General features: G+C 66.5%; 88 protein-coding genes, 4 tRNA genes and 3 pseudogenes (2 of these 95 cut by a window edge). 62 read left to right on the top strand and 33 right to left on the bottom strand.

The features are described from left to right. The 4 genes from ABH915_RS15345 to bcp form a co-directional block, all read right to left on the bottom strand. On the bottom strand, positions 1-1,096 hold the 5' portion of the coding sequence (locus ABH915_RS15345; RefSeq protein ID WP_370125018.1) for an ABC transporter substrate-binding protein. 560 nt of this gene lie to the left of the window's left edge; only the first 1,096 of its 1,656 coding nucleotides appear in the window; it begins with the start codon at positions 1,094-1,096; its stop codon lies off the left edge, out of view. A 242-nt stretch (positions 1,097-1,338) separates the two neighbouring features. Further along, complete coding sequence (locus tag ABH915_RS15340; RefSeq protein ID WP_026538945.1) at positions 1,339-2,016, bottom strand: fasciclin domain-containing protein; 678 nt, start codon at positions 2,014-2,016, stop codon at positions 1,339-1,341. Between the two features lie 237 nt (positions 2,017-2,253). Continuing rightward, positions 2,254-2,335 (bottom strand) — tRNA-Leu (locus ABH915_RS15335). A gap of 120 nt (positions 2,336-2,455) precedes the next feature. Further along, positions 2,456-2,929, bottom strand: coding sequence for a thioredoxin-dependent thiol peroxidase (gene bcp / locus ABH915_RS15330; RefSeq protein ID WP_370122848.1), 474 nt, complete (start codon positions 2,927-2,929; stop codon positions 2,456-2,458). A gap of 110 nt (positions 2,930-3,039) precedes the next feature. Between bcp and ABH915_RS15325 the strand changes: the two genes are divergently transcribed. Continuing rightward, the gene (locus ABH915_RS15325) at positions 3,040-3,522 is read left to right on the top strand and encodes a MarR family winged helix-turn-helix transcriptional regulator (RefSeq protein ID WP_370125017.1); all 483 of its coding nucleotides are present in this window, start codon (positions 3,040-3,042) and stop codon (positions 3,520-3,522) included. 106 nt (positions 3,523-3,628) lie between these two features. On the opposite strand, the gene ABH915_RS15320 is transcribed toward ABH915_RS15325, so the two are convergent. The 4 genes from ABH915_RS15320 to ABH915_RS15305 all read right to left on the bottom strand — a co-directional run bounded on the left by ABH915_RS15320 (position 3,629) and on the right by ABH915_RS15305 (position 7,030). Then, complete coding sequence (locus ABH915_RS15320) at positions 3,629-4,018, bottom strand: hypothetical protein (protein ID WP_370122845.1); 390 nt, start codon at positions 4,016-4,018, stop codon at positions 3,629-3,631. A gap of 397 nt (positions 4,019-4,415) precedes the next feature. Then, positions 4,416-5,045 (bottom strand): DUF2510 domain-containing protein, encoded by a 630-nt coding sequence (locus tag ABH915_RS15315; protein ID WP_370122842.1) that lies wholly within the window; start codon positions 5,043-5,045, stop codon positions 4,416-4,418. Positions 5,046-5,132: 87 nt separating this feature from the next. Beyond that, entirely contained in the window at positions 5,133-5,330 is a 198-nt protein-coding gene (locus tag ABH915_RS15310) for a hypothetical protein (protein WP_370122835.1), read from the bottom strand. Positions 5,331-6,484: 1,154 nt separating this feature from the next. After that, the gene (locus ABH915_RS15305) at positions 6,485-7,030 is read right to left on the bottom strand and encodes a hypothetical protein (protein WP_370122832.1); all 546 of its coding nucleotides are present in this window, start codon (positions 7,028-7,030) and stop codon (positions 6,485-6,487) included. A 263-nt stretch (positions 7,031-7,293) separates the two neighbouring features. Here ABH915_RS15305 and ABH915_RS15300 point away from each other — a divergent pair, with 263 nt between their 5' ends. Beyond that, positions 7,294-7,893 carry a hypothetical protein gene (locus ABH915_RS15300; protein WP_370122829.1) on the top strand — a complete coding sequence of 200 codons (600 nt, stop codon included), beginning with the start codon at positions 7,294-7,296 and terminating at the stop codon, positions 7,891-7,893. Between the two features lie 479 nt (positions 7,894-8,372). On the opposite strand, the gene ABH915_RS15295 is transcribed toward ABH915_RS15300, so the two are convergent. The 3 genes from ABH915_RS15295 to ABH915_RS15285 all read right to left on the bottom strand — a co-directional run bounded on the left by ABH915_RS15295 (position 8,373) and on the right by ABH915_RS15285 (position 10,866). After that, positions 8,373-8,448: transfer RNA gene (locus ABH915_RS15295), tRNA-Lys, on the bottom strand. Between the two features lie 116 nt (positions 8,449-8,564). After that, positions 8,565-9,692, bottom strand: coding sequence for a sorbosone dehydrogenase family protein (locus ABH915_RS15290; protein WP_370122826.1), 1,128 nt, complete (start codon positions 9,690-9,692; stop codon positions 8,565-8,567). A 46-nt stretch (positions 9,693-9,738) separates the two neighbouring features. Then, positions 9,739-10,866, bottom strand: coding sequence for a hypothetical protein (locus tag ABH915_RS15285; RefSeq protein WP_370122823.1), 1,128 nt, complete (start codon positions 10,864-10,866; stop codon positions 9,739-9,741). Between the two features lie 185 nt (positions 10,867-11,051). Between ABH915_RS15285 and ABH915_RS15280 the strand changes: the two genes are divergently transcribed. The 15 genes from ABH915_RS15280 to ABH915_RS15210 all read left to right on the top strand — a co-directional run bounded on the left by ABH915_RS15280 (position 11,052) and on the right by ABH915_RS15210 (position 31,451). Then, positions 11,052-11,990, top strand: a complete 939-nt coding sequence (locus ABH915_RS15280; RefSeq protein WP_370122820.1) for a LysR family transcriptional regulator — start codon at positions 11,052-11,054, stop codon at positions 11,988-11,990. Between the two features lie 129 nt (positions 11,991-12,119). Next, positions 12,120-13,841, top strand: a complete 1,722-nt coding sequence (gene ilvD, locus ABH915_RS15275) for a dihydroxy-acid dehydratase (protein WP_370122817.1) — start codon at positions 12,120-12,122, stop codon at positions 13,839-13,841. A gap of 454 nt (positions 13,842-14,295) precedes the next feature. Further along, positions 14,296-16,194 carry an acetolactate synthase large subunit gene (locus tag ABH915_RS15270; protein ID WP_018773532.1) on the top strand — a complete coding sequence of 633 codons (1,899 nt, stop codon included), beginning with the start codon at positions 14,296-14,298 and terminating at the stop codon, positions 16,192-16,194. Between the two features lie 2 nt (positions 16,195-16,196). Next, a complete protein-coding gene (gene ilvN, locus ABH915_RS15265; RefSeq protein WP_018773531.1) occupies positions 16,197-16,709 on the top strand; it encodes an acetolactate synthase small subunit in 513 nt (170 codons plus the stop codon). A gap of 105 nt (positions 16,710-16,814) precedes the next feature. Beyond that, positions 16,815-17,840 (top strand): ketol-acid reductoisomerase, encoded by a 1,026-nt coding sequence (ilvC, locus tag ABH915_RS15260; protein ID WP_026538933.1) that lies wholly within the window; start codon positions 16,815-16,817, stop codon positions 17,838-17,840. A 128-nt stretch (positions 17,841-17,968) separates the two neighbouring features. Further along, the gene (gene serA / locus ABH915_RS15255; RefSeq protein ID WP_018773529.1) at positions 17,969-19,564 is read left to right on the top strand and encodes a phosphoglycerate dehydrogenase; all 1,596 of its coding nucleotides are present in this window, start codon (positions 17,969-17,971) and stop codon (positions 19,562-19,564) included. 205 nt (positions 19,565-19,769) lie between these two features. Beyond that, positions 19,770-22,556 carry an ABC transporter permease gene (locus tag ABH915_RS15250; RefSeq protein WP_370122811.1) on the top strand — a complete coding sequence of 929 codons (2,787 nt, stop codon included), beginning with the start codon at positions 19,770-19,772 and terminating at the stop codon, positions 22,554-22,556. Next, positions 22,553-23,320: an ABC transporter ATP-binding protein gene (locus ABH915_RS15245; protein ID WP_018773527.1), complete on the top strand. Its 768-nt coding sequence runs from the start codon at positions 22,553-22,555 to the stop codon at positions 23,318-23,320. The genes ABH915_RS15250 and ABH915_RS15245 overlap by 4 nt, the downstream gene beginning before the upstream one ends. Positions 23,321-23,329: 9 nt before the next feature. Beyond that, entirely contained in the window at positions 23,330-24,889 is a 1,560-nt protein-coding gene (gene metG / locus ABH915_RS15240) for a methionine--tRNA ligase (RefSeq protein ID WP_370122808.1), read from the top strand. 132 nt (positions 24,890-25,021) lie between these two features. Next, the gene (locus tag ABH915_RS15235; RefSeq protein WP_370122805.1) at positions 25,022-26,074 is read left to right on the top strand and encodes a 3-isopropylmalate dehydrogenase; all 1,053 of its coding nucleotides are present in this window, start codon (positions 25,022-25,024) and stop codon (positions 26,072-26,074) included. Positions 26,075-26,224: 150 nt separating this feature from the next. After that, complete coding sequence (locus tag ABH915_RS15230; protein ID WP_026538929.1) at positions 26,225-27,337, top strand: branched-chain amino acid aminotransferase; 1,113 nt, start codon at positions 26,225-26,227, stop codon at positions 27,335-27,337. A 181-nt stretch (positions 27,338-27,518) separates the two neighbouring features. After that, positions 27,519-28,316, top strand: coding sequence for an MBL fold metallo-hydrolase (locus ABH915_RS15225; RefSeq protein WP_370122801.1), 798 nt, complete (start codon positions 27,519-27,521; stop codon positions 28,314-28,316). A gap of 5 nt (positions 28,317-28,321) precedes the next feature. After that, positions 28,322-29,098 carry a fumarylacetoacetate hydrolase family protein gene (locus ABH915_RS15220; protein WP_026538927.1) on the top strand — a complete coding sequence of 259 codons (777 nt, stop codon included), beginning with the start codon at positions 28,322-28,324 and terminating at the stop codon, positions 29,096-29,098. A gap of 117 nt (positions 29,099-29,215) precedes the next feature. Further along, a complete protein-coding gene (gene gltX / locus ABH915_RS15215) occupies positions 29,216-30,736 on the top strand; it encodes a glutamate--tRNA ligase (RefSeq protein ID WP_370122797.1) in 1,521 nt (506 codons plus the stop codon). A gap of 1 nt (position 30,737) precedes the next feature. Further along, positions 30,738-31,451, top strand: a complete 714-nt coding sequence (locus tag ABH915_RS15210; protein WP_370122794.1) for an HAD family hydrolase — start codon at positions 30,738-30,740, stop codon at positions 31,449-31,451. A gap of 37 nt (positions 31,452-31,488) precedes the next feature. On the opposite strand, the gene ABH915_RS15205 is transcribed toward ABH915_RS15210, so the two are convergent. Next, on the bottom strand, positions 31,489-32,874 hold the full coding sequence (locus tag ABH915_RS15205) for a hypothetical protein (RefSeq protein ID WP_370122792.1): 1,386 nt from the start codon (positions 32,872-32,874) through the stop codon (positions 31,489-31,491). 345 nt (positions 32,875-33,219) lie between these two features. Here ABH915_RS15205 and ABH915_RS15200 point away from each other — a divergent pair. The 4 genes from ABH915_RS15200 (at position 33,220) to ABH915_RS15185 (ending at position 37,076) form a co-directional block, all read left to right on the top strand. Further along, positions 33,220-33,291 (top strand) — tRNA-Gln (locus ABH915_RS15200). A 129-nt stretch (positions 33,292-33,420) separates the two neighbouring features. Continuing rightward, positions 33,421-33,493: transfer RNA gene (locus tag ABH915_RS15195), tRNA-Glu, on the top strand. A 161-nt stretch (positions 33,494-33,654) separates the two neighbouring features. Continuing rightward, positions 33,655-35,427: a dynamin family protein gene (locus tag ABH915_RS15190; RefSeq protein WP_370125016.1), complete on the top strand. Its 1,773-nt coding sequence runs from the start codon at positions 33,655-33,657 to the stop codon at positions 35,425-35,427. Further along, positions 35,424-37,076 carry a GTPase gene (locus ABH915_RS15185; protein ID WP_370122789.1) on the top strand — a complete coding sequence of 551 codons (1,653 nt, stop codon included), beginning with the start codon at positions 35,424-35,426 and terminating at the stop codon, positions 37,074-37,076. The genes ABH915_RS15190 and ABH915_RS15185 overlap by 4 nt, the downstream gene beginning before the upstream one ends. A gap of 35 nt (positions 37,077-37,111) precedes the next feature. Here ABH915_RS15185 and ABH915_RS15180 read toward each other — a convergent pair whose 3' ends face one another. Continuing rightward, positions 37,112-37,648, bottom strand: coding sequence for a DUF1697 domain-containing protein (locus ABH915_RS15180; protein WP_370122786.1), 537 nt, complete (start codon positions 37,646-37,648; stop codon positions 37,112-37,114). A gap of 13 nt (positions 37,649-37,661) precedes the next feature. Next, a complete protein-coding gene (locus tag ABH915_RS15175) occupies positions 37,662-38,381 on the bottom strand; it encodes an IclR family transcriptional regulator (RefSeq protein ID WP_026266447.1) in 720 nt (239 codons plus the stop codon). Between the two features lie 130 nt (positions 38,382-38,511). Here ABH915_RS15175 and leuC point away from each other — a divergent pair, with 130 nt between their 5' ends. Together leuC and leuD are read left to right on the top strand one after the other, a co-directional pair. Continuing rightward, positions 38,512-39,966 (top strand): 3-isopropylmalate dehydratase large subunit, encoded by a 1,455-nt coding sequence (gene leuC / locus ABH915_RS15170; RefSeq protein WP_026538921.1) that lies wholly within the window; start codon positions 38,512-38,514, stop codon positions 39,964-39,966. 88 nt (positions 39,967-40,054) lie between these two features. After that, positions 40,055-40,657, top strand: a complete 603-nt coding sequence (gene leuD / locus ABH915_RS15165) for a 3-isopropylmalate dehydratase small subunit (RefSeq protein WP_026538920.1) — start codon at positions 40,055-40,057, stop codon at positions 40,655-40,657. 247 nt (positions 40,658-40,904) lie between these two features. On the opposite strand, the pseudogene ABH915_RS15160 reads toward leuD, so the two are convergent. After that, positions 40,905-42,567, bottom strand: a pseudogene (locus ABH915_RS15160) (DUF222 domain-containing protein). A 96-nt stretch (positions 42,568-42,663) separates the two neighbouring features. On the opposite strand from ABH915_RS15160, the gene ABH915_RS15155 reads away from it, so the two are divergent. After that, the gene (locus tag ABH915_RS15155; protein WP_370122781.1) at positions 42,664-42,807 is read left to right on the top strand and encodes a hypothetical protein; all 144 of its coding nucleotides are present in this window, start codon (positions 42,664-42,666) and stop codon (positions 42,805-42,807) included. Between the two features lie 233 nt (positions 42,808-43,040). On the opposite strand, the gene ABH915_RS15150 is transcribed toward ABH915_RS15155, so the two are convergent. After that, positions 43,041-43,559 carry a GNAT family N-acetyltransferase gene (locus ABH915_RS15150; protein WP_370122778.1) on the bottom strand — a complete coding sequence of 173 codons (519 nt, stop codon included), beginning with the start codon at positions 43,557-43,559 and terminating at the stop codon, positions 43,041-43,043. A 249-nt stretch (positions 43,560-43,808) separates the two neighbouring features. Between ABH915_RS15150 and murA the strand changes: the two genes are divergently transcribed. The 4 genes and pseudogenes from murA to ABH915_RS15130 all read left to right on the top strand — a co-directional run bounded on the left by murA (position 43,809) and on the right by ABH915_RS15130 (position 48,104). Continuing rightward, the gene (murA, locus tag ABH915_RS15145) at positions 43,809-45,134 is read left to right on the top strand and encodes a UDP-N-acetylglucosamine 1-carboxyvinyltransferase (RefSeq protein ID WP_026266446.1); all 1,326 of its coding nucleotides are present in this window, start codon (positions 43,809-43,811) and stop codon (positions 45,132-45,134) included. Positions 45,135-45,144: 10 nt separating this feature from the next. After that, a complete protein-coding gene (locus tag ABH915_RS15140) occupies positions 45,145-45,891 on the top strand; it encodes a lysophospholipid acyltransferase family protein (RefSeq protein WP_370122774.1) in 747 nt (248 codons plus the stop codon). Between the two features lie 14 nt (positions 45,892-45,905). Continuing rightward, entirely contained in the window at positions 45,906-46,955 is a 1,050-nt protein-coding gene (locus tag ABH915_RS15135; protein WP_370125015.1) for an NAD(P)H-dependent glycerol-3-phosphate dehydrogenase, read from the top strand. Between the two features lie 17 nt (positions 46,956-46,972). Then, positions 46,973-48,104: pseudogene (locus tag ABH915_RS15130) on the top strand (D-alanine--D-alanine ligase family protein). Positions 48,105-48,148: 44 nt separating this feature from the next. On the opposite strand, the gene ABH915_RS15125 reads toward ABH915_RS15130, so the two are convergent. Continuing rightward, a complete protein-coding gene (locus ABH915_RS15125) occupies positions 48,149-48,649 on the bottom strand; it encodes a DUF3515 family protein (RefSeq protein WP_370122771.1) in 501 nt (166 codons plus the stop codon). 748 nt (positions 48,650-49,397) lie between these two features. Here ABH915_RS15125 and ABH915_RS15120 point away from each other — a divergent pair. From ABH915_RS15120 to ABH915_RS15055, 14 genes are all read left to right on the top strand, one after another. Beyond that, on the top strand, positions 49,398-49,559 hold the full coding sequence (locus tag ABH915_RS15120; RefSeq protein WP_018773503.1) for a hypothetical protein: 162 nt from the start codon (positions 49,398-49,400) through the stop codon (positions 49,557-49,559). 5 nt (positions 49,560-49,564) lie between these two features. Further along, positions 49,565-50,824 (top strand): glycosyltransferase family 4 protein, encoded by a 1,260-nt coding sequence (locus ABH915_RS15115; protein ID WP_370122768.1) that lies wholly within the window; start codon positions 49,565-49,567, stop codon positions 50,822-50,824. Then, positions 50,821-52,560 (top strand): glycosyltransferase family 4 protein, encoded by a 1,740-nt coding sequence (locus ABH915_RS15110; protein ID WP_370122765.1) that lies wholly within the window; start codon positions 50,821-50,823, stop codon positions 52,558-52,560. Before ABH915_RS15115 ends, ABH915_RS15110 begins: the two co-directional genes overlap by 4 nt. Continuing rightward, positions 52,557-53,450 carry an ABC transporter permease gene (locus tag ABH915_RS15105; protein ID WP_370122762.1) on the top strand — a complete coding sequence of 298 codons (894 nt, stop codon included), beginning with the start codon at positions 52,557-52,559 and terminating at the stop codon, positions 53,448-53,450. The genes ABH915_RS15110 and ABH915_RS15105 overlap by 4 nt, the downstream gene beginning before the upstream one ends. After that, complete coding sequence (locus tag ABH915_RS15100) at positions 53,437-54,327, top strand: ABC transporter ATP-binding protein (protein WP_370122759.1); 891 nt, start codon at positions 53,437-53,439, stop codon at positions 54,325-54,327. Before ABH915_RS15105 ends, ABH915_RS15100 begins: the two co-directional genes overlap by 14 nt. A gap of 3 nt (positions 54,328-54,330) precedes the next feature. Next, a complete protein-coding gene (locus ABH915_RS15095) occupies positions 54,331-56,253 on the top strand; it encodes a glycosyltransferase (protein ID WP_370122756.1) in 1,923 nt (640 codons plus the stop codon). A gap of 7 nt (positions 56,254-56,260) precedes the next feature. Further along, positions 56,261-57,571, top strand: a complete 1,311-nt coding sequence (gene wecC / locus ABH915_RS15090) for a UDP-N-acetyl-D-mannosamine dehydrogenase (protein ID WP_370122754.1) — start codon at positions 56,261-56,263, stop codon at positions 57,569-57,571. Continuing rightward, positions 57,564-58,403 (top strand): hypothetical protein, encoded by an 840-nt coding sequence (locus ABH915_RS15085; protein ID WP_370122751.1) that lies wholly within the window; start codon positions 57,564-57,566, stop codon positions 58,401-58,403. Before wecC ends, ABH915_RS15085 begins: the two co-directional genes overlap by 8 nt. Before the next feature lie 4 nt (positions 58,404-58,407). After that, positions 58,408-60,330 carry a glycosyltransferase family 2 protein gene (locus ABH915_RS15080; protein ID WP_370122748.1) on the top strand — a complete coding sequence of 641 codons (1,923 nt, stop codon included), beginning with the start codon at positions 58,408-58,410 and terminating at the stop codon, positions 60,328-60,330. A gap of 12 nt (positions 60,331-60,342) precedes the next feature. Beyond that, positions 60,343-62,637 carry a glycosyltransferase family 2 protein gene (locus ABH915_RS15075; protein ID WP_370122745.1) on the top strand — a complete coding sequence of 765 codons (2,295 nt, stop codon included), beginning with the start codon at positions 60,343-60,345 and terminating at the stop codon, positions 62,635-62,637. Further along, positions 62,634-63,551, top strand: a complete 918-nt coding sequence (locus ABH915_RS15070; RefSeq protein ID WP_370122743.1) for a hypothetical protein — start codon at positions 62,634-62,636, stop codon at positions 63,549-63,551. The genes ABH915_RS15075 and ABH915_RS15070 overlap by 4 nt, the downstream gene beginning before the upstream one ends. 168 nt (positions 63,552-63,719) lie before the next feature. Further along, a complete protein-coding gene (locus tag ABH915_RS15065; protein ID WP_370122740.1) occupies positions 63,720-66,758 on the top strand; it encodes a glycosyltransferase in 3,039 nt (1,012 codons plus the stop codon). A gap of 311 nt (positions 66,759-67,069) precedes the next feature. Next, a complete protein-coding gene (locus ABH915_RS15060) occupies positions 67,070-68,167 on the top strand; it encodes a DUF563 domain-containing protein (RefSeq protein WP_370122737.1) in 1,098 nt (365 codons plus the stop codon). Positions 68,168-68,534: 367 nt separating this feature from the next. After that, positions 68,535-68,822 (top strand): transposase, encoded by a 288-nt coding sequence (locus tag ABH915_RS15055; RefSeq protein WP_370122734.1) that lies wholly within the window; start codon positions 68,535-68,537, stop codon positions 68,820-68,822. 441 nt (positions 68,823-69,263) lie between these two features. Here the strand turns inward: ABH915_RS15055 and kdsB are convergent, their stop codons facing one another. Continuing rightward, positions 69,264-70,007 carry a 3-deoxy-manno-octulosonate cytidylyltransferase gene (gene kdsB, locus ABH915_RS15050; RefSeq protein WP_370122731.1) on the bottom strand — a complete coding sequence of 248 codons (744 nt, stop codon included), beginning with the start codon at positions 70,005-70,007 and terminating at the stop codon, positions 69,264-69,266. 59 nt (positions 70,008-70,066) lie between these two features. Here kdsB and kdsA point away from each other — a divergent pair, with 59 nt between their 5' ends. From kdsA to ABH915_RS15015, 7 genes and pseudogenes are all read left to right on the top strand, one after another. Beyond that, positions 70,067-70,918 (top strand): 3-deoxy-8-phosphooctulonate synthase, encoded by an 852-nt coding sequence (gene kdsA, locus ABH915_RS15045; protein WP_370122729.1) that lies wholly within the window; start codon positions 70,067-70,069, stop codon positions 70,916-70,918. After that, positions 70,915-71,442 (top strand): KdsC family phosphatase, encoded by a 528-nt coding sequence (locus ABH915_RS15040; protein WP_370122726.1) that lies wholly within the window; start codon positions 70,915-70,917, stop codon positions 71,440-71,442. The genes kdsA and ABH915_RS15040 overlap by 4 nt, the downstream gene beginning before the upstream one ends. Further along, on the top strand, positions 71,429-72,406 hold the full coding sequence (locus tag ABH915_RS15035; protein ID WP_370122723.1) for an SIS domain-containing protein: 978 nt from the start codon (positions 71,429-71,431) through the stop codon (positions 72,404-72,406). The genes ABH915_RS15040 and ABH915_RS15035 overlap by 14 nt, the downstream gene beginning before the upstream one ends. 335 nt (positions 72,407-72,741) lie before the next feature. Continuing rightward, the gene (locus tag ABH915_RS15030) at positions 72,742-72,900 is read left to right on the top strand and encodes a hypothetical protein (protein ID WP_370122720.1); all 159 of its coding nucleotides are present in this window, start codon (positions 72,742-72,744) and stop codon (positions 72,898-72,900) included. A 210-nt stretch (positions 72,901-73,110) separates the two neighbouring features. After that, positions 73,111-74,634: pseudogene (gene istA, locus ABH915_RS15025) on the top strand (IS21 family transposase). Continuing rightward, on the top strand, positions 74,631-75,419 hold the full coding sequence (istB, locus tag ABH915_RS15020; protein ID WP_370122718.1) for an IS21-like element helper ATPase IstB: 789 nt from the start codon (positions 74,631-74,633) through the stop codon (positions 75,417-75,419). Before istA ends, istB begins: the two are co-directional and overlap by 4 nt. A 127-nt stretch (positions 75,420-75,546) precedes the next feature. After that, positions 75,547-75,930 (top strand): hypothetical protein, encoded by a 384-nt coding sequence (locus ABH915_RS15015; RefSeq protein ID WP_370122715.1) that lies wholly within the window; start codon positions 75,547-75,549, stop codon positions 75,928-75,930. A gap of 98 nt (positions 75,931-76,028) precedes the next feature. On the opposite strand, the gene ABH915_RS15010 is transcribed toward ABH915_RS15015, so the two are convergent. The 3 genes from ABH915_RS15010 to ABH915_RS15000 form a co-directional block, all read right to left on the bottom strand. Beyond that, entirely contained in the window at positions 76,029-78,947 is a 2,919-nt protein-coding gene (locus tag ABH915_RS15010) for a glycosyltransferase family 2 protein (protein WP_370122712.1), read from the bottom strand. Between the two features lie 242 nt (positions 78,948-79,189). Beyond that, positions 79,190-81,841: a rhamnan synthesis F family protein gene (locus ABH915_RS15005; protein ID WP_370122710.1), complete on the bottom strand. Its 2,652-nt coding sequence runs from the start codon at positions 81,839-81,841 to the stop codon at positions 79,190-79,192. Further along, positions 81,838-82,788 (bottom strand): hypothetical protein, encoded by a 951-nt coding sequence (locus tag ABH915_RS15000; protein WP_370122707.1) that lies wholly within the window; start codon positions 82,786-82,788, stop codon positions 81,838-81,840. Before ABH915_RS15000 ends, ABH915_RS15005 begins: the two co-directional genes overlap by 4 nt. A gap of 1,513 nt (positions 82,789-84,301) precedes the next feature. On the opposite strand from ABH915_RS15000, the gene ABH915_RS14995 reads away from it, so the two are divergent. After that, entirely contained in the window at positions 84,302-85,648 is a 1,347-nt protein-coding gene (locus ABH915_RS14995) for a UDP-glucose/GDP-mannose dehydrogenase family protein (protein ID WP_370122705.1), read from the top strand. Positions 85,649-85,929: 281 nt separating this feature from the next. Here the strand turns inward: ABH915_RS14995 and ABH915_RS14990 are convergent, their stop codons facing one another. The 5 genes from ABH915_RS14990 to ABH915_RS14970 form a co-directional block, all read right to left on the bottom strand. Then, on the bottom strand, positions 85,930-86,802 hold the full coding sequence (locus tag ABH915_RS14990; RefSeq protein WP_370122703.1) for a glycosyl hydrolase: 873 nt from the start codon (positions 86,800-86,802) through the stop codon (positions 85,930-85,932). 232 nt (positions 86,803-87,034) lie between these two features. Continuing rightward, positions 87,035-87,931, bottom strand: a complete 897-nt coding sequence (locus tag ABH915_RS14985) for a glycoside hydrolase family protein (RefSeq protein ID WP_370122700.1) — start codon at positions 87,929-87,931, stop codon at positions 87,035-87,037. 694 nt (positions 87,932-88,625) lie between these two features. Then, positions 88,626-89,771: a non-hydrolyzing UDP-N-acetylglucosamine 2-epimerase gene (gene wecB / locus ABH915_RS14980; protein ID WP_370122698.1), complete on the bottom strand. Its 1,146-nt coding sequence runs from the start codon at positions 89,769-89,771 to the stop codon at positions 88,626-88,628. Positions 89,772-89,820: 49 nt separating this feature from the next. Beyond that, positions 89,821-90,186, bottom strand: a complete 366-nt coding sequence (locus ABH915_RS14975) for a hypothetical protein (protein ID WP_370122696.1) — start codon at positions 90,184-90,186, stop codon at positions 89,821-89,823. A gap of 76 nt (positions 90,187-90,262) precedes the next feature. Continuing rightward, positions 90,263-90,838: a YdcF family protein gene (locus ABH915_RS14970; RefSeq protein ID WP_370122694.1), complete on the bottom strand. Its 576-nt coding sequence runs from the start codon at positions 90,836-90,838 to the stop codon at positions 90,263-90,265. Between the two features lie 209 nt (positions 90,839-91,047). Between ABH915_RS14970 and ABH915_RS14965 the strand changes: the two genes are divergently transcribed. The 5 genes from ABH915_RS14965 to rsmD all read left to right on the top strand — a co-directional run bounded on the left by ABH915_RS14965 (position 91,048) and on the right by rsmD (position 99,183). After that, complete coding sequence (locus ABH915_RS14965; protein WP_370122692.1) at positions 91,048-94,047, top strand: hypothetical protein; 3,000 nt, start codon at positions 91,048-91,050, stop codon at positions 94,045-94,047. 91 nt (positions 94,048-94,138) lie between these two features. Further along, positions 94,139-95,209: a thiamine-phosphate kinase gene (gene thiL, locus ABH915_RS14960; RefSeq protein ID WP_370125014.1), complete on the top strand. Its 1,071-nt coding sequence runs from the start codon at positions 94,139-94,141 to the stop codon at positions 95,207-95,209. 22 nt (positions 95,210-95,231) lie between these two features. Continuing rightward, positions 95,232-96,308: a DAK2 domain-containing protein gene (locus ABH915_RS14955; RefSeq protein ID WP_043423224.1), complete on the top strand. Its 1,077-nt coding sequence runs from the start codon at positions 95,232-95,234 to the stop codon at positions 96,306-96,308. Continuing rightward, entirely contained in the window at positions 96,298-98,547 is a 2,250-nt protein-coding gene (locus tag ABH915_RS14950) for an ATP-dependent DNA helicase RecG (protein ID WP_370122690.1), read from the top strand. Before ABH915_RS14955 ends, ABH915_RS14950 begins: the two co-directional genes overlap by 11 nt. 39 nt (positions 98,548-98,586) lie before the next feature. After that, positions 98,587-99,183 carry a 16S rRNA (guanine(966)-N(2))-methyltransferase RsmD gene (rsmD, locus tag ABH915_RS14945; protein WP_018773478.1) on the top strand — a complete coding sequence of 199 codons (597 nt, stop codon included), beginning with the start codon at positions 98,587-98,589 and terminating at the stop codon, positions 99,181-99,183. On the opposite strand, the gene ABH915_RS14940 is transcribed toward rsmD, so the two are convergent. Genes ABH915_RS14940 through ABH915_RS14930 form a run of 3 tightly spaced genes read right to left on the bottom strand, consistent with a single transcriptional unit; the run spans position 99,180 to position 102,087 of the window. Further along, positions 99,180-99,965: a spermidine synthase gene (locus tag ABH915_RS14940; protein ID WP_370122688.1), complete on the bottom strand. Its 786-nt coding sequence runs from the start codon at positions 99,963-99,965 to the stop codon at positions 99,180-99,182. The genes rsmD and ABH915_RS14940 overlap by 4 nt on opposite strands. Before the next feature lie 2 nt (positions 99,966-99,967). Continuing rightward, positions 99,968-101,188, bottom strand: coding sequence for an aminotransferase class I/II-fold pyridoxal phosphate-dependent enzyme (locus ABH915_RS14935; RefSeq protein ID WP_370122686.1), 1,221 nt, complete (start codon positions 101,186-101,188; stop codon positions 99,968-99,970). Continuing rightward, complete coding sequence (locus ABH915_RS14930; protein WP_370122684.1) at positions 101,185-102,087, bottom strand: SDR family NAD(P)-dependent oxidoreductase; 903 nt, start codon at positions 102,085-102,087, stop codon at positions 101,185-101,187. Before ABH915_RS14930 ends, ABH915_RS14935 begins: the two co-directional genes overlap by 4 nt. A gap of 48 nt (positions 102,088-102,135) precedes the next feature. Here ABH915_RS14930 and coaD point away from each other — a divergent pair, with 48 nt between their 5' ends. From coaD to mutM, 5 genes are all read left to right on the top strand, one after another. Then, a complete protein-coding gene (coaD, locus tag ABH915_RS14925) occupies positions 102,136-102,636 on the top strand; it encodes a pantetheine-phosphate adenylyltransferase (protein WP_223916485.1) in 501 nt (166 codons plus the stop codon). A gap of 174 nt (positions 102,637-102,810) precedes the next feature. Continuing rightward, positions 102,811-103,335, top strand: coding sequence for a DUF177 domain-containing protein (locus ABH915_RS14920; RefSeq protein ID WP_079553424.1), 525 nt, complete (start codon positions 102,811-102,813; stop codon positions 103,333-103,335). Between the two features lie 36 nt (positions 103,336-103,371). Next, on the top strand, positions 103,372-103,575 hold the full coding sequence (rpmF, locus tag ABH915_RS14915; RefSeq protein ID WP_009356569.1) for a 50S ribosomal protein L32: 204 nt from the start codon (positions 103,372-103,374) through the stop codon (positions 103,573-103,575). A gap of 21 nt (positions 103,576-103,596) precedes the next feature. Beyond that, positions 103,597-104,319, top strand: coding sequence for a ribonuclease III (gene rnc / locus ABH915_RS14910; RefSeq protein WP_370122677.1), 723 nt, complete (start codon positions 103,597-103,599; stop codon positions 104,317-104,319). A 9-nt stretch (positions 104,320-104,328) separates the two neighbouring features. Beyond that, on the top strand, positions 104,329-105,312 hold the full coding sequence (gene mutM / locus ABH915_RS14905) for a bifunctional DNA-formamidopyrimidine glycosylase/DNA-(apurinic or apyrimidinic site) lyase (protein WP_370122674.1): 984 nt from the start codon (positions 104,329-104,331) through the stop codon (positions 105,310-105,312). Here mutM and ABH915_RS14900 read toward each other — a convergent pair. From ABH915_RS14900 to ABH915_RS14890, 3 genes are read right to left on the bottom strand one after another with little or no spacing between them, the layout of a single operon-like run. Further along, on the bottom strand, positions 105,248-106,285 hold the full coding sequence (locus tag ABH915_RS14900; RefSeq protein ID WP_370122671.1) for an NAD-dependent epimerase/dehydratase family protein: 1,038 nt from the start codon (positions 106,283-106,285) through the stop codon (positions 105,248-105,250). The genes mutM and ABH915_RS14900 overlap by 65 nt on opposite strands. Continuing rightward, the gene (locus ABH915_RS14895; protein WP_370122669.1) at positions 106,282-109,011 is read right to left on the bottom strand and encodes an alpha/beta fold hydrolase; all 2,730 of its coding nucleotides are present in this window, start codon (positions 109,009-109,011) and stop codon (positions 106,282-106,284) included. The genes ABH915_RS14900 and ABH915_RS14895 overlap by 4 nt, the downstream gene beginning before the upstream one ends. Then, positions 109,005-110,027 carry a 3-oxoacyl-ACP synthase III gene (locus tag ABH915_RS14890; protein WP_370125013.1) on the bottom strand — a complete coding sequence of 341 codons (1,023 nt, stop codon included), beginning with the start codon at positions 110,025-110,027 and terminating at the stop codon, positions 109,005-109,007. The genes ABH915_RS14895 and ABH915_RS14890 overlap by 7 nt, the downstream gene beginning before the upstream one ends. 263 nt (positions 110,028-110,290) lie before the next feature. On the opposite strand from ABH915_RS14890, the gene smc reads away from it, so the two are divergent. Further along, on the top strand, positions 110,291-113,926 hold the full coding sequence (gene smc / locus ABH915_RS14885; protein ID WP_370122666.1) for a chromosome segregation protein SMC: 3,636 nt from the start codon (positions 110,291-110,293) through the stop codon (positions 113,924-113,926). An 88-nt stretch (positions 113,927-114,014) separates the two neighbouring features. After that, on the top strand, positions 114,015-115,226 hold the full coding sequence (gene ftsY, locus ABH915_RS14880) for a signal recognition particle-docking protein FtsY (RefSeq protein WP_018773464.1): 1,212 nt from the start codon (positions 114,015-114,017) through the stop codon (positions 115,224-115,226). 76 nt (positions 115,227-115,302) lie between these two features. Here ftsY and ABH915_RS14875 read toward each other — a convergent pair whose 3' ends face one another. Further along, on the bottom strand, positions 115,303-115,343 hold the 3' portion of the coding sequence (locus ABH915_RS14875) for a hypothetical protein (RefSeq protein WP_370122663.1). It continues 1,654 nt past the right edge of the window; only the last 41 of its 1,695 coding nucleotides appear in the window; the start codon falls outside the window, past its right edge; it ends in the stop codon at positions 115,303-115,305.

Raw genomic sequence — 115,343 nt, 5'->3', positions numbered from 1 at the left:
TGTTGTTGAAGCCGCTGAGCTTGGGCGGAACGAACTGGGTCGCCTGGGCCGTGTTGTCGATGAAGAACCGGCGGATCAGCGTGTCCTTGTCCAGCGCCATTTCAATCGCCTGGCGCACCTTGAGGTTCTGCAGGATGGGGACTTGCTGGTTCATGCCCAGGTACATCACGGAGAACGGGTCCCGCTGGATGATCTGCTTTCCGCTCTTGACCAGTTGGTCGAAGTTTCCGACGGTGACGGCGTCGTAGGCGTCGATCTTGCCGTCCAGGAGCGCCTGCATCCGGGTCTGCGGGTGATCGTAGGTCACGAATTTGATGGTCCCGATCTGTCCCTTGTCCCCCCAGTAGTCCTTGTTGCTGGCCAGGGCGACGCTGCCCGAGTCCCACGAGTCGAAAACGTACGGCCCGGTGCCTACCGGGTGGAGGCCGTAGGCGGACACCGGCTGCCCGCCCCGGCTCTGGTTCAGGACGTCGGCGTTCTCCGCGGCGAGGGCCTTGGGCGAAGAGATCGCGAAGGCCGGGAGGGTGAGGGCCTGGAGAAAACCCGTGAAGGGCTGGGTGAGGCCGATCCGCACATTGTCCGGCGCAACGGCGGTGCAGTTCTTGTATATGGACAGCGGCGCCTGGTCCGCATGGGCCTTAAAGACGCCCTTGAAAGTGGTGCCGGTGGCTTGTTCGCGGAGGGCCGGTGAGAAGTTGAACCAGCGGTTGAAGTTGGTGCAGACCGCGGCGGCATCGAACGGCGTCCCGTCCTGGAATTTAACGTTGCCGCGCAGCTTGAACTCGTAGGTCCGGCCTTCATCGCTCTGGGACCATTCGGTGGCCAGCAGCGGCGTGGGCTGGCCGGTGGTCTGGTCTACGCCGACGAGGCCTTCCAGTACCTGCCGGGTGACGCGGTAGGACTCGACGTCGGAGACAAGGGCAGGATCGAGCCCGAGCGGCTCCGAGCCGGTGCCGAAGGTGAAAACCGCGGCAGGGGCCGCGCTGGCGGTGGCAGAGGCGGTGGGGGAACTGGGTGCCGGGCCGAGGCTGCCCGTGCAGGACGCGAGCGGCAGGACAAGGAGGGCGGTCCCGATGCTGGCGGCAATCCGCCGCACTGTCCTGCTGGGCACTGTACTGCTGGGCACTCGAGAATCACCTCTGGGAACTGGATGGTCCGCCGGCTGCGGACCAGCCCCAGTCTAGTTGACGGCCGGGTCCGCCAGCTCTTGTGGCACACCGCCGCACGGCGCACGGCAGCGCAAAAAAGCGGAGGCCCGCACCTGGTGGTGCGGGCCTCCGCTTCTCCTAGTGGTCCAGGGAGTCAGGCTGGAGCCGGGCAGGAGTGCAAAAGGGCTGCCTACTTGGGCATCAGGACAGAGTCGACCATGTAGACAGTGGCGTTGGCGGTCTGGACGCCGCCGCAGACGACGTTGGCGCTGTCAACCTTGAGGGCATCCTTGGTGCCGGTGACCGTCACCGAACCGCCCTGAACCGTCTTGTGGGTGCCGACGATCTGGTCCGGGGTGATCTTGCCGGGGACCACGTGGTAGGTCAGGATCTTGCTCAACGTGGCGTCGTCCGTCTTCAGGGCCTCGATCGTGGCCGGATCGATCTTCTTGAAGGCGTCATCCGTCGGGGCGAAGACGGTGAATTCGCTGCCGTTGAGCGTGTCCACCAGGTTGACCTTGGGGTTGAGCTTGCCGGAAACGGCGGCGGTCAGGGTGGTGAGGATCGGGTTGTTGGACGCCGCGGTGGCTACCGGGTCGAGCGCCATGCCGGAGACGGAACCGGCACCGCTGGGAACCTGGGCGGCGTATGCGGCGCAGCCGGAGCCGACGAGGTTGGCGGCCGGATCCATGGCTGCGGCGGAGGCGCTCGTGGAGGGCGACGCCATGCTGGATTCCGCCGGTGCGGAGGACGGTGCCGAGGAGGCGGGGGCCGATGAGGCGCTGGATCCGCCACAGGCAGTGAGGCTGAGCATGGCGGCAGCTGCGATACCTGCAACGGCGAACGTGGTGCGCTTGATGTTCTGCATTTCGGTTTCTCCTTTGTTGTGCCGATGTTTGCCGGCGGCGATTATTTGCCGCTGCGGCCCTTTCCCGACTGTTGGGCACCGACCCTTGGTTGGTGTCTCAATGGGTATTCGGCTGCTCGGAGGAAACGGATGGGTGCGGATGTGAAATTCTTTTTGGCGGCTTCAAAACTCCGGAAAGAGCCCGGAACAGCGCCCGAAACGACGAGAACCCCGGTCCGAAGACCGGGGTTCTCTCTGTGCGCAAGGGGGGACTTGAACCCCCACGCCCGAAGGCACAGGAACCTAAATCCTGCGTGTCTGCCAATTTCACCACTCGCGCGCGGCGCCGTCGTCGTCCCGGGAAAGAACCCCGGCGGCGGACGCCAGGCTCTATTGTACCTATTGCCGGTTTGCTGGTTGCAACGGCTGCCCGCGGGCGGACGGAGCAGAGGCCCGGGGATTAGGCGTCGACTTTCAGGTCCCGGCGAAGTTTGGCGACATGCCCGGTGGCCCGGACGTTGTACTGCGTGACGGCAACCTGGCCGGCGGCGTCGACGACGATCGTGGAGCGGATCAGACCTTGGTAGGTCTTGCCGTAGTTTTTCTTCTCGCCCCAGGCCGCGTAGGCCTCGGCGACGGAGTGGTCCTCGTCGGAGAGCAACGGGAAGCTCAGCCCTTCGGCGGCCGCGAACGCCGCAAGCTTCCCGACGGGGTCGGGGGAGATGCCCACCACCTCGTAACCAGCGGCCTGAAGTGCGCCGAGGGAATCCCGGAAATCGCAGGCCTGCTTGGTGCATCCGGGCGTGGCGGCGGCCGGGTAGAAATAGATCACGGTCTTCCGGCCCCGGAAATCGCGCAGGCTGACGTCCTGTCCTTCGGCATTCTTGAGGGTGAAATCCGGTGCTGTGGCACCGGCGGTGAGTCGCTCAGGCACGGGTGTCTCCTTGGTGAGGTTCGTCATGAAATGGGGGTGGTAATCCAGCGTAGTGACGCGATCGGCGCCGGACGAATCCGCTGCTCGCTATACTCTTGGGTATGCCTGATATGGATCGCTGGCCCACGGGCCGCCTACTGTCCACGGCAGCACGTCTTGTAGAACACTCCTGGAACGAAAAATTGGGGGCCATTGGCCTGACCCATGCCGGGGTGATCGCCATGGAGGTGCTCTCGGCGAATGGGCCGATGACGCAAGCCCAATTGGCCCAACTCGTCCGGGTCCAGGCCCAGACGATGGGCAAGACACTGAGCCGGCTGGAAGCGCACGGCCACATTTCGCGGCACCGCAGCACCTCCGACCGGCGCAGCCACGTGGTGTCGCTGACTGACCAGGGGCGCCAGGCGGTTGCCGCGGCCGCCGACATGGAACGTTCCGTGCTCGCCGCCACGCCCATTGACCCAGACGTGCTGCGCCAGGAGCTCCAGGCCGTGGTCAGGGTGCTGGCAACCAGGTCCTCCTCGCCGGAGGCCAAGGCGATCGTCACGGCCGCCGAGCCGGGCGCCGCTGCCGGGGCCACCCCGGTGAATTAGCCACCCCGCTGACTTAGCCGCCCCGCTGTGGGGAAACGGGAACGGGACGGCAGGGTATCCCGCCGTCCCAATAGATCCCGTTCTCGAGGCCTTCAGCGGTGACCGGTCACCAGGGGTTCCTGTGGTGGTTGTGTTTCCTGTTATCGTGCCGGTTTCCGTTATGGTCCCAGAACCCGTCCTTGTCATGCCGGCAGCCGTCCCGGCCCGTCCACGACCCGCGGTGGTCGTTGTCGTCGCGCCAATTGCCATGGTCGTCGCGCCAACCCCATCCGTCGGCGTTGTCATGCCACCGGCTCTCTCCGTCCCACCAGCCATTGCGTGTGTCGTGCCGGTTGTTGTCCCGCATGTGGTGCCGGTTCTCAAATGAGGACTGGCTCCAGGACCTGGCGGAGGTGGTGGAAATGGTTGCGGCGGCGCTGGCAGGCAGGGCGCCGGCGCCCAGGCCCAGCGCGGCGGTCACCGCGGTTGTTCCGATGATGCGAATAGCCTTGTTCATGAAACTTGGTCCTTACGGAGATCGATTTCCCTGGCCCCGGTGCGGGCCGTGCAGGCATGCTGCCGGCGGCCCATGATTCCGTGTCTGCTGACGCGATCCTCAGTGAGGGCACCGGGAGATCTGAATGTCATCTTTGGTGGTCGCGTCGGGCTCTCTGGCCGGCGGTTTGTTGTCGGTCCGGGTCTGCAGGACCTGTCGTTCCAGGAAAGTTGCCCGGAGCACCTTTCCAGTCAACGCCCCTGCATTGACTCTCAAAAGGGACTAAAGACCCTGTTTCTGCCGCAATCGGACGGATCGTTTCAGGAGCTAGGACGCTGGCGATCGGATCAGCCCCGGCCCGTTGGCTGCTTGCCTGGATTGACGCTGCCTACACCGATGCTGCTTACACCGTTACTGCCTACACCGTTACTGCCTGGTTCGCCAGGGTGGCCACGATGGCGGACACTTTGAGGCCGGTGAGCACCGCCGTGAGCAAGACGACGCTGATCGTGACCCACACCGGGGCGAGACCGCGCCGCGGGGCGACCTCGTGGACGATCACGGAGCGGCCAATGACGTAGACATCCCTGCTGAGGAACACCCACGCCCAGTGGAACGGCCGGACAACGCCGTCCTTGCGCAGCCGGTCCCAGTCCAGGTACGCCAGGAGGGCGGACACACCGTAGGCCACGAAACTGATGGCTATGAAGAGGAAGTAAGGCGCAGTGAAAATCGACGCCGGATCAATTGTCTGGATCTGCCGCGGGCCCACGGTGCGCAGCCTGAGCACAGGATTCCAGAACATCAGCAGGATGAGCGGCACGAGCGGCAGGGCCACAATCGTCCAGATGTACGCGTTGTAGACCGGTGTCCGGTCGCTGATGCGCCTGCGCGGTGCCACCGGGTGCCGGGGCGCCGTCGTCTGGAACTGGGGTGCGTTGAACTGACCGGTCCAGGCCGAACCGTTCCACCACTGAAGCCGGCCCGATCCTGCCGGGTCCGGATACCAGCCGGGGCCAGGGGCGGAGGCGTTGGGCGGGACGGTCATGGCTGTTGATCCTTTGCGGGACGTGGCGCGTTCGCTTGTTCTGTTCTGGGACAAAGCGTACAGGGGTGGCTGCAAGGGGGAGCGGCGTCAGCGGCGGTGACCGGTGTTGTCGAGGCCGACGAAATGCGAGAGGCCAACGGTCCTCCCGTGCTTGAGATCCCTGAGGGCCCGTTCCGATTCCGGGTCCGAGCCGGTGCGCATGCGTAAGGACTTTTGCCGCAGGTCACGGATCGTGGTCGCCATTACGATGAGAACGGCAACAATGCCCAGGATGAGCAACTCCATGATTCCCCCATTGGTCGCAGTGGTGCATTGGATGGAGTCTAACCGCGGCCCGTGCCGGCGGGAAGGCCGGCCGACGGCGCAGACCCGTCCGCTGGAACCCCGGGGCCAGCCTGCCGCCCGGGAGCAAAGTGCAGTCCGGAAGTATCGACGCGCCAGCGGATCGGGAGGACGATTAATAGGCAATCACCATGAAGGAGGTCAGTTATGTGCTATTCGTACAACAGGGATTCCTGGCGGGATACCAGTAAGGATGCCGCAAAGGAATCTGAGGATCGCCCGGAGACCCGGGCGAAGGCGCCGGAATTCAGGTTCTGGGCCTTCCCTCGCCGCAGCAAGGAGTTCACGGTCGAAGAGCCGGAGAAGGTGCGCGACCGGTCCCGCGAGAAGGTCTGATAAATCGATGTGCATGAGGCGGCCGCTGAACCACACAGTTCACTGTGACGGTTCGGCGGCCGTTTCATGGCCGGGCGGGCCGGCGGAGGCCAATGGCCGCGGAGAGGCCTATGAGCAGGCCGCTGAGCGCCAGCAGTAATCCTCCGGCGAGACCGCCTTGCCCGTCGGGTCCGGGACCAACCCGGCCCCGACCGGCCGCCGCTCCGGAAGGATTCGCCGTTGAGGGCACTGAGCCTTGGCCCGGATCAGGTGATTGGGGCGCGGGCGTGCCCGCCGTGGCTGGGGCCGGAACGGCACCCGTGGCCGGTGAGGTGGGGGCTCCGTGGCTTTCGGAGGGGGCGGTGTCCGGCGTCGGCGGAGCCGCGACCTGCCCGGGAACCTGGCCTTGAGACGGCGGCTGTGACGGCGGTTGGGACGGTGCGGGGTCCGACGGCGGCGCTGCATTGCCCGGGGCAGTCGGGCTGGGCGTCGGGGAAGCGGACGGTGGGCCGGGCGTCGGCGAGGCGGGGCAGATCTTCACGGGAAGAAGGCCGGCTGGCTTACAGGGCCCGGCCGCCGCGGGCAACGCAAGGGCTAACGGCGAGGCCGCGAGCAGCAGGGCCACGGCGGATGCGTACGAGGCCTTCCGGATGGAGTTCATCCTCACCATCGTAGGGTTCAACCGCCGGCAGCCAGGGAATCCCGGCCCGGCGCGGCTCCCTTGCAGCGCCCTCAAGCGCTCGTCTTCGTTGCGTTCTTAACGGGGGCAGTCGTCCGGTGGCTCACTGGCCCGTGACTTTGATTCCGGCGACCGCTCCGGTCCAGGCGCCGGTCGGGTCCGGGCGGGTCAACTGGGCACTGACGTAGCCCTTCTGCAGTTGGACGACCTGCGATTGGGTTCGCGAGCAATCGACCTCCAACACCGCGTGCTCTGTTCCGGCCGGCGAGTTCTGGGAGAGGTAGATCTGGGCATGGGGGATGCCCACGCAGGCCGCGGTGACTGTGTGCGGACCGGCGACCGTCACCGTTGCGGCTTTGGTGAAGCCAACCCCTGGCCCGTCCGCCGGACCGGCGTCGGAGAGGAGCGCGGACCCTGGCGCCACGGCCAGACGCTTATGCAGTTCGGCGTAGTTGCTCGCTTCCACGCCCAGAACCCCCGGATCCTTCGTCGGGGCGGCGGGCGACGGCCGGTGGCTTTGCCCGGCCGCCGTCGGCCGCGGATCGCCGTCGTCCTCGTAGGCGCAGGCGGCCACGCCGCCGGCCAGAAGCATGCCAACAATGAGTCCCGCAGCGACGCGGACTGTTTTCGTTCCCCCAGGTCCAGACATGGGCCGAGTCTACGGTCAGTCCTCTGAATTACAAGTCATCCCGGCCCGGCGGGCAGGCGCCTGCGGATACCTCCTCCATGCCCGCGGACGACGACACCGCGTGGCCCCGCCCTGCGACCCGAACAACATGTCTGCACATGGTCAAGTTACCTCGCTGAGGAGTGCGGAGTTCCGAGCCCCGACGGACTGCACTTCCCGTCATGGCCTAATCCGCAAGCCGCATGTAATCTGACTTCGAATCGCTCGCAACGTAATGGGAAACCTTGACTGAGAACATCCCGGCCGTCCCGCCAGTACCGCCGTATGCCCAGACGCCGCCCCACCCGCGGCAGGGGCAGTTCGGTCCCGTCCCGGGCAACGAGCCGCCTCTCGCTGCACCCCAGACCTACGCTCCGCCGTACGGCCAGCAGCCGTACCCGTACCAGGCTCAGCAGCCCTATTCGGCCTACCCGCCGGCACCGCCGCTGCAGTATTCACCGGACGGCAGATGGACGTCCACGCCGGCTTCGAGGTCCTCTGGATACCGTATCGCGGCAGGCACCACGTCGATCGTGCTGGGCGCCTGGCTGTTCCTGCAATTTCTGGTCGGAGTATCCCAAGGACTCGGTTTCCTGGCCTTCCTTTCACTCGTCGCTGCGGGCGGGACGCTCACGGCTGGCATTGTGCTGTTGGCCAAACAGCGGGGCTGGGAGAGGGGCGCGCCCGTCACCGTGATGAGCTTCGCAGGGTTCGCCCTCTTTGTCGGTGTCCTCCACCTTGCCGGCCGATCCGGTGTCGGCATGTTCTTCTTCAACTTCCTGCTGTCAGTTCCGGTTCTGATCGTCATGGGCATCGGGTTATCCCGGGAATCAGGCGACACCTGACTAATCACTTTGTGGCCGGCCTGACCTCCACGACGAAACTCATCCGGTTCGCCCCAGCCAGGGCTGGTTGACGTCAGCCAACTAGGGATCCTCGCTGATCACAAAGGGCCGCCCGCTGCACCATCGCGCCGCCTTGAACGCAACTTGAACGCGATTCCCACTGCAACTATGACCACCAGGGAACCAGCAAGAACGGACCGTCCGGCTCCAGGATCTGGGACCGCAATGATCGTTGCGGCTATGAAGAGGAGCACGGAAGAGTCAACGCTTTTCAGATCGTCGCACCGGTCTCATGTTGAGGATAAAACCGCCTGGATGGCACTTGTCTGGGCTGTCCAGGGGCAGGTTGCAGCCGTGGGCGCCCTCCGAACCCGTTCCGATGCAACGGGTGTGCTGCGTCCGCATCCCCCAGAGCCATACGGAGCAAAACAAAACCCCGCCTCTGCCAGCCGCTAGGCCAGTAAAGACGGGGTTTTCGTTGGTGCACCCCCCGGGACTCGAACCCGGAACCCATTGATTAAGAGTCAATTGCTCTGCCAGTTGAGCTAGAGGTGCATCTGTTGTTTTCGTTCACCGGGGCTTTTTATTTCCCGCGTTGTTCTCCGCAACGACATGAAACTCTACACGAGATTGGCTGTCGTGTGAAATCGAGCGGCTCGGGAAGGTCCACGTCAGCCGGGGAGGTTCAAAATCAGCGCGAAATCAGGGTTTTGGCCGTTACTGAGGAGCCATAGGCGGCCGTCAGGAGCGAGGGAAACGTTGCGCACCCGGCCATACTTTCCTGTGAAATAGCTCACAGGATCTCCGGCGAATTCGCCGTTGAGGGGTACAACCCAGAGTCTTTGACCGCGAAGGGCGCCCAGATAGGCAATGCTGCCGACAATTTCGAGTCCGCTGGGGGAGGACTCCGCCGTCGACGGCCACACCACTTTGGCGTCCAGGAGGCCGGGGCGGTGAGGGGCGCCCGTCACCTCGGGCCAGCCGTAGTTGCCGCCCGGCACGATCAGGTTGAGCTCGTCGTTGACGTCGGGGCCGAATTCGCTGGCCCACAGCCGGCCCGCGCTGTCCCAGGCCAGTCCCTGGACGTTCCTGTGGCCAAAGCTGTAGACCGGGTTGTCGCCGAACGGGTTTCCCGGCGCCGGCCGGCCATCCGGAGTGAGGCGGAGAATCTTCCCGCCCAGTGCCGCGCGGTCCTGCGGCTGCTCCCGGCGCTGGGAGTCGCCGGTCCCCACATACAGGAAGCCGTCGGGCCCAAAGCGGATCCGGCCGCCGTTGTGCGTGCCGGCCTTGGAAATACCGGTGAAAACCGGTTCCAGGGCGCCGAGCTCCAGCCGGCCGCCACGTTCCTCCAGCCGCATGCGGGCGATTCTGTTGTCCGCCGCCGCGGTGAAGTAGGCGTAGAGGTACCGGTCCGACGCGAAGTCGGGGGAAAGGGCCAGGCCCAGGAGGCCGCCTTCGCCGCCGGGAACGACGCCGGGCACTTTGCCGACCGTACCCAGCTGCCCGTCTTTGATGGTCCTGAGCAGTGCGGTGTCGCGCTCGGAGATGACCGCGGTGCCGTCGGGTAGATGGACCGTGGACCACGGCAGCTGCAGCCCGCTGACCCGCCCCGCAACCGTGGGCTCACCCGCTGCCCCGGCCGTAGCTGTTGCGCCGGTGGCAGTGCGGTCTCCCGGCTGAACCACGGGCGAGGTTGAGCCGCCGGTACAGGCACCCAAGCAAAACAGGGCAACGGCCAGCGCGGTGGCCCGGGCCGCTGCCCTGCCAACGAAGCGCCTGCCGGTAAAACGGGGGAGCATCAACGGACGCGATGGGAAGGCGTGGGCCGACGGCCCGGGCCGCCGGCTACTGCCGTGTCCGGCGCGGCGGCCGAAACCCGGCCGCTTCGGCGTGGGCCGGGGAGGCAAACCACACCTCAGCCCGGGTTTCGTCGTACGCCGGGCTGGTCTCGTCGTGGTAGATCATCGACGAGGCATTGCCCTTGACGGTGAAACCCTCCGGGCCGCTTCCGTCCGCGGCCGGAGCCGCTGACCCCTCCCCGTAGGGCTGCTCAGTGGCCAAATGGCCGGTGGGCTCGGCTGTTTGGCTGGCGGAGGCCCCGGCCGTCGCTGGCGAGGCTGCCGTCTGCGTCGTTTCCGGCTCAGCGAGATCCGCGGGCATCGCTGTGCCAGTCCCGGCGTCGGGTGCCGCGGGCATCGCCGTGCCAGTGCCAGTGCCAGAGGCGGGGACGGTGCCGGCGCCAGTGCTGGTTGTAGTGGCCGTGCCGGTTGCTGTGTCCTCGTCGTCGACCGGTTCCGCGGCTGCCGATTCCGCCCCGGGCAGAGTCGGCGCGTGGGGCTCAGTGTATTCGGGGTGGTGGACGGGCAGGCCCGCCGCTCCGGTCTCCGCAGCCGCGCCAAGCTCGGCGGCCGTCACAGCGTGCGCACCGCGGGCCGGCTCGACGTGGGCCGCGGCAGCGTGCGTCTCCGCCGGCGGGGCGGTCTCGGACCACTGGGTCTCCCACTCGGCATTGCCCGTTGCTCCCGCTGCCTCTGGGGCCGCCTTGGCGCCCGGCTCGACTGTCGGGCTCGCGGCGGCCGCTGCGGGCTCGGGCGCCTCGGGGGCGGCCGTGTCCTCCCTGGCAGGTGCGTCCGGCTCAGGTGCAGATGCTGCATTGGGCGCGGCCATCGCTGCGGCACCGGCGGCCGCCGTCGGACCCGCGGCCCCGGCCGCTGTCGGGCCTGCCATCGCTGCCGTGCCCGCCGCCGTCGGACTGGCCGCCGAACCACTCGGCGCCGTCGGACTGGCTGCCGCCGCATCAGACACCGCCGTCGAACCGGCAGGCGTGCCAGAAGAGATGCCGGCAGAAGTGCCGGAGCTGGTGCCTGCGGCGGATGAGGAATCTGCGCCCGGGCGGCTCTTGTTACGGTTCAGCAGCCGCCAAACCACAGCGACCACCACGATGATGACGACGAGCCAGACGATCCAGTCCATAGCAGAGCCTTTCAGTCCGTATTCAGCCCATGAGACATGGTTGCCGATGCTTGACGTTACGTCCGGGCAAAGCCGGCTGTCCACCCTCCCGGCGGCCAAATGCCGGGCATCCCTGGAGCGGATCTCCGGCCTGGTGAGCGGCCCCGAACCGGAATCAAACCCGGCCCGGCGTGTAGCCTCGCCTCATGGATTTCAAGCGACTGCAGATTCTGCGCGAACTCGCCGGCCGCGGGACCGTGGGCGCCACGGCCGAGGCCATGAAGGTCACGCCATCGGCAGTGTCGCAGCAGCTGAAGACCCTGCAGGAGGAACTGGGCGTCGTCCTGGTGGAGAAGTCCGGCAGGGGAGTGCGCCTTACCGAGGCAGGACTGGCCATGGCCGGCGCCGCCGCCGACGTCTCGACGGCCATGGCGCGGGCGGAAGCAACCATCGACACGTACCGGCGCGGCTGGCAGACGCGGGTGCTGGCAGCCTTCTTTCCCAGCGCCGCGGAGATGTTCCTGCCGGGCATGCTCCACCGGGTCAAGGCCGTCGAGGGGCTCCGGTTCGAGGCGCACTTCGAGGACCCGGGCGTTGCCGGGTTCGCCGGGCTGACCGCGGACTACGACATCGTCCTGGCGCACAGCGTCGACGGTCCGGAAGTCTTCGGCGGCCAGGGCCTGACGGTGGTGCCGCTGCTGGACGAACCCTTGGATGTGGCCTTGCCGGCCGGGCACGCTTTGGCCGGCAAAGCCACACTGTGCGCCGAGGACGTCGTCGGCTTTCCGTGGATGGGAGTCCCCGAGGGCTTTCCCTTCGACACCGTGCTGCGCCAGATCGAGGTACGGGCCGACGCGCAGGCCGTCCGGGCCCAGCAGTTCCCGGATCTGCGGGTCCTGGAGGCCCTGGTCAGCGCCGGGCACGGGCTTAGCCTGCTGCCGCGGTACACGGCGGTCAGCAACCAGGGCCGGGGGTTCGTCCTGCGCCCGCTCGAGGGCGTGAAGGCCAGCCGGAGCATCGTGGCGCTGGCCCGTCCGGACGTCGCGGCCCGGACCACCATCCAGCAGGTCCTGGCGATGCTCAAGGCCGAGGCCCAGGGTGTCGCCGAGGCCCCGGAACTGCGTGACGCGGCTCACGGGGCCTAAGGCAAACCACGCCCCGGTGTCATTATGTGAGACGAGAGTCCACTATTTGATCGAAATATTCCCGGTTTTCCGCTTAACGCTCCGTTCTTGGGTCGTTGGCGCCTGTGGCAGAGCCCTAGACTTTGAGCCATGAGTCAGGACACCCAAACAGCAGCAGACACAAAGCCGGACATCAAGCCCCGCAGCCGGGTCGTTACCGATGGAATCCACGCCGCCCCCGCGCGCGGCATGTTCCGGGCGGTCGGCATGGGCGACGACGACTTCGCCAAGCCGCAGATCGGCGTGGCGAGCTCGTGGAACGAGATCACCCCCTGCAACCTTTCGTTGAACCGGCTCGCCCAGGGCGCCAAGGAAGGCGTCCACGCCGGCGGCGGGTTCCCCATGCAGTTCGGCACCATCTCCGTCTCGGACGGCATCTCCATGGGCCACGAGGGCATGCACTTCTCCCTGGTGTCCCGTGAAGTCATCGCCGACTCCGTCGAGACGGTCATGCAGGCCGAGCGGATCGACGGCTCCGTACTCCTGGCCGGTTGCGACAAGTCGCTGCCCGGCATGCTGATGGCCGCGGCCCGCCTGGACTTGGCTGCCGTGTTCCTCTACGCCGGCTCCATCATGCCCGGCTGGGTCAAGCTCGAAGACGGCTCAGAAAAGGAAGTCACCCTCATCGACGCGTTCGAGGCCGTCGGTGCGTGCGCCGCCGGAAAGATGAGCCGCGAGGACCTGGACCGCATCGAAAAGGCAATCTGCCCGGGCGAGGGCGCCTGCGGCGGCATGTACACCGCCAACACCATGGCCTGCATCGGCGAGGCCCTGGGCATGTCCCTGCCCGGCTCCGCCGCACCGCCCTCCGCGGACCGCCGCCGCGACGCCTTTGCGCACAAGTCCGGCGAAGCCGTGGTCAACCTGCTGCGCCTGGGCATCACCGCCCGCGACATCATGACGCGCAAGGCGTTCGAGAACGCGATCGCCGTCACCATGGCCTTCGGCGGTTCCACCAACGCCGTGCTGCACCTGCTCGCGATCGCCCGCGAGGCCGAAGTTGAGCTGACGCTGGAAGACTTCAACCGGATCGGCGACAAGATCCCGCACCTGGGCGACCTCAAGCCGTTCGGCCGCTACGTCATGACCGACGTCGACAAGATCGGCGGCGTGCCGGTCATCATGAAGGCACTGCTCGACGCCGGCCTGCTGCACGGTGACTGCCTCACCGTCACCGGCAAGACCGTGGCCGAGAACCTCGCCGCGATCAACCCGCCGGACCTGGACGGCAAGATCCTGCGCGCACTGGACAACCCGATCCACAAGACCGGCGGCATCACCATCCTGCACGGTTCGATGGCCCCGGAAGGCGCCGTCGTCAAGAGCGCCGGCTTCGACGCCGACGTCTTCGAGGGCACGGCCCGCGTGTTCGAACGCGAACAGGGCGCGCTCGATGCCCTGGATAAGGGTGAGATCCACAAGGGCGACGTCGTCGTGATCCGCTACGAAGGCCCCAAGGGCGGCCCCGGCATGCGCGAGATGCTCGCCATCACCGGCGCCATCAAGGGCGCGGGCCTGGGCAAGGACGTCCTGCTGCTGACCGACGGACGGTTCTCCGGCGGAACCACCGGCCTGTGCATCGGCCACGTCGCGCCGGAAGCCGTCGACGGCGGCCCCATCGCGTTCGTCAAGGACGGTGACCGGATCCGCGTGGACATCGCGGCCCGCACCTTCGACCTTCTGGTCGACGGCGCCGAGCTCGAGACCCGCAAGGTCGGCTGGGAGCCGCTCCCGGCCAAGTTCACGAAGGGTGTGCTCGCCAAGTACGCCAAGCTCGTCCACAGCGCCTCCACGGGCGCGTACTGCGGCTGACGGGTAACGCTTACCCGGAGTGGACGGCGCTGGGCGCCGCCCACTCCGGGGCCCTCGGCGTTTCCCTTATTAAGCCCTGCCGCCGAAGTGGGCGGCTCGCCGTTCGGCGTCGGGGGCAAGGGGAAAACGAGGGTCCCAACCAGTGGACACCGTTGTCCAAATAGTGAGACGCGGGCCGGGCTCGTTGACACCCGTCTCACTCAGAGGGAAAACTGAACGCATGATCGAGATCGTTACAGCCGGAGTCACCGCAGTTGAGTGCCCTGCAGTCGAGAGCACTGCGGGTGTTTCCGTCGTACTTACCAAGCGCGTGGCTCAATAGCCTTCACTGGTAACGAACCGTCACGCGCAACCCCTCGAAGAGCCCGCCGGCTGAGGGGTTTTTTTATTTCCCGCACCACCAGAACAACCCAGTAGTTCCACGATCACCGAAGATCCACAAAGGAAGAGTCCGATGAGCAAAGGATCGCCGATCAGCCCCTCGCTGATGGCCACCAAGTCCGCTGGAGCCCACAAGGCTCCGGAACGCGTCGAACGTCCGGCTGACGCCGGCGTCGACTCTGCTGCCGTCTCTCCTGTCCTCGGACCGAACAACGTCGTACCCCCGACGGTTATGACCGGTTCGCAAGCAATTGTCCGCTCGCTCGAAGAACTCGGCGTCCAGGACATTTTCGGTTTGCCCGGTGGCGCGATCCTGCCCACCTACGACCCCTTGATGGCCTCCAAAATGAACCACGTTCTGGTCCGTCACGAACAGGGAGCCGGCCACGCCGCGCAAGGCTACGCCATGGTTACCGGACGGGTTGGCGTCTGCATCGCCACCTCGGGCCCGGGTGCCACCAACCTCGTTACCGCCATCATGGATGCCCACATGGACTCCGTGCCGATAGTGGCCATTACCGGCCAGGTCTCCAGCGGGGTGATCGGCACCGACGCCTTCCAGGAAGCGGACATCGTCGGGATCACCATGCCGATCACGAAGCACTCCTTCCTGGTCACGGACCCCAACGACATCCCGCATGTGATGGCCGAGGCGTTCCACCTGGCGTCCACCGGACGCCCGGGCCCGGTCCTCGTGGACGTCGCCAAGGACGCCCAGCAGGGCCAGATGACGTTCTCCTGGCCGCCCAAGATCGATCTCCCGGGATACCGGCCGGTGGTGCGCGGCCACAGCAAGCAGGTCCGCGAGGCCGCGCGGCTCATTTCCGCTGCCAGCAAGCCCGTGCTCTACGTCGGCGGCGGAGTGGTCAAGGCCCACGCCTCGGCCGAGCTGCGCGAACTGGCCGAGCTGACCGGCGCCCCCGTGGTCACCACCCTGATGGCCCGGGGCGTGTTCCCGGACTCGCACCCGCAGCACGTGGGCATGCCGGGCATGCACGGCACGGTTTCCGCCGTGACGGCCCTGCAGCAGTCTGACCTGTTGATCACCCTGGGCGCCCGGTTCGATGACCGCGTCACCGGCATCCTGAAGTCCTTTGCCCCGAACGCCAAGGTCATCCATGCCGACATCGATCCGGCGGAAATCTCCAAGAACCGCACGGCCGACGTCCCGATCGTCGGCTCGGTCAAGGAGATTATCCCGGAACTGACCGAGGCCCTGCGCACGCAGTTCGAAGCCTTCGGCACCCCGGACCTGACCGCCTGGTGGGCATTCCTTAACAACCTCAAGGAAACCTACCCGCTCGGCTGGACCGAACCCGAGGACGGCCTCAGCGCCCCGCAGCGCGTGATCGAACGCATCGGCGCCCTGACCGGACCCGAAGGCGTGTATGTCGCCGGCGTCGGACAGCACCAGATGTGGGCCTCGCAGTTCATCAAGTACGAACGCCCGCATGCCTGGCTCAACTCCGGCGGCGCCGGCACCATGGGCTACGCCGTGCCGGCGGCCATGGGCGCCAAAGTGGGCGAACCGGACCGCGTGGTCTGGGCGATCGACGGCGACGGCTGCTTCCAGATGACCAACCAGGAACTGGCCACCTGCGCGATCAACAAGATCCCCATCAAGGTTGCCATCATCAACAACTCCTCCCTGGGCATGGTCCGGCAGTGGCAGACCCTCTTCTACGAGGGCCGCTACTCCAACACCGACCTCAACACCGGACACGACACGGTCCGCATCCCGGACTTCGTCAAGCTGGCGGACGCCTACGGCTGCGCTGCCTTCCGGTGCGAACGCGACGAGGACATCGACGCCACCATCCAGAAGGCACTGGAGATCAATGACCGCCCGGTGGTCATCGACTTCGTCGTGAGCCCCAACTCGATGGTGTGGCCGATGGTCCCCGCGGGGGTCAGCAACGACCAGATCCAGGTTGCCCGCAACATGACCCCGGAATGGGAAGAGGAGGACTGAACATGACCCGCCACACATTGTCCGTTCTGGTCGAAGACAAGCCCGGTGTGCTGACCCGCGTCGCCAGCCTCTTCGCCCGCCGGGCCTTCAATATCAATTCCCTGGCCGTCGGCCCCACCGAGGTCCCGGGCATGTCCCGGATGACCGTGGTGGTCGACGCCGATGGCGAGCTGATCGAACAGGTCACGAAACAGCTGAACAAGCTGGTCAACGTGATCAAGATCGTCGAGCTCACCTCCGAATCTTCCGTACAGCGTGACCACATCCTGGTCAAGGTACGTGCGGATGCCGCAACACGCCTGCAGGTCACCCAGGCTGCAGACCTGTTCCGCGCTTCAGTGGTCGACGTCTCCACAGAGTCGGTGGTCATTGAGGCAACGGGCCACCCCGAGAAGCTCACGGCACTCTTGTCAGTGCTTGAGCCATTCGGCATCCGCGAAATCGTGCAGTCCGGCACCTTGGCCGTTGGGCGGGGATCCCGCTCCATGAGTGACAGGGCACTCCGCAGCGCGTAAGACCGCGTAAGACCGCGCAAAAAACCGCGCAGGCGGAGCCGCCCCGTTGTACCGCAGCACCACAGACAATATCTACGAAGAATCCACTCAAAAGGAGACACCCCAGTGACTGAAATGTTTTACGACGACGACGCCGACCTGTCGATCATCCAGGGCCGCACCGTCGCCGTCATCGGTTACGGCTCCCAGGGCCACGCCCACGCCCTCAGCTTGCGCGATTCCGGCGTTGACGTCCGCGTCGGCCTGAAGGAAGGCTCGAAGTCCCGCGCCAAGGCCGAGGCCGAGGGCCTGCGGGTCCTGAACGTTGCCGACGCCGTCGCCGAGGCCGACCTCATCATGGTCCTGACCCCGGACCAGGTGCAGCGCCACGTTTACGCCGAGGACATCGCCCCGAACCTGCAGCCGGGCGACGCCCTGTTCTTCGGCCACGGCTTCAACATCCGCTACGGATACATCCAGCCGCCGGCCGACGTCGACGTCGCCCTCGTCGCCCCCAAGGGCCCGGGCCACATCGTGCGCCGCGAGTTCGAAGCCGGTCGCGGCGTGCCGGACCTGATCGCCGTCGAGCAGAACCCGTCGGGCAAGGCCAAGGAACTGGCCCTGTCCTACGCCAAGGCGATCGGCGGCACCCGTGCTGGCGTCATCGAGACCACCTTCACCGAAGAGACCGAAACCGACCTCTTCGGCGAGCAGGCTGTCCTTTGCGGCGGCGCCTCGCAGCTGATCCAGTACGGCTTCGAGACCCTCACCGAGGCCGGCTACAAGCCCGAGGTGGCCTACTTCGAGGTGCTGCACGAGCTCAAGCTGATCGTCGACCTCATGGTCGAGGGCGGCATCGCCAAGCAGCGCTGGAGCGTCTCGGACACTGCGGAATACGGCGACTACGTCTCCGGCCCCCGCGTCATCACCCCGCAGGTGAAGGAAAACATGAAGGCTGTCCTCGCGGACATCCAGGACGGCACCTTCGCCAAGCGCTTCATCGACGACCAGGACGCCGGCGCACCGGAGTTCAAGGCGCTGCGCAAGAAGGGTGAGGACCACCCGATCGAGGCCACCGGCCGCGAACTGCGCAAGCTGTTCTCCTGGATCAAGAACGAAGACGACTACACCGAAGGCTCAGTGGCCCGCTAGGCACTGCCCGGCAGGGGAGCCGGACACCAACATCTTGGGGTCCGGCTTCCCTGCTGTCCAGCACCACCCGCATCATCCGATTCACCAAAATCCCCACCAGATACACAAGAGAGCTAAAGAGGTCACCGGTGACAAGCACCAAACCTGTCGTACTCCTCGCTGAGGAACTTTCGCCCGCCACAGTCGAGGCCCTCGGCCCGGACTTTGAAATCCGCCAGACTGACGGCTCCGACCGTTCCCAGCTGCTCTCCGCGATCGCCGACGTCGACGCGATCCTGGTCCGCTCCGCCACCCAGCTGGACGCGGAGGCCATCGCCGCCGCCAAGAACCTCAAGGTCATCGCCCGCGCCGGCGTCGGCCTGGACAACGTGGACATCAAGGCGGCCACCCAGGCCGGCGTCATGGTGGTCAACGCGCCGACCTCCAACATCGTCTCCGCCGCCGAACTGACCGTCGGGCACATCCTGAGCCTCGCCCGCCACATCCCGCAGGCCAGCTCCGCCCTCAAGGACGGGGAGTGGAAGCGCTCCAAGTACACCGGCATCGAGCTCTTCGAGAAGAAGATCGGCATTATCGGCCTGGGCCGGATCGGCGCCCTGGTCGCGGCCCGCCTGAAGGGCTTCGACACCAAGATCCTCGCGTACGACCCCTACATCACCTCCGCCCGGGCCGCCCAGCTCGGCGTGCAGCTGGTGACGCTCGACGAGCTCCTGGCACAGTCGGACTTCATCACCATCCACATGCCCAAGACCCCGGAAACCGTCGGCATGCTCGGCGCCGAGGCCTTCAAGAAGATGAAGAGCACGGCGTACGTCGTCAACGTCGCCCGCGGCGGCCTGGTGGACGAGGAAGCCCTCTACACCGCGCTGCAGGCCGGTGACATCGCCGGCGCCGGCGTCGACGTCTTCTCCAAGGAACCCAGCACCGACCTGCCGTTCTTCAAACTCGACAACGTGGTGGTGACCCCGCACCTGGGCGCCTCCACCGATGAGGCCCAGGAAAAGGCCGGCGTATCCGTCGCCAAGTCTGTCCGCCTGGCCCTGGCCGGCGAACTGGTCCCCGACGCCGTCAACGTCGCCGGCGGCGTCATCGCCCCGGACGTCCGCCCCGGCATCCCGCTGATGGAAAAGCTGGGCCGCATCTTCACCGCGCTGACCCATGCCTCCCTCACCCAGTTCGACGTCGAGGTGGCCGGCGAGATCTCCTCGCTCGATGTCAAGGTCCTGGAACTCGCGGCGCTCAAGGGCATCTTCGCCGACGTCGTGACCGAGCAGGTCTCCTACGTCAACGCCCCCGTGATCGCCGAGCAGCGCGGCATCAACGTCCGGCTCATCACGACCCCGGACACCGAGTCGTACCGCAACGTCCTGACCCTGCGCGGCGCCCTCAGCGACGGCAGCCAGATCTCCGTCGCGGGAACCCTGACGGGCCCGAAGCAGATCCAGAAACTGGTCGGCGTCAACGGCTACGAGGTGGAAATCCCGATCAGCGAACACCTCGTGGTGGTGGCCTACACGGACCGCCCCGGCGTGATCGGCACGATCGGGCACATCCTGGGCATGAACAACATCAACATCGCCGGCATGCAGGTGGCACGCCAGGCAGAGGGCGGCCAAGTGCTGGCCCTGCTGACCATCGACAGTTCCGTTCCCCAGCAGGTCCTTGACGCGATCAAGGCCGGGATCGGCGCTGACATGGTCCGCGAGGTTGACCTCGAGGACTAAAGTCCTCCCCGCAGGGCCCCGGCGGCGGCATGACCGCCGCCGGCGGCCACAAGCGGCCGGCCGGTCTGCGTACAATGGCTAGGACCGAATTTCAGGTCTTGGCCGGCAGACCGGCCTTTACTTTTGCACGCCCGGCACGGGACGCCTTCAATTCCTCAGGAAATGAACTGCGGCGTGCGCACGCAATCCAGCTTTCAGGAGCCCAATGAACGCCGTCCAGAGGTTCATCAGAAGCAGAGTGCTTTTGCTGACCGCGTCCATTTTGATCGTGGCCATGTGCCTGTCCGTGCTCGTCCAGGGTCAGTCCCAGGCGGCGCTGAGCAGGACCGTGGACCAAAACTCCCGGGGGCTCTATGACGTCCTGGTGCAGGCCAAGGCGAAGGATGACGGCGGCCTGATGCAGCCGGACATCGCCACCGGCCAGGGCGGCATCAGCTTCGAGCAGCTGGAGTCGATCCGCAAGCTCTCCGGCACCTCGGTGGCCGCCCCCATCAGCCTGGTCTCGCGCGTGACGCAGAACCTGGAGTCGCCGCGGCTGGACGCCACCGACTACCTGGGCTTCAACGCGGGCCTCGCAGGTACCTCCGGCGACCCGACCGCCACGGACCCGAGCAAATGGCCGGCCGCGGAATCGGTGCTGAGCGACACTCCGAAGAAGTACCGCCTCACGGCCAGCGCCGTCAGCTCCGACGGCCAAGCGGACCAGACCCTGTTCAAAACCACGGCCGAGGGCTCCCTCGGTAAGGCGAAGCTGGTCGAGGAACAGGTTGAGGGCGGCAAGAACGTCCGCATCCAGGGCCCGGACGGCGAGACCGGCATCAAGTTCCCCACCCCGGCCGGCGGCTCCGAGCACAACCTCTTCAACCTCTCCGTTTCCCTGCCGATGGCTCCGCAGGTGACCGAGTCCGTGGTCGCCGTCGACCCCGTCTCCGAACGCGCGCTGCTCGGCACGGCCGGTGACTTCCTGTCCCCGCTGGAGAAGGCCCCGCCCGCGGACGCCCGCAACGCCGGCGCGATCGGCCGGCACTTCGAGAGCCTCTTCACCAACGGCATCAGCATGGACGAACTCAAGGAAGGCCCGGACTTCCTCGGCGTCAAGCTCAAGTACTGGGCACCGCTGATGACCCAGTACCAGCAGGCCAAGCGCGACGGCCAGCTCACCGACGATTCGCAGGCCATCCCGTTGATCGTGCGCTCGGGCACCGCCCTGGACCTGAAGTACTCGGTCAAAATCGAGGAAATCGACGACTCCGGCAACGTCACCAAGGACGTCGGCACCGTGACCCGCTCGCTGGACAAGGACTACCTGCCGTTCGTCTCCAAGTCCCCGTTCGCCCTCGCCTGGCCCGGGTCCAAGGACCTCTCCCAGCTCATGGGCGACACCGGATCCTTCAGCCAGGGCCTCTACAACCCGGCCACCTGGACCACCAACTTTGCCGCCGCCCCGACGTACAAGGACGGCGAAACCGCCGCCAACGGCGCAATGGACAAGAGCGCCACGCCCGGTGACTGGGTCACCGTGAACCGCTTGCCGGACAAGGCCGCCAACGGCGAAGCCGTCGACCAGACCCAGCGCGAGCCGGTAGACGAGCGCTCCTACCGCCAGAACCTGGAAACCGGCAAGAAGCTGGCCACGCCGCTGGCCATGGTTTACGGCACCTTCGACGCCGCGAACGTCAAGGAAGCTGCCGGCGACGTCAACCGGCTGCCCCTGGGCGGCTACGATCCCGCGCCGTTCACCCTGACCAAGGACGCGTCCGGCAAGGACGTCAACACCGAACTCAAGCCTTCGCTGAGCGCCACGGGCCTGGTCAGCCAGTCGGCCGGAGCCATCACCGACTACTACGGCCTCGCGGCCGCCCGCGGTTACGATACGAACGCCAACGTGATCGACGCCGTCCGGGTCCGCGCCAAGGTCCCCGGCAGCTGGAAGCAGGCGCAGCCGGAGGTGGAGAAACTCGCCAACGAGATCCGCGACATGGGCCTGCAGGCCACCGTGGTGGCCGGTTCGGCCCGCGAAGACGCCAGCATCGCCGTTCCCGGCTACTCCAAGGACGACGCCGGCAAGGAATCGCCGCTGGGCACCGTGCAGCAGTCGTGGGTCCGCCAGGACGCCGCGGACGCCGTGTCCGGCTCCCTGACCGCCACGAACCTGACCCTGCTGTTCCTGACCCTCTGCGGCGCCGCCCTCCTGACCGGCGCCTCCACCGTCAGCTACATCCGTAAACGGCGCAGCGAGGCCGGGACCCTCCGCGCCATGGGCTGGACCCAGCGCAAGATCCGTTCCTGGGTGCTGGCCGAATTCGGCGTCGGCGCCGCGCTGCTGGCCGTCGTCGGAATCGTCCTGAGCCTGATCAGCTGGAGCACCGCCACCGCGGTGGTCTCGGCGTCGGTCCTGGCGCTGTACGCCGGTGCGGCGTTCGTCGCCGCGCAGCAGCTGCGCCACCGCGACGTCGTGGACCAGGAGCCGCAACACGATGAACGGCTCATCGCGGTTGATTCCCCGCTGACCTTTGCCAACCGGCAGCTGAGCACGAACAAGTTCAACACCATCTCGCTGGCCGTTGCCGTCGGTGTCTTCGCCGCGGCCGTCGGCGGACTCGTCGCCCTGCTGATCGACATTCCGCGGGCCGCGGGCGCCAGCGCCCTCAGCGGGCTGGCCGCGGCCAGCATCGCCCTGCCCAGCATCATCCTTGGCGTGTCCGGCGTAGCCGTCGGCCTGCTGCTGACCATGGTCACCGGGCGCTTCGAGCTGCAGGCCAAGCGCCAGTACCTCGGCACGCTGCGGGCCATGGGCTGGAACCCGGACATGCTGGGTCAGGTCCGCTTCTTTGAAAACGCCATGGTGGGAACCGTCGCGCTGCCGCTGGGTGTTGTGGGCGCCCTCGGCATCGGCCTCCTCCTGGCCCCTTATGCCGCGCTGTGGGCCGCAATTGCCGGTCTCGTAGCTGTACTTTGCTGGATTCCGATTGCAACGAAAGTGGTCCAATGACTAACGAGCTGAACCTTGACCGGGAGGCACACGACCGGATGACCGCCAGCACCCGTCGCGGTGCGCACAAGACCCGCGCCAACACGATCGTGAAGGCCACGGACCACGCCACCCCGCTGGAACTGAGCAACATCACCATCCACTACGGCGGCGGCAAGGGCGGTGCCGAGGCCGTCAACGTCGTGGACGACTTCAACATGACGCTGCATGCCGGCGAAATGCACTGCGTCGCGGGCCGCTCCGGCTCGGGCAAGACCAGCATCCTGACCGTCGGCGCGGGGCTGACCCTGCCGACGTCGGGCCGGGTGTTCTGGGAAGGCGACTCGCTTGAGACCATGGGCGACGACGAGATCGCCGACCGCCGCCGGGCCCTGATCGGCTACGTTGATCAAGGCGGTGCCCTGATCGACGGGATGAGCGCGCTCGAGAACGTCCTGCTGCCGGCCGTGCCGGACGGTGAGGTCGAGAAGCGCCGCGACATGGCCAAGGACCTCCTGGACCTCGTGGGGCTGGGCCGGCGTATGCGACACCGCCCCGCGCAGCTTTCCGGCGGTGAACGCCAGCGCGTCGCGATCGCCCGGGCGCTCATCCTCGGCACCCGCGTCCTGGTGGTCGACGAGCCCACGGCCAGCCTGGACCGCGCCGCGGCCAACCGCATCATCAGCATCCTCAAGGACACCACCTCGGACGGCATTGCGGTGCTGGTGGCTTCACATGACCACGAACTGGTCCGCCAGAGCGATACCCTCACAGAACTGATCTAGATTTAGACCGTGACTTCAACTGACAAGACCCCGTTCTACATCACCACGGCCATCACGTACCCCAACGGGGTACCGCACATCGGCCATGCGTACGAGTACATCGCCACCGATGCGATGGCCCGGTTCAAGCGCCTGGACGGGTACGACGTCTTCTTCCTGACCGGCACCGACGAGCACGGCATGAAGATCGCCCAGGCCGCCGAGAAGGAGGGCGTCACGCCCAAGGAACTGGTGGACCGGAACGCCGAGATCTACAAGGCAGCGCACGCGGCCCTGGGGGTCTCGTACGACCGCTTCATCCGCACCACGGACGCCGACCACTACGCGGCGTCGCAGGCCATCTGGAAGAAGATGGAGGCCAACGGGGACATCTACCTGTCCAAGTACGAAGGCTGGTACTCGGTCCGCGACGAGGCGTTCTACGTCGAGGACGAGACCGTGGTCAAGGACGACGGGATCCGCTACTCGCGCGAATCCGACACCGAGGTCACCTGGACGGCCGAGGAGAGCTATTTCTTCCGGCTCTCCGCCTATCAGGACAAGCTGCTGGCGCTCTACGAGGCCCACCCCGAATTCGGTGCCCCGCAGTCCCGCTTCAACGAGGTCATCAGCTTCGTGCGGCGCGGGCTGGAGGACCTGTCCATCAGCCGCACCACGTTCGACTGGGGCGTTCCCGTGCCCGGCAACGACAAGCACGTCATGTACGTGTGGGTCGACGCGCTGACCAACTACCTCACCGGCGTCGGCTACCCGGACGTCGACTCGGACTCCTTCAAGAAGTTCTGGCCGGCCGACGTCCACGTGATCGGCAAGGACATCTCCCGCTTCCACGCCATCTACTGGCCGGCGTTCCTCATGAGCGCCGGCCTGGAGCTGCCGAAGCGGATCATGATCCACGGCTTCCTGCAGAACAACGGCGTCAAGATGTCCAAGTCGCTGGGCAACGTGGTGGCCCCCGCGGACTTCGTGGCCCAGTACGGCCTGGACCAGGTGCGCTACTTCTTCCTGCGCGAGGTCCCGTTCGGTGCGGACGGCAACTACAACCACGAGGCAATCGTGGGCCGGATGAACTCCGACCTCGCCAACAACTTCGGCAACCTGGCCCAGCGGTCGCTGTCCATGGTGGCCAAGAACTGTGAGGGCCGCGTGCCCGCGCCCGGCGCATTTTCCGCCGAGGACACCGCGATTCTGGCCCAGGCCAACGGACTGCTGGACACCGCCCGGGCCGCGTTTGAGAAGCAGGAGTTCAGCCGCGCGCTGGAGGCCATCTGGGCTGTCCTGGGCGACACCAACGCCTACTTCGCCGAGCAGGCCCCGTGGGTGCTGCGCAAGACCGACGTCGAACGCATGCACACGGTGCTCTACGTGACGCTCGAGGTGCTGCGGATCGTCGCGATCCTGGCCCAGCCGGTCATGCCGGTGGCGACGGCGGCGATCCTGCACACGCTCGGCCAGCCCGAAGGCGGGGCGCGCCAGTTCTCGGCCCTTGGCACGCCGATCGCCGCCGGCACGGAACTGCCCGCCCCGGCCCCGGTGTTCCCGAAGTACGAGGAACCAGCCGAGGCCTGAGCACTCACAGCCTGACGCCTCCGCACCCCCTGATCCGGGGGAGCGGGGGCGTTTTGCTGTTTCCGGGAAGAGTGGTGATCGAATAGTGAGACAACTTGACCAGAATGTGGATCACTTGGCTACCCTGAAAATATGAGCGCATCCACGATTGATCTGGCAGTCATCCCGGGCGACGGCATCGGCCCGGAGGTCACGGCCGAAGCCCTGAAGGTCCTTGAAAAGGCCGCGGCCGCGGAGGGGATCGTGCTCCAGCAGACCCACTACAAGCTGGGTGCGGAGCACTGGCTCGCGACGGGCGAGACCCTGCCGGCGGCCACCCTCGCCGATCTCCGCACCCGCGACGCCATTTTGTTCGGCGCCGTCGGGGCGGCGCCCGGCGACACCCGGATCCCCTCCGGAATCATCGAACGCGAACTCCTGCTCAAGCTGCGCTTCAGCCTGGACCACTTCGTCAACCTGCGCCCCTCCCGCCTGTACGCCGGCGTCGGCAGCCCGCTCGCGAACCCCGGCGAGGTCGACTTCATCGTGGTCCGCGAAGGTACCGAAGGCCCGTACGTGGGCAACGGCGGCACGCTGCGCGCCGGCACCCCCCACGAGGTGGCCACCGAAGTGTCCCTGAACACCGCCCACGGCGTGGAGCGCGTGGTCCGCGACGCGTTCCGCCGGGCCAACGACCGCCCCCGCAAGAAGCTCACCCTCGTGCACAAGCACAACGTCCTGGTCTTTGCCGGCCAGCTCTGGAAGCGCACGGTCGAGGCCGTGGCCCAGGAGTTCCCCGACGTCACGCACGACTACCTCCACGTCGACGCCGCCACGATTTTCATGGTCACCGATCCGGCCCGCTTCGACGTGATCGTCACCGACAACCTCTTCGGCGACATCATCACCGACCTCGCGGCGGCCGTGACCGGCGGGATCGGCCTCGCCGCGTCCGGCAACCTCAACATGGACCGCACCGCGCCGTCCATGTTCGAACCGGTCCACGGGTCCGCCCCGGACATTGCCGGCCAGCAGAAGGCCGACCCCACCGCGGCCATCCTCTCCGCGGCGCTCCTGCTCGACCACCTCGGCTTCGCCGGCGCCGCCCGGAAGATCGAGGCCGCCGTCACGGCCGACGTCGAAGCCCGCGACGGCGCCGTCCGCACCACCAGCGCGATCGGCGACGCCATCGCGGCGGCGCTGTAGGACCTGGCTGCATTTCCTGCACTGCATGCGCCGCCATCACCGCAAAACCGTGCTGCCAACGGGCGTAAGCTTGTTTCGAATCACCAATATGCTGCCGTGGTCCGAGGGTGAACCACGTTCCCACACCAGGCAGCCGATCGTGGAGGAACCATGACTCAGACTGCCCATGGCGTCGAATTCACCCAGCACCTGTCGGAGACCCCGAAGTCTGCTGAAGAGCGTGCCGCCATCCTGGCAAACCCGGGGTTCGGCGACTATTTCACCGACCACACCGCGATTGTGGACTACAGCGTCGACGCCGCCGGCAACGGCGGCTGGCACGACGCGCGGGTTGAGCCCTACGGCCCGATTTCCCTTGACCCGTCCGCCGCCGTGCTGCACTACGGCCAGGAGATCTTCGAGGGCCTCAAGGCCTACCGCCACGCCGACGGCTCGGTCTGGACGTTCCGGCCCGAGGCCAACGCCGCCCGGCTGAACAAGTCCGCCCGGCGCCTGGCCCTGCCCGAACTCCCGGAAGAATACTTCCTCGGCGCCATCCGCGAACTCGTCGCGGCCGACAAGGACTGGGTCCCCGCCGGCGACGGCGAAGCCCTGTACCTGCGGCCCTTCATGATCGCCACCGAGGCGTTCCTGGGCGTGCGGGCAGCGCGCGAGGTCTCCTTCCGCGTGATCGCCTCCCCGGCCGGCAACTACTTCGGCGGCGAACTCAAGCCCGTCTCCATCTGGATCTCGCGCGAATACGCCCGCGCCGGCCGCGGCGGAACAGGCGCCGCCAAGTGCGGCGGCAACTACGCCGCCTCGCTGATCGCCCAGCAGGAGGCCGAGGCCAACGGCTGCAAGCAGGTCCTCTTCCTGGACCAGTTCAACGACAACGCCGTCGAGGAACTCGGCGGCATGAACGTCTTCTTCGTCATGAAGGACGGCTCGCTCGTCACCCCCGCGCTCTCCGGCACCATCCTGGAGGGGATCACCCGGATGTCCGTGATCCAGGTGGCCCGGGACATGGGCCGGGAAGTCACCGAACGCAAGATCACCCTGGATGAGTGGCGCGACGGTGTTGCCTCCGGGGAAATTGCCGAGGTCTTCGCCTGCGGCACCGCCGCGGTCATCACCCCCATCGGCGTGCTCAAGGACGCCACCGAGTTCATCGGCTCCGAGGACGCCAAGGCGGGGGAGACCACCCTGGCCATCCGCGCCCAGCTGCTCGGGATCCAGACCGGCACCGTGGAGGACACCCACGGCTGGCTGACCCGCCTGGCGTAGCCACAGAATCCCGCGTAGCCACAGAATCCCGCGTAGCCACAGAATCCCGCGCAGCCACAGCATGTCATAGCGCACGACGGCGGTCCCCACCTTCCGGTAAGGGCCGCCGTCGGCGTCTGTGGTCGGCGTCTGTGGTCCGGGCTGGAGCCAACGGCGCCCGATTCAATGCAAGGATGGGTCCGTGACCTCCGAGACATCCCGCGGCATTGTCCGCAGCAGTGAGCTGACCCGGTTCCGCCTGGCCCCGAACCCGGGCCCCATGAGCCTGGACGGAACCAACTCCTATCTCATTGCCGCCCCGGGGGCGGCGGCGAGGGTCGCCGTCGACCCCGGGCCCCTCGACGAGCCGCACCTGCAGGCGCTGGCCGGCGAGGGACCGGTCGAACTCATCCTGATCACGCACCGGCACGCGGACCACACCGCGGCCGCCGAGAGGTTTTCGGCCCTGACGGGCGCACCGGTCCGGGCCGCGGACCCCGCCCACTGCCATGGCGCACCCCCGCTCCAGGACGGCGAAACCATCCGGGCAGCCGGAACTGACATCCGGGTTCTGGCGACGCCGGGCCACACCGCGGATTCGCTGTGCTTCCACCTGCCGCAGGACGGCCCGCACGGCTCCGTGCTGACCGGGGACACGATTCTGGGCTCCGGAACCACCGTGCTGGACTATCCCGACGGCACCCTCCGGGACTACCTCGACTCGCTGGACCGGCTCGAGCGCCTCGGGCCGGCCACGGTGCTGCCGGCCCACGGCCCGGTGCTGCCGGCACTGGACGCCGTCGCCCGCGCCTACCGGGACCACCGGCAGGGCCGGCTCGAACAGGTCCGGGCAGCCCTCGCGGCACTGGGCGCCGACGCCGATGTCCGAGCCGTAACGGACGTCGTGTACGCCGACGTCGACCCCTCAGTCCGCCGCGCCGCGGAGCTCTCCGTCGCGGCGCAGCTGGACTACCTGCGCACTGGCGGGACGGTAGGCTAGGAACCATGCGTATCGCCCGGTTTGTAGTCGATTCTGATCCCCTCTACGGCATCGTGGAAGGTGAGCCCGGCAGTGAGGAAGTCACTGTCATCAAGGGCGACCCCTTCTTCCACGGCGTGGAACGAACCCCCATGAAGCACAAGCTGGAGGACGTCCGCCTGCTGGCGCCGATCATCCCGCGCAGCAAGGTGATCGGCGTTGGCCGCAACTTCGCCGAACACGCCCGGGAACTCGGCAACGAGGTCCCGGCGCAGCCGCTGCTGTTCCTCAAGCCCAACACGTCCGTGATCGGGCCGAACGATCCCATTGTCCTGCCGGAGTTCTCCGAGGACGTCTCCTTCGAGGCCGAGCTGTGCGTCGTCATTGGCCGGATCTGCAAGGACGTGCCCGAGGACCGGGTGGATGACGTGATCTTCGGCTACACCTGCGGCAACGACCTCACCGCCCGCGACGTCCAGAAGACGGACCTGCAGTGGGCCCGGGCCAAGGGCTTCGACACCTCGGCCCCGCTCGGGCCGTGGATCGAGACCGAGCTCGACACCGAGGACCTGCAGATCCAGGGCCGGCTCAATGGCGAACTGCGCCAGGACGGCAGCACGAACCAGATGATCCGCGGCGTCCGGGAGCTCGTCTCCATCGTCTCGCAGGCCTTCACCCTGCTGCCCGGCGACGTCATCATGACCGGTACCCCGGCCGGCGTCGGCGCCGTGCAGGCTGGCGACCGCTATGAGGTCGAGATCGAGGGCATCGGACGCCTCTCCAACCCGGTGGTCCGCCGCTAAGCGTTTTCGCTCCGATTTCGGACAGCCGCCCCGTGGATCCGCGGGGCGGCTGTCCGAAATTGCACGCGGAAATCCGGGCGGGCGGCGGTTGTAGAGATTGGTAATGTTGGTACCACTATGACTACTGCTCCCAGCTCCGCCCCGCTTGCCGCCTCCAACGGTGAAGTCACCGCTGACACCCCGGTCCGTGTCCGGTTCTGCCCGTCACCCACGGGCACCCCGCACGTCGGCCTGATCCGCACCGCCCTGTTCAACTGGGCCCACGCCCGGCACACGAAGGGCACCTTTGTGTTCCGGATCGAGGACACGGACGCGGCCCGCGACTCGGAGGAGAGCTACCAGCAGCTGCTCGAGGCCCTCAAATGGCTCGGCATCACCTGGGAAGAGGGCGTGGAAGTCGGCGGCCCGCACGAGCCCTACCGCCAGTCGCAGCGGCTGGACCTGTACAAGGACGTCGTGGCCAAGCTGATCGACGCCGGCTACGCCTACGAGTGCTACTCCTCGCCGGAGGAAGTCGAGGCCCGCCACCGCGCCGCCGGCCGCGACCCCAAGCTCGGCTACGACAACTTCGACCGCGAACTCTCCGAGGACCAGCTCGCCGCGTTCAAGGCCGAGGGCCGCCAGCCCGTGCTGCGCGTCCGGATGCCCGACGAGGACGTCACGTTCACGGACATGGTCCGCGGCGAGATCACCTTCAAAGCCGGCAGCATCCCGGACTACGTCATTGTCCGCGCCGACGGCTCCCCGCTCTACACCCTGGTTAACCCGGTGGACGACGCCCTCATGGGGATCACCCACGTGCTCCGCGGCGAGGACCTGCTTTCCTCCACGCCCCGCCAGGTGGTGCTGATCCGGGCGCTGATGGACATCGGCGTCGCCAGCTACATGCCGGTCTTCGGCCACCTGCCGTACGTCATGGGCGAGGGCAACAAGAAGCTCTCCAAGCGCGACCCCCAGTCCAACCTGTTCCTGCTCCGGGACCGCGGCTTCATCCCCGAAGGCCTGCTGAACTACCTGTCCCTGCTCGGCTGGAGCCTCTCCGCCGACGAGGACATTTTCACCGTGGACCAGCTGATCGAGCACTTCGACGTCAACGATGTGCTGGCCAACCCGGCCCGCTTCGACATCAAGAAGGCCGAAGCCATCAACGGCACCCACATCCGCATGCTCGACGCCGAGGACTTCCGCGGCCGCCTGGTGCCCTACCTGCAGGCCGCCGGCTTCGTCGGGGAGAGCCTCACGGAGCGCGAAGAAGAGATCCTGTCCGAGGCCGCACCGCTGATCCAGGAACGCATCTCGCTGCTGGGCGAGGCCCCCGAAATGATCGCGTTCCTGTTCAAGGCCGACGACGCCATCGACGTCGCCGACGACGCCCGCAAGGGCCTGCCGGAGAACCTCACCGAGGTGCTCGACGCCGCCCTGGCCGCCCTGGAGCCCGTTGCCGACTGGACGGCCGAGAACATCCAGGCCGCCCTGAAGGAAGCCCTCGTGGAAGGCCTCGGTGTCAAGCCGCGCCTGGCGTTCGGCCCGGTCCGCACGGCCGTCTCGGGCCGGCGGATCTCCCCGCCGCTGTTCGAGTCCATGGTCATCCTGGGCAAGGATTCATCCCTGGCCCGCCTGCGCGCCTTCCGCGGCTGACATGCTGGCGGCAGGCCTTGGCGGCGGCGCAGTCCAGGGGGTCCTGTTCGACATTGACGACACCCTGGTGGACCTTGAATTCGCCATGACGACGGCCCTCCGCGACGTCAGCGAGCACCTCCTGCCCGGCCTGGACGAGGCCGGGTGGGAGAGGTTCGGGCGGATCTTCACCCGGGAGACCACCCACTTCTACGACCGCTACCTGGCCGGCGAGATCACGTTCAATGAACAGCGCCTGCTCCGCGGCCGGGCGGCACTGGGGTACTTCGGCGTCGAACTTGCCGACGGCGAACAGGCCCACCACTGGGTGAGTTCCTACGCGAGCCGCCAACACGGCTACATCCGGGCGTTCGACGACGTCGGACCCCTGCTGGACGCCCTGGACGCCGCCGGCATTCCCTACGGGGCCGTGAGCAACAACGTCCACGACTACCAGCGCGTGAAGCTGGACGCGGCCGGGCTGACACGGATTACCGTTCTGGTCGGCACCGACACCGTCGGCGCCGCAAAGCCGGACCCGGCCATCTACCTCGAGGGTGTCCGGCGGATCGGTACCGGCCCCGGCCAAACGCTGTACGTCGGGGACAACCGGCTGCTCGACGCGGAAGGCTCGACGGCGGCAGGCCTCCTCGGCGTCTGGCTGAACCGCGGCGGGGAACCGGCCCCGGACTTTTTGGGCCGCGAGGTGGGCTCCCTGCTGGACCTGCTGGCGTAGCCGCCGCTGTAACCGGCGCCGCAACCGGCTCCGGAAGTTACCGGGGACCGGCCTGCCTCCTCCGCAGCCCCAGGAAGGCACCAACAGAGCCAAGGGCGAGCACTGCGACGAGTCCCAGTGCCGTGGCGGCGTCGGACTGCCGGAGCAGGCTGGTGGGCGAGACTGCGGCTGCTCCGGCATGCAGCGTGCCGGTACCGTCGGCAATCCGGGCGTTGCCGTCCGCGAGTTTGTCCGCTCCTGTGGCCAGCTGCGAGGAGCCGGACGCCAGCTTGGTGCTGCCGGCCGAGAGTTCTGAGGCGCCGGAGGCCAAGGCCTGGGAGCCGCCCAGCAGGCCGGGGTTGGTGGGATCGGCCGGGTTGCCCTTGATGCCGGCGTTCAGGGCCACGGTTCCGTCGGCAAGGCGCGAGCTGCCCTCGGTCATCCGGGCGGCGGCCTTGAGCAGGCCCGGGTGCTCGGGATCGCCGGGGACGCCGTCCATCCCGACCCGGATCTTGGACGTGCCGTCGGCCAGAAGCCGGGTGCCCAGTACTACGCCCGGGCTGCCGGGGTCCTGGCTGTTGAGCTTTCCGGCCAGCGTTGCGAATCCGGCCTTGAGTTTGCCCGTTCCTGCGTTCAGCTGGACCGCGCCGTCGTGCAGCCGCTGAGCGCCGGCCTGCAGCTGGCTGGCGCCGGCGTCGAGCTTGTGCGCGCCCGCGGTGATCTTGGCGATCTTGTCCTTCACCACCGACAGCGGAACGAGCCGCTGGACCGGGTCATTCGCCGCTGCCTCCAGCAGTTCCATCGCCTGAGCCAGGGCCGCGGTCCCGGTTCCGGCTGCCGGATTGCCGTTGGCACCGCGGTAGCCCTTGAGCTGGTCCGTGCCGCCTGCCAGCGCGGCCGAGCCCCCGGCCAGCTGGGCGGCGCCGCCGTCGAGCCGGGTGGCTCCGTCGGCGAGGTTGTTCTCGGCGTTGCCCGCCGGCGTCGGCGTCAGCGCGGCCGAGAGCTGCACGGCCCCCGCCGCGAGCTTCTGCGCACCGTCGTCGACTTTGTAAACGCCGGGCGCCAGCTTGCTGGTGACATCGGCTTCGATTTTGACGGCACCTTCGGCCAACTTGCCGGCACCGGCCTGAAGCTTGTCCGCCCCGGGCGCCAGCTTGGTGCTGATGCCCGAGGAGATCTTTTCCGCCCCCGCGGAAAGCTTTCCGGCCCCGGTATCGGCCAGGCTGGCGCCGTTGGCGAGTTTCCCTGCGCCGTCGTCCAGCTGACCGGCTCCGGCGGACGCCTGGGCGGCCCCGTCCTTGAGTTTGGCCGAACCGTCCGTGATGCGGCCCGTGACGAGGGTATAGAAGCCCAGCAGGGCAATGAGCAGCAACGCCAGGATGGCGATGGCGATTTGCTGCGCGGGGGTCCGGGTCTTGCTGATAGCGGCACGACTCTGTGGCACATGATTCCTCTCGACGTTCCCGCCGACAGCGGCTCTGCTGCCGGCCACCCCGGCAACTGTGACGCAGTTAACACTGCAAAATGAGCGCAAAGCTGCCCGCAGCGGAGTGGGGGAGGGGTGGTTACTCGTTGGTAACTTACCGAGCGTAAACTTGTTTCCGCCGGATTGGCAAGGGCTGGCGCGGGTATTGCCGCCACTGACGCCGGACGCGGCCCGCCCCGGCAGCCCGACCCCGCCGCCGCACGCCCGATTTGTGGAAGTGAAAACTCTCGGGTAAAGTAATTACTCGTGCTGAGGCGCCGGGAGCGAGGGTTTAGGCCCAAACATCCGGAGCGAAAGTGCCTTTGGGATATGGTGTAATTGGCAACACTACGGTTTCTGGTACCGTCATTCTAGGTTCGAGTCCTGGTATCCCAGCTCTGAAGTTCCGCGGGTTTCCGCTGAAATTCGGAAGTTTTGAATCGGCTGGTCCGATTTGAAACGGCGGCCAAATGTATGAAACAATCATTTGGCTTGAATGGCAGAAATGCTGTTCAGGAAGTACGCGGCCCCATCGTATAGCGGCCTAGTACGCTGCCCTCTCACGGCGGTAACGCGGGTTCGAATCCCGCTGGGGTCACAATGGAAACGGTCCCGGGCATCAGCCCGGGGCCGTTTTTCGTTTCCCGGAATTGCTGCGCTGCCGGGCCCCATCGATAGGCGGCGGCTGGCCGGGGGCGCCGGCTCCCGATGTATGGCGCCCTGGTTCCGCGCAGGAGTGCCCCCCGCAGTAACCACGTCCTGAACTGGCATGATGATGCTGTGAGCTCCCATGAAACCGGCCCCGAGGCCGCAACCGGCGTGGCCCTCCTTGAAGCAGTGCGGCAGGACCTGGCGGCCATCCGGCTGCCGCTCGCGCTGCCCGGGACGGACCACACGCGCCTGGAGCTCCGGAATGCCGTGGCTCAACTTGATGACTACATCCTGCCCCGCTACCGCAGCCTCGATGCGCCCCTGCTGGCCGTGGTGGGCGGTTCCACCGGGGCCGGGAAATCCACCCTGGTCAACGCGTTGGTGGGCCACCCCGTCACTCGGGCCGGTGCGATCCGCCCCACAACCCGCCAGCCCATCCTGCTGCACCATCCCGCCGACGCCGCCTGGTTTGAGGGCCAGCGGGTGCTGCCCGCCCTGGGCCGCATCCGGGGTGCCCTCGTGGATGGCCGGGCGCCGGCCCCGGCTGATCCGGCGTTGGATTCCGGCCCGGTGAGCTCCCTGGTCCTGGTCTCCGACTCCGCGGTCCCGCCGGGAATCGCCCTGGTGGACGCGCCCGACGTCGACTCCATTTCCGAGAACAACCGCCAGCTGGCCGGACAGTTACTTGCCGCCGCCGACCTCTGGGTGTTTGTCACCACCGCCAACCGCTATGCCGACGCCGTGCCATGGCGCCTGCTCCTGGATGCGGCCTCCCGCGACATCATGGTGGCTGTGGTCCTGGACCGGGTGCCGCCAGCGGCGGAAGCGGAAATTAGCGCGGATCTGCAGGCCATGCTCAGCCGGGAAGGCCTGGGTGCTGCCCAACTGTTCGTGGTGCCGGAGCTGTCGCTGGATGCCGCAGGGATGCTTCCGGCAGAGGCGGTCGAGCCGCTGCAGGTTTGGCTCGGGAAGCTGGCGGGGGACGCCGCGGGACGGGCAGGAATTGCCCGGCGCACCCTCAACGGCACCCTCCTCGCCCTCGCCCACCGCGTCGACGCGGCGGAGCAGGCGCTGTCCGAACAGCAGCACGCAGCCGATGTTCTCGCAGCCGACGCCCGCAACGCCTATGACGACGCCGTGGCCAGGATCCTTGAGGCCACCCGCGACGGCGCACTGCTGCGGGGCGAAGTGCTGGCGCGCTGGCAGGACTTCGTCGGGACCGGGGAGTTCTTCCGCGCCATGGAACAGAACATCGGACGCTTCCGTGACCGTGTGGGCGCGTTCGTCCGGGGTGAGCCGGCGCCTGCGGTCAGAGTGGAAACCGCGATCGAAACGGGACTGCAGGCCGTCATTGTCGATCAAGCCGCCAAGGCCGCGGAGCACACCGACCAGCGGTGGCGTTCAGACCCTGCCGGCAGGCAGTTGCTGGGCGCCGACGATCTTTCCGGTGCGTCCGAGGGCTTCGCGGACGCTGTGGCGGCCGAGATCCGGGCTTGGCAGGGGAGCCTGATGGAACTCATCCGCACCGAAGGCCAGGGCAAGCGCACCCAGGCCCGCTGGTTGTCCTTCGGCATCAACGGCCTCGGCGCTGCACTGATGATCGTGGTGTTCTCCATGACCGCGGGTCTGACCGGGCTTGAGATCGGAGTCGCCGGCGGCACCGCCGTCGTGGGTCAGCGCCTCCTGGAGGCGGTCTTCGGGGAGGACGCCGTCCGCCGGCTCGCCCGGACCGCACGCGAGAACCTGCATCTGCGGTGCCAGGGCCTGCTGGCGGCGGAGTGCCAGCGGTTCTTGACCTTGCTGGAAGTCGACGGCGGCGTGCCGCCGTCAGCGATTGCCGGACATGCGGCAGCACTGCGCCGGCTGGCGGCCACGTCATGAGCCGTCATGGTGCCGCCCGCGAGGCGTCCCAGCTCGATCGCAGGCTGGAAGCGCTCGACAGCGCCAGGGAACTTGCGTCCGGAGTCCTCCCGGAGCAGACCCTGGCCGGTGTCCTGCAGGTGCTCGACCGCGCGAGTTCGCGGCGGTCACTGTCCGGCGACCACACGGCGGTTGGGTTTTTTGGAGCCACCGGCAGCGGCAAGTCATCGCTCTTCAATGCCGTAAGCGGCGAGGAGGTCGCGACGGCGGCCGTGCGCCGGCCGACCACCACCGAGCCGCTGGCTGGCATTTGGGGCGTCCAGGGCAGCGATCCGCTGCTGGATTGGCTGGAGGTCCACAAGCGCCACGCTGCGGCGCCCATCAAGGGGTTCGCCGACGACGACACCGGGCTGATCCTTCTGGACCTGCCGGACTTTGACTCGACCAGGGCCGCCAACCGGGAGATTGTGCAGCGGATGGTGGGGCTCGTGGACGTCCTCGTCTGGGTCCTCGATCCGCAGAAATACGCCGACGCCGCCGTGCACAACGATTTCCTGACGCCGCTGTCCTCGCACGGGGCCGTGACGATCGTTGTGCTCAACCAGATCGACAGGCTCCCGGACCACGAGGTCCGGCCGGTCCTGGAATCCCTCACAGCTATCCTGGCGCGGGACGGGCTGGGCAAAGTGCAGGTCCTCGGGGCTTCCGCGGTGCTGGGAACGGGGGTGGACAAGGTGCGGGCCGCGATCCGGCAGGTGGCGATTCAGCGGCAGGCGATGTCACAGCGACTTGCGGCAGATGTCACGCACGCCGCCGCCCGGCTGGCCGAGGAGTCCGGCTTGTCCGCGGGTGGCATGAAGCCCGCTGGTGGCGGGACGGCCGCCGGTGCGACGGCCGCGTCCAAGGCCCGGCTGGCGGGGGAGTTGGCTGTGGCCGCCAATGTGCCGCTGGTGGTCGACGCAGTCGCCCGGTCCTACCGGCTGGAAGCAACCCGGCGCACGGGCTGGCCGGTGACCCGCTGGCTGGCCAGGTTCCGGCCGGATCCGCTGCGGCGTCTGAACTTGCGCCGCGAGGGCGCCAAGCCTGAGCTGAACCGGACGTCTCTGCCTCCTGCGGGGGCGCCGGAGCAGGCGCGGGCCGATGCCGCCGTCAGGGAGTTCGCTGAGGCGGCGTCCGCCGGTGCCCCCGGGCCGTGGCGTGCGGTCATCCGCGGCGCCGCGCGGGAAGGCAGTGGCCGGCTGCCGGACGCCCTGGACCAGGCGATTGCCTCCACAGATCTGTCCGCCGGCAGGAAGTCCTGGTGGTGGGGTGTGTTCAATGCGGTTCAGTGGCTCGCCCTGGTGACGGCCCTGGCCGGGTTCGCGTGGCTGGGAGTCCTGGCTGCGCTCGGCTACCTGCAACTGCCAGTGCCGGAGGTCCCGCGGGTCCAGGGCTGGCCGGTTCCTACCGTGATGATCGCCGGGGGAGTGCTGCTGGGCATCGTCCTGGCGATTGGGGCGCGGTTCATTTCCGGAGCCGCGGAGGCGTCACGGAGTGCCGTGGCCCGGAAGCGCCTGACAGCCGCCGTCGCCGCCGTCGCGGAGGAACTTGTCGTGGCGCCCGTGGAACGTGAGGTCGGCCGCCTGACGACATTCACCGCTGCGCTGAAGGCCGCCGCGGGTCGGCAGTGAGCCATTCGTGCGGGGCCGGCCGGCGGGAGCCCCGCCTAAATCCCGGCCGCGGCGTCGCGGACCTTGATCATGGTGCGGAGGTTGCGGGTGGTGGTGGCGGCCTTGTACTTGGCCTTTGAGGAGAGCTTGCTGAAAGGGCTGTCCAGGGTGCCGCCGGCGGGGGCGAGCCAGGCCATGGCCTCGGGGCCCAGCCGGGTAAGCTCGGCCCCCGCCAGGGCACTGCCTGACTCGAAGAGCTCCGAGAGCACCGCCTCGTCAGAGGCGAGCGTCAGGTACGTATGGGTGGAGGCGTCGTCGGCCGGGTAGGGGCACGCGTCGACCAGCGATGCCACGCGGTCCGCGGTCAGCACCACCACCCAGGCGTCGTAGCCGAAGGATTCCCGCAGGCACGCCTCAAATTCCTGCTTCACGCCGGCGGGATCCAGTTCGCTCGCCAGCACGACATTCCCGCTGGCCAGTAGGGTCACGACGCCCGAAAATGGCCGGGGCTTCAGGGCGTTCTTGAGATCGGCCATCTTGATATTGATGCCGCCCACGTTGATGCCCCGCAGGAACACTGCATAGCTGTTCATGGGCACAGCATACTTAGTCGTTGGTCTTGCGCAGCGCTTCAGTCAGGACACGGCCGGCGTTGCAGACTACTTCGGCGTGCAGCCGGCCCGGCTGGCGGGTCAGGCGCTCGATCGGGCCGGAGATGGACACCGCGGCAATCACGCGGCCGGACGGCCCGCGGACGGGGGCCGAAACGGAGGCGACGCCGGGCTCGCGTTCGCCGAGGCTCTGGCCCCAGCCCCGGCGTCGTACTCCCGCCAGGACGGTGGGGGTGAAGCGGGCGGACTGGAGGCCTTCCAGGAGGCGGTCGTGGTCCTCCCACGCCAGCAGCACCTGGGCGGCGGAGCCGGCCTTCATGGACAGCTGGGTGCCGACGGGGATGGTGTCGCGTAGCCCGATCGGGCGTTCGGCGGAGGCCACGCAGACGCGCCAGTCACCCTGGCGGCGGAAGATCTGGGCGCTTTCGCCGGTGGCGTCGCGCAGTTGCATGAGCACCGGGCCGGCGGAGGCGATGAGGCGGTCCTCGCCGGCGGCGGAGGCCAGTTCCACCAGGCGGCTCCCGAGCACGAAGCGGCCCTGGATGTCGCGGCTCACAAGCCTGTGGTGCACCAGCGCGAGAGCCAGCCGGTGCACGGTGGGCCGGGCCAGTCCCGTGGCCGCCACCAGCTGCGCCAGGGTGGTGGGGCCGGCCTCAAGTGCGTCAAGCACATGGGCCGCTTTATCGATGACACCGACTCCACTAGAATTGTCCATGTAATGATATTGACGTCTCATTATCTGAGATGCAAGTCAGCGCGCTGGCGTATTACTTGGCTGTGCTGGTTCAGTGGAAGAGATAGTCCGTCGGAACGCACAATACTTACCGCAGTGAAGGGAGCAGGCCGTGGCAAAGACACTGGCCGAGAAAGTCTGGGACGCGCACGTTGTGCGCAAGGGGGACGGCGAAGGAGCCAACGCCCAGCCGGATCTCCTCTTCATCGACCTCCACCTGGTGCACGAGGTGACGTCGCCGCAGGCCTTTGAAGGTCTGCGGCTCGCCGGCCGCAAGCTGCGCCGGCCGGACCTCACCATCGCCACCGAGGACCACAACACTCCCACGCTGGATATCGACAAGCCAATTGCCGATCTCACCAGCCGGACCCAGATCCAGACCCTGCGCAACAACTGCCAGGAGTTCGGCGTCCGCCTGCACTCCCTCGGCGACGCCGAGCAGGGAATCGTGCACGTGGTGGGCCCCCAGCTGGGCCTCACGCAGCCCGGCATGACCGTGGTCTGCGGCGACTCGCACACCTCAACCCACGGCGCCTTCGGGGCGCTCGCCATGGGCATCGGCACCTCCGAGGTGGAGCACGTCATGGCCACCCAGACGCTGTCCCTGAAGCCGTTCAAGACCATGGCCATCAACGTTGAGGGCACGCTGCGCCCCGGCGTGAGCGCCAAGGACATCATCCTGGCCGTCATCGCCAAGATCGGCACCGGCGGCGGGCAGGGCTACGTGCTGGAATACCGCGGCTCCGCCATCCGTGCGCTGTCCATGGAAGCCCGGATGACCATCTGCAACATGTCCATCGAGGCCGGCGCCCGCGCCGGGCTGGTGGCTCCGGACCAGACCACGTACGACTACATGCACGGCCGCCCGCATGCGCCCGAGGGCGCCGACTGGGATGCCGCCGTCGAATACTGGAACACGCTGCACACCGACGACGACGCAGCGTTCGACGTCGAGGTGGACCTCGACGCCGACACCCTCGAACCGTTCGTGACGTGGGGAACCAACCCGGGCCAGGGCGTGTCCCTGTCCGCAAAGGTGCCCTCGCCGGATGACTTCGGCGATGAGAACGCCAAGGCCGCCGCCGAACGCGCCCTGCAGTACATGGGTCTCGAGGCGGGCACTCCGATGAAGGACATCCGGGTGGACACGGTGTTCCTGGGCTCCTGCACGAATTCCCGGATGGAGGACCTCCGGGCCGCCGCCGACATCATCCGGGGCCGGACCAAGGACCCCGCCGTGCGGATGCTGGTGGTGCCCGGTTCCGCCCGCGTCCGCCTCGAGGCTGAAGCCGAGGGCCTGGACAAGGTCTTCAAGGACTTCGGGGCCGAATGGCGCTTTGCCGGCTGCTCCATGTGCCTGGGCATGAACCCGGACCAGCTGGAGGTGGGGGAGCGCTGCGCCTCCACGTCCAACCGCAACTTCGAGGGGCGCCAGGGCAAGGGTGGCCGCACCCACCTCGTCTCGCCGGTTGTCGCTGCGGCGACGGCGGTCCGCGGCACCCTGAGTTCGCCGTCGGATCTGGACCCTGCCCCGGAGTCCGCGGCGGTCCGAGTCGACGCCGCGTAAACTCCGCCGCGTAGTCACCGCCTTCCCCGCCCAGATCCGAAGCCTCGAGCCACACAGCCTCGATCCATACAGTCCCGAAGGATCCGCCATGGAAAAGTTCACCACTCACACCGGAATCGGTGTCCCGCTGCGCCAGAGCAACGTCGACACGGACCAGATCATCCCCGCCGTGTACCTCAAGCGCATCACGCGTACCGGCTTCGAGGACGCCCTCTTCGCCGCATGGCGCAAGGACCCGTCCTTCATCCTGAACCAGGCGCCGTTCAACGCAGGATCCGTTCTGGTGGCCGGTCCCGATTTCGGTACGGGTTCCTCCCGCGAGCACGCCGTCTGGGCGCTGAAGGACTTCGGCTTCAAGACGGTCCTGTCCTCCCGCTTTGCCGACATCTTCCGGGGCAACTCCGGCAAGCAGGGTCTGCTCGCCGCGGAAGTCGCCCAGGACGACATCGAGCTCATTTGGAAAGAACTCGAAAACGCCCCGGGCACCGAGGTCACGGTGGACCTCGTGTCCAAGACCGTGCAATGCGGCAACATTGTGGCGCCGTTCGAGATTGACGACTACACACGCTGGCGCCTCCTGGAGGGCCTGGACGACATCGGACTCACCCTGAAGCACGAATCCGACATCACCGCGTATGAGGCCACCCGGCCTTCCTTCAAGCCCAAGACGCTGCCTGCCCGGTTGTCTTAAAGTCCCAGACCTGAGGGCCGGGGGCTGAGGCTTCTGGGCTGCGGCTCCACGCAGAGGCTCCGGGTCCTGTCCGAGGCTCGGGCGGGGCTCCGGAGTGGCGAGTAAGGGCCCGGCGATGCGCCCGGTAATGACGTGCCGTCGTCGAGTTTTAAGACTCGACGGCGGCACTCGTGTTTGTGCGGTGCTCGTGTTTGTGCGGTGCTCGTGTTTTGTGCGGTGCTCGTGTTTTGTTCGGCACTAACCGCGCTCAGGCCGCCGCGACGGCAACGCGTTTGCGGCTCTTGAGGGCCTTCGCCCGAACCCGGATCAGGTGAAGCTGGCGGGGCCCTGGCTGATCTGTGGCTGATGGGCGAAGCGGTGTCCCCGGCAGTGGTGGTGCGGGGGAGTGGTGGGTGTGGTCGGTGGGGGTGGTGAGTTCGATGTTGTGCCGGCTGTTTCTGCCGTTGCCGGGTTCGGCTTCAGGGCTGGGGCGTGCGTTCCAGCCGGGGGTTTCTTTGGTGTGGTTGCAGGCTTCGCAGAGGCCTGCGCCGTTGGTGCTGGTTGTTTCTCCTCCGTGGTGCCAGGGGATGATGTGGTCCAGGTGGCGGATGGGTGCGTCGCAGTAGGGGGTGCGGCAGGTGTCGTCCCTGGTTTGGATGAAGCGGCGCAGGCCGGGTGGGAAGAGGCGGGCGCGGGAGTCCATGGCGATGAGCTCTCCGGTGCGTGGGTGGGTGTAGAGGCGGCGGAGCCAGAGGGTGAACGCGGGGTCATCGGCGGCCCGGGACGCGTCACGGGTTCTGATGGGGCTGCCGGACGGGGGACCGCCGGCGGTGCCGCCGGGTTGAGGGGGACCGCCGGACTGGCCGTCAACGTTTGTGTCCGTGTCCGTGCCCGGGGCCGCGGCGCCGGGCCCAGGGGGACCACTGTGTCCCGGGGGAGTGCCGCCCTCGCTGCCGTGTGCGCCGCCCGGCGCAGGGTTGATGAGGGTGCGGGCCCAGCCGGCGGGGACGGTGCCGTAGCCGGGGAGCCGGGCGGGTTCGGAGTCGGCCTGGAACAGGGTGCGGTCGGTCATGATGACCTGGATTTCGACGCCGCGGATCCCGCCGGGGGTGCCGCGTGGTGCGTTCGACGAGGGCATCGGCCATCAGCTGCCCGCGGCCCCTGGGATCCCCGCTACTCCGGAGGGTGTCGGCGTGCCCGGTGAGGGCCTTGTAGACGGCGACGCCGGCGGTCACGGGCAGCAGGGCGGTCAGGTGGCACATGGTGTCGGGGGCCGGGCGGAGGCTGACGTGCCGCTCGGTGGCGGCGTGCGCGGCGCGTTCGGTCACGGTGCGGGGATCACGCCGGTACGCGGCGGCGCGGGCCGCGGCGACCAGGGACCGGTCACCGGCCCCGGCGAGCGTTCCGGCGTCGGGCGCGAGTTCCTCGTCAACGGCGGCCCGGTCCGCCGGGGTCAGGCAGGCCGTTTCGCGCACCAAAAGGGTGGCGCGCCATTCGTTGAGCTGTCCGGCCTGCAGGGCGGCGAGGGTGTGGGGCATTTCGGTCACGAGGGCTTTGGCCAGGCCCAGGAGCCGGCCGCCCCTGGCGGGGGATTCGTGCCGGGCGAGGGCGAGCTGCGCGCCGATCCCGGCGCCGAGCTTCTCGGCCGGGACTCCGGCGGCGGCCTGTTCGCGGCGCTGGAGCAGGTCGAGGGCCACAGCGAGCCGGGCCTGTTCCGCGGACGCGGCGGACTTCCAGTCCTCCAGTTCCCGGATCCGGTCAATGATCCCGGCACTGTCCGTGGCCGGAAGGATCTCCGACATCATGCGGACCAGGTCCTCGACGGCCACCGGAGCACTGACCGGAACGGCGGCGGCACGGCTCCCGGCGCGGCCGAAGCCGCCGTCGCCGTCTCCCGCCGGAACCACTTCGGACCCCTGATTGCCGTCCATGAACCCAGTCTCCTCCGAGGGTACGACACTAACGGGAGGCCGAAGCCGGCGGGCAGACCGCGGGGACCAACGAGTGGTCACCACACCGATGGCGGCATGACAGACTCCGGGACCCCGCCCGCCGGCGCCCGCGCGGCCCCCGGCGCGGCCGAGGCCGCCGTCGCCGTGTCCCGCCCGAACCACTTCGGGCCCCTGATTGCCGTCCATGAATACAGTCTCCTCCGGGGGACGGACATTTAGCGGAGACCGAGACGGGCGGACAGACCGCGGGGACTCGTGGGTGGTCGCCGCACCGATGGCGGCATTACAGACTGCGGCACCCCGCCCGCCGGTGGCGGGACGGCTCCCGGCGCGGCCGAGGCCGCCGTCGCCGTGTCCCGCCGGAACCACTTCGGGCCCCTGATTGCCGTCCATGCAGCCAGTCTCCTCCGGGGGTACGACAATCAGGTGCTTCCCTCTACATGTGCTTCCGGTTAGGCGGGCTCGATCCAGTAGCGGCGTTTGCCGTTGCGGCTGTCTTCGTAGACGCCGCCGTTCTTTTCGATGGTGGCCCGGGAACCAGCGTTATCTTCATCGCAAGTGAGGAGAATCCGGGAGATGCCCAGTTCTAGGGCAATTGGCAGGGCGCTGGCCAAAGCAGCAGCTGCGTGGCCGCGGCGCCGTGCGGAAGGCCTCACGCTATAGCCAATGTGCCCACCTTCGTTGAGGAGGAAATCGTTCAGCTCGTGTCGGATGGCCAATGAGCCAAGAAAGGTGTCACCGTCCACGATCCACAGGTACGTGCAGGGTACGTACCCTGGTTTCCGCGGGCTCTCCGGCCGGGCATCGTTGACCAGCGCATCCACGAAGCGGCGGAACGAGTGGTCGTCGTCGAGTTCTTCCAGTGGCCAGTCCTCCGCACCCGCGCCGTCCCGGTGGGCACCGTCAAATTCGGCGGATCCTTCCAGCCAAGAGGAGTGATAACTGACGTCCGGAGCGATTAGGCGAGGCATCTCACGATCGTATTCGAAGGGTTCTCCTCTTCGGAGGAGTCGGTTCTGTCTTCGGTCCCACCCGGCGGGCCCTCCGCGCCCACCCGACGCACCGTCCGCAGGCCCGAAAGCGGTGCCGCACCCGTGCCGACAGGGCCAACACGAGGCCGCTGGAACCGCTCTGTATTTCAGATCGGTAACGGATGCTCCTATGCTTAGCTGGAGCCTTTGTAAGGATTTGGGGGCGAGTAGTCGTGAGGAAACCGGTATATGAGTAGTGTTCTGACAATCCGCGGAGGCGTCCCGCTAACTGGCCGCGTCACCGTTCGCGGGGCCAAGAATCTTGTCCCCAAGGCCATGGTTGCTGCCCTTTTGGGCAATGAGCCATCGGTGTTGCGCAACGTGCCTGAAATCAAGGACGTCGAGGTTGTCACGAGCCTGCTCCAGCTCCACGGCGTCAGGGTCGACAAGGATCCCGTGACCGGCGATCTGACGCTTGACCCGAAGGGCGCCAAGACGGCCTCCAGCACGGCCATCGACGCCCACGCCGGCGATTCGCGCATCCCGATCCTGCTGTGCGGGCCGCTGATCCACGCCATCGGCGAGGCCTTCATTCCGGACCTGGGTGGCTGCAAGATCGGCGACCGTCCGATCGACTACCACCTCAATGTCCTGCGCCAGTTCGGCGCCGTCGTGGAAAAGCGCCCCGGCGGCATCCACATCTCCGCGCCCAACGGGCTCAAGGGCGCCAAGATTGCGCTGCCCTACCCGTCCGTGGGCGCCACAGAGCAGGTCCTGCTGAGCGCCACGCGCGCCGAAGGCATCACCGAACTCTCCGGGGCGGCCACCGAGCCGGAAATCGTGGACCTCATCGCGGTGCTGCAGAAGATGGGCGCCATCATCAGCGTCCAGACTGACCGCACCATCCGCATCGAAGGGGTCCGGGACCTCGGCGGCTACAACCACCGCGCCCTCTCGGACCGCAACGAGTCCGCCTCCTGGGCTTCCGCGGCCTTGGTCACCCGCGGCGACATCTTTGTCGAAGGCGCCACGCAGCGCGACATGATGACCTTCCTGAACACGTACCGCAAGGTCGGCGGCGGCATGGACATCGGCGACGACGGCATCCGCTTCTACCACCGCGGCGGCAAGCTCAACCCCCTGGTCCTCGAAACTGACGTGCACCCCGGTTTCATGACGGACTGGCAGCAGCCGCTCATCGTCGCCCTGACCCAGGCCGAGGGCGTTTCGATCGTCCACGAGACCGTGTATGAGAACAGGTTCGGCTTCACCGATGCACTGATCCGCATGGGCGCCAATATCCAGGTCCACCGCGAGTGCCTCGGCAGCGTGCCGTGCCGCTTCGGGCAGCGCAACTTCCTGCACTCCGCCGTCATCTCCGGTCCGGCGCAGCTCAAGGGCACCGACATCGACGTCCCGGACCTGCGCGGCGGGTTCAGCCACCTCATTGCCGCCCTGGCCGCCACCGGCACCTCCCGCGTCACGGGGATCGACATCATCAACCGCGGCTACGAGCGCTTTACCGAGAAGCTCGCGGGCCTCGGCGCCGATTTCGACATCACCTCGGTCAAGTAGCGGGGGACCTGTGAAGGAATCGGCCAAGAGCCACGTCACGTTCGTGACAGTCGCCGGGATCATCCGTCCCGTGATGAACCTCCTCATGGGAAAGAAGTGGGAAGGCCTCGAAAAGCTCCCCGCCGGGGGCTTCATCGCCGCGCCCAACCACTGCACTGAGATCGACCCGCTGGTGGTGGGGCACATGCTCTACAACCAGAAACGGATGCCGCATTTCCTCGCCAAGGCCGGCCTCTTCAAGGTCCCGGTACTGGGCGCTGTCCTGCGATCGACCAAACAGATCCCGGTGGAACGTTCGACGACGGGGGCGAACCGTTCGCTGCAACTCGCCAAAGAGATCGTGAACGAAGGCGGGGCGATTATCATCTACCCGGAGGGAACCCTGACCCGGGACCCGGCACTCTGGCCGATGAAGGGGCGCACCGGTGCGGCGCGCATGGCGCTGGAGAGCGGCATTCCCGTGGTGCCCATGGCCCACTGGGGTGCCCAAGAGGTCTTCCCGCGGTATGCGAAGCGTTTCTACATTTTCCCCCGCAAGACTTCCCGCCTGGTGGTCGGGGATCCCGTGGATTTGAGCGCCTTTGAGGGCCGCCCGCTGGACAAGGCAACGCTGGACTCAGCCACGAATGCCATCATGGACGCCATCACTGGCCTCCTGGCGGGACTACGCGGAGAACAACCGCCCGCCCAGCGGTGGAACCCAGCAGCGCACAACCAGCCAACGCACGGCCGCATAGACCCGGACGTCACAGCGTGACGGCGGACTTGGCGATGCCGGCCACCCGCGAGTCCGGGTCCGCCGCCACAGTGGCCGTCCTGGGGGCAGGCTCCTGGGGCACGACCTTCGCCAAGGTCGTGGCCGACGCCGCCACAGCCTCCGGCGTCGAGCGAAACATCCGCCTCTGGGGCCGGCGGCCCGAAGTCGTGGACCAGATCAATACCATGCACCGCAACGAGCAGTATCTGAAGGGCATCACGCTGCCGTCCAGCATCACGGCGTCGAAGGACGTTTCCGAGGTCCTGGCGGGCGCGGAGCTGGTCATTCTGGCCGTGCCGGCACAGACCCTGCGGCCGCAACTGAAGGCCTGGAAGGAGCATCTGGCGCCTGGGGCCGTCGTGGTGTCCCTGATGAAGGGCCTCGAGCTCCACACCGACGCCCGCATGAGCGAGGTCATCTGCACGGAACTGGACCTGCCCGCGGACCGGGTCGCCGTGGTATCCGGCCCCAACCTGGCCATGGAGATCGCCCGGGAGGAGCCAACGGCATCCGTCGTGGCCTGCACGGACTCGAGCACCGCAGGCTGGATCGCGCGCAGCTGTACCGCGCCCTATTTCCGCCCGTACACCACGAGCGACGTGATCGGCGTCGAAATCGGCGGGATCGTCAAGAACATCATTGCCCTGGCCGTCGGCATCTGTGAAGGCAAGCAGATGGGCGACAACACCAAGGCCTCGGTCATCACCCGCGGCCTGGCGGAGACCTCCCGGCTGACACTCGCCCTGGGCGGCGAAGCCAGGACCATGGCGGGGCTTGCCGGACTGGGTGACCTGGTAGCCACCTGTTCCTCCCCCCTGTCCCGAAACCACACGGCCGGCAGGCTGCTGGGCAAGGGGCTGACCCTCGAGCAGGTCACCGCCGAAATGAAGCAAACGGCCGAAGGCATCAAGTCCAGCCAGGCGGTCCACGAACTTGCCGGAAAGCTCGGCGTGGATATGCCGATCACGGCCGCCGTCGTCGCGGTCCTTGCCGGAAAACTGTCCGTAGACGAACTGGGGCCGCTGCTGCTGTCCCGGGACCTGAAACCCGAAGGCGATCACTGAGAGTGTCAGAGAACAACATGACCACAGAAGGCCGTACGGGCCAGCCCAAGCCCCGCGTGGCGGTGCTGTTCGGCGGCCGCTCCAGCGAGCACGCCGTCAGCTGCGTGACAGCTGCCGGCGTGCTGGGCGCCATCGACAAGGACAAGTACGACGTCATCCCGATCGGGATCGCCAAGACCGGCCAGTGGGTTTTGGCCTCCGGCGGGACCGACGAGTGGTCGCTCTCCTCCTCGTCGCTGCCCGAGGTGGCACCCTCGGCGCAGACCGTGACCCTGGCCGAGATCGGCGGCGAGCACCAGCTGATCGTCGCAGCCCCGAACACTGTTCCGCAGGAGCTCGGCGCCGTCGATGTCGTCTTCCCGCTGCTGCACGGTCCCTTCGGCGAAGACGGAACCATCCAGGGCCTCCTGGAACTGTCCGACACCCGATACGTGGGCGCGGGTGTGCTCGCGTCCGCCGTCGGCATGGACAAACACTTCATGAAGGTGGTCTTTGAATCGGCCGGGCTCCACGTGGGGCCCTACATCGCCGTGACCGACCGGCAGTGGCGCAACGACCCCGAGACCGTCCGCAAGCGCGTGGACCAGCTCGGCTTCCCGGTCTTCGTCAAGCCCGCCCGGGCAGGGTCTTCCATGGGCATCTCCAAGGTGGATTCCCTCGATGGCCTCGACGCCGCCATAGAGATCGCCCGCGAGCACGACCCTAAACTGGTCATCGAGGCCGGCATCACGGGCCGCGAGATCGAATGCGCCGTGCTGGAGGGCCGGGGGACCGATGCCCCCCGGACGTCGATGCCCGGGCGAGATCTCCGTCGCGGGCGGCGGACACGAGTTCTATGACTTCAACGCCAAATATGTGGACGACGCCGCGGCCCTCAGCTGCCCGGCCGACCTCCCCGAAGAAGCGATCGCCCGCGTTCGGGAACTGGCCGCCGTCGCCTTCGACGCCGTCGGCGGCGAGGGACTCAGCCGGGTTGACTTCTTCTACACCCCTGACGGCGAACTGATCATCAACGAGATCAACACGATGCCCGGGTTTACGCCCAAGAGCATGTACCCGCAGATGTGGAAGGCCTCAGGGCTGGGCTACGCCGACCTGATTGACGAGCTGATCCACCTGGCCCTGCACCGCAAGACCGGTCTGCGCTAGGTCTGCTGCTGGGACTGGGCGGGCGCGGACGCGCCTGCCCGGACCTACTTGCTGGTGGGCAGGTTCTGCAGGTCCTCTTGGCCCACGCATTTCCGGGTTGCCGGGATCTTCAGCGCGGCGGCGGAGAGGTCCGCGAGCACGGTGGCCGAACTGATCTTGTCCGGATCCATCAGGATCTCCGTGGCCGGTTCGCGGCCGAACGTGGTCAACGTCCACACGGGGTTGCCTTCCTTGATGACCCAATCGACGTCGTTGACGCTGACGCAGCGGTCCGTCGTGGGGCCGGGAACGTTGACGCCGCAGCGCAGAATCACTTGGGACGGATCGCCCCAGGCCGCCGTCGCCTGGGCATTGGTCTTCCGCAGCCTGGCATCGCCGATCGCGTCCGGCAGGGCCAGCATCATCGGCGCGCAGGCCGCGTTCGCGGCATCCTTGGCGGGCGTGACGTCGACCACCGGCGAGCAGGATGAAAGTGCGACGGCGGTCGCGGCGGTGACCAAAGTAATGGCAAGGCGCGCGGAAACCGGACGGCTGAATCGGAGCATTTATCCAGCTTAGCCGGGACCGCGTGGCGCTACGGTTACGGGTTCAGGAGTGCGGGTAACATCACTTGAAACAGCCTGACTCAAGCCTTCGAGTAGACTGGGACCTCGTGCACCTCTGGGGCTCTGCCGACAAAGACGTTAGTGTTGGCCGCATAACGCACACCTGATTCAATCTCGCACTGTGGGGGAGGGACTGTCGATGACGTCGTGCAGCCGAAAGAAATCCATAAGGATCGGGCTGGGAGCTTTGCTTCTAGCCGCTTCAGTCATGGGCACGGCGACAGCCGCCAATGCTGCGGTAGCCGTTCCCCACCCTCTCGTCCGATTCCTGACCACGACCCCGGCTCCTTCGCCCGGCTCCGGCGATCCTCTTCAGCCAGCGGACCCCGCTCCTGAGCCTGCTCCTGAACCCGTTCCGGTCCCTTCCGAACCTGTTCCGGCTCCGGCGCCCGCACCGGCTCCTGCGCCCGCTCCTGCACCAGCGCCCGCCCCGGCTCCTGCACCAGCGCCCGCCCCGGCTCCTGCTCCAGCACCTGCCCCTGTTCCCGCGCCAGCACCTGTTCCGGTGCCAGCGCCCGCTCCTGCGGTGGTGACTCCCGCTCCTGTACCGGTAGCGCCGGCCGTCGTAGCTCCGGTTGTCCCAGTCCCCGAGCAGACTCCCTCGGAAACCCCGACCCCAACACCCACGCCCACACCGGCGCAGTCCACGGCGCCCGCCATCATCGCTACTCCCACCAAACCTCCGGTGATGGTGAAGTCGGAGGTCCAGGCGGCAGTGGCCGTTGCCACGGGCAGCCCCTTGGCCGTCCAGGCCATCACCGTCCTGGTGCTGCTGGGCATGGGCTTTGCCTACTTCCGGTTCATCGGTTCCAAAAAAGTCACCGGCGTTCCGCGCACTGGTAAGTCCTGACATCCATGCAGGATGAAGCCCTGGTGGAGTCGACTGCGCCTGATCCCGTGAGTGAAAGCCTGCGGGTCACGCTGATAACGCACTCCTACTGGCCGGAACAGAGCCCTCCACAGCGCCGCTGGACCGCCATGATCAAGGAGTTCTCGCACTCAGGCTGGGACGTCGACGTCGTGACTCCGGTGGCACATTACCCCTTCGGGCGGCGGGCCCTCCCGCGGTGGATGGCTGGCAGGCCGTTCCGGCTGCGCAACGGCCAATTCACCGAAAAAATTCTCCACGTCCCTTACCTGCGCCACGGCAACTCCCGCGCCGCGCGGCTGCTGGACCAGTGCTTTTCGGCCTTTCTGTCGATTCCCGGCGGCATGATGGTCCGCAAGCCGGACGTCGTCATTGTCACCGCCCCCGGCCTCCCCTCGCTTGCCGCTGGCTATGCCGTCGCCAAATTGCGCGGTGTACCCCTGATAGTGGAAATGCGTGATGCCTGGCCGGACCTGGCCCGGGACGCCCGCCTCGTTCAAGGCAGTGTCAAAAGCGTTGTGGAGCACGTGGTGGACTTCGTCCAGCACCGGGCGGACCTCGTAGTCACAGTGACGGAGGGCTTCGCCGCCACGCTGCGGTCACGCGGTGTCCGCAACGTGGCGACCGTCAGCAACGGAGTGCATCTGGACGCCATCCCCGTGGTCGGGCCGCCGGAGCCCGAGCGGGACGTCTTCGAGGCCCTTTACCTGGGGAACCACGGAGAGAGCCAAAAGCTCGACGTCGCCATCCGCGCAAGCGCCCTCGTGGGGGACTCCATGCATTTGCACATGGTGGGCCACGGGACCCAGAGGCCGGCGCTGGAGAAACTGGCCCGCAAATTGAAAGCCCCTGTCACGTTCCACCCGCCCCTTACCGGAGACGCCATGCTGGAACGTTACGCGTCGGCGGACACTTGCATCGTGTCCTTGCGGGATGACTGGAAATCCTTTGAGACCACCGTGCCGTCTAAGACCTACGAAGTTCTGGCGATCGGCCGACACGTCACCGCTGTGGTGAAGGGAGAAGCTGCCCGAATCGTCTCGGACGCCGAGGCCGGCGACATCGTGGCCAGCGATCCGGAACAGCTGGCGGCACTGTGGCGTGAGCTGGCTGCCGACCGCGGCCGCCTGGTCCGCAACGGCGACAGCCGCCAGTGGGTCAAAGCTAACGCCGAGTACGAGCAACTCGCCGGCCGCTACATGGGACTGATCACCGAACTGCTCGCGGAAGCCCGCCCTAACCGATGATGCAACTGCTCAAAAACGTCCGGCTGGCCCAGGGTGTTGTCCGCCAACACCTGACAGACGATCCCGTCATCCTGTTCCTGCAGCTTTCGCGCAGGCTGCCCTCGGCCGTCCTCCCCCTCGCCAAGCGCCTGTGCAAGCTGGCGCCGAAGAACTCCACCTCCGCAGCCGTATTGTTCGCGGCCCTCGCCGCCGGTGACGACGCCGACGTCGAACGGCGGCTGCGCATCGCTGCCGACGGCTCCGTCGAGGGGGAGCAGGCCCGACGCCTGGCCGACGTCGCCCTTGCCGCGAACCTCCCCGCGTTATCAGACGATTTCCTGACCAAGGCAAGTACGGCGCAGCGTCTCAAACAGGCCCGGGCACGTCGTCTCTGGTATGACGGCGACGTCAGCGGCGCGGTCGAGGCCCTTAATGGCTCAGGAGCGGCGGGACAGCGGCAACGTGCCCGCCTGGCTGCTGAGGCGGCCATCCTGACGGACGCATCGCCCTCCCTGGAACGCCGACCCTACGAACCGGTTCCCGGCCGGATTCTGCATCTGCTGACGAATTCGCTGCCGCACACCGCCAGCGGCTATGCCCAGCGCTCCCACTCGACGTTGCTGGCCCAGCAGGAAGCGGGCTGGGACGTGCTTGCCGTCACCAGGATGGGCTACCCCGTGCAGGTCGGTAAACTCCTCGCAAAATCCACGGACACCGTGGACGGCATCCGGTACCAGAGGCTCCTGCCGGGCACGATGACCCAGTCCATTGACGCCCGGCTGCAGCAGCAGGCGGAGGAACTGCTGGCCGTGGCCCTGGACTTCAAGCCGAGCGTTCTGCATACCACCACGCACTACGTCAACGGACTCGTGGTGCGTGCCGTGGCTCAGGCCCTCGGGATTCCCTGGGTCTACGAGGTCCGCGGTCAACTGGCCGACACCTGGGCGTCCACCCGCGGGCCCGAGGCCCGGAGCAGCGAAAAGTACCGGATGTTTCAGCACCGGGAAGCAGAAGTCATGCAGCATGCTGATCTGGTGCTGACGCTCGGGACAGCTATGAAGGCCAACATCATTGCTGCCGGGGTCCCGGAGAGCAAGGTCCTCATTGCCCCCAACGCTGTTGGCGGTGACTTCCTTACCGAACCGCTGGACAAGGCCAGTGCCCGGCGTGAGCTCAGTCTCGCAGAAGACGGACAATTTATCGGCACGGTGAGCAGCTTGGTACCCTATGAAGGGATCGAGGACCTCATGGCCGCGTTTGCTTTGCTCGCGGCGGACATGCCTCAGCTCCGTCTCCTGATCGTTGGGGCCGGTTCTTCCATGCCATCGTTGCAGATTCAGGCGCAGCGGAGCGGATTCATCAACCGCATTATCTTCACAGGCCGGGTGCCTCGGAGCCAGGCGGCCCTGTACCATCAAGCGCTGGATGTTTTCGTTGTGCCGCGCAAGGACCTGGAGGTGACGCGTTCCGTGACACCCCTCAAGCCCGTGGAGGCCATGGCCTGCGCCCGGCCCGTGGTGGCCAGCGACTTGCCGGCGTTGGCGGAAATCGTCGAAGACGGGGTAACAGGCCTTTTAGCGGAGGCGGGGGATCCTGTCTCAATCGCCACGGCGATCCGGAAACTGCTCTCCGAGACACAGCTCGCAGCAAAATTCGGAGCTGCCGGCAGGGAACGCGTGTTGCAGGAGAGAACATGGGCCGCCAACGCGGTTGCCCTGGCACGAGAGTTGGAAATGCTGGGAGTAACTAACAGATGAGCGTCCAGGAACAGACCCAGGCGGACGAGGCCAAGACACCCACGATTTCTGTGCCCGTCAACCTCGTCCGGCTAAGCAAGGTGGGGCAGCGGCCCGACTTCCTCGATTACCTGGTCCAGCTGTGGGACCGAAGGAGCTTCATCTTCTTCGACGCCCGCGCGCGGGTTCAAAGCGGCAACGACAAAACCCATTTAGGCGCCGCCTGGCTGGTTTTGACGCCAGCCCTGAACGGACTCAGTTTCTATCTGATCTTCGGCCTGTTCCTGGGCACCAGCAAGGGCATCGAGAACTTCGTCGGCTACCTGATCATCGGAGTCTTTACGTTCTCGATGTCCACTCGGTCTATTCTGGGCGGAGCCAAGTCGCTCACAGGCAACACGTCCATGATCCGGGCCTTCCAGTTTCCCCGGGCATCGCTGCCTATTGCGGTCAACGTGCGGGAACTGCTCTCCAACGTTCCCGTGACAATCGTCATGCTGCTCTTTGTCATCTTCACGGCACCAGCTGAAGAAATCACGTGGCGTTGGCTGCTGATCATTCCGGCGATCCTGCTGCAGTTCCTCTTCAATTTGGGGATTGGCATGCTGCTGGCCCCCGTAATCCTCAAGATCCCGGACCTGACGCACCTGCTCTCGTTCATCATTCGATTCTTGATGTATGTCTCGGCGGTCTTCTTCGCGGAGGACCGGTTCGGACAGTATCCCGTCGTGCGCACCATCATGGATTTCAACCCGATATACCAAGTGATCAAGGTCATTCGAGACTCTGTTCTTTACGACACCACGCCATCCTGGCGGTCCTGGGCGGTCCTTGGTCTGTGGGCGCTGGGATCAGTTGCCGCCGGGCTCTTTGTATTCTGGCGCGGAGAGGAAAGCTATGGACGTGTCTGAGGTGTCAGGCGGCCACATCAACGAGCCGACAGTGGTAGTAGACGACATTTCAGTGGTCTACCGGACCAAGAATCAAACGCCTGGGCGGACCAACGCCCGGACCTCGGTTCTGCAGAGACTTCGCGCTCCCCGCCGAGGCGACACCGTGGTGAAGACCAGGGCGTTGAACAAGATCTCCTTCGTGGCCAACCAGGGTGACTCTATCGGCATTATCGGCCGGAACGGGTCCGGGAAGAGCACCCTGATGAAGGTCCTTGCCGGGCTGATCATCCCCGACACCGGAACCGTCTATGCCTCAAGCAACCCCATCCTGCTCGGTGTCAACGCGGCACTGATCAGCTCCATCTCCGGTGCCCAGAACATTCGGCTCGGCTGCCTTGCCATGGGCATGAGCCACGCAGAAATCGATGCCAAGTTCGATGACATTGTCGAGATGTCCGGCCTGGAGCACGAGATCTACCACCCGATGAACTCCTATTCCTCGGGCATGGGCGCGCGCCTCCGCTTCGCCATCGCCGCTGCCGTGGACCCCGAAATTCTCCTGATTGACGAGGCCCTCAACACCGGTGACGCCCAGTTCAAAGATCGCTCCAAGGCCAGGATGGAGCACGTGACCAACCAGGCCGGAACCGTGTTCGTTGTCAGCCACAGCCTCGGAACCATTACGGGCATGTGCAACCGCGCCATCTGGATCGACAAGGGCGACTTCATCATGGACGGAACCCCGGACGACGTCGCCAAGGAATACCGGAACTTCATTTGGCGCATGAACGAGGGCAACGCCGACTACGGCCGCCAGATCCGGGCGGAGCTGATGGCAAGCCTTCCGGAAATGCGGACCACGCTGCTGCCCAACGGCTGGAAGCGGTCCAGGTAGCGAATGAGTTTTCGAAACGAGACGGCGTACTGGCGCCGCGCACTTTGGCACGCCCGCCGGGGCGGCATGTCCCAGGTCAAGAGCTATCTCCACCGCAGCACGGCCGAGCGCGACGAGGCCAGCATGGCCGGAGTTCGCGGCGCGGAAGGTGCTTGGCGCGGCTTGGGACGCAGCCGGCACCTGATCTTCCGTGAAGCGGCCATTGACATCGCGCAGCCGCGGAACCCGGACCTGCGAGTCGGCATCATCATGGACGACTTTTCCGCGGCGGCATTCTCCGCCGAGTGGACCGTCGTGGCGCTCAGGCCGGACAGCTGGGCCCAGCAGTTGCGTGACGAGGCACTGGACTTTGTCGTGGTCGAATCCGCCTGGGCCGGTAACGCCGGACTCTGGCGGGGCAAAATCACGGGCCCCGCCGGCCCCGCAGCAGTCTTCCAGGAATTGGTGGAAGGATGCCGGGCAGCCGGACTTCCTGCGGTCTTCTGGAACAAGGAAGACCCGCCGCACTACGAGGACTTTCTCCCCGCAGCGAGATTGTTCGACCACGTCTTTACCACCGACGCCAACATGCTTCCCCGTTACCGGGCGGACCTGGGCCACAGCCGGATTTCCGTGCTGCCCTTTGCCGCGCAGCCCCGCATCCACAACCCGGCCCGGCCCCGGCACGGCTGGCACGCCCGCGAGATTGCATTCGCTGGAATGTACTTTGCGCACAAGTATGAGGACCGTCGGCGCCAGATGGAGTACTTGCTGGGAGCGGCCGTGGACGCGACGGCGGGCAAGCGGCCAGGCTTTGAAATCTTTTCGCGCCAGCTTGGCAGGCAGCCGCAGTATCAGTTCCCGGGAATCCTCAAGAAGCACGTGGTGGGATCCCTGTCCTACAAACAGATGCTGACCGCCTATAAGGCGTACAAGGTCTTCCTCAACGTCAACTCCGTCACGGATTCGCCGTCGATGTGTGCCCGGCGCATTTTCGAGATCACGGCGGCCGGCTCCTGCGTGGTCTCTACTCCCAGCGCGGCCATAGCGGAATTCTTCCCGGGCAATGAAATTCCCACGGCAGACAACCGGCACGATGCCGCGCACCTGTTGAAGGCGCTGACGGCCAACCCGGACTACGCACAGCGCCTGGTCCACAAGGCCCAGCGCAGAATCTGGGCGGAACACACCTTCAGCCACCGGGCACAGTCCATCGCGGCTGCGGCGCGGCCGGCCCTTGCCGCGCCGGCGCCCAGGGCCCAGGTATCGGTCCTCGTCTCTAGTTTCCGTCCGCAGCAACTCGACCATGTCATTGCCGGCGTCGCCGCCCAGCAGGGCGTGGATGTCCAACTGGTCTACCTCGCCCACGGGTTTGAGATCGACGAATCCGCATTCCGGCGCAATTGTCTGGAAGCGGGGATTCTCGACGTCGTGGTTCTTCAGGAACCGGGGCAAACGCTGCTCGGTGAGTGCCTGAATGCCGCCGTGGCGCGCGCCGATGGCCGGTTCTCCACCAAATGGGATGACGACGACATTTACGGCCCCATGTACCTGGGCGACCAGGTCAACGCCATGATGTACTCCGAGGCCGAGGTGGTGGGAAAGCGGGCGCATTACATGCACCTCGCCGGGGCTGGTGCTACGATCCTGCGCAACCCGCAACTGGAACACCGGTTCGTGGAAGCAGTCTCCGGACCGACGATTTTCGCTGCCACCGACACGTTCAGGCGCATACCCTTCCATCCCGTGCAGCGTGGGGAGGACTCGCGCTTCCTGGGCGACGTCATCGAGTCGGGCGGTCGGGTGTACTCCGCGGACCGCTTCAACTACTGCCAAATGCGGGGCGCCGACGTGGCGTCACACACCTGGCCCATCACCACTGAAGAGCTTCTGGCTTCTTCAAAGATTCAGTTCTTCGGCTCGCCCGAAGACCACATTTTAGTTTAGGGGAGACATGGACGAGACGATTTTTGATGTTGCCGTCATCGGACTTGGCTACATCGGCTTGCCCACGGCGGCCAGCTTTGCCGCCAAAGGCAAGCGCGTGGCCGGCGTCGATGTAAAGCAGTCGACCATCGACGCCGTCAACAGGGGAGAGGTTCCCTTTGTGGAACCCGACATGGGCGTGGTGGTTTCAGGTGCGGTCAGCCTGGGGAACCTCGTTGCGATGTCCACCGTACCTGCGGCCGACGCGTTCATCATCGCTGTGCCCACCCCGCTCGCGGAGGGCAACGGCGCCGACCTCTCCTACCTCCGAAGCGCTCTCGAGGCCCTCGCCCCCAAGCTGCGCGGCGGCGAACTTGTGGTCCTGGAGTCCACGTCGCCTCCGGGCACCACGGACCGCCTGGGCGCCTACCTCACGGAGTTGCGGCCGGACCTGTCGCTCGAAGCGGGTCCCGGACTGAACCATGTCCACGTTGTGCACTCCCCGGAAAGGGTGTTGCCGGGGCGGATCATGGTCGAAATGGTCACCAACGACCGCGTGATCGGAGGCCTGACCGAAGAGGGGGCCCAGCTGGCCAAGCGGCTTTACGAGGTCATCTGCCAGGGCCAAATCCTGGTCACGGACGCCACCACGGCCGAAATGACCAAGCTGGTGGAAAACACGTTCCGCGACGTCAACATCGCCTTCGCTAACGAGCTCTCGCTTATCTGCGACAACCTGGGCATCGACGTGTGGAAGCTGATCGAACTGGCGAACCACCACCCGCGCGTGAATGTCCTTCGACCCGGCCCCGGTGTGGGCGGACACTGCATCGCGGTGGATCCCTGGTTCATTGTCGACGCCGTCCCGGAACACTCCGTCCTGATACGCACCGCCCGCGAAGTCAACGACGCCAAGCCGCACCATGTGGTCCGGCAGGCTGTAGAAGCACTGGCCGACCAGCCCGGGGCAACCGTGGCTGTCCTCGGCCTGGCTTTCAAGGCCAACATCGACGACGTCCGCGAGTCGCCGTCCGTGACGATCGTCCAGGAGCTCGTCCGGCAGCTGCCTGAAAGCACCATCCTGGTCGTTGACCCGAACGTCGAGGAACTCCCGACGGCGCTGGCAGCATCCGGCCTCTCCGTGCTCCACGGCATGGAGGAAGCCGTAGCGGCCGCGGACCTCGTGATGCTCCTGGTGGACCACGACGAATTCCTGACCCTAGACCTGCAGTCCCTGGAGGGAAAGAACGTGATCGACACCAAGGGCATCTGGAACCAGCAGGAGCCCTCCGAGCCCAATCGGCTGCACGCGCCCGTGGGGGCCTCCGTCAGTGGATAAGACAAGCCACGCCCAGTCAGCGGCAGCGGCTATTGAAGACGAGCTGCGACACGCCGGTTTCGCGCTCAAAGCCCTGCACAGGCCGCGGCAGGAGACCCCACTCGTCAGAATCCTGATCCCGGCCGCGAAGGCCACGGACCTGGAGATTGCAGGGACCGTCGCATCGCTATTCGGCTCCGCGTGCCAGGATTTCACCGTGGACGTTCTCGTGGAGGACAGGCGGCCGAAGCTGGAGGAGTGGCTCGTCACGGACCGCCGCTTTTCATTTCCTCGAACGGACGGACGACAGCCTGCTGAGGCCGCCTACACCCTGGTGCTCAGCGCGGGAACGGCCATCGGCCTGCACTCGCTGGAGGCGATGATCGACACCCTGCGCCAGACGCAGGCACTTGTCCTGAGGGCACTGGTGGACGGGCAGTCCGGCGCGATGGAACTGTGGCAGACGGCGACCCTCCGGGAGCTGTCAGAAACCGGTGACCCTGAGAAATCCGCACGAAGCGCCGGCGGTGAACGGTGGGTTTCCGGCAGCGCCCTGGGCCTGCATGACTTCCGCCGCCCCAAGCCCAAGCTCCACCTGCGGAAGGGCGCCGCGGCAACCCTTGACCTCAATATCGTGGTCCGGGATTTGGCCGACGCCGCTACCCGCCTCGACTATGAGCAGAAGATTCGGCACCTCGAGGCACGGCTGAAGAAGTCCGAAATCGAGCGCCGCCGCCTGGAGCAGGGGATGGCCCCGAACCGCGGCCTCTCCCGCGCCCGTGCCATTGCCCGTAAGGGCCCGGCCTACATCTTTGGCCAGCTCAAGTCCCGCGCGGGCGGGGTTGGGAGCTAGCAGGATGCAGATCAAGAGCGTTGTCGTCGGCCCGGCAGAGCACTCCATGGCGCAGCTGGCGTTGGACCTAGGACTGGACTACGCCCGCACGGACTGGGAGCACCGCGACCCCAAGGCCGCGTCCGACTGGGAACACGCCGTCCCTGCAGATCAATTGTGGTGGGATCACTACGTTGTGCAGACCGCGTCCCTCGCCGAGGCCAGGACGCTGCTTCCCTTGTTCCGCAGCGAGGGACGGGCGCAGCGCTTCGTCCTCGTGATCCGCGGTCTCTTCCCGGCAGCTGATCTGCCGGTCTGGACGCCGCGCAGCCTCCAGGTCAAGGCAGGCACGTCCGCCCTGACCGTGCCGGGACTCGGCTTCGCCGTGGTGGTGGAAGGCGGCAAATGGGTGAATGTGCACGCTGCCGCCCTCGCCGCACTGGGCTGTTGCTCGCCTGCCGCGCCGCGGCCGGTGCTGGGCGGACTGCGCGTCGGTATCAGCGACCCCTCAGACGGGGCCTGGCTCGCTGGCGATTCGCTGGGCAGCTTCATGACGGAACAGCTCCTGCAGCCCGAGCCGGATGACATCTATTCCGTCGACGTACTGATCGGTCCCGCCGAGCTCGAGCAGCGGCTCAGTGATCAGATCGCCGCCCAGCCACGACGGGTAACCCCGCCGGTCTGGACTCCGTCGGCGACGGTGCTGCCTCCTGTTGATACCGCCGTCGTCTCTCCGATGGGGTTCTTGCCTTACCCGGAGAAGCCGGCTCGTGCGCTCGAGCCGAGGGAGCTCGGCCAAGGGGGAGACCTCGGCGAAACCGGCCTCGCCGCCCTGCGCCCGCACGACTATGTCGAGGTTGATGGCGGCCGCTTCGGCGGCCTGGACCGGCAGTTGGCGCGGCGCCTGAGTCAGTTCGCCGTCGCCGGCGTGCCGATGCTGACGCGTGCATTGCCGTCCCCGGTAAGGTCCATGCTGGGTGACCGGCTGGTGGACTGCATCGAGGCCTTCGACGCCGGTGACGCGCCGGTGGTGCGGGAATCGAAGTCCATTGACCTGCGCCGGACGGCGCTGGACCTTTACAGCCCGCGCGCCGTCTGGAACACACTGCGGGGCCGGCTCGGCAAGCCGCTGCTTCCCGTACCCTCGGTGAGCGTGGTTCTGGCCACCCGCCGGCCGGAGAAGCTGGCGTCGGCCCTGGAGCAGCTGGCATGCCAGAGCTGGGAAGCCGTGGAAGTGGTGGTGGTGCTGCACGGCTTCGACCCGGACCTCTCCGAAGTCCGCCGGGCTGTGGAGGCGTATCCCGGCGAGCTGCAGGTGCGTTCCGTTCCGGCCGACATGATTTTCGGCGACGTGCTGAACGCCGGTGTCAGCGCCGCCGGCGGCGATCTTATCTGCAAGATGGACGACGACGACTGGTACGGCCCGCACCACCTGCGGGACCTCGTTCACGCCAAGGACTTCAGCGGTGCCATCCTAGTGGGGGCACAGGTCGAATTCGTGTACCTGGAAAGCCTGGACATCACCACCCGCAGGCCCCCGCTCGGCGAGCAGTACTCGGACCACGTTGCGGGCGGCACCATGATGCTCGGCAGGGACGAGCTGCGTCAACTGGGAGGGTGGCGGCCCGTTCATCGTGCCGTCGACCGATGCCTCTTGCAGGCCGTCCAGGCCGCCGGGGGACTCATCTACCGCTCCCATGGCCAGAACTACGTAATGCAACGCCACTCCGGGGCGGATTCGCACGGCGGCCACACTTGGAACCCCGAGGACAGCATCTTCCTGCAAAGCGTTGCCGAACAATGGGACGGGTTCCAGCCGCCGCCACAGATCGGCCCGGTTTCGGACCGTCCTGCAGGAGCGCGGCTGGATGCCATGCGCAGCCACTTTGCCCGCGTGCCGGTTCCAGTCTCGTCTCAGTCCGCCCTTACTACTCATCCGCATATTTAGAAGGCTCAGGGAATGAAATTTCAACAAGCTCTCCGCAGACTTGCGCGCCTGTCCCCGAAGAAAAAAGCGGCCGCCGCTTCCTTCGCCGTCCTCTTTTCCTTGGTAGTGGTGGCGGCTTACGCTCGCACCCCCTGGATCCTGGCACTGCTGATGCTGGCCTTCGCGGCCGCGCTGGCCGTGGGGGCGTTGTACATGGACAGGCTCTTGAAGGTGTCCCGGCGCGCTGCCAAACGCGCCATCGCCGCGCAGTCAAAACAGGCTGCAATTTTGCCGGACCCGCGGCCCGGTGCTCTCGTTGAGTGGGGTGCCCGCTCCCGGATCCCGGAGGCACGGCTTGCCCAGCGGTTGACCAAGCTCCGTTCCGTCGACGGCCGCGATGTCCTGGTCAGTACGGCTACCACGGGCCAGTGGGGCTGGCGGGACATGGCTGTAGCCCTCGAAATGTACCGGATCGGGGGGAAGACCCGGCGGAGCGTTCAGCCCGTGCTGGACAAGACACCCCGCTCCGTACTGCTGCATCTCGGCGACCTCTGCTTCCGCCAGAACGTTCTCCAGGACGACATCCTCAACGCGGCCACGCTGTATAAGTACGTCTTCCAGCGCCTCGGAGCGAAGCCGTTCCGGGGTAAGCGACGCGGGGAGTTCTTCCTTGACGCCCTTGCCCGGACCGGGCAGGGCGAGGAAGTCATCCGGCTCCAGGACCTCTATGACGCCGAGGAAAATAACTCCAACGACCTCCACCTGTACCGGGCCAACGCGGCCAACCCGTTCAAAGACAATGCAGCCGACGCCGACCAGTGGCTTGCCGAGATCAACGACATCTACGAGCGGGCGGGCTTGTCACGGCTTTCGCTGGCCGAAGGCACCGCCCCGGCCTTCCTGCGCCTGCAGTCAGAAGCGCCCGTCACTGTCACGGAGGGGCCGCTCGTCACCATCGTCATGCCCGTCTACAAACCGGACGAGTACACGGACCTGGCGATCCGGTCGGCGCTCAAGCAGAGCTACCAGAACATTGAGATCATCATCGTTGACGACGGTTCCGGCGGGGACGCAGCTGAACGGCTTAACAAGTGGCTGGCTGCGGACGATCGCGTCAAGGTGGTGCTCAACGAGCCCAACTCCGGCGCGTACACGTCGCGCAACATCGGGTACTCCATGGCTCAGGGCGAGTTCATCACGATCTTCGACGGCGACGACTGGCAGCACCCGCAGAAGATCGAGCTCCTGGTCCAGGGCGCCCTGCAACAGACCGACGGAAGGCTCGTTTCCGCTCCTTGGACGCGCGCGGACGAGGACCTCTTCTTCCACTACCGCGGATGGCGCGGAGCCTTCATCACGCCGGCCCACGTGTCCACCATGTTCCACACGCCCACCATTCGGAAGCACCTGGGCCACTGGGATTCCGTCCGAAAGGCCGCGGACACGGAGTTCATTCTCCGCTACCAGGCCCTCGTCAATGGCGAAGAGCCTTTCGAAGTGTGCGAGGCACCCTTGACGATGTCCCTGGTGGGCGCCTCGAACCTTTCCATGGAAGATTTCCGTCTCGGCTACAGGTCGCCGGACCGGGTGTCCTACCGCGATTCTTACGAGCACTGGCACAAGATGATCCAGACGGGCGAACACTCCGGCTACCTGGACTTCCCGCTTGCCAGGCGGGCGTTCCCGGCCCCGTCCCGGTTCCTTCCGGCCGGTGCCAAACAACAGGACCTGGAACTTGATATCCTGCTGGTCGGCGATTTCGGCGCGGACTCCCTGGTGGGCGTACTGATGAAGGAACATCTTGCGGCAGCAGTAGAGAAGGGACAACGGGTTGGGCTTATGCACTATCCGAGCATCCTTCACACGGCCGCCATCGACCGGTCATTCTCAGATGAGCTCATGGACGCCTTCCACGACGGGAGTCTTGTCCGCGTGGAGGTCACGGACCGCGTGCGGTCCGCGACAGTCAACGTCTATGATCCGACGGCGTTCCAGTACAGCCGGGAGCTGCGCAGCGGGCACGCTGCGGAACATCTGTCCGTATGGACGGACGAGCCGCCCTATAACTGGGAAACGGACGAACACAAGTACGAGGTCGGAACGGTGGAACGGAACCTGTTGTCGGTCTTTGGCGCTCCTATCCGTTGGGTTCCGCTCAACGAACGGACGTTGCGGATCATCACGGAGTCCGGGCACGGACAAAAGTCCATCGGTGACCATGTGGCGCCAACAGACACGCTGACCATTCCCGACAGCCCGGCGGAGGAAGCTCCGCTTACACTGACAGGCTCCACTGTGGGCGCTTTTGAAGCAGGAGAGAATAAATGAATTCGCAGAACATTACCCAAGAAACGGCTTGGGACGAGCGGAACAATGTTGAGATCCGCCGCCTGGGGTCCGCCAGCGAGATCGATCATCAGGCGTCGGAACCATACGAGTTCGTTGTGCCGGGGGCGTCTGGCGGCCCGCTCGATATCGTGGGACTTTATGCGCCGAGGGTATCAAAGACGCTGATCGTGACGTTCCATGGCTCACTTCAGCGGTCCAAGTACCAGCTCCCGCGCTTTGAGTGGCGGAAGTCGCTGGCGTCCATCGATGCCGCGCAGCTTTTTATCGCGGACTCCAGCCTCAATCTCAGCGACGGCATACCCCTGGCGTGGTATGTCGGCAATGAAGCCCAGGACCTGACCTCGGATGTGGCATTGCTCATCAAGGAGATCGCGGCGGCCGCAGGTTACGAACGCATCCTGCTGACCGGCTCCAGTGGAGGCGGCTTTGCCTCACTTGCCGTATCGCGGCAGATCAGCGGCTCTCTGGCCGTGTGCTTCTCGCCGCAAACCCGCGTGGGGGACTACGAGCGGTCGGCCGTCGGCACTTTCACCCGGGTCTGCTTTCCCGAGTTCGACGGCTACGACAGCATTGAGGAGAGTAACCGTCCGCGGCTGGACCTTCGGCACCTCTACACAACAACGCGGGACCGAAACTTTGTGTGGTATGTCCAGAACACCCGGGACACTTCGCACTTCGAGAAGCACTACACGCCATTCGCAGAAGCGCGCGGCGTGGATCCCGCTGTGGGCGGGCGTGACGCTTCCGGCTGTATTGAGTTTGTGCCGCAGGAACTGCAGGCGGGCCACGAGCCGCCGTCCCGAGGGCGTTTTCGTGGCCACGTCATGGATGCGCACAAGGCTTTCTTCGGCGAGGAACTGGTGGTCCTCGACGACCAAGGGACTGAGAAATAGGTATAAGGGTCCAAGGATCCATTCGATAACCATGGTCAGCGTCAACGAGGCCGGCTGACGACGGCTTGCTGACCCCGCACGGGCAGCAAGTTGGATACAGATTTCTTCTGACTGCGCCCGCTGGGGCGGGGTCAGCCAAGTTCACAACAGACTAAGGAAACGTACCCAATGATTGCTTCGGCACAAGCCCTCGACCCCGTTCCGGCCCGCAGCCAGCGGCTGATCAACACTGAAGTGTTTGATGCCGAGTACTACGCGGCAGAATCCGGGAAGGACTTCGAGTCAAAGCAGGCTGCGGCACGCCACTTCGTTCAATATGGGATGAAAGCCGGTCTCAGCTTTCATCCGTTGTTTGATCTTGGAATGTTTCCAATGCCCGTTCGTGATCGCTACAAGGCCGGCGATGTCGAGTTTGTGCTGAGCTATCTGCGCAGTCCGGAGTCGCGAGAGCATTTGTGGTCGTGGCTGTTCGATCCTGCCGGCCTCACAGACCCCGCGGCCACCGGATCCTTGCTCCTGTCGAGATACCGCGCCGGCAAGGTTCGCGCACTTCCGGTGCCGGACAAGTTGCCTGGTTCCGCTCCGGGTTGGCCTGAAGTGCGGGCTACTATGATTGCCCACGCGCTGACATCAAAGACCTTCGAGCTCGGCAAGAAACCTTTGCGTCTCCCGACCTGGTCCGCGGCCGTGGAGCAGAAGTGGCTTGAAAGTATCGCAATTGTCCCTGTCACCACTACTGGCACGGACCCTGTGGTGAGTATCGTCATGCCTGCCTGGAATCGCGAAGTCGCAATCAGGGATGCCATTGAGTCTGTTCGCGGCCAGAGCCTGAAGTCGTGGGAACTGATCGTCATTGACGACGGCAGCACGGACGGAACACGGGAAGTTGTGCAATCCTTCGCAAGCCTCGACAGCCGTATTCGTTTGGTGGAGGCTGACCACCTGGGCGTTTGCGCGGCCCGCAACCGGGGCATCGAGGAATCGCGTGGAGAGTTTCTTGCATTCCTTGATTCCGACAACACTTGGCGCCCAGATTTTCTCAGGAACATGTATGCCGGACTGTGCGCCCAAGGCGGGGCGGCCGCCTATTCTGCAACGCGCATGCTAAGTGGCCGCGAAGAATTCACAGGCCAGCCCATCACGGCTAACCAACTGCTGGTCCGGAATTACGTCGATCTCAATGTCCTCGTGGTACAAGCATCTCTAGTCCGCGGGCTGGGCGGCTTCGACACTGCTCTGCGCCGTTGGGTTGATTATGACCTCGTCCTTCGCATTACCGAGAGGACCGGCATCGATTTCTTTCCGTTTATCGGTTGCGACTATGTGGACGATCACAACGAGGACAGGATTACGCGAAGGGAGTCAGCCAACTGGGAATTCGCGGTACTGGGCAAGAATGTGCAGAACCGGTTTGTTCCTGATTTTGTCACCGAACGGGCGCAAGCTCCGTCCCTGTCCGTGATCGTGCGCATCACTGACAGTATCGACGTGGCCATTCGAAATATCCGCAGGGTTCAGGAAACCGTTGACGCTGATTTAACCGAACTGATTGTCTTGGACGAGGTCCAGGGTTTTCGCACGTCCCAGCGTCTGCGTGCTGCACTCGCGGGCGTGCCCGGCCTGAAGTACATCAAGCTTCCGCGACGCTACACGGAAGCAATTGCCTACAACGTTGCCGCCGCCCATGCGCTAGGCCCAAATCTCCTGTTTCTCAAGGAAAGCGTTGAGGTCCGGAGCGGCACCCTGGAGAAGCTTGTTGAGCAGTTCGACGATGAATCTGTGGTGGCGGCCCAGCCACTCTTGACCGACCCCGCTGGCGTCGTCGTCTCGGCTGGCGCCGCCGGACACCGTAACAGCCTCGCTGTCCCCCTGTTCCGGGGCCTGAATATTGCCGATGCCCGCCGCCACAACGGCAGGGCGGTCGACGAGCTGTCACCAGCTATGTTCATGGTCCGTGCGGAATCCTTTGAGCGACTCGGACGCTTCAACACGATCTTTGCTGGAGAGGCGGCAGTCACCGATTTCCTGCGGAGGCTCGGCAAATCTGGTACAGGGGAGTTTGTCGTCGAGACCGCCGCGGTCGCAGTGGACCATTCGGCGGATGCCTTCGCGGAGCACCCGCCCTTGGCCGCGGCGGACCCCGGTTGGCTGAGTGAATCCAGGAAACCTGCCAGACCGGTGGAGGCACACTACAAGGACATTGGCTTGGATATCGTTGCCATGACTGCGCCACGAAGCCCCCGGCTCCAGCCTGCGGCGCCGGTGGTCGTTAGGCAGACCTCCGGGTCAGAGCCGGCAGCGGGCCTGCGTTGGGCGATCAAAATCGGCGCCGACTTTAGCGTTGGCGGTGACCGCTGGGGCGATGTTCCGTATGCGGCTGATCTTGCTGAGGCACTCACCGCCCGCGGCCAGGAAGTTGTGGTCGACAGGGCTGCTGCCCTCGCCCGCCCTTCAAACCACTTGGACGATGTTGTGGTTGTAATTCGTGGCCTGCACCCCTGTGATCCCCAGCCGGGCAAGACAAATATCCTGTGGGCGATCAGCCGTCCGGACTTGATTACACGTGAGGAGCTCCTGGGGTTCGACGTCGTTTTTGGTGCGTCCAGAATCTGGTGCGAGTACGTCCGAAGCGAGTGGGGGATCGAAGCGCACTACCTGCCGCAAGCCACGAACCCGCGCCGGTTCCGTCCATCGCCTTCCGCCGCCGAGAAGCCAGTCTACGACCTGACCTTCGTGGGTGGGCCGCGGAAGCCACTCGGACGCAAAATTGTCGCCGATTGCGTCGAACTTGGCCAAAACGTCAGTGTGTGGGGCCCACGCTGGGAGCAGTTCATTCCGGCAGAGATGGTGGTGGCCGATTTCATCGACAATGACCACCTTTCTGAGGTGTACAGCTCGTCCAAAATTGTCCTCAATGACCATTTTGAAGACATGGCGCGGTGGGGGTTCGCCAACAACCGCCTTTATGATGCCGTGGCCTCAGGCGCGAGGGTGATCAGCGATGACGTAGACGGCATCGACGAGATCTTCAAGGGAGCTGTCCGCACCTACACTTCCATCGAGCAACTGGCCGAAATCCTGGCCGATCCGAAGGGGTTCCCAGACGATTCTGAGATGATTGCCATAAGCCAGATGGTCCGGGACGAACACAACTTCGACAAACGAGCTGAGGCGCTCCTTGAGGCGGCCCTTAGATGCCGCGCGTAGCCGCTGGCTTTTGCTGACGATGGGTGTTCCGGGATGGACTACAGCTGACCGAGGGATAGACCAATGGTTTAGGTCGATTAGGCGAAGACTCCGAAGGGCGGTGGTGCGGATGCCCTCGACACCAAGCAACGCGTCTCTACTATGGCAACCGGACCAACAGGGAAGGAAGTGAAGGGTGGCTTATCAGGCTTAGCCAGTCAGAACCAGCAACGAGGCTCGTCTGCGAACGGCAGGATTCCTGCTGGCTCTTCCGCTATGATTGCTTGGCCACCGCCACCCGCAGTCTCTCAAAACTTTAGGATCAAAGCGTCATGAACCAGGTCGAAAGAATCGTCAGTTCTGGATGGCGAGATGCCGCCTTGATCGCATCCGCTTCCGGCTGCGATGTTGAAGATCAGGGAGTCGGCACCTTTCGTCTCAGACCCGGCGCGTCCATCGAGACCAAGCAAAAACTCGCGCTCGTTCGTCTTCAGACTGAACTATCGGCCGTCTCCCCATCAGCGACCGCATTCATGCTCCATGATGTATTGCTCCTAGGAAACGGCTTCATGGTATGCACGGAGGATGGACTAGTTCGGGAGTCGCGATATCTCGCTAGCAATTTGGAACGGCGAGTTGAACTGTCGTTGCGCGACGAACCTGTACTGCTCGATGATTCCGTCACCTGGATCGTCGCCGGTAATGCGTCTTCGCGGAGTAACTACTGGCACTGGTTTGCACAGATTCTTCCGGCCGTTCTCCACTGTCGCGATTTTGCTAGGTCTCTTGGCAAATCGAATCTTGGTGTCATCACCGGTCCCCTCAAAGACTGGCAGGTCGAGAGTCTCTCGGTTCTGGGGATTCCCCAGGGGCTCGTCGTTGAGATCAGTCAATTCCAAAATGCTCAGGCCAAGACGTGTTTGTATAGTTCGTTCCTCTCTGGGTCATCGGTGTTCGCAAACAATGGCTACAGAGAAGAAATAAGTGAAACATTCGTGCGATGGGCCGGCGATCATCACTCGGCAGACGTAAAGCTAGCCATTTCCAGGAAGGACACCAAGAAGCGTCCCCTGGTGAACGAGGATTCATTGCATGTTGCGCTTGCTGCCGACGGGTTTCAGATCGTTACGGGCGGAACCATGTCACTTCGAGAACAGATTCAGGCATTCCGCTCGGCGTCGGTGATTGTTGCGCCGCACGGCGCTGGTTCGACCAATGTTTTGTTCGGGCGCGCCGGTGCTCTTTACATTGAGCTAGCCCAGTTGAGCTACCCGAATGCTGGACCGCTTTCGTTATGCAAGACTTCCGGAATGCTGGCTTGGATCGACCTGTTCGAAGACGACGGTAAGGGGCAGGCCACGGACGGGTGGACGGCGTCAACCGATATCGTACGTGCCACTATCTCTGATGCCGAGTCGATGTTGTCCTAGACCGAGACCAACCCTTTCATGCTGCGGTATTCTCCTACCAGCGTAAAGCACATTGCCTGTTAACCGGCTCGTCAAGGTTTGTTGCTGGAGTGATTTCAGGGTGGGTGAGTGTCACGCCGCCGTCGGGACGGCACTTCTCATGAGGATAACCGATTGCAATTGCGACATTGCGGAAGCCCTCGTGCGGTGCATTTGATGTGTTTGATTCCGGTGTTCTTTGCGTCGGCATTGCCCAAGTCACGGCCGTCCAGGGCTGGCGGTCCAGACACAGCGACGGTCCCGCTGCCGTTGTCGCACGGGCCGATCCGCGGCGGCTCGCGTCCGCTGTCATTACCTCGGCGCGGAACTCGAAGCGAACCAGAAGGCCTTGGCCGAGCACGTCGACCGCATGGCCCCCGGCGTCCTGGCCATCCACGGGGTGGGCCCTGTGACCGACGCGATCATCCTCGCCGCCTGTTCACATCACGGCCGGGTCCGTTCCGAAGCGGCCTTCGCCGCTCTCGCCGGTGCGAGTCCCATACCGGCCTCCTCCGCCACCCGCGCCTACATCGAGCGGCGCACCGGCGAGGTCAAGAGCCCACAGGTAATCCGCCAGTGCCTCAAACGCTTCATCGCCAGACAGCTCTTCCGCCAACTCCAGACACTCATGGCTTGACTCGCCACCATAGAAGGGTCGTCTAAGATTACTTGTCATTGCTGTCAGCAGCTCTCTCACGGAACCAAAGGATCGATGCGTCATGAACCACGTCGAAAGAATCGTCAGTTCTGGATGACGAGATGCCGCCTCGATGGTCTTCACTGCCGTGGCGCTGTCGTCGATCCGCTCACGCACCAACCACCACAGACTTCGTCCTGTTCTCCGCAAACGGCCCCTTCAAACGCTGAAAGCCCCTCGAGGGCTCATGCATTTCATAGGGTGAGATTCCTCGCGTTTGAACAGCGGCCGCTCAAACCCGGGACGGCGAAGGCTGCCGGCTGGAGTCGGGTCCGGTGAGCCAAGGCCCGACCCCGGTGGCGTTGTTGAGCGAGTCGGTTGCTTGCGTCACGGCGGCTGCTGGTACTTAAAGCCCAGCCGTCGATTCGGTCTTTCGTTCGGTCACGACTGCGCACCTTCGTGCTCGCTCACCCAAGCCTGGGCGCGCTCGTAGTCCTCCGGGGTGTTGATCTCGATGCTGCTGCTCACGGCCACACGGGCGACGATGACGAGGCCATGTTCGAGCGCGCGGAGCTGCTCGAGATTCTCTGCCCGCTCCAGCGGCGTGGGCGTCAGCGTCGGGAATCGGCGCAGCGCGTCGCGACGGAAGGCGTACAACCCGAGGTGTTGAAGATATGGGTGGTCGACTCCGCGCGGGTTCGCCGGGATGAGTGAGCGAGAGAAGTACAGTGCCCGGCCATGCGCGTCGGTGACAATCTTTACCGTGTTGGGATCGTCGGCGAGTTCGGGCTGCAGCGGCATCCCCACCGTCGTCATGTCTGCTGTCTCACCCTCACGGAACGGGGCAAGCAACGCGCCTAGCGCGGCCTGGGACACGAACGGCTGGTCCCCTTGGACGTTTGCGACGACGTCGTACTCTCCCGGCATCAAGTCGGCGGCTGCGGCGACCCGCTCACTCCCGTTTGCCAGCGACGGTGACGTCATCAAGGCACTGCCGCCGAACCCCTGCACGGCATCGAAGATCCGTTCGTCGTCCGTCGCCACGACGACGTCGTCGAACTCGCCGCTGGCGATCGTCGCATCCCATACCCTCTGTACTACGGTTCGCCCGCCCAAGTCGAGCAGCGGCTTACCTTCAAGCCGGGTGCTTAGGTATCGGGCGGGAATAACGGCGAGGGCTCGCATGGATAGACATCCTCAACAATAGGGAACGGGAGACAGTTTTAGTCTAGTAGGATCGGGGCATGTCAAAAACCGTGGCCGTCGGGCCGAACATTGCTGTGTCCAATGACCGCCCCTGCGTTATCTTCGGTGGGATCAACGTCCTCGAAGACCTCGATTCGACACTCCGAGCGGCGTCACGCTATGTCGAGGTGACCACCAAGCTCGATATGCCGCTGGTATTTAAGGCATCCTTCGACAAGGCGAACCGCTCCTCAGTCGACTCGTACCGTGGCGTCGGGCTTGACGAAGGGCTAAAGATCTTCGCCGCCGTCAAGTCGGAGTTCGGCGTCCCGGTAATCACTGACGTCCACGAGCCCGCACAGGCCGCTCCCGTCGCTGAGGTGGCGGACGTCCTGCAGCTGCCGGCGTTCCTCGCCCGCCAGACCGACCTCGTCGTGGCGCTCGCGAAGACGGGTCGTCCCATCAACGTCAAAAAGCCGCAGTTCTTGAGTCCGAGTCAGATGGCCCACATCCAGCGCAAGTTGGCCGAGGCGGGCAACGAGCAAGTGATCTTGTGCGAGCGCGGCTCGCAGTTCGGCTACGACAACCTCGTGGTGGACATGCTCGGCTTCCGTGAGATGGTCGAGGCGTGCGGCGGTGCGCCCGCGATTTTCGATGTCACGCATAGCCTGCAGCGCCGCGAGGCCGGCGCCTCCGCCTCCGGAGGACGGCGGCGTCAGGCCGTCGAGCTCGCTCGCTCCGGCATGGCGCTCGGCCTCGCCGGGTTGTTTGTTGAGGCGCACGCGGACCCGGACAACGCACGATGCGACGGCCCGAGCGCGTTGCCGCTGAGCGCGCTCGAAGGGTTCCTCGGGCAGGTCAAGGCGATCGACGATCTCGTAAAGTCGTTCCCGGCGCTGGACATCGCGTGATCGAGTTCGTCCTGTTCGACGTTGATGGTGTGCTCACAGACGGCACCATCTGGATGGACGGGTCCGGCGAAGCGGTCAAGGGCTTCCACGTGCAGGATGGGCTCGCTGTGTCGCTCCTGCGTGTACACGGGATCCGTTGCGGAGTGCTGTCAGGGAAGACGAGCGCGCCGCTCGACGCACGGATCAAGCAGCTCGGCTTCGATGTCGCGGTGACCGGTACGCTAGGCAAGTTCGAGGCGCTTGCGGCCATCACGGCGGAGCAGAAGATCTCCAGTGAAGAGGTCGCGTACGTCGGCGACGACGTTGTCGACCTGCCGCTTGCGGGTATCGTGGGCCGGTTCTACGCGCCCAGCGATGCCCACCCCGTGGTGCTCGCCGCCGCCGACGTCGTGCTGACCCGCCCAGGCGGGCGCGGCGTCGCCCGAGAGGCTGCGGAGCATGTGTTAGCAGCACGCGGCCTCAGTCTCGAGGACATGTACCGACCCCTAATAGAAACGATGACGAGTAGCCATGTCGTTCAGTGACGCCAGGTACAGCCTGACACGAAAGCATGCGGAAGCAGGGCGTAGGGTTCTCGCCGCCGAGGCGAGAGGTGTCGCCGACCTCATTGAGCGCGTGGGCGCTGATTTCGACGCGGCCGTCGAAGACATCCTCGTTTCCTCTGGCCGCGTGATCGTGTGCGGGATGGGCAAATCGGGTCTTATCGGCCGCAAGATCGCCGCGACCCTCGCGAGCACCGGCACACCGAGTTTTTTCATGCACCCGGCAGAAGCGCTCCACGGCGACCTTGGCATGGCCACGGAAGCCGACTATTTCCTCGGGATCAGCAACTCCGGCGAGACGCAGGAGCTCGTCGCTCTGCTGCCATTCCTGCTCGACAACGGCAATCGGATCCTTGCGATGACGGGGAACCCCAACTCGACCCTCGCGAGTCACTCGACCTTCCACCTGGATGTCTCGGTCGCCGAGGAAGCATGCTCGCTCAACCTCGCGCCGACGTCTTCCACCACCGCCGCGCTCGCGATGGGCGATGCGCTGTCGGTGGCATTGATGGAAGCGCGCGGCTTCGTGTCCGAGAACTTCGCCCGCCTGCACCCCGGTGGGTCGCTCGGGCGACGGCTCCTTGAGCGGGTAACCGACGTCATGATCACAAGGGATCTCCCGTGGGTCTCGCCTACCGACGGAATCCTTGAGGTCATCCGACAGATCACGAAGAGCCAGCTCGGCATCGCACTCGTGTCCACGCCGATCGGGCCCGCGATCATCACCGACGGCGACATCCGTCGAGCCGTGCAGTCCCATGACGACGCTTTCTTCTCGCTCGTAGCAGCAGACATCATGACAACGACGCCTACGATGGTCGCGCCAACCACACGGATGGAGGACGCTTTCGCGCTAATGGAAGGACGTCGGATTTCGTCTGTGCTCGTCGCCGACGGCGACGACGTGCTCGGCGTGGTCACGAGTCAGCCCTCCCCCCGCGGCTGAAGCGGCGCTGACGTTGGCCGCCCCTCAATGCGGTCAGTGCTTGAAGTACGTCCGCAGTTCGTCGTCGGTCATGGTGTGCTCGGAGCGGTAGCGGAAATCTTTCGCGTCGCGCCCCTCGCCGTCGTTAATCGTGGGTTGGGACACGACGGTCGCGAGGGGGGGTCGACGCGGAACGCGACGATCGACTCGAAGAACTGTAAGGACCACACCCGCAACTCCGGGTCGTGGTCCTCGACGAAGGCGGAGAAGCGGTGGTTGACGCCGTGCACCAGGTTGACGGCCCAGTTCACCAAAGAGGTGTCGCTCGGGCCCCCGAACTCCGTCATATACGACGCGTGCGTGTCCTCAACAACCAACAGCCCGTCGTTCCGGATTTGGTCGAGCGCCGACGCCGCGGTGACGATCTGCTGGTGATACGTGTGTCCGCCATCGTCGAGGAAGATATCGACGTCACCGACCTGGCGGAAGAAGTCCTCCCAGAACTGCGGTGTTAGCGGCCATGAAAAGCTGCCCGTAGGCGGCCACGAAATTGCCCGCTGGCGGCCAGTAGAACTGCCCGACGGTGGCCATGAGATCTGCCCACTTCCTTACTGAGCCGACCGCGTCTTAAGCGGTGGGGGCCTCTCCCTGGGGTTTGATGACGGTGTCTAAGCGCACCAAAAGCGAACCAGGAAGAGGCCCTGTATGAAGTCTGACGGAGAATCATGGAAATTCTTGCTGCCTACGATCTGACCGGGTCGTTGCGCGCCACCGCGGAGCTCACGGGCTGCTCGCACCACACTGTTGCCAATCACGTCGCTGCCAGGGATGCTGGCCGGCCGATCGGGGAACCCGCGGCCCGCGGCCGGGTCACGGACGCGTTTCTGCCCAAGATCGAGGAATGGATCGAAGGATCCAAGGGCCGGATCCGCGCGGACAAAGCCCACGAAAGCTCCTCGCCCTGGGCTACACGGGTTCGGAACGCTCCACCCGCCGCGCGATCGCGCAGGTCAAAGCGGCGTGGCGGCTGGGCCATACCCGCGTGCACCGGCCCTGGGTCACCGAGCCGGGGATGTGGCTGCAGTACGACTTCGGCGACGGGCCCCGGATCGGCGGGGTCAAGACCATCCTGTTCGTGGCGTGGCTGGCGTTCTCCCGGTTCCGGATCGTGATCCCGCTCAAAGACCGGACCGCGCCGAGCGTTTTCGCGGCCCTGGACCGGTGCTTCCGGATCCTGGGCGGGGCACCAACGTATGTGTTGACGGACAACGAGAAGACCGTCACCACCGCCCATGTTGCCGGAGTCCCGATCAGGAACCAGTAGACTTTGGACTTCGCCCGGCACTATGGTGTCACCGTACTGACCTGTCAGCCCGCGGACCCGGCCACGAAGGGCGGGGTCGAAGCGTCGGTGAAGCTCGCCAAGGCCGACATCGTCCCGAAGGACACCAACCTCCGCGACGAGTACGGCACCTTCGCCGAACTCGAGGCCGCCTGCGCGGCTTTCAGGGACGACGTGAACAACCGTGAGCACCGGGTGACCCGGCGCAAACCGGCGGCCATGCTCGCCGAGGAGGCACCGCGGCTGCACCGGATCCCGGATACCGCCCACACGGTCGCGTTCGGGCTCGCGCGCACGGTCCCGGAGAACACCCCGATGGTCACGTTCGAGAACGCCCAATACTCCGTGCCGGCGCATCTGCTTGGGGCGCGGGTGTTCGTGCGCACCCACGGGACCGGGGCCGGCGAGCAGGTCATCATCGTCCCACCACGGCACCGTCGGCCCGGTCGAAGTCGCCCGCCACGACCGGGCACGGCCCGGCAGCCCCGCCATCAACGATGAGCATTTCCCCGGAACCAGGACCCGGATCCCGGGCGAGTATGAGGTCAGGGCCCGCAGCGCGGACGAGGCCGCGTTCCTGGCCATCGGCGAAGGCGCCAGGACCTGGCTGGCCGAAGCCGCCGCGGCCGGAACCGCACGAATGAACGTGAAGATGGCCGAAGCCGTCACGCTGGCCAAGATCGCCGGCACCGACCAGGTCGACCGGGTCCTGGGCGACGCTGCCCTGCACGGCCGTTTCGCGCACCCGGACCTCTCCTCGATCCTGAACGCCAACATCCGCCGCACCACCACCCACGCCGCCAACGAAGCCACCTCCCTGACCCAGGGCACCGGCGCGTGGGCCGCGATCGGCAACCCCGCCCTGAACACCACGGCCAGCAACACCGCCGCGGAGGATGCCCGATGAGTACCGTCACGACGATCAACACCGCGGCCCCGCCGCTGCCGGCGGACCTGGAGGCCCTGATGCGGTCCCTGAAAATGCCTCACGCCCGGGCGCTGGCCCCGGACCTGATCGCGACAGCCCGCGCCCAGCGCTGGGAACCGGCCGAGGTCATCAAGGCCCTCTTCACCGAGGAAGCCGCCGGCCGGGCCCGGTCCATGCTCGCCTCCCGCCGCAAGGCCGCGGGCTTCCCGACCGGGAAAACCTTCGATGCCTGGGACCCGGCCGCGTCCTCCATCCCGGCCCCGACCCAGCAGGCGCTGCGGACCCTGGAATGGATCACCCGCAGGGAGAACCTGGTCGTCTGCGGCCCCTCCGGGACTGGCAAGACGTTCTTCCTCGAAGCCCTCGGCCAGCAAGCGGTGGAAGCCGGGATGCGGGTGGCGTGGTTCAAGCTCGAGGACCTCGGCGTCCTGATCCGCGCGCACCGCACGGACGACAGCGTCACCCGGGCCGTGGCCCGGATCCTGCGCACCGAACTCGTGGTGATTGATGACATGGGCCTGCTGCCGGTGGCCATCGACGCCGCCGAAGGCCTCTACCGGGTCGTGGACGCAGCCTACGAAAAACGGTCCGTCGCAATCAGCTCCAACCTCCACCCCGCCGGGTTCGATGAGCTCATGCCCAAGACCCTCGCCACCGCCACCGTTGACCGGCTGCTGCACCACGCCCACATCTGCCAGACCAGCGGCGATTCCGTCCGCCTCACCCAGGCCCTCGCCGGAAAAGGAGTAACCCGACTGAACTGACCAAAACAACGATGGCCAACCCCGCCGAAACCAATCAGTGGGCAGATCTGTTGGCCATCACCGGGCAGTTTTAATGGCCACCAGCGGGCACATCAACTGGCCGCCCGCGGGCAGAACCTAATGGCCATTGACACTGCGGGTCGGACTGGTCGCCGATGTGGATCTCGAAGCCGTCCTCGCGCAGCCAAACAGCTTCCGGGTTGAGGTCGACACCGATGATCCGGGCATCCGGCCCGAAGAACTCATGTCATATGAAGAGCGAGCCGCCGTTAAGGACCCCATCTCGACGATCACCGAGGCCTTGCCGACAAAGCGGGAGAACAGATGGTCGCAGACGGAGAAGTACGTGGTGTGCCTCAGACTCAAGAACGGAGCCGGATACTGGCACACCCGCGCCCGCGAGCTGGCGGACGCCTCAAGTGCATCGTGTTCAGCTGGAGGCACCGCCATTGTTGGATTGCCATTTCGTCTATTCCCAACGCTTCTAGTGTTCGACGGCCAGTCTAGCTAGTGGCGCCATTGTGAATTTCGTGCCAGATGCTTTCCGCCCGAGAAGTTGACCCCTTCGAATGCGAGACCATCATGAACTCAACAGCCGCCCTAGCCCTTTTAAGACTGGCTGTCATCTGGCGGTGCATCAGCCCCGTAGGCGGCAACGACCGCCTCAAGCAAGGCTCGGCTCTCGGAATCGATTGCACGCGCCTGGTCGGACGCAAGGTAATCCGGAAGGCGGCTGAGTAGCTCCTGGAGTCTTGCCGCCGTGGCAATCTTCATTTGCTCCTCCGCGCTCGATACTGTGCCAAGTGTCCGAAGGTAGTCCATCTCCTTATGGAGGTTGGAAGTGACAGATACAAAAGGAAGCGTGCTGGACCCGGCGTTAGCAAAGCAACTCTTGAAGTGATGGAGACGCCCAGGGAAGTCTGCGTTCATCTGCAGGTCTTCGCCTTGGAGAGCGTGATTTCCCCGGTTTCTGGAGTACTTCCAGATCATTTCGGCAAGCGTTCGCAGTTCAAAGTGGTACAGGTGGCATGCATCTTTGGCGGCTCGGACTGCTCGAGTTGGGTCAATCGGCATGTCGGGGAGGATCTCCCAGAGATGTCGCATGCCATCTCCATTTGACATGCGCATCGCAAGGCCGTTTGACGCCACGGGGTGGTGCGGCTCAGAGGCATCGATCAACTCGGGTCGAGAGAAGCACTTGATCAGCGGCACCTGCCTCGGTGACGAGCGGGTGAGGCGTTGGAGAACAGGAAGGTTGATCCAGTCCTGGACAGCAGTGGTTGTCTCTACCAACGACCAGGTCAGTGCAATGGCATCTCCGCCCTTGCGGGCGGCCCAGTTTAGGTAGTCATCGAGCTTTCCAAATCTGTCTCCATTAAGGACAACAAATTCATCTATATCAAGGAATGCGCACCATTCTGCGGAAATCGCATTGGGCAGAAGACGCGCCGCATGCCTATAAGCTTTCATTTGGGCGTCCGCACCCGGGCTGACCTCGGACTCGATGAGCGTGATGACGCCGGTTCGGTGAAGCTCTTGTAATAGGGCTAATGAGCCGTCGGTGTTGTTGTTTGTGTAGATGACGATCCGCTCGAATCCGAGAAGCCTCTGATATGCAATCCATTCCAGCATGTAGACGCCCTCATTGCGAGCGGTAGCGACCACGCACGACCTAACCTCCTTCGCTAGGCAGAGGCGAATTGCGTCATTGACGATTCGGTCTGCAGGCGTGCCTTCGCTCGAGGAGAGCCAGTCCATATTTCTGCCGATGGTGAGGGGCGCTTCTCCAGGGGATAGCAGGTTCTCTAGCAGGGCGATCGTGTAGGGCAACTCGTCTCTCGCCCATGCACGGATTGCGCGAAACACAAGCTCCGTATCGCCAGTGGCGCGGATCGCCGAAGCCAGCTCAGGTGCGGAAGTCACCGCGTTCACCGCGCAACGAAGCAGCCCTGGCAAGGTTCCACCGCCAAGGAGAGCGTCGACTATGCCGTGCGCACCGGCCGCCAGTAGGTCGAAGCACAATTTAGTGACACCATCTGGCGCAGGTGCATCCTCGAGTTCGAACATCTCCCAGTCCGTGGCACTGGTCCGCGTGGCGGTGAAGCTATCCGCGGAGTCGTAGTCGCGCGGACCGGCGGAAAAGATCTGTCGAGTTGCCGCTTCGGTCAGGAATACGAATCGGCCCCTCCGGGAAAGCTGTATCACGGCTTGAGCTTGGCCACGGCTCACAATGATTCCAACATCGCCCAGAACCGACAAAGTCACGGGGGTGTTACCTTCATATCTATTGCCGAATCGAAGTTCGAGCGGCAGCGAGCTGGATAAATCTGCAGATACACCTTCGCTCAACCCGTACAAATAAGCTGGAGAGCTGGACGTAGAGGGGTTGGCGGGGTGCCCATGGCTGCGTAGCAGATGGAAGTGTTCGATTGCCGCTCTGCTTCTGCGACTTTCCGTCAACAAATCCGCGTCGTAGCACGCTCGAGCCCGCGAACCGTGGACCGCCTCAGCTCCTACGAGGTCGGACGGGGCGGCCGTCATCACTGCCTCACGATCACCTGTCATCGGTGCGTGCCAGCGGCTCCCGGCGCTCTGCCGCAAGAGCGCCGTGATGCCCGACCACGATGGGGTACCGAGCGGCCCCTGCTCGACAGCCGAGGAAACGAGGGCGGGCTTGATCGCGTCGGGGTCGGCGCGGAGGGCGGTGTCGAGGCGAGCGAACCGGGGTGTCTCGCGTCGGTCGCGGATAGCTTTCTCGGTCGCGCTCTCCCAGTCGATGACGGGCACGTTCGTCCACATCGAGAGTCCCGTCCCGAACGCACGGGCCAGTAGAGCCGAGATGTCCCTCCCACCGGCAGAGACGACGACGGCGGCACACCGTGCGAGATCGGTTCTCTCGACGATCTGAGCCAGAGAGGGCTGCCCAGGAACGTGATCGAGTGGCGCGAGGATGAGCCCGGCGTCGGCCAGCCGTTGAGCTCCGTTCGCTCCCATGTACCGCGACAGCGTATCGAGCCATACGGACCTGCCGGTGAGCAGCACCCGCTGGCCAGCGGACTCGGAAACGTCCTGCGCGAGCGCGAGCAGCGCTCCCTCCACCGCCCCAACAGCACGAGCGTAGGCCTCCCGTGCGTCGAGCCGGTCGAAGATCAGCCCGTTGAGCAGCAGGTAGCCGAGTTGCGAGGGGTGGTTGCTGCTGTCGATGAACAGCCGTGACACCTCGTGTATCGGCAGGCGTAGCAGCGGGGCCAGATCGACGATGTCGAGGCCCGGCAGCGCGGCTGCAATCTCGTCGTAGTTGAACGCCGGGTGCCGGTAACTCCCGTCGGCGATGTGGCGACCCGCGAGGCGATCCTGGACCTGACGCCCAAAGACATCCCACAGCACGTAGCGCGCGCGGGCGCCGAACGTCTCATGCCAGGTGCGCATCCCTGCCAGGCCGCGCTCGAGCATGGCACGGTCCTGCTCAGGGGTCATCGCACTGGCAGCAATGCCCGTAAACCCGTCGACCAAGACATCAGCGGGCATCGGATCCTCCAGGAGGATGCCGTTCCCGAACCGGAAATCACCGACGAGGACGGCGAGACTTCCCTCGGGACCTGCCGCACGGGCCGCCTGCCTCAGCAGGGACGCCTGCCACACCGGCGCTCCCCCGAGCCCGATGAAACGGTCCCACGCCAAGGGCGAGTCGACGACGCGGTCGCGTACGTGCCAGCTCCACCGGACAACATGCGAGGGTCCGGCGACCAGCGTGACGTCCGGTGGTGCACCTACCACGCCAGCGACCCACGCGTGCGAGCCTTGCGCGCCGCCTGTTTCGCGGCGAGGGCGGCTTCCAGATGCTCGTGGATCGTGGCCGCGAGGGGCTTGAGGTCGGTGATAAGGGGCTCGGCCGGGTCAACGGGTGCCCCGAGGATCACCCCACTGTGGGCCACCGCCGCGTGGCCGAACAGCCGCTCCACGAGGTGGGCCAGCGCACCGTCGTTCGCGCCGTTCTCCTCGGCGAAGCTCGTCAGGGTCAGTGCACCCGGCTCGACGAGCGGGCGGAGGATATCGGGCCGGGCCCAGAACATCGCCCCATCGAAGAACCCCTCCGCAGGGGTCGTCCCGAGGATCGCCTCGCCGAGGTCGCCCCCGTCGTGGTACGGGTGCTGGGCCAGGGAGAGGTAGTGGGGCTGCGGTCCGACTTCATGGACGGCCGGGTCCACGCGGAAGGCGTCGAGGATCGCCGCCACACGCTCGGGCCCGCCGAGCAGAGCCTCCAGCGCCTCGCCGCGCCACAGTTCGCCGAGGTCGCGGCGCAGGCGGCCGGCATCGAAGTAGCCGGCTCTGGTCTGCAGGTGCAGGATCGCATCGTAGTCGTGCTCGAGAACCGCGGGGAGCACGTCGAGGAACGGTCCGAGGTCGCGGCCGCGGTCGGCCGCCGGGTAGAGCAGGGCGTCCGGGTAAGCGGCACGCACGAGGTCGGCGATCTGGCGGTTGCCCCATTCGGGCATCGTCACCACGAGGTCGAAGCCCTCGGGGATGTTCGCGAGGTGTTCGAGGATCTCCGGGACGAGATCACGGTAGTACAAGTGCGCGACGACAGCGATCTTGTTGCCTCGCGTGCCGAGGCCACCCCGGATCGCGGCGAGGCTGGACTGACGGCAAGCTTCGGCGTCGTGGTTTAAGGGAAAATCGGGGAAGTGGGGGATGCCGCCGAACTGCGGCTCAGCGGCGGCGACCAGCTCGTCGACCAGCTGCTCGACCGAGCCGACGTTGAGACCACGCCGAGGCTTGCGTCCTTCGCGGAGGCCGTAGCGCGCCCAGTGATGGACAGGATCCTTCGCCGCTTTGGCGACGTCTTTGTGCGTGGTGAGATAGAACGTCTCGTCGACGATTCCCGCGGCGCGAACGTACTTCTCCGCGGTCTTCGGATCGGCAAACGCCGTGCGCAGTTCGTTTCGGAAGCTGTCCGCGTCAACTGCACCGATCAGGGCGAGGAGTTTGCGGGCCGGGCCGGTGAACTCGGTGCGCGAGAATTGGGCCGACGTCGGCTCGATCCCGCGGGAGTGCGACGCCATCACGACGGGGACGCCGAACTCGCCCGACCCAGGGACGGAACCGCCCCGCACCATTCGCGCGCGGCTCTGGTGCTCCCGGGCCAGGCTGAACGACTGGTACATGCGCTTCGCGATGGCGACGGCGTCGTCGTCGTGGCCACGGCGCGCCGCGTCGATGGTTACAGCGGCGCTCTGAAACGCGGGGAAGTCGCCGCGAACGGCGTCACTGACCATGTACCCGCCGAGCATAAAGCGGCGCAGCAGGCCGATCCCGTGCCGGTAGGCCGGCAGGTCGAAGGCGTCGGAGATCGCTTCGTCGAGGTCGGGGAACAGGCCCGTCGGCTTGTAGACAGCGTCGCCCAGCACCGAAAGAACTTTGTCGTAGTACAGCGACTCGAACCCAACGGAGCTGTTGACCGTTACCACGAGATCGGCCAGCGCAGCCAGCTGGGCATTGTTGTACACCGCCCTAGTGGCATCCAGCCACACGACGTCGTCTGCCCAGGGCCGCAACGCGGCCCGGGCGAGGGAGAAGGCAGCCTGAGACTGGTGCCGGCTCTTGGCACCCGGATGCGTCTTGATCACCGTCAGGTAACCGGCGGCGGCGAGCTTGGGCACGACGTCAAGTACGACGTCTTCGACTGTCTCGTACTTGGAGAAGCGCAAGAGGTTGGCGTCGTCGTGGAGCTGGAGCGGGAGGAACGCGATTTTCTGGGTGGTGCCGAGGATCCGGGCCGGCCAGTCCCCACCATCGAGGGGGAGGAACTGCTGTTCGTAGGGCACGGCCTCGACGTTCGCCGAGTAGCCGTAGAGCGCCTCGGCGGCCGTCATCGGGTTGTCGCCGACGATCCCCCGCAGGTCGTCCACTGACAGCCGGGGGACGATCGCATTGCCGTTAGTACCGTACGGGTCCATAACGACGGTCGGAAGGAACGGGGCACGGGCGCAGCCGAGCTCCATCGCTATGCGCGTCACGGGCCGCTCCTCGACGAAGCGGGTCACGGCGCCGTTCTCACCCCAGTGGACGATGATGTCGTACGGGAAGACACTCCAGACGCGGCGCAGTACCCCTACGTAGTCGTCGGCGACATCGTCACCGGCCATGAGGCTCAACCACGCCGGGATGCCCTCGGTCTCCCAATCGCAGAGATGCCCGGCGAACAGGGCCTCCTCAGCTGGGCTCGCCCGGATGAGGCGCTTCTCCACCCCGGCCAGGGCCTCCGTCCCGAGGGCGCCCAACAGGGCACGCGTCGTATACATACGAACGTCGAAGTCCGGCGTGGACCCCGCTAGCAGCGGAAGGAATTTCCGCGCGACGTCGTTCAACATCGTCTGGCTGTCTCGAATCGGGTGCGGCTCGACGTAAATCAGGACCCTCATGCTGCACTCCAGAATGTCGTCAGACCGTCCACGTGGGAGGTGCTACGCAGGAACTCGAAGTTGTCCGCCGCCTGCGGCTTGTAGTCAAGAGACTTCACGGGCGCAGATAAGGCCTCGTACCAGTCGTCGAGAGACTCCATGTGTTTCAGACTTTCTGATTGGATGGCTCGCATGTCCGGGATCGGGCTGGCGAGCAAACGGCAGCCCGACAATGCTGCTTCGAGGAACTTCACGCGCGACTTGCACGCGTTGAAGTCACTCAACTCCAATGGGGCGATTACCGTGCTGCACAGCGTCATCAGCCCGGGCAGCCGCAGAAAATTCACCGCGGGCGCCGTGCTGACGTTCGGCAGCGCAGCGAGCGCCGGCGGGACCGCGACGGGCCCGATGATCATCAGCGTGAAGTCGGCGTTCTCCATGAGCACCCGGTGCAGGGCATCGGCGACCACCGGGAAGTCCCGGTCGTGGCTCTTGGTCCCTGCGAAGTAGCCGATCGCCGTATGCGGTCGCGGCGCGAGGTACGTCTCCAGCTCGCCGTGGACGGACAGTATCGACGGCGGGATGATGTTCGGCACGACGTTCACTTCGGCGTCCGGATTCGATTCCTTTACCCGTTGCGCAAGCGGTGCAGTCGAAACGGTCACCTTGTCGAATTCTCGCAGGCCCGAGAGGTTGCTCGCAAATGCGGCGATGGCCCTCTCGGGTGTCAGTGTCCTGTTTTTTGCAGCCGACGACTGTAGAGCGATGTTCTCGTCGCCAAAGATGAGGTCGTCGTAATCGGCGATGAGCGTTTTGCCAGCCCTCCGCAGATGTTGGAGGACAGGTAAGAAGTTCCTGCGGGCCGCGTTGGGCCGGTGGAAGACATAGACGTCGTAATCGAAATTCGGGTCTTTGTAGAATTGAGCGGCCGAGTACACGGAGGCGAAGTTGCCCTGGCCCGCCAGCACCTCTGCAGGGTGATAGCAGCGGTACCGTACCGATGGGTCGCTGATGGGCCTTTCGCTCCGTCCAGTTTCGGACACAAAACAGATCGACGTCATCCCGCGAGGCTCCGATCGCCATCTCCGCGCCCCGCGTCACATAGATCGGGCACACCCCCGGACATGGCGTGATCGACGTGCACGTTCCCATTAGCAATTACCACGCATCCCCCTCAAGGTCGTATTCAGCGTCCGAGTTTAGCCCATGAATCGCATCGGGTTTGTTGGAGGCCCCTGATAGCACGGGCGAACCGTCTGAACCGCCCTAGATTTAAGTCCGCTTTTCAAACGAGTGCGGCGGATCTAGCTCTGGTCCATAGTAGGCGGCTTCAACTTCTGCCGGAGTATGGTAATCGGGATTTTCGTGAGAGCGCTCAGTATTCAACCAGTGGACCCTCCCGGGGTTCAAAACTCGGCCTCGGGTCATCGTGGGCGAAGCCGGCCTCGCGTGGATAAGCTCAGCTTTATAGAGTCCGTTAACGGGCTCGGCGAGGACGTCGCCGTAGTTGTCCCCGGCCGTGCCGCTGGAGGCCCTGGTGCCGGCCGCGGCCAGATGCTCGGTGTAGAGGCGATCGACACCTCCTGCAATCCGCGTCGCTGTTAAGCCGAATTCGGCTCAACAGCGACCGCGGGGTGCAAATATCGGGCGATCAGGTAGGCCGAGCGGCTCGAAGCCGAAGAAACCGGTAGCGTCCGTGGGCTCCAAGGGCGATAGCAACGCGAACCCTGTGGCCGAGGCCCTCAGCTCACTGTTAAAAGAGGAACTGGTCCGGAACAAGGGCCCTTGCCCGGCCGGCTCCGGAATCTCACGTTCGGCAATGGCGATCCACCGGTTCAACGTTACCAAACCTGTCATTTGGAAGACGCGCAGCGAGTTCGGCGCAGGGTTGCACCGCTCCCGCGACGATTTCGCATACGTGCGTGGATCAGGAATTGTCCTTGGACCGAGCCGCGAAGCGGCGTACTTATGAGGTTTCCGCAGGACAAATTGATCAAGGGCGCGGCGGCAATTGGCGCACGCCTCAGGAGAAGAGGGCTGACTTCTTTGCACGACTTAGATCAGTGGATGCTATTCCGATCCTCGAGGATTTGCTTGGCGAGTTCTGCAGTGGCCTGAACGCCACTCACCACAAGAAGGGTGGTGGATTTTGGGGCCACGACATAGGCAGAACTTACAGTTATTGCGACATTAGTAGCGCTCTCTACGTGTAGGGTGCGAGCCTCGCGAGGCGGTGCAACCCTATTTGGCGGTTGATAAGGTGCTGGTGCTGAGGGGCCCATCTGCACTTGGAGGACGGCCGGCTCGCTTTGGAGCCGACAGGACAGTGACAACTTTGGGGCGAGGGTGGTAGTTGGATGACCTTGGTCACCCGGGAGGGCCCAAATGGGAGATTTTTCGCAACGGCTATATAGTGGTCCCGTTTGGTTGCGCTGTTTGCGCCCAAAGCAATGAAAATCAACTGCGGCTACTGGGGGACTAGTGACACTACGACTAACCGTGATCGGTACGGGATACCTCGGCGCGACCCATGCGGCATGCATGGCGGAACTCGGATTCGAAGTCCTGGGTGTCGACGTCGACAAAGAAAAGATCGATAGCCTCAGCCGGGGCGAACTGCCCATCCACGAGCCTGGCCTGCCCGAACTGCTGCGCAAACACACAGAATCCGGCCGCCTGCGCTTCACTACCTCGTTCGAAGAGGCCGGCGCCTTTGGCGACGTCCACTTCATCGCCGTCGGTACCCCGCAGCGGGCCGGCGAGCACGCTGCGGACATGACGTACGTTGACGCGTCCGTAACCGCCATTGCCCGCGCCGCCACGAAGGACTCCCTGATCGTCGGCAAGTCCACCGTTCCGGTGGGTTCCGCACGTCGCCTGAAGGGACTCGTCGCCGAAGAATCCCGCGACGGCGTGACAGTGAACTTTGCCTGGAACCCGGAGTTCCTGCGCGAGGGTTTCGCAGTGGAGGACACGCTGCGTCCCGACCGCCTGGTTATCGGCTCCGACTCTGCCGCTGCCGAGGCCACCCTGCGCGAGGTTTACGCTGACGCCATCGGCCGCGATACACCGTTCATCTCGACGGACTTCGAGACGGCGGAATTGGTCAAGGTCGCTGCTAACGCGTTCCTCGCGACCAAGATCTCCTTCATCAACGCTTTCTCCGAGGTTACGGAGACCGTGGGCGGCAACATCCGCACGCTCGCGGACGCAATCGGACTCGACGCCCGGATCGGCCGCCGATTCCTCAACGCCGGCATCGGCTTCGGCGGCGGCTGCCTGCCCAAGGACATCCGGGCGCTCCAGGCACGGGTCTCCGAACTCGGTCTGGACAGCACCATGCGGTTCCTGAACGAAGTGGACGAAGTGAATCTCCGACGCCGTGACCGTGCTGTCCACGTCGCGGAGACGCTGCTTGGCACTGTAGAAGGCAAGCGCGTTGCCGTCCTCGGTGTCGCCTTCAAGCCCAACAGCGACGACGTCCGTGACTCACCGGCGTTGGACGTAGCTGCCAGGCTCTTCAACAGCGGAGCCGACGTCAGCGTCTACGACCCCGCAGCCAACGCCAACGCTGCCAAGCGCTACCCGCGGCTGAACTACGTCGACTCGCTGGCCACGGCCGTGGCAGATGCCGACCTGGTCATGCTGCTCACGGAGTGGAACGAATTCGTGAACGTCGATCCCGCTGAACTGTCTGCCGCCGTCGCGCGCAAGCGCATCTTCGACGGACGCAACGTCCTCGACCACGAGACGTGGAACGCCGCCGGCTGGGACATAGTGTCGGCTGGCCACAAGAGCGAACTGCTGGACCTGGCTGCCGCTAACTAGGGCAGCGCCAGCCCGGGGGGCACAGCCTCCCGGCGGGAACAGAACCGGTCCGGTCGAAATGATTTCGCATCATCCGACCGGGCCGGGCCGTTTAAACGCCACGGATGCATTCGACGGCCAGGGATGCGTTGAATGTGACGGGTGCACTTGCCGCCGGTCCCGGCGGCGCCCACGCAAAGAGACCCCGCCGGATGAATCGCTCCGGTGGGGTCTCTGTCGGCATAACGGACTACTTGTTGGCTCCGGGAGGAACCAGCCGCAGAAGAAGGCTCCGGGCCCCCTTACAGGGAAGCGTAGAGCCTGCCCGTGCTGGTGAGGGCGCCGTTTGTGTGGAAAAGGGCTGAGCACCCCATCTTGATGTCTCCGGCCGGCCGCGTCTTCCAGGCGAAGCGCTCAACGAACGGCATGGCGCGCAAGCCAGCGACGGTGGCGCGCATGAAGTCCTCCGTCTGGGCCCGGGTGTAGATGCAGGGCCGGGTAGCCGTGGCATTCCAGTCGGCCACCGCGTACTCCGTCACCCAGATGGGCTTGCCGTATTTCTCGTGAAGCATCGTGATCTTGTTCAGGAAGTCGTCGGCCTTGGGCCACGCATAGACGTGAGTGGTCACAAAATCCACACGGAGGCCCTTATTCTTCGCCTTGGCCATGAAATCGGCCAGCCACGCGCTTCCCGGACTGGTACACGCCGGGGAGCCGAGCCGGAGGCCCGTCGCCTGAAGCTTCGGCCAAAGGCTGATCGCCTGGTCCACGCTCATGTTCGCCTGGGCCGCGACATCGGGCTCGTTGAAGCCCAGGAGGTGCTTGGTTTTGGTCTCCGCCAGCTGGCGTGTGACGTAGCCCAGGGCGTCCTGTTCGAGCATGGTCCTGGCGCTCTTGATCATGGGGACGAAGGGCGGGGTGGTAGTGACGTTGGGGTGCGAGCCCCACGTGTAGTGCCAGTCCAGGTTGAGGCTCTTGATTTGCTGGAGTGCCAGGGCATCCTTGCCGCCATGCCCGAAACCCTTGAGGGTGTTGGCGGGAGTGGTGATGGACGGGACTGTCGGGATGGCGGTCGGCGCCAAAGCCGCGTGTGCGGATCCAGCATTGGCGGCGAGCAGTGCGCCCGGGGCAGCCATGGCCGCAAGGGGCATGGCAAGAAACTTACGGCGTTCCATGAGTTCCTTTCGATAGGGACCGGAGAGTCGGCGGACAGCGCCACAGCGGACGTCAATCGACTGCCACAGCACTAGGGCTCGAGCTAACCTAGCACAGAAGACACTCAGGAAACTCACGGAAAACCGCAGGAATTGCGCAGGATTTCTTCTCACGACGGAGTGGTCCCGTGGACCCGGCGGGGGACCACTGCCGGCCGCTCCCTCCGACGTGTCCGTGCTTTCGACGGACGCCTTAAAGGGACCGGTAGAGCTCGCCGGTGGGGGTTAGTGACCCGTTGCTCCGGAACAGTGCCGAGGCTCCCATGATGGGATCGTCGTGGGCCCGTGTTTTCCAGGCGAAACGCTCCACGAACGGCATTTGCCGGAGACCGTCGACAGTCTCGAGCATGAAAGCCAGTATTTCCCTCTCCGAGAATCGGCTGGGCGACTTCGCGGTGGCTTTCCAGTCGGCCACGGCAAATTCGGTGATCCAGACAGGCTTTCCGTAGCGTTCATGCAGCTTCTGCACTGTCTTGAGGAACGAGTCGGCGTTGGGCGGCGCGTAAGAATGCATGGTGACGAAGTCCACCCGAAGGTCCTTCGCCGCTGCCTGGTCCATGAATTTCTTGAGCCAGTCGCCCAGCGCCTGGACCGGGGCCGGCGACCCCAGCTTGAGGCCCGACTGTTCCAGCTGCGGCCATAGTTTGATGGCAGTGCCCACGGACATGTCCGCCTGGCCGTCATGATCGGGTTCGTTGAAGCCGAGGAGGTATTCAGCGCCCGTCCACGCTACCTCCGACCGCACTTGCGCGATTGCATTCCGCTCCAGCGATCCGGGCCCCCAGATCATAGGAACAAATTCAGCGGTGTGGCTCGAAGTAGGCCGAAGGGGCGGGTAGCCTGGCCCCCAATTGTAAAACCAGTCCAGGTCCAGGGAATTTAGCTGCTCGAAGCCGAATCCGTCGAACCGGGGCATGCCTATGCCCTTGCCGGCATACCCGGGCTTTGGCCGGCGGGTTATTGGTGCGGACGGAGCAACATCAGGGGCGGACGGCGGTCTGGGACTGGGCGCTGTATCCGGCGTGCAAGCGGCCAGGGCGGCAGCGGCGGAGGCCGCCATTGACAGCCGTAGAAAGTCCCTGCGGTCCATTCTCACGTCCACTCTCACTTTTTCTCGGCTGCGGGCGGTTTAAGCATTCCCTCCCCGGCTGGAACTCCATTGTTCCACGATTGGGCCAGGCCGTTTTCTGTCCCCAAACTGGCGACTTAGTGGCAATTGAGAGTCAACGCCCCCGAAATGCTGTGGCGGGCGCAGAGGCTCTCGCTCGAAGCAGACTCGCCGTTTGACAATATCGACATGTTCTACAGCCCGACAGGGCCGGTCTTCGGCGAGTTCACCTATTCTCCTGGTGGTACGCACCGGCGGATGTTCGTGTTCTCCCACAAGCTTCTGGACCGTTTCGACGAGCTCATCACCGCACCCGGCCCCTCGGTGGACCCACTGGGCGCACGCCGCCTTCGAGCTGAGGAAATCCCTCGCGCACCACGGGCCGCTGCCGTACAAGGCGCGGGCCGGCTACGCCTACGGGGGCGGCGCCAGGGGTACTGAGCGGCTGCACACTTACTACCGGGAACTCGGAGCGGCCTGCAATGCCGGCGATCCACTCCGCGACTGGTACCACCGCCTCAGCGGGCTCTGGGCAGCCAACCGGGACCGACTGCGGGTGACCCACCGGAAGAGCTTGACCGCTCATTCGCCGAAAGTGGCGTTGGTAACGCCCTTCCGTGCTCGGGATGCCTCGCGGCAAGCCGAGCAGGGCCAGATGCCCGGCGTCGGTCGCCTGCTACGCCCCGGTGAACTCCGCGGTCCGGTAGCCGACGCCGAGCAGTTCCTCGATGGCTGCCACTGTGCGGGCGGCGGCTTTGCCGTCGCCATAGGGGTTCACTGCGTTTGCCATGGCGGCAAAGTGCGCGGAATCGTGCAGGAGGTGGCTCACCTCGGCAACAATCCGTTCCTCGTCGGTGCCAATGAGCTTCACGGTTCCGGCCTCCAGCGCCTCGGGCCGCTCCGTGTTTTCCCGCATCACCAGGACGGGTTTGCCGAGGCTGGGCGCTTCCTCCTGCACTCCGCCGGAGTCCGTGAGGACGATGTGGGCCCGGGACAGCAGGCGGGTGAATTCGCCGTAGGCCAGCGGCTCCGTCACCAGCACGTTGGTCTTGCCCTCCAGTGCGGGGAGTACGGCCTCGCGCACCACGGGATTCTTGTGCGCGGGCAGCACAATCACAAGGTTCGGTTCGGCGTCGGCGATCCGGGCCAGCGCCCGCCCCATATTGCGCATGGCATCGCCTTGGTTTTCGCGCCGGTGCGTGGTCACCAACAGGATCAGGCGGCCGCTGGCGGCCAACGCTTCCAACCGCGGGTCCGTGAAGGGCAGCTGCTTGTCCACCGTGGCCAGGAGGGCGTCAATCACCGTGTTGCCGGTCACTACGATGTCCTCCGGACTTATGCCTTCCCTTTCCAGGTTTTCCCGGCTAGTGGAGGTGGGAGCCAGATGCAGGCGGGCGATCTGGCTCGTGATCTTGCGGTTGGCTTCCTCCGGAAACGGCGAGAGCAGGTCTCCGCTGCGCAGCCCGGCCTCGACGTGCACCACGGGGATGCCGTGGTAGAACGCTGCGATGGCCGCGGCCGTGGAGGTGGTGGTATCACCCTGGACAACGACGGCGTCCGGCCGGGTGCCGGCGAAGAGCTTCTCCAGACCGTCGATGGTCCGCGTCATGATGGCCGAGAGGGATTGCCCCTGCCGCAGGATGTCGAGGTCGTGGTCCGGAACGATGCCGAAGAGTTCATTAACCTGGTCCAGCATCTCGCGGTGCTGCCCGGTGACCGTCACGATGCAGCGGAAAAGCGGAGACTCCTGCAGCGCGCTGACGATCGGGGCCATCTTGATGGCTTCCGGCCTGGTTCCGAAGATCGGCATGATGCTGTGCATGGTTTTCCCCAAGGGTGTGCGAGTGGTTGCTAAGGTTTATGGCCAGGCTTCAGCCGAGCAGCAGCGCCAGCACGATGGCTGGCAAAGCTATAGCTACGAAGAGAACGCCCAGGAGTGCCACCCGCCGTTTGCGTCGGTACTGCGCGTCCCGGAGGAGCTGCTGGGATTCCTTGTCCTGGGCTTCTGTGGCCGCGTTTGCGGCATCCTGGCTTGCGGTGTCCGGGTCCGCGGCGTCGTGGTTTGCGGTTTCCGGTTCTGCAGGAGCCGGCGCTTCGGCGGGCGTTTCTTTGAGCGGAAGCGGCTCCGCCCCGGGCACCAGGAGGGTGTCCGCGATCTCTGCGTGCATGCGGCGCCTGCGCAGGTGCCGGGGCGCGGCAGCCAGCGGGGGAGGGCCGTCAGGAGAGTGTTCCAGCATGTCCTCCTCGCCTGGGTCAGATGCCCGGACCGGCTGACCAGTTCAGCCGGATGAGGTTCAATTGTTACATTTCCGCTCACTGAATGGCGCATTCCGGCCGCAAGGAAGCATCGATCAGTCCTCCGGTTTCGATCACAAACCGCCGCAACCATTGGCCCAAATCCAGGTCCGGATGTGAGGCAACCATCTGTACGTCCGCCGTCGTGCACTGCCCAATCAGGCGCCCCGCGCGGGTGAGGTGATAACTGGACGTCACTACGGTGACGGACTTCCAGCCGTTGGCCTCGACCAGGCCGGAGATGGCCAGTGCTTCGCCGCGGGTGTCCAGGTCCGGGGGGCGGAAGCAGATGACGGACGCGTTGGGGAAGACGGCCGAATTGCACGCCTCATCCGCCGCCCGGTTGCCAAACGTGTCCGTGTGCGAGATCACGAGGACCGGAACATGGAAATCGGCCTGGAACTGGCGCGCCACCGGCAGGCGTTCGGAAGCCGCGCCGCCGAGCATGATGACGGCGTCCGTCCGGTGCACGCTGAGGGGGTCCACGTTAACGAACAGTTGAAGGGCGATGATCAGCCACAGCAGGAGGCCCCCGGCGGCGGCCGCGAGCACCCTGCGGGTGGCGGTATTCACCGCGGCGACGGAAGGAGGCACGGCTAAGAGTTTGGCACGCGGTTTTCAGGTGGCGAAATGGTGCGCCGGTGCTGCGCCAAAACTTGCACAAAAGAATGCGTGATGCAGTTGTGATTCTGGAGATCAAAGTTACTGGGGTGACAGATGTGGATTGGCGTTTATGCTATAGGCAACTTACGTCGCTCCCACCACAGGTATCCACCTTCGGTCTCACCCTTAAGCGAGCAATCTTGCGAAAACTAAACATAGCGGCAACCGTGATTGCCGCCGTGATGCTGGCAGCAACCTTGCCGCAGGCCGCCGTGGCTGCTGTCGAGGTGCCGGCCGCTGGACAGGTGTCCGCCGGCGCACTGGCGCCGTCGGCTGCCGTGCAGACTGGTGCCGTGCCGGCGGTGTCGGACCCGAGCCCCCAGGGGCCGGTGGATGACTTTGTGCGCCCGGAGCCGCCCGCAGGCAGGGCGGCCAAGTCCGAATACACCTACGTCAGCGCGCCGCTCGCCGGCACGTTGAAAACCACATTGGTGACGGTGCAGTTGGCCGACAAGTCTGCAGCCGAGACGGACACGGCCGTCCCGATGGCGGCGGCGAAAGCCTCGCTCAGCGCCGCCAACCGCTATTGGGCCTTCGCCACAGCGGGCCGGGTGGACATTGCGCTGAGTTCATCGCGCCAACTGCACAAGTCCGCCGCGACCTCCAAGCAGTCGCCGGCGCAGATCGTGGACATCGTCTCCCAGGAGCTGGGCTGGACGCAGAGTTCCTACACGGCACTGGTCATGTTCATCCCCGGCGCCTACCTCACCAACGGCGCCGCGGGCATGACCTACAGCAACGGCAACATTGGCGGCCGCATCCTGATGCCGCAGAACAGCCGGCTCTCCACGCCTGTCCTGGCACATGAGTTCGGGCACGCCCTTGGCATGGACCATGCCAACAGCCTGCTGTGCGGCAGCGGCGCCATGGACGTGGCCTCCGGGCCGTTCGCCGGGTTTGCGGATGCCACCTGCAGCATCAAGACCTACGGCGACAACCTGGACCTGATGGGTATCTCGCACTTCGACATCATGCCGGAAATCAGCGCCAGCTTCTGGGAAATGGGCCGGTTCGGCAACGGTAACGAGATCGCCAACCTGGGCACGGTGTCCGCCCCCCGCACGGTGAACCTCAAGCCGTGGGCCGGAACAGGTGCCAACCGCGCAGCCAAGTTCACGGACCCGAAATCCGGCGAGGTGTATTTCCTGGAACTCCGCACTCCGGTCGGTTACGACTCCGTGATTGCGCAGAACGGAAACCGCGGCGTGAAGATCACCCAGCAGGGCGGAGGCAACTCATCGATCCTGCTTCCGGCCAATACCCGGGCAACAGCCTTCAACGGCTACTACAGCAACACCCAGGCCTGGCAGGCCGGCCAGACCTTCACCACGCACGCCGGCACGAAGGTCTCCATTGGCGCTGTCAGCAACACCGGGGCGACCGTGACGATCCGTCCGCCGGGTGCGCCCGCGAAGGGCTCCTTCGACAGCGCAGCCCTCGCGGTCACCTCGTCCGGCGCCACCATCAACGTCCGCGGATGGTCGGTGGATCCGGCGGCGGCCTCCACCTCAACGCAGACGCACATTTATGTCACAGCACCTGACGGCACGACGACGGGCCATGCCTTCACCGCGGACAAACCGCGCGCCGACGTCAACGCGGCGCTGGGCATCAGTGGAAACCACGGCTTCCAGGCGTCGATCGCCGTCAAGGCGGCCGGACAGTATCAAGCCTGCGCTTATGCGATCGGCATCTTTAACAACACAGCACTGGGCTGCCGGACCGTAACCCTGGCCAGCACTCCCGCACCCGAGGGATCCCTCGATGCGGTCAGCACGGCCATGGTGTCTGGCAAACCGTCCATCAAGCTGCGGGGCTGGGCAGTGGACCGCGGCAAGCCAGGCGCATCCATCCCGGTCCACGTCTACGTGACCACCCCTGCAGGGGCCACCACCGGCCAGGCCTTCACCGCCAACCTGCAGCGCCTGGACGTCAATAAGGCCTTGGGGGTCAGCGGCACGCACGGGTTTGCGATCACCATCCCGGCAACAGAGACCGGCACGTATCGGGTCTGCGCCTACGCCATCCCCGTTGCCCCGTTTGCTGCCGGTAACACCACCCTGGGCTGCCGCAACGTCCCCGTGGCTGTCAGTGATCCGCCCACCGGGTATCTGGATTCCGTGTCCTTCATCAACGCCGGGTCCTCGGCGCGGCTGGACGTCGCAGGCTGGTCCTTCGACGCCGGCGTCCCGTCGGCGTCGATCCCTGTCCAGTTGAGCGTCACGTCCCCGGACGGCAGCACGAAGACAGTGACCACCACCGCCAACGCTGCCCGGAGCGACGTCAACGCTGCCATGGGGATCGCCGGTTCGCACGGGTACCGGACATCCGTGAGCGTGACGAAGGCCGGAACGTACCGCGTCTGCGCCACCGGAATCGCTGTCGCCCCTCTGACCAAGGGCAACGGCTTCCTGGGCTGCGTGAACGCTACGGCGGCCTCCGCTGCGCGGCCGGTCGGCTATGTGGACGCCATCGTGGTGCAGACCAAGACGCCGTCGGCGGTTATCACGGCGTCGGGCTGGACCTATGAACCCGGCACGCCGGCAGCGTCCAACGCCGTGCACATCTACGTCACGGGCCCGGACGGCAAGACCAAGGGCTACCCCTTCACCGCGAACGGGACCCGGCCGGACGTCAATGCCGCGTTTTCGCTGACCGGAAACCACGGATTCCGGAACAGCATCCCGATCACCCTGTCCGGCCGCTACCACGTGTGCGCTTACGGCATCTCCGTGAGCCCGCTGAGTGCGGGCAACACACTGCTCGGCTGCCGGGATGTGGTTGCGCAGCCCGCCGCACCGGTGCGGGGTTACCTGGACACCGCCCGCCTGTCCGGGACCAGCACCAGCAGAACGATCGTGGCGACCGGCTGGGCCATGGATCCGGGCTTCACGAGCCAGAGCGTCCCGGTCCGCGTCACCGTCAAGTCTCCGGATTCGAGCTCCAAGAGCTACAGTGTCTCGGCCAACATCTACCGGGCGGATGTGAACAGCGCGCTGAACGTGAGAGGCAACCACGGCTACCGTGCCGCCATTCCCATCAAGGCCCGGGGCAAGTACACCGTCTGTGTCTCCAGCGCCGGGGCCGGCGTCCTGCGGACCGGGGTGTCCGCGCTGGGGTGCCGGTCCCTTACCTACTGACGAGGTGAAGGGTTCCCTGGAGCCACAGCCCGGCAGGGTCAGTCCGTCGCGGTAGCGTAGGGCTGTGCCTGAATCTCCCGTGCCTGAACCTGTGCCTGATGCCGCTGTGTCCGAATCCCTGCCGGCGGACGCCGCACTGACCGTTGCCGGGCTCTCGGAGTCCCAACTGCTGGGGCGCATCTTCCCGCGGCTGACGATCCCGCAGCCCGATGGCGGCCCGGCGGCGGCGTCGTACTTGCTGCTCGGCCCGGGGGACGACGCCGCGATTGTCGCCGCACCGGACGGGCGGACCGTGCTGAGCATCGACACCCAGGTGGCGGACCAGGATTTCCGGCTCGAATGGAACAACGGTTACCGGACCACCGGGTACGACGTCGGCTGGAAGGCCGCGGCACAAAACCTCAGCGACATCAATGCCATGGGCGCCCGGGCCACATCCCTTGTGGTGAGCCTGACCATGCCGCCGGAGACCCTCGTCTCCTGGGTGGAGGATTTCGCGGACGGCCTCGTGGCCGGCATCAGGGGGCTGGGGGCTCCGGCCTGCGCGGTGGCCGGCGGCGACCTCGGCCGCGGCCGCGAACTGGCGGTCAGCGTTGCCATCGTGGGGACCCTGGACGGCAAAGAGGCCGTCCTGCGCTCCGGGGCCCGGCCGGGGGACACCGTGGCCCTGGCGGGAACTGTGGGCCGGGCCGCCGCAGGGCTGGCGCTGCTGGAGTCGGACGTCCCCGTGGGCGACCTGACCGCCGGGCAGCGCTCCCTCCTGGACATCCAGTGCAGGCCGCAGCCGCCGCTCGCGGCCGGACCGCTGGCGCGTGAGGCGGGAGCATCGGCCATGATGGACATTTCGGACGGCCTGGTCCGGGACGGAAACCGCATGGCGGCCGCCAGCCGCGCGGTGCTGAATCTGGAAGCCGCCGCGCTGAAGGAGCTGGCCGCCCCGCTGCTGCCGGCGTCGGAGCTGGTGGGGGCCGACCCGATGGCCTGGGTCCTCGGCGGCGGTGAAGACCACGGGCTGCTCGCCACTTTCCCGGCAGGGGTTCCGCTCCCTCCCGGGTTCACTGCGATAGGCTCGGTAGAGGCCCCTGCACCAACCGAAAGCACGGGGGTAACGATCGCGGGCAGGCCCGCTGACGCTGTGGGATGGGATCACTTTGCAGACTAAGATTGCCGCCAACGCGCAAGCGATGAAGCGGTGGTTGGGCAAGGCGGAAACCACGCTCGGCAACCACAGCGACCGCCTGAACGCCATCAACATCTTTCCGGTGGCCGACGGCGACACCGGCACCAACCTTTACTTGACTGTCCGCGCCGCGGCCCACGCAGCCGACGCCGCTGTGCCGGGACATCCGGTCGGGGCGACGCACGCGGCACCGGATCCGTCCCTGCATGACGTTGGCGCCGTCCTGGCTCAGGCCGGCGAGGTTGCCATGGAACAGGCCCGCGGCAACTCGGGAACCCTCTTCGCCGTCTTCCTCTGCGCCGCCGCCGAACCCCTGGCCGGCCACACCCGGATCAGCTCACCCCTGCTGGCTGCGGCCCTGAACCGGGCCCAGATCCGGGCCTGGTCAGCGCTGAGTGATCCCGTGCCCGGCACCATGCTCTCGGTCATGGAGGCGGCCGCCCGGGCCGCGGCCGCCGTGGACTCCGCACACGACGGCGATGACAGCAACCAGACGCTCGGGCTGGCCCTGGATGCCGCCGTCGAGGCGGCCCTGGCCGCCGTGGTGCGCACGGAGGAGCAGCTCGATGCGCTGCAGGCCGCCCACGTGGTGGACGCCGGCGGCGTGGGCATGCTGCTGATCCTGGACTGCCTCCGCTCCGCCGTGCTGGGCGAGGAGCTCCAGAGCGAACTGCTGGACGGGCTGCACGGCTACGACGTCCAGGATCCGCATATCCACGTCGGCATGCCGCGCGACGAAGGCGTCGAAGTCATGTGCACCATCTCCCTGTCCCCGCTGGACGCCGCCATGATGCGCCAGCGGCTCGACGAAATGGGCGACTCGGTGATCATGAGCCAGGTTGGCGGCGGCGCGGATGCCGCCGGGCGCTACCGCTGGCGCGTCCACGTCCACGTCCTGGATGCGGACCCCGCCGTCGCGCTGATCCGTTCCCTGGGCGAGCCCACGGACATTTCCGTGAGCGAGCTCGCAGTGCCGCGCGACCCGGAGGCGCCGGCCGCCACAGTTGCCGCCACCGTTGCTGCCCCCGATGCTCTCGCAGCTGCCGCCGAAACCCGAAACCCCGACGGACATGCACGCTGAACTTGAACTGGGCCTGGAGCGCCGCATCGGCAAGCGCTCCGCGGCTGTCATCGAAAAACACCTCGGCATCACCACTGTCGGCGGGCTCCTGAACTACTTCCCCCGCCGCTATCTCAGCCGCGGCGAGCTGACGCCCATCAGCGAGGTCCCGCTGGACGAGGAAGTGACCCTGATCGCCAGGGTGGTCTCCAACAGCACCCGGGCCATGCGCGCCCGGCGCGGCTCCCTCACCGACGTCGTGATCTCCGACGACGCCGGGACGGGTTCCGCCCGGGCCGCCGGCGCACTGCCGGGCACGCTCAAGGTCAGCTTCTTCAACGGGTTCCGGGCCAAGGCCGAGCTGCAGCCGGGCCGGCGCGCCATGTTTTCCGGCAAGGTGACCCGCTACGCCGGATCCCTCGGCCTGACCAACCCGGATTTCCTGCTGCTCGACGAGGATCCCGAAACGCCGGGCCTCGACCCGGAGAAGCTCGCCGCCATGCCGATCCCCGTGTACCCGGCCACGGCCAAACTGACCAGCTGGTCCATCCAAAAGGTCATCTCGACGCTGCTGGACACCGTGGAGCTGGAAACCCTCGGCGACCCGCTGCCGGCCGAGATCGCGGCGCGGGAGAAGTTCCTGCCGGTCGCGGATGCCTACCGGCTGATCCACGCCCCGCAAACTCCCACGGACTTCCAGCGTGCCCGCGACCGGTTCCGCTACCAGGAAGCCCTGGTGCTGCAGTCGGCCCTGGCCCGCCGCCGCGCCCAACTCGCCGCCGAGGAAGCGACGGCCCGCCGCCCGGCACCCGACGGCCTGCTGCCAGCCTTCGACCGCCAGCTGCCGTTCACGCTGACCGCCGGCCAGGCCGCCGTCGGCAAGACGCTCTCCGACGAGCTCGCCCGGGACTCGCCCATGAACCGGCTGCTCCAGGGCGAGGTGGGCTCCGGCAAGACGATCGTGGCGCTGCGCGCCATGCTGCAGGTGGTGGACGCCGGGGGACAGGCTGCCCTGCTGGCCCCCACCGAAGTCCTCGCCGCCCAGCACTATGAATCCATCCGGCGCACGCTCGGACCGCTCTCCCGCGACGGGATGTTTGGCGGGTTCGGCCCGGACGCCGTCCAGGTCACCCTGCTCACCGGCTCCATGCCCACCGCGGCGCGGAAGCAGGCCATGCTGGACGCGGCCTCCGGGACGGCCGGAATCGTGATCGGCACCCACGCCCTGCTCAGCGACAACGTGTCCTTCTATGACCTCGGCCTGATTGTGGTGGACGAGCAGCACCGCTTTGGTGTGGAACAGCGCGACGCCCTCCGGGCCAAGGCCAGCAAACCGCCGCACCTGCTGGTCATGACCGCCACCCCGATTCCCCGGACCGTGGCCATGACCGTGTTCGGCGACCTCGAAACCTCCGTGCTCGACGAGCTCCCCGCCGGCCGCGCCCCAATCTCCACCCACGTGGTGGGGCTCGCGGAACACCCGGGGTGGGCCACCCGCATCTGGTCCCGTTCGCGGGAGGAGATCGACGCCGGCCATCAGGTCTACGTCGTTTGCCCCAAGATCGGCGCGGACGACGACGGCGACTTCACCCCGGGCGAGGCCGAACCGTCCGCCGCGGACCTCGAAGGCGAGAACGGCGGGCGGGAACTCGCCTCCGTCACCGGCGTCGTGGAACACCTCCAGGACGAACCGGCCCTGGCCGGGATCACTGTGGCGCCGCTGCACGGCAGGCAGGACCCGGTGCTGAAGTCCGAGACCATGGCCTCCTTCACGGCCAACCAGACCAAGCTCCTGGTTTCCACCACCGTGATCGAAGTCGGCGTGGACGTGCACAACGCCACGCTCATGGTGATCCTGGACGCGGACCGTTTTGGCATCTCCCAGCTCCACCAACTGCGTGGCCGGGTGGGCCGCGGCGGGCTGCCCGGGACCTGCCTGCTGGTCACCACCCTGGAGCCCGGCCATCCGAGCCGGCGCCGGCTGGATGCCGTGGCTGCCACCACCGACGGCTTCGAACTGTCCCAGGAGGATCTCAAGCTCCGCAGGGAGGGCGACATCCTCGGCGCCTCGCAGTCCGGCGGGCGCTCCACCCTGAAGCTGCTGCGCGTGCTCGAACACGAGGACGTGATCGCCCGGGCCCGGCAGGACGCCCAGCGGATCGTCGCCGCCGATCCCTCGCTGCAGGGCCAGCCCAGGCTTGCGGCCGCGATCGACGAATACCTGAACCCCGAGAAGGAGGCGTTCCTTGAACGCGGCTAGGACCACGAGCCAGGCAAAGACGTCCGCGGCGGGTCGCGCATGAGCCGGATCATTGCCGGCGCGGCCGGCGGCAGCACGCTGAACAGCGTGCCCGGAAACCTGACACGGCCCACCACGGACCGGGTCAAGGAGGCCCTGTTCTCCCGGCTGGATGCCTTCAACGTCATCGCCGGCGCCCGCGTGCTGGACCTGTACGCGGGATCCGGCTCGCTGGGGGTGGAAAGCGGCAGCCGCGGCGCGGACTGCGTGGACCTGGTCGAATTCGACGCCAAGGCCAGCGCCGTCTGCCAGCGGAACGCCGACCTCGTCAATACCGTCACGGGCCGCAAGGTGGTCTCCGTGCACCGCTCCAAAGTCGAATCCTTCCTGGACCGGACCGCCGACTCCGCCATCTGGGACCTGGTGTTCCTGGACCCGCCCTACCCCCTGGACGAGCCGGCCCTCGCTGCCGTGCTGGCCAAGCTGGTGCCGCACCTGGGCGAGGGCGCTGTCGTGGTGGTGGAACGCTCGTCCCGGAGTCCCGAGCCGGCGTGGCCCGAGGGCATGGAACGGTTTGCCGAGAAGAAGTATGGCGAAACCCGGCTGTGGTTCGCCGAGCCCGGCGTGGAAGCCGTGGACCTGGAGGCCGGGGACTAGCCGGCCAGCGCGTCCAGATCGACGCCGGCGAGCAGCCGGGCCGGATGCGGACCGCGCGCCGTGAGCGCGGCCGTCCAGACCTCGGGCCACGGCCCCTGCGTCCCGGTCAGGATGATGTTTCCGGGGTACCGGCCGGTGAACATTCCGGTCTCCGCGAAGGCCGAGACGTCGGCCATGGCCCGGCGCATGGCCGCGATCTGGCTCCGGACCAGGGTCAGCCCGGGTTCGTCGCCCACGTTGACTATCAACACACCGCGCGGCGTCAGCCGGGCCGCCGCCTCCTGGTAGAAGCCGGTGCAGGCGATGTGTTCCGGCGCCTCCGGCCCGGAGAAGATGTCCAGGATCACGACGTCGAAGCGGAGGTCCGCCGGAAGCCCGGCGAGGGCGTCGCGGGCATCGCCGATCACCGTGTGCAGTTCGGTTCCCTCCGGCAGGGGCAGCTGCGCGAGCACGAAGTCCAGCAGTTCCCGCTCCAGCTCCACGGCGTACTGGACGGAGCCGGGCCGGGTGGCCTGGATGTAGCGGGCCAGCGTCAGGGCCCCCGCGCCCAGGTGCAGCGCCGTGATCGGCTCGCCCCAGGGGGCGGCAAGGTCCACGACGTGGCCGATCCTGCGCAGGTATTCGTAGAAGATATCCGCGGGGTCGGCCAGGTTGACGTGGGACTGCTCGGCGCCGCCGATGCTCAGCACGAAGCCGCCCTCGGTAAAGGGATCCGGTTCGATCACGGCGTGCTGTCCGGTGGTCCGCAGGAACCGCGAGGCCCCGGGTTGCTGCCCGGCCATGTTCACAGCCTGTCGCGCAAGGTCGCCAGCCGCTCGGCGGCCTCCTCCAGCACGTGCAGCTGCTTGCAGAACGCGAAGCGGAGCAGGCTGCGGGTGCGCTCGGCGCCGTCGGCGTGGCAGAAGACAGGCACCGGGATCGCGGCGACGCCCACGAGGGCCGGCAGCCTGCGGGCCAGCTCCACCGAATCGGTGATCCCCAGCGGTGAGGTATCCACGTTCACGAAGTAGGTCCCCTGCGGGGTCAGGACGTCGAGGCCGGCTGCGCGCAGTCCCTCGCTGAGGATGTCGCGCTTGTACCGGAGGGTGTCGGCAATGCCGGCGTAAAACTCGTCCGGAAGTCCCAGGCCCACCGCGATCGCGGCCTGGAAGGGCGTGCCGGAACTGTAGCTCAGGAACTGCTTGACCGTCCGGGCGGCGGCCACGAGCTCCTCCGGCCCGGAGAGCCAACCGATCTTCCAGCCGGTGAAGGAGAACGTCTTGCCGGCCGAGGAAATGGTGAGCGTGCGCCCGGCCGCCCCGGGCAGCGTCGCGATCGGGATGTGCCGCACACCGAACGTCAGGTGCTCGTACACTTCGTCGGTGACGATGACGGCGTCGTATTGAGCGGCCAGTTCGACGACGCGCTCAAGCACCTCGCGGGGGAACACCGCGCCGGTCGGGTTGTGCGGATTGTTGATCAGCACCACCTTGGTGCGGTTGCTGAACGCGGCCTCGAGCGCGGCGAGGTCCGGCATGAAATCCGGGGCCAGCAGCGGGGCGGTGACGTGCGTGGCGCCGGAGAGCCCGATGATGGCGCCGTAGGAGTCGTAGAACGGCTCGAACGTGAGCACTTCATCTCCCGGACCTACCAGCGCGAGCAGGGAGGCGGCGATGGCCTCCGTGGCGCCGGTGGTGACGATGATTTCGGTCTGGGGATCGGGGGTCAGCCCGTAGAACCGCTGCTGGTGCACCGCGATCGCCTCCCGCAGCGGCAGGATGCCCTTGCCGGGCGCATACTGGTTGGCTCCGGCGGCGATGGCGGCCTGGGCGGCCTCCTTGATCTCCACCGGGCCGTCCTCGTCCGGGAAGCCCTGGCCGAGGTTGATGGCGCCCGTGCTCAGGGCCAGGGTGGTCATCTCCTCGAAGATCGTGACGCCCAGCGAACCTTCGGGGGAGAGCAGGTTGGCGCCGGTTGCGGCGCGCTGCCACGGGAACTGGGCAGGGAGCTGGGCGGGGCCGGTCACCGGGAACCTGCCGTATCGGAGCTGGCGGCGGCGGCTGGCCTGCCGGTGAACCTGTCCATGGTGGTGTAGATCCCAAAGACCTTTCCACCCACGAAGTCCCACGCCCGCACAGGCAGGATGCCCTTGAGCACTTTCCCAAGCTTGGCCATTGCGGGGGCGATCAGCTGCGGCTGCCCGGCGGCCGTGGCGCGCCATGCCCGGTCCACGGCGTCCTCGGGCGTCATGAGCGGGGTCAGCAGGGGACCGCGGGCTCCCTCGAACATGCCGGTGGAAATGTAGCTGGGGCAGAAGGTGGTGACTTTCAGGTGGCCGTAGCCCTGTTGCTCAAGCTCGAGCCGGAGCGAGTCGCTCCAGCCGATGACGGCCCATTTCGAGGCCGCGTACACGCTCATTCGCGGATTCGAGACCGTGCCGGCGGCAGAGGCAACATTGAGGATCCGGCGCGGGCGGCCGGCGTCGGCCATCATGTCCGGCAGGAACTCAAGGGTGACGTACATGGGGGCCAGGGCGTTGATGTCCATGGTCAGGGCGATGTCACGGTCCGGGGCGTGGTCCCAGAAGTACGCGCCGCGGACAATCCCGGCGTTGTTCACCAGCAGCGCCAGCGGCCCCTCGGTCCGGGCCTCCCGGGCGGCGTCGGCAATCGCGGCGCGATCCGCGAGGTCCACCGTGCGGGGGATGGCGCGGGCGCCCAGGGCGGCAACTTCAGCGGCGGTGCGGGCCAGGGCATCGGCGTCGACGTCCCAGAGGATCACCACCGCGGCGCCTTCCCTGGCGGCGCGGAGGGCGTAGAGCCGGCCCATGCCCATGGCGGCACCGGTGACCAGGGCCACTCCGCCGTCCACAGTGAAAGGCGGCACAGTGAAAGGCCGGGCCGCGCGATTGTTCGATGCTGACATTCAGCCATGTTATCCCGGGCTTCGGCGCGGATACGGTAGGTTCGGAGCATGAGACGCGCTGTTTGCCCTGGCTCTTTTGACCCCATCCACAATGGACACCTGGAAGTCATTGCGCGTGCCGCGGGCCTCTTCGACGAGGTGATCGTGGCCGTGTCCACGAACTACTCCAAGAAGTACCGCTTCAGCCTTGAGGAGCGGATCGACATGGCCAGGGAAACGTTCGCGTCCTTGCGCGGGATCGTGGTCGAACCCGTGGGGGAGGGGCTCCTGGCCGAGTACTGCCGGCAGCGCGGCGTGTCCGCGATCGTCAAGGGCCTGCGTTCGTCCTCGGACTTCGACTACGAGCTGCCGATGGCCACGATGAACCGGCAGCTGACCGGCGTCGAGACGGTGTTCCTGCCGGCGGAAAGCCACTACCTGCACCTGTCCTCCACCCTCATCAAAGAGGTCTTCGCCCTGGGCGGGGACGTCTCGGACTTTGTTCCCCGGTCCGTGCTGAAACGGCTGGCCCCGGGCGAGCCGGTCCCGAACCGGGCGCGCAAAGTGTAAGCTTGACCGGTACTCGGCGGCCTGCTGCCGGTTGCGTGGCCCGAATCCGAGGCCGCTTGTGGTGTGAACCGCCGGCGTGCCCCCGGTTTGAGTCCGTCCGGAAGTTCAGGCTAAGATAGTGCGTCGGTCATATGTTCAACAGGAGTTCTCATTAAACGAGATGCTAGTTCGCCCTTGGCGTTCGACGTCAAGGACCTCGGACGCAGTCCGGGAAGCATGCGGACGCTGACGGAACATGTACCCGCGCCAAGTGATCTTGGTGTGGCGCTCATTGGCGTGCAAGAAGGCTCGGATGTCGAGCTGGACCTGCGGCTTGAGGCCGTACACGAAGGAATTCTGGTATCAGGAACCGCACACGTTGAAGTTACTGGCGAATGCGGCCGATGCCTGGATCCCCTTGCGTATGACCAAGAGGTTGATGTGCAAGAACTTTTCTTCTACGAGGATGCTGTGTTCTCCGACGAAGAAGACGAAGAAGAGCAACGTCGAGTCGAGCACGATCTGATCGATCTTGAGCCGGTGTTGCGGGACGCAGTTGTCACCATACTGCCGTTCCAGCCGGTGTGCCGGGAAGACTGCCAGGGCCTTTGCTCCGAATGTGGAGTGCGCCTGGAAGACGAGCCGGGGCATCACCACGAGGTCGTAGATCCTCGCTGGGCCGCCCTGGCTGACTTGGCTAAGCCTGACCGGCAAAACTGATTTGTAAGTGTTTTTCTAGAGAGAAATGAGTTAGCCGTGGCTGTCCCGAAGCGGAAAATGTCTCGCTCGAATACCCGCGCCCGCCGCTCCCAGTGGAAGGCAACTGCCCCCCACCTGGTGAAGACTGTCGAGAACGGCCAGGTCACGTACAGCCTGCCGCACCAGGCAAAGGTCGTTACCGACTCGGCTGGCACTGCGCTGTTCCTTGAGTACAAGGGCCGCAAGGTCGCAGACGTCTAATCCGCCAACAGGCTGAAAAAGATGTCTTCAACTGAAGAGCTTCTGAAGCGTCTCGGTGTCACTATTGACGCCGGGACGCTTCGTCTTGCGCTCACACACCGTTCCTACGCCTACGAAAACGGCGGCATCCCCACCAACGAACGGCTCGAGTTCCTGGGCGACTCCATCCTGGGGTTCTCCGTTACCGACGCGCTGTACCGTGACAACCCCACGCTGCCCGAAGGCGACCTGGCCAAGCGCCGTTCCGCCGTCGTCAGCACCCGGGCGCTGGCCGGCATCGGCCGCAGCATCGGGCTGGGGGACTACATCTACCTTGGACAGGGCGAAAAGCTCACCGAAGGCAAGAACAAGGCCTCCATCCTGGCGGACACCATGGAGGCGCTGATCGGTGCCACCTACCTCTCCAACGACATCGAGACGGCCCGGCAGCTGGTCATGCGGCTGGTCGGCCCGCTGTTGAAGGACGCGGCCGCCCTCGGTGCGGGCACCGACTGGAAGACTTCCATCCAGGAGCTGGCCGCCAGCCGGCAGCTCGGGACCATCAACTACGCGGTCGACGGCTCCGGGCCGGACCACGCCCGGACGTTCGAGGCCGTGCTGCGGATTGGCGGCACGGACTACGGCACCGGCTCCGGCAACTCCAAGAAGGAGGCCGAGCAGGAAGCCGCCGCCGATGCCTGGCGCCGGCTGACCGCCCCGTCCGCGCCTGATCCGCAGCAGTTGCAGTCCCAGACCGGCAGCTAGGCAGCGGCGTTGCCTGAACTGCCCGAGGTCGAGGTGGTCCGGCGCGGCCTGGTGAGCTGGGTGCGCGGCCGGACCATCACCTCTGTCGAGGTGCTGGACCCGCGCTCCCTGCGCCGGCACGCCCTGGGCCCGGAAGACTTTGCCGGCAACCTTGAAGGCGCACGGGTCCTGGACGTGGTCCGCCGCGGCAAATTCCTGTGGATGCCGCTGGCTGACTCGCCGGCCCCGTCCGGAAACGGTATCCCGGCCGACGACTTGGCCGACCAGCCGGCCCCCGCCGTCGCGCTCATGGCCCATCTGGGCATGTCCGGCCAGCTGCTGATGCAGGACCCCGGGGTTCCGGACGAAAAACACCTGAAGGTCAGGCTGCGGCTCAGCCCGGCCGACGGCATGCCCGGCCAACTCCGGTTCGTGGACCAGCGCATCTTCGGCGGACTGTTCCTCACCACGCTGATCCCCACCGACGACGGCGGCCCCGGCGGGCTCGCCGAATCGCCGCTGCCGCTCATCGCCGAGGAAGCCGCGCACATTGCCCGGGACCCGCTGGACCCCTGGTTCTCCTTCGATACCTTCTACCGGCGCCTGCGGGCCCGCAAGACCGGGCTCAAGCGGGCGCTGCTGGACCAGGGACTGGTCTCCGGGATCGGCAACATCTACGCGGACGAGGCCCTCTGGAAGGCGCAGCTGCACTTCGCCCGGCCCACCGACACCCTGCGCCGCGCCGACGCGCTGCGGGTCCTCGACGCCGCCCGCGAGGTCATGGCGGATGCCCTGGCCGCCGGCGGCACGAGCTTCGATTCGCTCTACGTCAACGTCAATGGAGCCTCCGGGTACTTCGACCGCTCCCTGAACGCCTACGGCCGGGAGGGCCTCGAGTGCAAGCGCTGCGCTGCCGCCGGCCGGGTCAGCCTGCTCAAGCGGGAACAGTTCATGAACCGGTCCTCGTACACCTGCCCCGTCTGCCAGCCCCGGCCGCGGAACGGGCGCTGGTAGGGGGAGTGCGGGCGTAGTGCCCGGCCAGCCTCGCCAGGCCCTCGTCAAGGGAAACGGCGGGGGCCCAGTTGAGCAGTTCTCGGGTCTCGCGCTGGTCGAACCAGTGGGCGGTGGAGAGCTGCTCAGCGAGGAATCTGGTCATCGGCGGCTCCCCTGCCCGGCCGGACCGGGACCAGAGCTTCTCCACGACCGATCCTGCAGCGCGCGCGAGGCTGCCCGGGACCGTCCAGGACGGCGCAGGGACGCCGCCCGCGGCGCAAATGCCCGCCAGCAGCTCGCCGACAGGGCGGGGTTCGCCGTTGCTGACCACCAGCGCCCGGCCGTGGACGTGCTCCATGCGGTGAAGCGCGGCGACGATGGCCGAAGCGGCGTTGTCCACGTAGGTAGTGTCAATCAGGGCAGCTCCGGCGTCGAGCAGCGGCAGGCGGCCGCGGCCGGCACGTTCCAGCACCCGCTCCACCAGCTGCGTGTCGCCCGGGCCCCAGACGACGTGCGGGCGCACCGCCGCGACCCGGAAATCCGGCGAGTCCGCGGCCAGCGCCAGCAGTTCAGCTTCGGCCTTGGTGCGGGAGTAGTCGCTGTGCGCGCGGGCCGGGTCCGCTGCCTCCGCGCCCAGTCCGGCGATCGCGGCCCCGGAATTGGCCACGGAGGGGGAGGAGACGAACACCAGTTCCCGCACGCCGGCCTCGCGGGCGGCCCGGAGCAGGCGGCGCGTGCCTTCGACATTCACCGCGTCGAACTCCGCGGCGCGGCCGGTGAAGGACACCTTCGCGGCCAGGTGGATGACGCCGTCGGCGCCCGAGACGGCTCGGCGGACGGCGTCCTCGTCCGCTAGGGACCCTTGGAGGTCCGTAGCGCCGTCGACGCCGGAGGGGCGGCGCTGGAATGTGCTGACGGCGTGGCCCTGCCGCACCAGCAGGCGCGCCACTTCCCGGCCGAGCAGTCCGCTCGCGCCGGTGACGAGGACCCTCACGGCGTGCCCGGACGGCCGCCGGCCAGCACTGCCGTAGCCCACCGGGACAGGCGGCTTCTGTCGATCTTGGCGTTGTGGCGGATGTCGGTCGGCTGGGAGGGCACGGCGAGCACGGCGGAGACGCTGACGCCTGCCGCACGGGCGGCGTCCCGGACGCGGCCCGCCAGCTGCGGCGCGGCGGGGCCGGCCCGGCGGACCGGCGGAACGGTTTCGACGACGGCGACGACGGCCTGGGTCCCGGACGGACCGACCCCGACGATGGCGGCCATCCCGACGTCGTCCAGGCGTTCGATGGCCTGCTCGGCGCCCACAGGCGTCACCACAGCGCCCGGCGCCGTCACGACGTGCACGAGGCGTCCTTCCACCCAGAGCCGGCCGGCGGCGTCGAGGTGCCCGACGTCGCCGGTGCGGTGCCATCCGGCCGTGCGGACGCTCTCGCGCTGGGTCAGCCAGAGCCTGTCGTAGGTATCCTTCACGTGCGGGGCGCTGACGAGGATCTCTCCGGTCACTCCAGCCTCCGTGACGGGCTCGTTCCCGGGTGCGGTGCCGTCCGCGGCGAGCGGGATGATGGCGGCCCGGGCGCCGCGCACCGGCCGGCCCACGCATACGCCGTTGCCGGCCCCCGCCACGGTTCCGGCGGCGGCGTCGGCCCCTGCGGCGCGGATCTGTTCGAGGCTGATGTCCGTGACGGGCAGCGCCTCGGTCATCCCGTACGGGGTGTGCAGCGAGGCCCGCGGCAGCAGCCGCTGCACCTCTGCCAGGAGGGCTTCGGGGACCGGCGCGCCGGCGGAGAGCAGCAGTTCCACCCGCCCCAGGGCGTCGTGACCGGCCCGGCTCAGGCCGGCACGGGTGGCGAGGACGTTGCGCAGAGCCGCGGGCGAGGCGAAGATCACCGTGGCGTCGATGGCTGCTGCGGCGTCGGCCAGCGCGCTGGCGGTCAGGGTGCGGGGCACAGTGACGTCCATGGCGGGCGTCACGGAGACAGCTCCGAGCGCCGGACCCAGCAGGGCGAACGGCGCGAAGCCCGCCACCAGGCGCGCGCCCGGGGCGATCCCCAACGTTTCGGCCACGGTGTCGCGCATCGCGGCCAGCTGCCGGTGCGTGTAGAGCACGCCCTTGGCGGGTCCAGTGGAGCCGGAGGTGAACAGCACGGCGGCGGGGGCGTCCGGGGCCGGGGCCGGACCCTGGCAGGGGAGTTCCGGGCTGAGGCCGGCTCCGCGGCGGGCGAGGGCGGCGAGGGAGGTTTCGACGGCGAGGAGGCGGCGGCGGGCGGCCGGCAGGTCCCGGACACTGATGCGCCGTCCCGACCAGCCGAGTACCGCGGCGGCCGCCAGGGCCTTGTCGATTCCGATGAGGAAATCCGGGGTGGCGCCCTGCACGGCGCGGCTCAGGCCGCGGGTGCCCAGGCCGGCGTCGGCCACGACGACCACCGCGCCGAGCCGCAGGCAGGCGTAGAGGACCACGGTCAGGTCCACGCCCGGCGGAACCATCAGGCTCACCCGGCTGCCGGGCCCCACACCGGCTCCCTGCAGGCCCGCCGCGAGGGCGGCGATGTTCTGTTCCAGCTCCCGCCAGCTGAGCGAGCGGGCGATGCTGCCGTCCGTGCCCATTTCCGCGACGGCGGTATCCCCGGCTGCGGGTCCCGCCGCCAGCTCGGTGAGGGGCGCCCAAAGGGGCGGGACCCCGGCGCCGGGCTTCAGGGGGCCGGACCCGAGGTCCAGCGTCGGGTGGGCGGCCGGGCCGCCGGCTGACCGCCCGGCCGGGGCGGCTGTCCGCTGCAGGCCGTCTCCGTTGGCCCGGACGCACTCGGCAAGCCACTCGAAGACGGGCGCGGCGATGTCCCGGTCTTCCGCGACCAGGTGGCCGGCACCCTCGAAGCGGTGGACTTTCGCGTCCGGCAGCCGGCCGATGAGGTCCTTGAGGTACCGGTCGGAAAAGATCGGATCGCGCGGGCCCCAGAGCATCAGGGCCGGAGTCCTCAACCCGCGCAGCCCTTCCGCGACGCGGGTCAGCGCCGGGAAGCTGGGATGGGACGCGTCGGCGGGAATGTCCGCGACAAAGTGCCCCACGCCGGCGCGGCGGCCGGCGCCGCGGTAGGGGGCCATGAAGGCCCGCCGGACGTCCGCAGCGAGCGGCGGATGGGCCAGGGCGTGGGTCACCCGCAGGAACGCATCCGACGTCGTCGTTCCCCAGCGGTGCACGGCAGGGTGCAGTGCAAGCCGCAGCGCCGGCGGGACGGGGGTGCCGGCGGGCTGATGGACGGCGGTGTTCGTCAACACCACGCCGGCAAGCTGCTGGGGGTGTGCCTCTGCCCAGCCGAGGCTGATCACGCCGCCCCAGTCGTGGCCGACGGTGACGACCGGGCCGTCCAGGCCGAGCGCGGCGGTGAGGTCGCCCAGGTCGTTGATCCGGTCCTCCAGGCGCCGGAACGTGCCGGTGCGCTCGGAGAAGCCCATATCCAGCTGGTCCACCGCCACCACCCGCCACGGATGTGCGGGGCCGGATCCGGCGGCCAGCAGGGACCGCCACAGGTAGGACCAGGTCGGGTTGCCGTGCACGCACAGCAGGGTGCCGGCAGGAGTCAGGCCGCGGCGCGTGAGCTGGGCACCGTTGTCAAGCAGGTGCCAGCGGCGCACGGTGCCGGGCCCGTCCGCGGCGGAGGTGGACGCCACATCGATGTCGCGCGACCATTCAGGGTCGACGCCGGGCCAGTCCGCGGTTACCAAACGATTTCCACCATGGCGGTGTTCAGGCCGGAACCGACGCCCATGCACAGCACGCGGTCCCCGGTTGCGAGAGTCTGCGCTTCGGCCGCGAGGGTCATGGGGAGGGAGGCCGGGCCCACATTGCCCCAGTGCGGGAACGTGATCGGCACCTTGTCCGGGTCCAGGTCAATGGCGTTGATGATGGCCTGGGTGTAGGCAGTGCTCACTTGGTGCGTGACGTAGCGGTCCATCGAGGCCCAGTTCCACTCCGGCTGGGCCTCGTGCCAGGCGTCGACCACGAGCTGCAGGCCGCCGTCGAGCAGGCCTTTGGTGTCGGTGGCCATGCCGTCGATGCTGCCCACGCACAGTTCATGGTGCTCGGTGCCGGCACGCATCACGCCGCCGAGGATCCGGTGCGCCCCTGGGTGCTCGTCCGCCGGGCCCAGGACGGCCGCAGCGGCTCCGGAGCCGAGTGTGAGCGTGGCGAACTCGCGGTTGAAGTCCTCGCGGGTCGTCTCGGGCCGCTGCAGCCGGGCCAGGGTGGCCTCCTGCGTTGCCTGGGCATCCTCACCGTTGACGATCATCGCGTACTTGATCTGGCCGGAGTCGATCATGTTGGCCGCCAGCGTCATGCCGTTGACGAATCCGAGGCAGGCGTTGGCCAGATCAAAGTTCATGGCCGACGAAGGGAGGCGCAGTCCGTGGTGGATCTTCACCGCGACGGACGGTTCGAGGTTGCGCCGCGTCACGGAAGTGTTGATCAGCAGACCGATCTCGGACGCTTCGATGCCGGACTCGGCCAGGGCCTTGGCGCCCGCCTCGATGGCTGCGTCGTCGAACGACGTCCCGGGAGCCCACCACCGCCGGTGGGTGATGCCTGCGACCCGTTCGAGCAGCTTCGGGGGGACCCCCAGCCGCCGCAGGGTCGAAGCCAGCTTGCGGTCGAAGTCCATGGAACTGACGATCGTCGGAGCTTCGACGCTGCTCACCGATAGTAAAGCGGTGTTGCTGTGCCGGAATGTTGCATTGCCTACCAAAATCAAGCCCCTGTTCATGTCCGTCCTGCGCTCCGGCGGTGGCCGCTCACAAGCCCGAGAGCTTAACTATGCCCCGTGCAGGTCAATTCCCGCATATGCGGCATACGCCATCCGCCGCGGCTTCGCGCTGTTCTGCGCGGAATGGCCGCAGATGCGCAGTAGATTGTAGGTATCCGGGGCCACCCCGGACCCCCCCGCGTCCGCCCGAATCATGCTTTCGTCGAACAGCGGGCCAGTCCGCCGACCAGGAGAACCGAAGCACCTTGCACCTGAAAAGTCTGACCGTCCGGGGATTCAAGTCGTTCGCCTCAGCGACGACCTTTGAATTCGAACCGGGCGTCACCGCCGTGGTGGGCCCGAACGGCTCGGGCAAATCCAACGTGGTGGACGCGCTGGCCTGGGTCATGGGCGAACAGGGAGCCAAGACCCTCCGCGGCGGCAAGATGGAAGACGTGATCTTTGCCGGTACCTCGGGCCGGCCGCCCCTGGGCCGGGCGCACGTCTCGCTGACCATCGATAACAGCGACGGCGCCCTCCCGATCGAATACAGCGAGGTGACGATCTCGCGCACGCTGTTCCGGACCGGCGGCTCGGAATACGCCATCAACGGGACCGGATGCCGGCTGCTCGATATCCAGGAGCTGCTCTCCGACTCCGGCTTGGGCCGCGAGATGCACGTGATTGTGGGCCAGGGCCAGCTGGACAAGGTCCTGCACGCCACCCCCGAGGACCGGCGCGGCTTCATTGAGGAGGCCGCGGGCATCCTCAAGCACCGCCGCCGCAAGGAAAAGACGGTCCGCAAACTTGAGGCCATGCAGGCCAACCTGTCCCGGCTCAGCGATCTCACCGGCGAAATCCGGCGGCAACTGACCCCGCTGGGCAAACAGGCGGAAGTGGCCCGGCGCGCCCAGAGCGTCCAGTTCGAGGTCCGCGACGCCCGCTCACGGCTCCTGGCCGATGACCTCGTCCAGCTGCAGTCCGCGCTGGCGCAGGACGTAGCGGACGAATCGGCGCTCAAGGCACGCCGCGCCGTCGTCGAACGCGACCTCGAGGCCGGGCGGCAGCGCCAGGCGGTCCTCGAAGGGCTCGCAGCCGAGGCCACGCCCGCGCTAAACGCCGCGCGGGAGAACTGGTATTCGCTCTCCACCGGGCGCGAACGGCTCCGTTCCCTCGGCTCGCTCGCCGAGGAGCGCCGCCGGCTGCTCGGCGCCGCGGACGTGGTTCCGGACACCGGCCGGGATCCGGACCAGCTGGAACAACAGGCCGCCCGCGTCCGCGACGAGCAGGCCGGGCTGGAACGGCAGATCCTGGACCGGACCGAAGCCCTGGACGCCGCGTCAGCCGCCAAACACGACGCCGAACAGGCCGCGGCCGCCGAGGACAAGCGGCTCGCCGCCCTGCTCCGGGCCGCCGCGGACCGGCGTGAGGGCCTGGCCAAGCTCGCCGGGCAGGTCGGCGCGGCACGATCCCGCGTCGAGTCCGCCCAGTCCGAGCTCGGCCGCCTCCGCGAATCGCAAAAAGCGGGCGAGGAGCGCCGCCGGCAGGCGCACAGCGAGTTCACCGCCCTGGAAGCGCAGGTGGCAGGGGTCGAGGACGGCGAGGAATCGCTCGACGCCGATTACGAGGCGGCGAGCGAGGCCCTCGATACGATCATCGCCGACATTGATGCCCTGAAGGCGGCTGAGCGGGAGGGCGAGCGGGAACGCGGCGCCCTCATGGCCCGCCGCGATGCCCTCCAGCTGGGCCTGAACCGCAAAGACGGCTCCGGGCACGTGCTCGGCACGGCCGCCGGGGACCTGGCCGGCGGGGTCCTGGGACCGCTGGCGTCCATGATCACCGTGGAGGCCGGATTTGAGGCCGCCGTCGCCGCCGCACTCGGCAGCGCGTCCGACGCCGTGGTGGTCCGGGACCAGGAAACGGCCGCCGCTGCCGTGCGGCTGCTCCGCGCGGACGACGCCGGCCGTGCCGCGCTGCTGCTCGCCGGCACCCCGGCCGGGTCACCCCCGCTGTTGGCCGGTGCGCTGTCGGCCGATGCATTAACCGGCGGCAGCACGCTTCCCGGAGGCGCGCGCTGGGCCGCGGAACTGGTCTCGGCTGATGGGCCGGACGGCGCCGGCTTGCCGCTGGCCGCCCTGCTGGCCGGCGTCGCCGTCGTCGAGGACCTGGACGCCGCGGCGCAGCTGATCGCCGCGCGTCCCGAGCTCACCGCCGTGACCCGCGCCGGGGACGTCTTCACGGCGCTGACCGTCACCGGCGGGTCCGCGTCGGCGCCGTCGCTGCTGGAAGTCCAGGCCGCCGTCGACGACGCCGCCGCGAAGCTGGCCGCCGTCACCGCCGCGCTCGAACGCAACCGCTTCGCCCTCTCCACCGCCCGGACCCGGCGCGCCGAAGCCCAGGACCGTGCCGACGCGGCGCTCGCGAAACTCCACGACTCCGACGCGAAACTCGCGGCCGTCGCCGAACGCCTGGGCCACCTGAACGCCGTGCTGCGCAGCGCCGTCGCCGAAAGTGAGCGCCTGGCCGCGTCCCTGTCCCGGGCTGAGGCCCAGATCGTCAGCGAACAAAGTGCACTGGAAGCGGTGGCGGCCCGGCTCGCCGCGGCCACCGAGGCCCCCGCGGAGCAGGAACCCTCCCCGGAGCACCGCGACGCCCTGGCCCTGGCCGCCTCGCTGGCCCGCACGGCCGAGATGGAGGCCAGGCTCGCCCTGCGCAGCGCCGAGGAACAGCTCACGGCCACCCGCAACCGGGCGGCCTCGCTGGAACGGGCCGCCGCCACCGAACGCCGCGCCCGCGAGGAAGCCGCCGAACGCGCCCGCCGCCGCAGGCTCCAGGCCCGGCGCGCCGCCGCCGTCGCCGCCGCCGTGCAGCAGGTCATCGGGTTCATTGACGTGTCCGTGGAGCTGGCCCGCCGGGAGCGGGACAGCGCCGAGGAACGCAAGGACGCGATGGACCGGGAACTGGCCGGGGTCCGCACCGGCAACGACGCCCTGGCCCGCGAACTGGCCGAACTCACCGACTCCGTGCACCGCGACGAGCTCGCCCGCACCCAGCAGCGGCTGCGGATCGAGGCGCTGGAACTGAAGAGCGTGGAGGAGCTCGGGCTGACCGCCGGGCAGCTCGTGGCCGACTACGGACCCGACCAGCCCGTCCCGGTCCCGGCCGGCGACTCCGCGGACAAATGGGCTGCACTGCGCGCCCCGGTGGACGAGGACGGCCGCGAGATTCCCGAAGGCAAGCCCTTCGTCCGGGCCGAGCAGGAAAAACGGCTCAAACGCGCCGAACGCGACCTCGCCGCCCTCGGCAAGGTCAACCCGCTGGCGCTGGAGGAGTTCGCCGCGCTGGAAGAGCGCCACCAGTTCCTCAGCACCCAGCTCGAAGACCTGAAGTCCAGCCGCAAGGACCTGCTGGACATCATCAAGGAAGTCGACGACCGCGTCCAGAAGGTCTTCGCCGAGGCGTTCGAGGACACCTCCCGGCAGTTTGTCCGCGTCTTCGCCCGGCTGTTTCCCGGCGGCGAGGGCCGGCTGGTCCTGACCGACCCCACCGACATGCTCACCACCGGCATCGAGGTCGAAGCCCGCCCGGCCGGCAAGAAAATCAAGCGGCTCTCGCTGCTTTCCGGCGGCGAACGCTCCCTTACGGCCGTGGCGCTGCTGGTGGCCATCTTCAAGGCACGGCCCTCGCCCTTCTACGTCATGGACGAGGTCGAGGCCGCCCTCGATGACACCAACCTGGGCCGGCTCATCACCATCTTCGAAGAGCTCCGCGAATCCAGCCAGCTGATCGTCATCACGCACCAGAAGCGCACCATGGAAGTCGCCGACGCCCTCTACGGCGTCACAATGCGCGGCGACGGCGTCTCAACGGTGATCAGCCAGCGGCTCAGTGCGGAGAGCTAGGCAAACGTCCACGTCCCGGCGGGGCGGCGTCCACACGCAACAAAAGCGCTGGCCACGGCTCATTTGGGGTTTGTGAGAAGCTAGGGGAGTGAACGACATCCTCCCCATCATTCTGCCCATTCTCGCTGTCCTGGTGGTCCTCGGTGCGCTGATCCCGGTGCTCATGAAGACCCGGAAGAGTTCCAAGACCTACACCGGCCCGCGTGACGCAAACGACCCCGTGCAGGCCCCCGGAGCCGGAACCCTTGTGGAGGACCGTCCCGCGCAGGCGCCGGCACCGGCACGGACCTCGCCGGACGGCGTCGAACTCGAAGAACCAACCCTCGAGGTTCCGGACGACGCAGCCGGGCTGGAAACCGTGCCGGTGGAAACCCCGCTGCCCGTGGCGGGGCGGCTGATGCGGCTGCGCGAGCGGCTGGTCAAGTCCAACAACATCCTGGGCAAGGGGCTCCTGGCACTGCTCTCGGCGGACAAGATCGATGAAAACGTCTGGGATGAGGTCGAGGAAACCCTGCTGCTGGCCGATCTCGGCACCGAACCGACCATGCAGCTCGTGGACTCGCTCCGCGAACGCGTCAAGGTGATGGGCACGCGGGACCCGGAGCACGTCAAGGCCCTGCTCCGCGAGGAACTCATCAAGCTCGTGGACCCCACCATGGACCGGAGCCTGAACGTCGAGCGCCACGGCGACAAGCCCGCCGTCATGATGGTTGTCGGCGTCAACGGCGTTGGCAAGACCACCACCGTGGGCAAGCTCGCCCGCGTGCTCGTGGCCGAGGACAAGGACGTGCTGCTGGGCGCGGCCGACACCTTCCGCGCCGCCGCCGCCGAGCAGCTGGCCACGTGGGGCCAGCGCGTCGGCGTGCCCACCGTGAAGTCGGACATCGACGGCGCGGACCCGGCCTCGGTGGCTTACGAGGCCGTCAAGGCCGGCATCGACCAGGAAGTCGACGTCGTCATGATCGACACCGCGGGGCGCCTGCAGAACAAGGTGGGCCTCATGGACGAGCTCAGCAAGGTCAAGCGGGTCATCGAAAAGCTGGCCGAGGTGGACGAGGTGCTGCTGGTCCTGGACGCCACCACCGGCCAGAACGGACTCAACCAGGCCCGGGTGTTCTCCGAGGTCGTGAACATCACCGGGATCGTCCTGACCAAGCTGGACGGCACCGCCAAGGGCGGGATCGTCGTCGCCATCCAGAAATCCCTCGGGGTCCCTGTGAAGCTGATCGGCCTGGGCGAAGGCGCCGACGATCTCGCGCCGTTCGACGCCGAAGGCTTCGTGGATGCGCTGCTGAACTAGCACGCACCGCCACAAAAAGTGCCCCGGTCCTGTCTGGACAGTTCAGACAGGACCGGGGCACTTTTTGTTCAAGTGGCTAGTACTTGAAGTTCAGGACCGTCACTGTTCCGGCGGTCA

The organism is Arthrobacter sp. MW3 TE3886 (assembly GCF_041262145.1).
Lineage (GTDB): Bacteria > Actinomycetota > Actinomycetes > Actinomycetales > Micrococcaceae > Arthrobacter.
This window is presented reverse-complemented; position numbering and strand designations above follow the sequence as displayed.

Excerpts from the sequence above, each read along its gene's own strand:
- ABH915_RS15340 (WP_026538945.1), bottom strand. The coding sequence starts at position 2,016 with ATGCAGAACATCAAGCGCACCACGTTCGCCGTTGCAGGTATCGCAGCT.
- ABH915_RS15325 (WP_370125017.1), top strand. The coding sequence starts at position 3,040 with ATGGATCGCTGGCCCACGGGCCGCCTACTGTCCACGGCAGCACGTCTT.
- ABH915_RS15320 (WP_370122845.1), bottom strand. The coding sequence starts at position 4,018 with ATGAACAAGGCTATTCGCATCATCGGAACAACCGCGGTGACCGCCGCG.
- ABH915_RS15315 (WP_370122842.1), bottom strand. The coding sequence starts at position 5,045 with ATGACCGTCCCGCCCAACGCCTCCGCCCCTGGCCCCGGCTGGTATCCG.
- ABH915_RS15310 (WP_370122835.1), bottom strand. The coding sequence starts at position 5,330 with ATGGAGTTGCTCATCCTGGGCATTGTTGCCGTTCTCATCGTAATGGCG.
- ABH915_RS15305 (WP_370122832.1), bottom strand. The coding sequence starts at position 7,030 with ATGTCTGGACCTGGGGGAACGAAAACAGTCCGCGTCGCTGCGGGACTC.
- ABH915_RS15290 (WP_370122826.1), bottom strand. The coding sequence starts at position 9,692 with ATGCTCCCCCGTTTTACCGGCAGGCGCTTCGTTGGCAGGGCAGCGGCC.
- ABH915_RS15285 (WP_370122823.1), bottom strand. The coding sequence starts at position 10,866 with ATGGACTGGATCGTCTGGCTCGTCGTCATCATCGTGGTGGTCGCTGTG.
- ABH915_RS15280 (WP_370122820.1), top strand. The coding sequence starts at position 11,052 with ATGGATTTCAAGCGACTGCAGATTCTGCGCGAACTCGCCGGCCGCGGG.
- ilvD (WP_370122817.1), top strand. The coding sequence starts at position 12,120 with ATGAGTCAGGACACCCAAACAGCAGCAGACACAAAGCCGGACATCAAG.
- ABH915_RS15270 (WP_018773532.1), top strand. The coding sequence starts at position 14,296 with ATGAGCAAAGGATCGCCGATCAGCCCCTCGCTGATGGCCACCAAGTCC.
- ilvN (WP_018773531.1), top strand. The coding sequence starts at position 16,197 with ATGACCCGCCACACATTGTCCGTTCTGGTCGAAGACAAGCCCGGTGTG.
- ABH915_RS15250 (WP_370122811.1), top strand. The coding sequence starts at position 19,770 with ATGAACGCCGTCCAGAGGTTCATCAGAAGCAGAGTGCTTTTGCTGACC.
- ABH915_RS15245 (WP_018773527.1), top strand. The coding sequence starts at position 22,553 with ATGACTAACGAGCTGAACCTTGACCGGGAGGCACACGACCGGATGACC.
- ABH915_RS15235 (WP_370122805.1), top strand. The coding sequence starts at position 25,022 with ATGAGCGCATCCACGATTGATCTGGCAGTCATCCCGGGCGACGGCATC.
- ABH915_RS15230 (WP_026538929.1), top strand. The coding sequence starts at position 26,225 with ATGACTCAGACTGCCCATGGCGTCGAATTCACCCAGCACCTGTCGGAG.
- ABH915_RS15220 (WP_026538927.1), top strand. The coding sequence starts at position 28,322 with ATGCGTATCGCCCGGTTTGTAGTCGATTCTGATCCCCTCTACGGCATC.
- gltX (WP_370122797.1), top strand. The coding sequence starts at position 29,216 with ATGACTACTGCTCCCAGCTCCGCCCCGCTTGCCGCCTCCAACGGTGAA.
- ABH915_RS15210 (WP_370122794.1), top strand. The coding sequence starts at position 30,738 with ATGCTGGCGGCAGGCCTTGGCGGCGGCGCAGTCCAGGGGGTCCTGTTC.
- ABH915_RS15185 (WP_370122789.1), top strand. The coding sequence starts at position 35,424 with ATGAGCCGTCATGGTGCCGCCCGCGAGGCGTCCCAGCTCGATCGCAGG.
- ABH915_RS15180 (WP_370122786.1), bottom strand. The coding sequence starts at position 37,648 with ATGAACAGCTATGCAGTGTTCCTGCGGGGCATCAACGTGGGCGGCATC.
- ABH915_RS15175 (WP_026266447.1), bottom strand. The coding sequence starts at position 38,381 with ATGGACAATTCTAGTGGAGTCGGTGTCATCGATAAAGCGGCCCATGTG.
- leuD (WP_026538920.1), top strand. The coding sequence starts at position 40,055 with ATGGAAAAGTTCACCACTCACACCGGAATCGGTGTCCCGCTGCGCCAG.
- ABH915_RS15155 (WP_370122781.1), top strand. The coding sequence starts at position 42,664 with ATGACAGACTCCGGGACCCCGCCCGCCGGCGCCCGCGCGGCCCCCGGC.
- ABH915_RS15150 (WP_370122778.1), bottom strand. The coding sequence starts at position 43,559 with ATGCCTCGCCTAATCGCTCCGGACGTCAGTTATCACTCCTCTTGGCTG.
- murA (WP_026266446.1), top strand. The coding sequence starts at position 43,809 with ATGAGTAGTGTTCTGACAATCCGCGGAGGCGTCCCGCTAACTGGCCGC.
- ABH915_RS15135 (WP_370125015.1), top strand. The coding sequence starts at position 45,906 with ATGCCGGCCACCCGCGAGTCCGGGTCCGCCGCCACAGTGGCCGTCCTG.
- ABH915_RS15125 (WP_370122771.1), bottom strand. The coding sequence starts at position 48,649 with ATGCTCCGATTCAGCCGTCCGGTTTCCGCGCGCCTTGCCATTACTTTG.
- ABH915_RS15120 (WP_018773503.1), top strand. The coding sequence starts at position 49,398 with ATGGTGAAGTCGGAGGTCCAGGCGGCAGTGGCCGTTGCCACGGGCAGC.
- ABH915_RS15115 (WP_370122768.1), top strand. The coding sequence starts at position 49,565 with ATGCAGGATGAAGCCCTGGTGGAGTCGACTGCGCCTGATCCCGTGAGT.
- ABH915_RS15110 (WP_370122765.1), top strand. The coding sequence starts at position 50,821 with ATGATGCAACTGCTCAAAAACGTCCGGCTGGCCCAGGGTGTTGTCCGC.
- ABH915_RS15105 (WP_370122762.1), top strand. The coding sequence starts at position 52,557 with ATGAGCGTCCAGGAACAGACCCAGGCGGACGAGGCCAAGACACCCACG.
- ABH915_RS15100 (WP_370122759.1), top strand. The coding sequence starts at position 53,437 with ATGGACGTGTCTGAGGTGTCAGGCGGCCACATCAACGAGCCGACAGTG.
- ABH915_RS15095 (WP_370122756.1), top strand. The coding sequence starts at position 54,331 with ATGAGTTTTCGAAACGAGACGGCGTACTGGCGCCGCGCACTTTGGCAC.
- wecC (WP_370122754.1), top strand. The coding sequence starts at position 56,261 with ATGGACGAGACGATTTTTGATGTTGCCGTCATCGGACTTGGCTACATC.
- ABH915_RS15080 (WP_370122748.1), top strand. The coding sequence starts at position 58,408 with ATGCAGATCAAGAGCGTTGTCGTCGGCCCGGCAGAGCACTCCATGGCG.
- ABH915_RS15075 (WP_370122745.1), top strand. The coding sequence starts at position 60,343 with ATGAAATTTCAACAAGCTCTCCGCAGACTTGCGCGCCTGTCCCCGAAG.
- ABH915_RS15070 (WP_370122743.1), top strand. The coding sequence starts at position 62,634 with ATGAATTCGCAGAACATTACCCAAGAAACGGCTTGGGACGAGCGGAAC.
- ABH915_RS15065 (WP_370122740.1), top strand. The coding sequence starts at position 63,720 with ATGATTGCTTCGGCACAAGCCCTCGACCCCGTTCCGGCCCGCAGCCAG.
- ABH915_RS15060 (WP_370122737.1), top strand. The coding sequence starts at position 67,070 with ATGAACCAGGTCGAAAGAATCGTCAGTTCTGGATGGCGAGATGCCGCC.
- kdsB (WP_370122731.1), bottom strand. The coding sequence starts at position 70,007 with ATGCGAGCCCTCGCCGTTATTCCCGCCCGATACCTAAGCACCCGGCTT.
- kdsA (WP_370122729.1), top strand. The coding sequence starts at position 70,067 with ATGTCAAAAACCGTGGCCGTCGGGCCGAACATTGCTGTGTCCAATGAC.
- ABH915_RS15035 (WP_370122723.1), top strand. The coding sequence starts at position 71,429 with ATGTCGTTCAGTGACGCCAGGTACAGCCTGACACGAAAGCATGCGGAA.
- istB (WP_370122718.1), top strand. The coding sequence starts at position 74,631 with ATGAGTACCGTCACGACGATCAACACCGCGGCCCCGCCGCTGCCGGCG.
- ABH915_RS15010 (WP_370122712.1), bottom strand. The coding sequence starts at position 78,947 with ATGCCCGCTGATGTCTTGGTCGACGGGTTTACGGGCATTGCTGCCAGT.
- ABH915_RS15005 (WP_370122710.1), bottom strand. The coding sequence starts at position 81,841 with ATGAGGGTCCTGATTTACGTCGAGCCGCACCCGATTCGAGACAGCCAG.
- ABH915_RS14990 (WP_370122703.1), bottom strand. The coding sequence starts at position 86,802 with ATGGAACGCCGTAAGTTTCTTGCCATGCCCCTTGCGGCCATGGCTGCC.
- ABH915_RS14985 (WP_370122700.1), bottom strand. The coding sequence starts at position 87,931 with ATGGACCGCAGGGACTTTCTACGGCTGTCAATGGCGGCCTCCGCCGCT.
- wecB (WP_370122698.1), bottom strand. The coding sequence starts at position 89,771 with ATGCACAGCATCATGCCGATCTTCGGAACCAGGCCGGAAGCCATCAAG.
- ABH915_RS14975 (WP_370122696.1), bottom strand. The coding sequence starts at position 90,186 with ATGCTGGAACACTCTCCTGACGGCCCTCCCCCGCTGGCTGCCGCGCCC.
- ABH915_RS14955 (WP_043423224.1), top strand. The coding sequence starts at position 95,232 with ATGAAGCGGTGGTTGGGCAAGGCGGAAACCACGCTCGGCAACCACAGC.
- ABH915_RS14950 (WP_370122690.1), top strand. The coding sequence starts at position 96,298 with ATGCACGCTGAACTTGAACTGGGCCTGGAGCGCCGCATCGGCAAGCGC.
- rsmD (WP_018773478.1), top strand. The coding sequence starts at position 98,587 with ATGAGCCGGATCATTGCCGGCGCGGCCGGCGGCAGCACGCTGAACAGC.
- ABH915_RS14940 (WP_370122688.1), bottom strand. The coding sequence starts at position 99,965 with ATGGCCGGGCAGCAACCCGGGGCCTCGCGGTTCCTGCGGACCACCGGA.
- ABH915_RS14930 (WP_370122684.1), bottom strand. The coding sequence starts at position 102,087 with ATGTCAGCATCGAACAATCGCGCGGCCCGGCCTTTCACTGTGCCGCCT.
- coaD (WP_223916485.1), top strand. The coding sequence starts at position 102,136 with ATGAGACGCGCTGTTTGCCCTGGCTCTTTTGACCCCATCCACAATGGA.
- rnc (WP_370122677.1), top strand. The coding sequence starts at position 103,597 with ATGTCTTCAACTGAAGAGCTTCTGAAGCGTCTCGGTGTCACTATTGAC.